At 32.6% G+C, this 115,343-nt stretch carries 114 protein-coding genes, 3 tRNA genes and 4 pseudogenes (2 of these 121 cut by a window edge); 58 read left to right on the top strand and 63 right to left on the bottom strand.

The window, feature by feature from the left end; all coding sequences use genetic code 11:
- The 4 genes from ADIWIN_RS07445 to ADIWIN_RS07430 form a co-directional block, all read left to right on the top strand.
- On the top strand, positions 1-669 hold the 3' portion of the coding sequence (locus ADIWIN_RS07445) for a Kelch repeat-containing protein (RefSeq protein WP_040756717.1). Its footprint begins 330 nt before the window's first position; 669 of the gene's 999 nt are visible here — the last part of the coding sequence; its start codon lies off the left edge, out of view; the stop codon is at positions 667-669.
- A 128-nt stretch (positions 670-797) separates the two neighbouring features.
- On the top strand, positions 798-1,148 hold the full coding sequence (locus tag ADIWIN_RS07440) for a DUF4907 domain-containing protein (RefSeq protein ID WP_020894426.1): 351 nt from the start codon (positions 798-800) through the stop codon (positions 1,146-1,148).
- 20 nt (positions 1,149-1,168) lie between these two features.
- Positions 1,169-2,221 carry a sensor histidine kinase gene (locus ADIWIN_RS07435; RefSeq protein WP_020894425.1) on the top strand — a complete coding sequence of 351 codons (1,053 nt, stop codon included), beginning with the start codon at positions 1,169-1,171 and terminating at the stop codon, positions 2,219-2,221.
- A complete protein-coding gene (locus tag ADIWIN_RS07430) occupies positions 2,202-2,930 on the top strand; it encodes a LytR/AlgR family response regulator transcription factor (protein WP_020894424.1) in 729 nt (242 codons plus the stop codon). The genes ADIWIN_RS07435 and ADIWIN_RS07430 overlap by 20 nt, the downstream gene beginning before the upstream one ends.
- Positions 2,931-2,933: 3 nt before the next feature.
- Here the strand turns inward: ADIWIN_RS07430 and ADIWIN_RS07425 are convergent.
- A pseudogene (locus tag ADIWIN_RS07425) lies at positions 2,934-4,375 on the bottom strand (SLC13 family permease).
- A 262-nt stretch (positions 4,376-4,637) separates the two neighbouring features.
- Between ADIWIN_RS07425 and ADIWIN_RS07420 the strand changes: the two are divergent.
- From ADIWIN_RS07420 to ADIWIN_RS21250, 12 genes and pseudogenes are all read left to right on the top strand, one after another.
- Positions 4,638-6,215 carry a DUF8693 domain-containing protein gene (locus tag ADIWIN_RS07420; RefSeq protein WP_020894421.1) on the top strand — a complete coding sequence of 526 codons (1,578 nt, stop codon included), beginning with the start codon at positions 4,638-4,640 and terminating at the stop codon, positions 6,213-6,215.
- A 241-nt stretch (positions 6,216-6,456) separates the two neighbouring features.
- Positions 6,457-7,917 (top strand): phage tail-like protein, encoded by a 1,461-nt coding sequence (locus ADIWIN_RS07415; RefSeq protein WP_020894420.1) that lies wholly within the window; start codon positions 6,457-6,459, stop codon positions 7,915-7,917.
- Positions 7,918-8,245: 328 nt separating this feature from the next.
- Positions 8,246-8,392: a hypothetical protein gene (locus tag ADIWIN_RS20500; RefSeq protein WP_020894418.1), complete on the top strand. Its 147-nt coding sequence runs from the start codon at positions 8,246-8,248 to the stop codon at positions 8,390-8,392.
- A gap of 407 nt (positions 8,393-8,799) precedes the next feature.
- Positions 8,800-10,455, top strand: a complete 1,656-nt coding sequence (locus ADIWIN_RS07410; protein WP_020894417.1) for an ATP-binding protein — start codon at positions 8,800-8,802, stop codon at positions 10,453-10,455.
- Positions 10,456-10,457: 2 nt separating this feature from the next.
- Positions 10,458-10,601: a hypothetical protein gene (locus ADIWIN_RS21260; protein WP_020894416.1), complete on the top strand. Its 144-nt coding sequence runs from the start codon at positions 10,458-10,460 to the stop codon at positions 10,599-10,601.
- Between the two features lie 137 nt (positions 10,602-10,738).
- Positions 10,739-11,122: a helix-turn-helix transcriptional regulator gene (locus tag ADIWIN_RS21255; RefSeq protein WP_020894415.1), complete on the top strand. Its 384-nt coding sequence runs from the start codon at positions 10,739-10,741 to the stop codon at positions 11,120-11,122.
- Between the two features lie 216 nt (positions 11,123-11,338).
- On the top strand, positions 11,339-12,067 hold the full coding sequence (locus ADIWIN_RS07400; protein WP_040756698.1) for a hypothetical protein: 729 nt from the start codon (positions 11,339-11,341) through the stop codon (positions 12,065-12,067).
- A complete protein-coding gene (locus ADIWIN_RS21805) occupies positions 12,039-12,260 on the top strand; it encodes a DUF6804 family protein (protein WP_316929640.1) in 222 nt (73 codons plus the stop codon). Before ADIWIN_RS07400 ends, ADIWIN_RS21805 begins: the two co-directional genes overlap by 29 nt.
- Complete coding sequence (locus ADIWIN_RS07390; RefSeq protein ID WP_020894413.1) at positions 12,257-12,619, top strand: hypothetical protein; 363 nt, start codon at positions 12,257-12,259, stop codon at positions 12,617-12,619. The genes ADIWIN_RS21805 and ADIWIN_RS07390 overlap by 4 nt, the downstream gene beginning before the upstream one ends.
- 358 nt (positions 12,620-12,977) lie before the next feature.
- Entirely contained in the window at positions 12,978-14,507 is a 1,530-nt protein-coding gene (locus ADIWIN_RS07380) for an alkaline phosphatase PhoX (RefSeq protein WP_020894411.1), read from the top strand.
- Positions 14,508-14,519: 12 nt separating this feature from the next.
- Complete coding sequence (locus tag ADIWIN_RS07375) at positions 14,520-16,328, top strand: cytochrome-c peroxidase (protein WP_235047051.1); 1,809 nt, start codon at positions 14,520-14,522, stop codon at positions 16,326-16,328.
- 39 nt (positions 16,329-16,367) lie between these two features.
- Positions 16,368-16,627, top strand: a pseudogene (locus ADIWIN_RS21250) (hypothetical protein); the annotation flags it as partial.
- Between the two features lie 178 nt (positions 16,628-16,805).
- On the opposite strand, the gene ADIWIN_RS20835 reads toward ADIWIN_RS21250, so the two are convergent.
- The 3 genes from ADIWIN_RS20835 to gntA form a co-directional block, all read right to left on the bottom strand.
- Positions 16,806-16,967 (bottom strand): hypothetical protein, encoded by a 162-nt coding sequence (locus ADIWIN_RS20835; protein ID WP_020894409.1) that lies wholly within the window; start codon positions 16,965-16,967, stop codon positions 16,806-16,808.
- A 65-nt stretch (positions 16,968-17,032) separates the two neighbouring features.
- Positions 17,033-17,653: a DUF1989 domain-containing protein gene (locus tag ADIWIN_RS07370; RefSeq protein ID WP_020894408.1), complete on the bottom strand. Its 621-nt coding sequence runs from the start codon at positions 17,651-17,653 to the stop codon at positions 17,033-17,035.
- Entirely contained in the window at positions 17,650-18,333 is a 684-nt protein-coding gene (gntA, locus tag ADIWIN_RS07365; RefSeq protein ID WP_020894407.1) for a guanitoxin biosynthesis heme-dependent pre-guanitoxin N-hydroxylase GntA, read from the bottom strand. The genes ADIWIN_RS07370 and gntA overlap by 4 nt, the downstream gene beginning before the upstream one ends.
- A gap of 208 nt (positions 18,334-18,541) precedes the next feature.
- Here gntA and ADIWIN_RS07360 point away from each other — a divergent pair, with 208 nt between their 5' ends.
- On the top strand, positions 18,542-19,060 hold the full coding sequence (locus ADIWIN_RS07360; RefSeq protein ID WP_020894406.1) for a DUF421 domain-containing protein: 519 nt from the start codon (positions 18,542-18,544) through the stop codon (positions 19,058-19,060).
- On the top strand, positions 19,053-19,616 hold the full coding sequence (locus tag ADIWIN_RS07355) for a hypothetical protein (RefSeq protein WP_020894405.1): 564 nt from the start codon (positions 19,053-19,055) through the stop codon (positions 19,614-19,616). The genes ADIWIN_RS07360 and ADIWIN_RS07355 overlap by 8 nt, the downstream gene beginning before the upstream one ends.
- Before the next feature lie 27 nt (positions 19,617-19,643).
- Here ADIWIN_RS07355 and ADIWIN_RS07350 read toward each other — a convergent pair whose 3' ends face one another.
- From ADIWIN_RS07350 to ADIWIN_RS07315, 8 genes and pseudogenes are all read right to left on the bottom strand, one after another.
- Entirely contained in the window at positions 19,644-19,913 is a 270-nt protein-coding gene (locus ADIWIN_RS07350) for a SemiSWEET family sugar transporter (protein ID WP_040756696.1), read from the bottom strand.
- A 164-nt stretch (positions 19,914-20,077) separates the two neighbouring features.
- Positions 20,078-21,328, bottom strand: coding sequence for a cation:proton antiporter (locus ADIWIN_RS07345; RefSeq protein ID WP_020894404.1), 1,251 nt, complete (start codon positions 21,326-21,328; stop codon positions 20,078-20,080).
- An 18-nt stretch (positions 21,329-21,346) separates the two neighbouring features.
- Positions 21,347-23,481 (bottom strand): annotated as a pseudogene (locus ADIWIN_RS07340) (catalase).
- Between the two features lie 182 nt (positions 23,482-23,663).
- Positions 23,664-25,466: an FAD/NAD(P)-binding protein gene (locus ADIWIN_RS07335; protein WP_020894402.1), complete on the bottom strand. Its 1,803-nt coding sequence runs from the start codon at positions 25,464-25,466 to the stop codon at positions 23,664-23,666.
- Between the two features lie 213 nt (positions 25,467-25,679).
- Complete coding sequence (locus ADIWIN_RS07330; RefSeq protein ID WP_040756714.1) at positions 25,680-26,528, bottom strand: SDR family oxidoreductase; 849 nt, start codon at positions 26,526-26,528, stop codon at positions 25,680-25,682.
- A gap of 124 nt (positions 26,529-26,652) precedes the next feature.
- A complete protein-coding gene (locus ADIWIN_RS07325) occupies positions 26,653-27,105 on the bottom strand; it encodes a ferritin-like domain-containing protein (RefSeq protein WP_020894400.1) in 453 nt (150 codons plus the stop codon).
- 164 nt (positions 27,106-27,269) lie between these two features.
- Positions 27,270-27,626, bottom strand: coding sequence for a hypothetical protein (locus ADIWIN_RS07320; protein ID WP_040756713.1), 357 nt, complete (start codon positions 27,624-27,626; stop codon positions 27,270-27,272).
- Positions 27,627-28,356: 730 nt separating this feature from the next.
- Positions 28,357-28,430 (bottom strand) — tRNA-Met (locus ADIWIN_RS07315).
- A 179-nt stretch (positions 28,431-28,609) separates the two neighbouring features.
- On the opposite strand from ADIWIN_RS07315, the gene ADIWIN_RS07310 reads away from it, so the two are divergent.
- Together ADIWIN_RS07310 and ADIWIN_RS07305 are read left to right on the top strand one after the other, a co-directional pair.
- Positions 28,610-29,002, top strand: a complete 393-nt coding sequence (locus tag ADIWIN_RS07310) for an START-like domain-containing protein (protein ID WP_020894398.1) — start codon at positions 28,610-28,612, stop codon at positions 29,000-29,002.
- A gap of 156 nt (positions 29,003-29,158) precedes the next feature.
- Positions 29,159-30,013, top strand: coding sequence for an aminotransferase class IV (locus ADIWIN_RS07305; protein WP_020894397.1), 855 nt, complete (start codon positions 29,159-29,161; stop codon positions 30,011-30,013).
- A 460-nt stretch (positions 30,014-30,473) separates the two neighbouring features.
- Here the strand turns inward: ADIWIN_RS07305 and ADIWIN_RS07300 are convergent, their stop codons facing one another.
- The 5 genes and pseudogenes from ADIWIN_RS07300 to ADIWIN_RS07280 all read right to left on the bottom strand — a co-directional run bounded on the left by ADIWIN_RS07300 (position 30,474) and on the right by ADIWIN_RS07280 (position 35,184).
- Positions 30,474-31,028, bottom strand: coding sequence for a YqgE/AlgH family protein (locus ADIWIN_RS07300; protein WP_020894396.1), 555 nt, complete (start codon positions 31,026-31,028; stop codon positions 30,474-30,476).
- A 292-nt stretch (positions 31,029-31,320) separates the two neighbouring features.
- Entirely contained in the window at positions 31,321-31,593 is a 273-nt protein-coding gene (locus ADIWIN_RS07295; RefSeq protein WP_020894395.1) for an HU family DNA-binding protein, read from the bottom strand.
- A gap of 196 nt (positions 31,594-31,789) precedes the next feature.
- Complete coding sequence (fmt, locus tag ADIWIN_RS07290; protein ID WP_040756695.1) at positions 31,790-32,749, bottom strand: methionyl-tRNA formyltransferase; 960 nt, start codon at positions 32,747-32,749, stop codon at positions 31,790-31,792.
- Positions 32,746-34,641: a RecQ family ATP-dependent DNA helicase gene (locus ADIWIN_RS07285; RefSeq protein ID WP_020894393.1), complete on the bottom strand. Its 1,896-nt coding sequence runs from the start codon at positions 34,639-34,641 to the stop codon at positions 32,746-32,748. Before ADIWIN_RS07285 ends, fmt begins: the two co-directional genes overlap by 4 nt.
- A pseudogene (locus ADIWIN_RS07280) lies at positions 34,641-35,184 on the bottom strand (AAA family ATPase). Before ADIWIN_RS07280 ends, ADIWIN_RS07285 begins: the two are co-directional and overlap by 1 nt.
- A gap of 78 nt (positions 35,185-35,262) precedes the next feature.
- On the opposite strand from ADIWIN_RS07280, the gene ADIWIN_RS07275 reads away from it, so the two are divergent.
- The 3 genes from ADIWIN_RS07275 to murA all read left to right on the top strand — a co-directional run bounded on the left by ADIWIN_RS07275 (position 35,263) and on the right by murA (position 37,629).
- Complete coding sequence (locus tag ADIWIN_RS07275; protein WP_020894391.1) at positions 35,263-35,556, top strand: DUF493 family protein; 294 nt, start codon at positions 35,263-35,265, stop codon at positions 35,554-35,556.
- Positions 35,557-35,646: 90 nt separating this feature from the next.
- Positions 35,647-36,306 carry a DUF4290 domain-containing protein gene (locus ADIWIN_RS07270; protein ID WP_020894390.1) on the top strand — a complete coding sequence of 220 codons (660 nt, stop codon included), beginning with the start codon at positions 35,647-35,649 and terminating at the stop codon, positions 36,304-36,306.
- 6 nt (positions 36,307-36,312) lie between these two features.
- Positions 36,313-37,629, top strand: coding sequence for a UDP-N-acetylglucosamine 1-carboxyvinyltransferase (murA, locus tag ADIWIN_RS07265; RefSeq protein ID WP_020894389.1), 1,317 nt, complete (start codon positions 36,313-36,315; stop codon positions 37,627-37,629).
- A 173-nt stretch (positions 37,630-37,802) separates the two neighbouring features.
- On the opposite strand, the gene ADIWIN_RS21800 is transcribed toward murA, so the two are convergent.
- The 19 genes from ADIWIN_RS21800 to ADIWIN_RS07175 form a co-directional block, all read right to left on the bottom strand.
- Positions 37,803-37,910 (bottom strand): SnoaL-like domain-containing protein, encoded by a 108-nt coding sequence (locus ADIWIN_RS21800; protein ID WP_316929639.1) that lies wholly within the window; start codon positions 37,908-37,910, stop codon positions 37,803-37,805.
- A gap of 1 nt (position 37,911) precedes the next feature.
- Positions 37,912-38,157 (bottom strand): SnoaL-like domain-containing protein, encoded by a 246-nt coding sequence (locus ADIWIN_RS07260; RefSeq protein ID WP_020894388.1) that lies wholly within the window; start codon positions 38,155-38,157, stop codon positions 37,912-37,914.
- A gap of 234 nt (positions 38,158-38,391) precedes the next feature.
- Positions 38,392-39,696, bottom strand: a complete 1,305-nt coding sequence (locus ADIWIN_RS07255; RefSeq protein WP_020894387.1) for a cryptochrome/photolyase family protein — start codon at positions 39,694-39,696, stop codon at positions 38,392-38,394.
- A 122-nt stretch (positions 39,697-39,818) separates the two neighbouring features.
- Positions 39,819-40,289 carry an SRPBCC family protein gene (locus tag ADIWIN_RS07250; protein WP_020894386.1) on the bottom strand — a complete coding sequence of 157 codons (471 nt, stop codon included), beginning with the start codon at positions 40,287-40,289 and terminating at the stop codon, positions 39,819-39,821.
- 98 nt (positions 40,290-40,387) lie between these two features.
- Positions 40,388-40,852 carry a TspO/MBR family protein gene (locus tag ADIWIN_RS07245; protein ID WP_040756694.1) on the bottom strand — a complete coding sequence of 155 codons (465 nt, stop codon included), beginning with the start codon at positions 40,850-40,852 and terminating at the stop codon, positions 40,388-40,390.
- A 7-nt stretch (positions 40,853-40,859) separates the two neighbouring features.
- Positions 40,860-40,961: a Lacal_2735 family protein gene (locus ADIWIN_RS21795; protein WP_316929638.1), complete on the bottom strand. Its 102-nt coding sequence runs from the start codon at positions 40,959-40,961 to the stop codon at positions 40,860-40,862.
- A 68-nt stretch (positions 40,962-41,029) separates the two neighbouring features.
- Complete coding sequence (locus ADIWIN_RS07235) at positions 41,030-41,518, bottom strand: glutathione peroxidase (RefSeq protein WP_051155429.1); 489 nt, start codon at positions 41,516-41,518, stop codon at positions 41,030-41,032.
- A 49-nt stretch (positions 41,519-41,567) separates the two neighbouring features.
- Positions 41,568-42,254, bottom strand: coding sequence for an SDR family NAD(P)-dependent oxidoreductase (locus ADIWIN_RS07230; protein ID WP_020894383.1), 687 nt, complete (start codon positions 42,252-42,254; stop codon positions 41,568-41,570).
- Between the two features lie 6 nt (positions 42,255-42,260).
- Positions 42,261-42,491 carry a hypothetical protein gene (locus tag ADIWIN_RS07225; protein ID WP_020894382.1) on the bottom strand — a complete coding sequence of 77 codons (231 nt, stop codon included), beginning with the start codon at positions 42,489-42,491 and terminating at the stop codon, positions 42,261-42,263.
- A gap of 3 nt (positions 42,492-42,494) precedes the next feature.
- Positions 42,495-43,178, bottom strand: coding sequence for a GTP cyclohydrolase I FolE (folE, locus tag ADIWIN_RS07220; RefSeq protein ID WP_020894381.1), 684 nt, complete (start codon positions 43,176-43,178; stop codon positions 42,495-42,497).
- Between the two features lie 55 nt (positions 43,179-43,233).
- The gene (locus tag ADIWIN_RS07215) at positions 43,234-43,506 is read right to left on the bottom strand and encodes a TIGR03643 family protein (protein ID WP_020894380.1); all 273 of its coding nucleotides are present in this window, start codon (positions 43,504-43,506) and stop codon (positions 43,234-43,236) included.
- A complete protein-coding gene (locus tag ADIWIN_RS07210; protein WP_020894379.1) occupies positions 43,503-43,934 on the bottom strand; it encodes a hypothetical protein in 432 nt (143 codons plus the stop codon). The genes ADIWIN_RS07215 and ADIWIN_RS07210 overlap by 4 nt, the downstream gene beginning before the upstream one ends.
- Positions 43,935-44,154: 220 nt before the next feature.
- Positions 44,155-45,597, bottom strand: a complete 1,443-nt coding sequence (locus tag ADIWIN_RS07205) for an SDR family oxidoreductase (RefSeq protein WP_020894378.1) — start codon at positions 45,595-45,597, stop codon at positions 44,155-44,157.
- A 14-nt stretch (positions 45,598-45,611) separates the two neighbouring features.
- Positions 45,612-46,922: an ABC1 kinase family protein gene (locus tag ADIWIN_RS07200; protein WP_020894377.1), complete on the bottom strand. Its 1,311-nt coding sequence runs from the start codon at positions 46,920-46,922 to the stop codon at positions 45,612-45,614.
- Between the two features lie 11 nt (positions 46,923-46,933).
- Complete coding sequence (locus ADIWIN_RS07195) at positions 46,934-47,578, bottom strand: TetR family transcriptional regulator C-terminal domain-containing protein (RefSeq protein ID WP_020894376.1); 645 nt, start codon at positions 47,576-47,578, stop codon at positions 46,934-46,936.
- 95 nt (positions 47,579-47,673) lie between these two features.
- The gene (arsB, locus tag ADIWIN_RS07190) at positions 47,674-48,726 is read right to left on the bottom strand and encodes an ACR3 family arsenite efflux transporter (protein ID WP_020894375.1); all 1,053 of its coding nucleotides are present in this window, start codon (positions 48,724-48,726) and stop codon (positions 47,674-47,676) included.
- 5 nt (positions 48,727-48,731) lie between these two features.
- Entirely contained in the window at positions 48,732-49,346 is a 615-nt protein-coding gene (locus tag ADIWIN_RS07185; protein ID WP_020894374.1) for an arsenate-mycothiol transferase ArsC, read from the bottom strand.
- A gap of 21 nt (positions 49,347-49,367) precedes the next feature.
- On the bottom strand, positions 49,368-49,838 hold the full coding sequence (locus ADIWIN_RS07180) for a DUF6428 family protein (protein WP_020894373.1): 471 nt from the start codon (positions 49,836-49,838) through the stop codon (positions 49,368-49,370).
- A gap of 21 nt (positions 49,839-49,859) precedes the next feature.
- On the bottom strand, positions 49,860-50,192 hold the full coding sequence (locus ADIWIN_RS07175) for an ArsR/SmtB family transcription factor (protein WP_020894372.1): 333 nt from the start codon (positions 50,190-50,192) through the stop codon (positions 49,860-49,862).
- 181 nt (positions 50,193-50,373) lie between these two features.
- Here ADIWIN_RS07175 and ADIWIN_RS07170 point away from each other — a divergent pair, with 181 nt between their 5' ends.
- The gene (locus ADIWIN_RS07170; RefSeq protein ID WP_020894371.1) at positions 50,374-51,219 is read left to right on the top strand and encodes a DUF2911 domain-containing protein; all 846 of its coding nucleotides are present in this window, start codon (positions 50,374-50,376) and stop codon (positions 51,217-51,219) included.
- Positions 51,220-51,336: 117 nt separating this feature from the next.
- On the opposite strand, the gene ADIWIN_RS07165 is transcribed toward ADIWIN_RS07170, so the two are convergent.
- The 11 genes from ADIWIN_RS07165 to ADIWIN_RS07115 form a co-directional block, all read right to left on the bottom strand.
- Positions 51,337-52,314 (bottom strand): Gfo/Idh/MocA family protein, encoded by a 978-nt coding sequence (locus ADIWIN_RS07165; protein ID WP_020894370.1) that lies wholly within the window; start codon positions 52,312-52,314, stop codon positions 51,337-51,339.
- Positions 52,304-54,121, bottom strand: coding sequence for a sodium:solute symporter family protein (locus ADIWIN_RS07160; protein ID WP_020894369.1), 1,818 nt, complete (start codon positions 54,119-54,121; stop codon positions 52,304-52,306). The genes ADIWIN_RS07165 and ADIWIN_RS07160 overlap by 11 nt, the downstream gene beginning before the upstream one ends.
- 163 nt (positions 54,122-54,284) lie before the next feature.
- Complete coding sequence (locus tag ADIWIN_RS07155; protein ID WP_040756693.1) at positions 54,285-56,804, bottom strand: PIG-L family deacetylase; 2,520 nt, start codon at positions 56,802-56,804, stop codon at positions 54,285-54,287.
- Positions 56,805-57,108: 304 nt separating this feature from the next.
- A complete protein-coding gene (gene corA, locus ADIWIN_RS07150) occupies positions 57,109-58,188 on the bottom strand; it encodes a magnesium/cobalt transporter CorA (RefSeq protein WP_020894367.1) in 1,080 nt (359 codons plus the stop codon).
- Positions 58,189-58,191: 3 nt separating this feature from the next.
- Positions 58,192-58,725 (bottom strand): mechanosensitive ion channel domain-containing protein, encoded by a 534-nt coding sequence (locus ADIWIN_RS07145; protein ID WP_020894366.1) that lies wholly within the window; start codon positions 58,723-58,725, stop codon positions 58,192-58,194.
- 46 nt (positions 58,726-58,771) lie between these two features.
- Positions 58,772-59,713: a hypothetical protein gene (locus tag ADIWIN_RS07140; protein WP_020894365.1), complete on the bottom strand. Its 942-nt coding sequence runs from the start codon at positions 59,711-59,713 to the stop codon at positions 58,772-58,774.
- Positions 59,714-59,786: 73 nt separating this feature from the next.
- A complete protein-coding gene (locus ADIWIN_RS07135; RefSeq protein WP_020894364.1) occupies positions 59,787-60,380 on the bottom strand; it encodes a Maf-like protein in 594 nt (197 codons plus the stop codon).
- 1 nt (position 60,381) lies between these two features.
- Entirely contained in the window at positions 60,382-61,311 is a 930-nt protein-coding gene (locus tag ADIWIN_RS07130; RefSeq protein WP_081669541.1) for a geranylgeranylglycerol-phosphate geranylgeranyltransferase, read from the bottom strand.
- A 7-nt stretch (positions 61,312-61,318) separates the two neighbouring features.
- Positions 61,319-61,630, bottom strand: coding sequence for a hypothetical protein (locus ADIWIN_RS07125; RefSeq protein ID WP_040756692.1), 312 nt, complete (start codon positions 61,628-61,630; stop codon positions 61,319-61,321).
- 50 nt (positions 61,631-61,680) lie between these two features.
- On the bottom strand, positions 61,681-62,214 hold the full coding sequence (locus tag ADIWIN_RS07120) for a KdsC family phosphatase (protein WP_020894361.1): 534 nt from the start codon (positions 62,212-62,214) through the stop codon (positions 61,681-61,683).
- 2 nt (positions 62,215-62,216) lie between these two features.
- Positions 62,217-63,011 carry a Rossmann-like and DUF2520 domain-containing protein gene (locus ADIWIN_RS07115; protein WP_020894360.1) on the bottom strand — a complete coding sequence of 265 codons (795 nt, stop codon included), beginning with the start codon at positions 63,009-63,011 and terminating at the stop codon, positions 62,217-62,219.
- A 221-nt stretch (positions 63,012-63,232) separates the two neighbouring features.
- Between ADIWIN_RS07115 and ADIWIN_RS07110 the strand changes: the two genes are divergently transcribed.
- The 5 genes from ADIWIN_RS07110 to ADIWIN_RS07090 all read left to right on the top strand — a co-directional run bounded on the left by ADIWIN_RS07110 (position 63,233) and on the right by ADIWIN_RS07090 (position 69,483).
- On the top strand, positions 63,233-63,694 hold the full coding sequence (locus ADIWIN_RS07110; RefSeq protein WP_020894359.1) for a transposase: 462 nt from the start codon (positions 63,233-63,235) through the stop codon (positions 63,692-63,694).
- 251 nt (positions 63,695-63,945) lie between these two features.
- The gene (locus tag ADIWIN_RS07105; protein ID WP_020894358.1) at positions 63,946-64,335 is read left to right on the top strand and encodes a group III truncated hemoglobin; all 390 of its coding nucleotides are present in this window, start codon (positions 63,946-63,948) and stop codon (positions 64,333-64,335) included.
- A 56-nt stretch (positions 64,336-64,391) separates the two neighbouring features.
- Positions 64,392-64,841, top strand: coding sequence for a large conductance mechanosensitive channel protein MscL (gene mscL, locus ADIWIN_RS07100; protein WP_020894357.1), 450 nt, complete (start codon positions 64,392-64,394; stop codon positions 64,839-64,841).
- A gap of 101 nt (positions 64,842-64,942) precedes the next feature.
- On the top strand, positions 64,943-68,194 hold the full coding sequence (locus ADIWIN_RS07095; RefSeq protein WP_020894356.1) for a cytochrome c biogenesis protein CcsA: 3,252 nt from the start codon (positions 64,943-64,945) through the stop codon (positions 68,192-68,194).
- A 134-nt stretch (positions 68,195-68,328) separates the two neighbouring features.
- On the top strand, positions 68,329-69,483 hold the full coding sequence (locus ADIWIN_RS07090; RefSeq protein WP_020894355.1) for a trans-sulfuration enzyme family protein: 1,155 nt from the start codon (positions 68,329-68,331) through the stop codon (positions 69,481-69,483).
- 6 nt (positions 69,484-69,489) lie between these two features.
- On the opposite strand, the gene ADIWIN_RS07085 is transcribed toward ADIWIN_RS07090, so the two are convergent.
- Genes ADIWIN_RS07085 through ADIWIN_RS07075 form a run of 3 tightly spaced genes read right to left on the bottom strand, consistent with a single transcriptional unit; the run spans position 69,490 to position 73,736 of the window.
- A complete protein-coding gene (locus ADIWIN_RS07085; RefSeq protein ID WP_020894354.1) occupies positions 69,490-70,173 on the bottom strand; it encodes a DUF2490 domain-containing protein in 684 nt (227 codons plus the stop codon).
- A 57-nt stretch (positions 70,174-70,230) separates the two neighbouring features.
- A complete protein-coding gene (gene pckA, locus ADIWIN_RS07080) occupies positions 70,231-71,841 on the bottom strand; it encodes a phosphoenolpyruvate carboxykinase (ATP) (RefSeq protein WP_235047049.1) in 1,611 nt (536 codons plus the stop codon).
- Positions 71,842-71,897: 56 nt separating this feature from the next.
- Positions 71,898-73,736, bottom strand: a complete 1,839-nt coding sequence (locus ADIWIN_RS07075) for an SLC13 family permease (protein ID WP_020894352.1) — start codon at positions 73,734-73,736, stop codon at positions 71,898-71,900.
- A 310-nt stretch (positions 73,737-74,046) separates the two neighbouring features.
- Here ADIWIN_RS07075 and bshB1 point away from each other — a divergent pair, with 310 nt between their 5' ends.
- Both bshB1 and ADIWIN_RS07065 read left to right on the top strand, forming a co-directional pair.
- Complete coding sequence (gene bshB1 / locus ADIWIN_RS07070) at positions 74,047-74,769, top strand: bacillithiol biosynthesis deacetylase BshB1 (RefSeq protein ID WP_040756712.1); 723 nt, start codon at positions 74,047-74,049, stop codon at positions 74,767-74,769.
- A 59-nt stretch (positions 74,770-74,828) separates the two neighbouring features.
- A tRNA-His gene (locus tag ADIWIN_RS07065) sits at positions 74,829-74,904 on the top strand.
- Between the two features lie 226 nt (positions 74,905-75,130).
- Here ADIWIN_RS07065 and ADIWIN_RS07060 read toward each other — a convergent pair.
- From ADIWIN_RS07060 to ADIWIN_RS07050, 3 genes are all read right to left on the bottom strand, one after another.
- Positions 75,131-76,711 carry a M28 family metallopeptidase gene (locus tag ADIWIN_RS07060; RefSeq protein ID WP_020894350.1) on the bottom strand — a complete coding sequence of 527 codons (1,581 nt, stop codon included), beginning with the start codon at positions 76,709-76,711 and terminating at the stop codon, positions 75,131-75,133.
- A gap of 135 nt (positions 76,712-76,846) precedes the next feature.
- Complete coding sequence (locus ADIWIN_RS07055) at positions 76,847-77,878, bottom strand: M28 family metallopeptidase (protein WP_020894349.1); 1,032 nt, start codon at positions 77,876-77,878, stop codon at positions 76,847-76,849.
- A 69-nt stretch (positions 77,879-77,947) separates the two neighbouring features.
- Complete coding sequence (locus tag ADIWIN_RS07050; protein ID WP_020894348.1) at positions 77,948-78,283, bottom strand: hypothetical protein; 336 nt, start codon at positions 78,281-78,283, stop codon at positions 77,948-77,950.
- Between the two features lie 225 nt (positions 78,284-78,508).
- On the opposite strand from ADIWIN_RS07050, the gene ADIWIN_RS07045 reads away from it, so the two are divergent.
- The 23 genes from ADIWIN_RS07045 (at position 78,509) to ADIWIN_RS06950 (ending at position 103,014) form a co-directional block, all read left to right on the top strand.
- Positions 78,509-78,593: transfer RNA gene (locus ADIWIN_RS07045), tRNA-Ser, on the top strand.
- A 242-nt stretch (positions 78,594-78,835) separates the two neighbouring features.
- Positions 78,836-79,636: a phage integrase SAM-like domain-containing protein gene (locus ADIWIN_RS07040; RefSeq protein ID WP_020894347.1), complete on the top strand. Its 801-nt coding sequence runs from the start codon at positions 78,836-78,838 to the stop codon at positions 79,634-79,636.
- On the top strand, positions 79,633-80,055 hold the full coding sequence (locus ADIWIN_RS21245; RefSeq protein WP_316929642.1) for a site-specific integrase: 423 nt from the start codon (positions 79,633-79,635) through the stop codon (positions 80,053-80,055). The genes ADIWIN_RS07040 and ADIWIN_RS21245 overlap by 4 nt, the downstream gene beginning before the upstream one ends.
- Positions 80,056-80,116: 61 nt before the next feature.
- Positions 80,117-81,109, top strand: a complete 993-nt coding sequence (locus ADIWIN_RS07035) for a hypothetical protein (protein WP_020894346.1) — start codon at positions 80,117-80,119, stop codon at positions 81,107-81,109.
- Positions 81,110-81,195: 86 nt separating this feature from the next.
- Positions 81,196-81,513, top strand: a complete 318-nt coding sequence (locus ADIWIN_RS07030; RefSeq protein WP_040756691.1) for a helix-turn-helix domain-containing protein — start codon at positions 81,196-81,198, stop codon at positions 81,511-81,513.
- A 140-nt stretch (positions 81,514-81,653) separates the two neighbouring features.
- On the top strand, positions 81,654-82,085 hold the full coding sequence (locus ADIWIN_RS07025) for a hypothetical protein (RefSeq protein WP_020894345.1): 432 nt from the start codon (positions 81,654-81,656) through the stop codon (positions 82,083-82,085).
- A gap of 48 nt (positions 82,086-82,133) precedes the next feature.
- Positions 82,134-82,463 (top strand): hypothetical protein, encoded by a 330-nt coding sequence (locus ADIWIN_RS07020; RefSeq protein WP_020894344.1) that lies wholly within the window; start codon positions 82,134-82,136, stop codon positions 82,461-82,463.
- A gap of 90 nt (positions 82,464-82,553) precedes the next feature.
- Positions 82,554-83,972 (top strand): hypothetical protein, encoded by a 1,419-nt coding sequence (locus ADIWIN_RS07015; RefSeq protein WP_020894343.1) that lies wholly within the window; start codon positions 82,554-82,556, stop codon positions 83,970-83,972.
- A gap of 329 nt (positions 83,973-84,301) precedes the next feature.
- Entirely contained in the window at positions 84,302-84,460 is a 159-nt protein-coding gene (locus ADIWIN_RS20495) for a hypothetical protein (protein WP_161624668.1), read from the top strand.
- Between the two features lie 88 nt (positions 84,461-84,548).
- On the top strand, positions 84,549-87,716 hold the full coding sequence (locus ADIWIN_RS07010) for a helicase-related protein (RefSeq protein WP_020894341.1): 3,168 nt from the start codon (positions 84,549-84,551) through the stop codon (positions 87,714-87,716).
- Positions 87,717-88,490, top strand: a complete 774-nt coding sequence (locus tag ADIWIN_RS07005; RefSeq protein ID WP_020894340.1) for a DUF4391 domain-containing protein — start codon at positions 87,717-87,719, stop codon at positions 88,488-88,490.
- A 26-nt stretch (positions 88,491-88,516) separates the two neighbouring features.
- The gene (locus ADIWIN_RS07000; protein WP_020894339.1) at positions 88,517-90,217 is read left to right on the top strand and encodes a DUF262 domain-containing protein; all 1,701 of its coding nucleotides are present in this window, start codon (positions 88,517-88,519) and stop codon (positions 90,215-90,217) included.
- Positions 90,218-90,220: 3 nt separating this feature from the next.
- Entirely contained in the window at positions 90,221-90,820 is a 600-nt protein-coding gene (locus tag ADIWIN_RS06995) for a DUF262 domain-containing protein (protein ID WP_020894338.1), read from the top strand.
- Positions 90,821-90,831: 11 nt separating this feature from the next.
- Positions 90,832-92,400: a hypothetical protein gene (locus ADIWIN_RS06990; protein ID WP_020894337.1), complete on the top strand. Its 1,569-nt coding sequence runs from the start codon at positions 90,832-90,834 to the stop codon at positions 92,398-92,400.
- Positions 92,401-92,425: 25 nt separating this feature from the next.
- A complete protein-coding gene (locus ADIWIN_RS06985; RefSeq protein WP_020894336.1) occupies positions 92,426-94,336 on the top strand; it encodes a site-specific DNA-methyltransferase in 1,911 nt (636 codons plus the stop codon).
- A 3-nt stretch (positions 94,337-94,339) separates the two neighbouring features.
- Positions 94,340-95,803 carry an ATP-binding protein gene (locus ADIWIN_RS06980; RefSeq protein WP_020894335.1) on the top strand — a complete coding sequence of 488 codons (1,464 nt, stop codon included), beginning with the start codon at positions 94,340-94,342 and terminating at the stop codon, positions 95,801-95,803.
- Positions 95,804-96,123: 320 nt separating this feature from the next.
- On the top strand, positions 96,124-97,635 hold the full coding sequence (locus ADIWIN_RS21240) for a DEAD/DEAH box helicase family protein (protein ID WP_020894334.1): 1,512 nt from the start codon (positions 96,124-96,126) through the stop codon (positions 97,633-97,635).
- Positions 97,636-97,664: 29 nt separating this feature from the next.
- Positions 97,665-99,146 carry a restriction endonuclease gene (locus ADIWIN_RS21235; RefSeq protein WP_020894333.1) on the top strand — a complete coding sequence of 494 codons (1,482 nt, stop codon included), beginning with the start codon at positions 97,665-97,667 and terminating at the stop codon, positions 99,144-99,146.
- 61 nt (positions 99,147-99,207) lie between these two features.
- The gene (locus tag ADIWIN_RS06970) at positions 99,208-100,290 is read left to right on the top strand and encodes a hypothetical protein (protein ID WP_020894332.1); all 1,083 of its coding nucleotides are present in this window, start codon (positions 99,208-99,210) and stop codon (positions 100,288-100,290) included.
- 2 nt (positions 100,291-100,292) lie between these two features.
- A complete protein-coding gene (locus tag ADIWIN_RS06965) occupies positions 100,293-100,985 on the top strand; it encodes a macro domain-containing protein (RefSeq protein ID WP_040756689.1) in 693 nt (230 codons plus the stop codon).
- Entirely contained in the window at positions 100,978-101,673 is a 696-nt protein-coding gene (locus tag ADIWIN_RS06960; RefSeq protein ID WP_040756687.1) for a hypothetical protein, read from the top strand. Before ADIWIN_RS06965 ends, ADIWIN_RS06960 begins: the two co-directional genes overlap by 8 nt.
- Entirely contained in the window at positions 101,666-102,784 is a 1,119-nt protein-coding gene (locus ADIWIN_RS06955; protein WP_020894329.1) for a DUF4433 domain-containing protein, read from the top strand. The genes ADIWIN_RS06960 and ADIWIN_RS06955 overlap by 8 nt, the downstream gene beginning before the upstream one ends.
- Before the next feature lie 38 nt (positions 102,785-102,822).
- Entirely contained in the window at positions 102,823-103,014 is a 192-nt protein-coding gene (locus ADIWIN_RS06950; RefSeq protein WP_040756686.1) for a hypothetical protein, read from the top strand.
- A gap of 2 nt (positions 103,015-103,016) precedes the next feature.
- Here ADIWIN_RS06950 and ADIWIN_RS06945 read toward each other — a convergent pair whose 3' ends face one another.
- Positions 103,017-103,265: a hypothetical protein gene (locus ADIWIN_RS06945; RefSeq protein ID WP_020894327.1), complete on the bottom strand. Its 249-nt coding sequence runs from the start codon at positions 103,263-103,265 to the stop codon at positions 103,017-103,019.
- Between the two features lie 107 nt (positions 103,266-103,372).
- Between ADIWIN_RS06945 and ADIWIN_RS06940 the strand changes: the two genes are divergently transcribed.
- Together ADIWIN_RS06940 and ADIWIN_RS06935 are read left to right on the top strand one after the other, a co-directional pair.
- A complete protein-coding gene (locus tag ADIWIN_RS06940) occupies positions 103,373-103,687 on the top strand; it encodes a hypothetical protein (protein WP_020894326.1) in 315 nt (104 codons plus the stop codon).
- Positions 103,687-104,406, top strand: coding sequence for a recombinase family protein (locus tag ADIWIN_RS06935; RefSeq protein WP_020894325.1), 720 nt, complete (start codon positions 103,687-103,689; stop codon positions 104,404-104,406). The genes ADIWIN_RS06940 and ADIWIN_RS06935 overlap by 1 nt, the downstream gene beginning before the upstream one ends.
- Positions 104,407-104,479: 73 nt before the next feature.
- On the opposite strand, the gene ADIWIN_RS06930 is transcribed toward ADIWIN_RS06935, so the two are convergent.
- From ADIWIN_RS06930 to ADIWIN_RS06890, 9 genes are all read right to left on the bottom strand, one after another.
- Complete coding sequence (locus tag ADIWIN_RS06930; protein WP_020894324.1) at positions 104,480-104,764, bottom strand: hypothetical protein; 285 nt, start codon at positions 104,762-104,764, stop codon at positions 104,480-104,482.
- A gap of 331 nt (positions 104,765-105,095) precedes the next feature.
- Entirely contained in the window at positions 105,096-107,177 is a 2,082-nt protein-coding gene (locus ADIWIN_RS06925; protein ID WP_020894323.1) for a hypothetical protein, read from the bottom strand.
- 395 nt (positions 107,178-107,572) lie between these two features.
- Complete coding sequence (locus ADIWIN_RS06920) at positions 107,573-108,451, bottom strand: RsiV family protein (RefSeq protein ID WP_020894322.1); 879 nt, start codon at positions 108,449-108,451, stop codon at positions 107,573-107,575.
- A gap of 74 nt (positions 108,452-108,525) precedes the next feature.
- Complete coding sequence (locus ADIWIN_RS06915; RefSeq protein ID WP_040756685.1) at positions 108,526-109,446, bottom strand: mechanosensitive ion channel family protein; 921 nt, start codon at positions 109,444-109,446, stop codon at positions 108,526-108,528.
- A gap of 133 nt (positions 109,447-109,579) precedes the next feature.
- Positions 109,580-109,792, bottom strand: coding sequence for a hypothetical protein (locus ADIWIN_RS06910; RefSeq protein ID WP_020894319.1), 213 nt, complete (start codon positions 109,790-109,792; stop codon positions 109,580-109,582).
- A 76-nt stretch (positions 109,793-109,868) separates the two neighbouring features.
- The gene (locus tag ADIWIN_RS06905; protein WP_020894318.1) at positions 109,869-110,543 is read right to left on the bottom strand and encodes an ABC transporter ATP-binding protein; all 675 of its coding nucleotides are present in this window, start codon (positions 110,541-110,543) and stop codon (positions 109,869-109,871) included.
- A gap of 1 nt (position 110,544) precedes the next feature.
- Positions 110,545-111,807 (bottom strand): ABC transporter permease, encoded by a 1,263-nt coding sequence (locus tag ADIWIN_RS06900; protein ID WP_020894317.1) that lies wholly within the window; start codon positions 111,805-111,807, stop codon positions 110,545-110,547.
- Positions 111,807-112,886, bottom strand: coding sequence for an efflux RND transporter periplasmic adaptor subunit (locus ADIWIN_RS06895; RefSeq protein ID WP_020894316.1), 1,080 nt, complete (start codon positions 112,884-112,886; stop codon positions 111,807-111,809). Before ADIWIN_RS06895 ends, ADIWIN_RS06900 begins: the two co-directional genes overlap by 1 nt.
- Positions 112,887-112,932: 46 nt before the next feature.
- The gene (locus ADIWIN_RS06890) at positions 112,933-113,310 is read right to left on the bottom strand and encodes a hypothetical protein (protein WP_020894315.1); all 378 of its coding nucleotides are present in this window, start codon (positions 113,308-113,310) and stop codon (positions 112,933-112,935) included.
- A gap of 155 nt (positions 113,311-113,465) precedes the next feature.
- Here ADIWIN_RS06890 and ADIWIN_RS06885 point away from each other — a divergent pair, with 155 nt between their 5' ends.
- Positions 113,466-114,971 carry a sensor histidine kinase gene (locus ADIWIN_RS06885; protein WP_020894314.1) on the top strand — a complete coding sequence of 502 codons (1,506 nt, stop codon included), beginning with the start codon at positions 113,466-113,468 and terminating at the stop codon, positions 114,969-114,971.
- Positions 114,968-115,343 carry the start of a response regulator gene (locus ADIWIN_RS06880; RefSeq protein WP_020894313.1) on the top strand. 677 nt of this gene lie beyond the right edge of the window, so the window shows 376 of its 1,053 coding nt (coding positions 1-376); its start codon is at positions 114,968-114,970; its stop codon lies off the right edge, out of view. The genes ADIWIN_RS06885 and ADIWIN_RS06880 overlap by 4 nt, the downstream gene beginning before the upstream one ends.

Here is a 115,343-nt window from a genome sequence, read left to right as displayed (position 1 = left end):
GGCTATAATGGAGATACTAATGATGAGTTATCTGATTTTTACAAATACAAAGTGGGTACTAATAGCTGGACAACCATTGCAGATTTTGGAGGTTCAGCAAGGTATGGAGCTGTTGGGTTTGGTTCAGATTCCTTTGGTTATGTGGGCACTGGAAATGATGGAAGTGATAAAAAAGACTTTTGGAAATACAGCCCAGTTTCAGATTCATGGGAAGAAGTGTTCGGTTTTGGTGGAGACAAAAGAAGAGATGGTGTCACTTTTACATTGGGCAACGAGGTTTATTTGGCAACAGGTGTAAGCAATGGAGTTTATGAAACCGATTTTTGGTCGTTTAACTTAGATACTGAAGTTTGGACGCAACTTACAGACGTAGACGACGATGACGATGATTATGTGTACCGATCTAATGCTGTAGCGTTTACAATGGATGGTAAAGGATATATTGCATGTGGTGAATATTCAGGGAGTTTAAGTACGGTTTATGAATATACACCTTCAACCGAAACTTGGGAAGAAAAAACACCATTTGAGTTGTATGCAAGACGAGATGCTATTGCATTCAGTGATGGTGCGCGTGCGTTTGTCGCTTTAGGTAGAAACGGAACTTTGTATTTAGATGATAATATGGAGTTTTTCCCTAATGCAGAACAAGACGACGACGATAACTAGAATATAAAGATTGATTAGATTGGTTGATGGGCTTTTACTTTAGTGATTGAGGGTAGTAGCCAACTTAGAGTCAGGATAATGTTGATATCCTTCATTAATTCTGACTCTTTTTTTAATAATAAAATGAGATGAAAAATAATTATAACAGTAAAGCTGTATTTTTAGGGATTATAATTTTATGTGTAGCGTTCTTTTATTTCCAACCCGGAGATGTTGAAAAGAATGCCGTAAATGAAACATCTTTTGCATTACAGGTAATAGAACAAGATAGCTTTTGGATCTATGAGGTGTATAATGATGATAATTTATTCATTCGTCAAGAATACATTCCTGCAGTGAAAGGACGACAAGTTTTTACTTCTAAAGCAGATGCTGAAAAAATCGGAAATCTTGTAATGCGTAAACTTATAGAAAATAAAATACCAGTAGTTAGTATTAAAGATTTAGATGCTAATGCCATACATTTTAAGAGAATATAATCGACTTTATTAAATAGTACATGCTAACTAAAAACATATCTTATAAAGAATTTATTGTACATATCCTTGTTTGGCTTTGCATTAGTATATTTCCTTTATTAACGGCTTATCTAAATTTAGGTAAAATTCCTTATGAAGTGTTTTTAAAGCAATTAATGAATCCCATCTTGTTTTATGTTAACTACTTAGTTCTCGTACCTTACATTTTACTAAAACGCCAACTATTTTTCTACATTGTAGTGTCCATTTTATTTTTGGCACTCTATAATTATGTGAGTGAAGTGTTAATTCCAAACCCAATAAGAGATGAGTTTAGAAATATGGGTATGCGTCCTAATAGACCAGGAGGACCTTTTGGTATACGACACGCCATTCCTGTTGTGTTTTCACTAACAATTTTTCTTTTAGGTGGTATTTTTAGTTTGGTGGTGGACTTTTATAAACGCGATCGGTTGTCTAAGGAATTAGAAAATGAACAAAAAGAGATTAAGTTACAGTTTTTAAGAAATCAACTAAATCCACACTTTTTATTTAATTCATTAAATAGTATTTATGCTTTAGTGAGAAGCAAATCCGATGATGCACCAGAAGCTGTTATTACGTTGTCGGAGTTAATGCGCTATATGCTTTATGAAGCAGGAAATGAGCAAGTCACATTAGAGAAGGAAATAAATTATATTAAGAATTATATTGCGTTACAGCGGTTGCGGCTTAAAAATACTGAAGCTGTTAAACTTAACATAAAAGGAGAGACAAGAAATTTAAAAATCTATTCTTTGTTATTAATTTCCTTTATCGAAAATGCTTTTAAGTACGGAACAGATTACAAAGGAAATACGCATATAGACATAAAAATAGTAGTCGACAATAATAAACTAAGCTTAAACGTAGAAAATATAATAGGCTTATATAAACGTGACGATAAAAACTCTGGAGTAGGATTAGAGAACATAAAGAATCAACTTAATTATTTGTATAAAAACAATCATGAGTTGACAATAAATGAAGATAGTTCCTATTATAGAGTGCATTTAACCTTAAATTTAACCGACAATGAAATGCATAATAATTGATGACGAACCTTTAGCAATAGGTGTCATTGAGTCTTATTGTCAGGCTCTAGGAGCAGTAGAGGTGATTAGCACGTTTACTAATGCCATTGAAGCTTTAGATTTTATAAATAACAACCGTATAGATTTGGTGTTTTCTGATATTGAAATGCCTAACATTTCGGGTATTGAACTCATACGATCCTTAGAAGGCAAAGTCCCTTACTTTATTTTTACAACTGCTTACCCAGAATATGCTTTAGAGGGTTTTGACCTTAATGCTGTGGATTACTTAATGAAACCCATTCCATTTCCACGGTTTTTAAAAGCGGTAAACCGCGTTAAAGAGATGATGAAGCTAAATGAAGTAAGCACATCTGTCCATATTTCTTCTGCAGGTGGTGAGGCGCCTACACACGAAGATGATTTCATTTTTGTAAAATCGGAGTACGAAAACTTAAAAATAGACATCAAGGAAATTAAGCATATTCAAGGTTTAAAAGATTATTTAAAAATTCATTCTGAAAACGCGAAACCCATATTAACCTTAATGAGCTTTAAGGAAATGCAATCTAAGTTACCCGAAACGATGTTTATAAGAGTGCATCGCTCGTATCTGGTTAATGTCAATAAAATCACCTCTATTCAAAAAAATAGAATTATTATTAAAGAAGAACGTATTCCAATAGGTGAAAGCTATAAATCTATGGTGTATAGTCGCTTAAATATCTAGTGTTTAATTCAAATCCCAAATTAAAGGCAACACAAAATACACAATTAACGTGATGAGTAAAATAGAAATCACATTCATCCAAATGCCTTTTTTAACCATATCTTCTATTTTTAAATAGCCTGAGCCAAAAACCACAGCATTTGGTGGTGTGGCAACAGGAAGCATAAATGCACATGAGGCCGCTAAAGTGGCACTGACCAGTAATATATAAGGATGCACATTAATAACGGCAGCCAAGGATACTAGAACGGGTAATAACATGGCTGTAGTTGCCATATTCGATGTAATTTCAGTTAAAAAGTTAACCGAGGCAATTAAGACTAGTAAGAGAATAAAAAGAGATACCCCAATCAAAGAAGTTAATTGGTTGCCGATCCAAATGGCTAAACCACTAGACTCAAAACCATTTGCTAAAGCCATACCACCACCAAAAAGTAACAAAATACCCCAAGGTAACTTTACAGCGTCTTCCCAAGAAATTAAAGCCTGGTTCCCTTTTTATTAGGAATTAAAAACAAGATAATAGAGGCCATCATTGCAATAATAGTATCGTCAATTGCGGGTAACCATTTAGTTAGTAAAAATGACCTGCTAATCCATGCTATGGCAGTAATCGTAAAGACTACGAGAATCACTTTTTCTTCGTGAGATGTTTTTCCTAAAGCATTCAGCTGATTTTCAATTTCTTTTCGACCACCAGGAAACTCTTTTTGTTCAAATTTGAAGGCAAATCGGGTTAAATAAAACCAGCAGATAATCAGTAAAATAACACTTATAGGAAAGCCAAACATAAACCATTGCGAAAATGTAATTTCGGTATTATAAGTGCTTTCAACCACGCCAGCTAATACTAAATTCGGCGGTGTACCTATTAGTGTGGCCATACCTCCTATAGACGCACTATAGGCAATAGCTAGCATTAGGGCTTTTCCAAATATTAAATTCTCATTGGAGTTAGTTTTAGGATTATCCTGTAGCTGTAAAACAATAGCAATTCCCACAGGTAAAATCATTACTGCTGTGGCGGTATTAGAAATCCACATGGATAATAAGGCAGTAGCCACCATAAATCCAAGAATGATGCGACTAACATTAGTCCCAACAATTTTAATGATGTTTAGGGCTATCCGTTTGTGTAAGTTCCATTTTTCAATGGCGATGGCGAGTATAAAGCCACCTAGAAATAAGAAAATGTATTTATGCCCATAAGCCGCTGTAGTACCGCTTAGGGCTAAGCCACCAGATAACGGAAACAGTATAATAGGCAATAAAGCGGTTACAGGTATAGAGATCGCTTCAGTAATCCACCAAACGGCGACCCAAGATGTAGAAGCTAAAATCGCATTTGCGGACTCACCTAAACCTTCAGGATGACAAAAAAGCTTAATAAGTATAAATAATAATGGGCCTAAAACGAGACCTATTTTCTGTTTTGTCGATTTCATAAGTTTTATAACGAATGGTTCATAATATTTAAGGTGCTAATTTTCCTATTTTTTATTGAATTTCTTTTGTGGTGAAATTCTAGCTGTAAGGTATTGTATTATCTCGATATTTCAATTTAGGCGGTTAAATAAAAGGTGTAATTTTTCCTACTTTTTAGAGTTAAGTAATTGAAATTCAGCTAAAAATAAATGATAACTTTTTAGCTTTAATTCGAATAATTGATGTTTATACTGTTCCTTTGTAATCCCAAATCTACTAAAAATGAAACTATTTTACCTTACAGCATTGGCTGTGGCTTTTTGTTGTACAACAAAAGCCCAAGAACTATCTACCACCATGCACATAAGTGCAGGGACAACAGTTACCGTGTCATCAGGCACTACACTTTCTGCATCAGAAGTAAACCTTAAATCCACATCAGACAGCTTTGCGTGCTTATTTCTAAACGACGATTTAGAGACATCTACAGTTGTGAATTATGACCGTTATGTTAATATTATTGGTACGTCCGGTGAAAACGGAGGTAACGATTTAGTGTCGTTACCGGTAAAGACAGTAGCAGATGCTACTTTTTCCGATTTCTTAACCTATACCGATGGTACAAACGCCAATTCAGTGATTATACCAAATGCACCATCACTGCCAACATTATTTGCTTTTGGACCTTATAACAACACTAATCAATCCTACACCAATTATAACTCAACTACAGATGGAGATGTTATACTTAAAAGAGGAGTTGGGTACAGAGCCGCTAGTTATAGCGGACAGACCGTAAGATTTACGGGTGCAGTATCTACGGTATCAGAATCTGTTGAGATATCTACAACTAATAATGCATGGAACTCCATAGGTAATCCTTACCCAACATTCATAGATTCTCAAGCTTTTCTATCTGCAAATTCTGCAGTATTAGATCCTAATGCAGTAGCAATCTATGCTTATAATAATGGTGCTGATACCGATATAGGTGCTGGAACCTTTGGAAACTTTACAATTATTAATGGATTAACCGAAACAGTTGTAAATATTGCACCAGGACAAGCATTCTTAGTTGCAAATGATCCTGCCGATCCGACGAACCTAATAAGCTTCACTACAGCTATGAGAACTTATGAGGGAACAGATGATTTTATATTAGGTAGAGATGCCAATCAAAATCAAATGTTACGCCTTCAAGTTGAAAATGGTACGGAAGATTTTGCAACAGAAATTTACTTTAATGCCAATTCAACCTTAGGTCTAGACCCTGGCTATGATGCTGCACTTTATAATGGAGTGGGTTATAGTTTGAGCTTGTATTCTCATTTGGTAGAAAACAACCTTGGCAAAAATATGGCGATTCAAAGTCTTGGACTTAACAATCAAAATGATATTAGTATTCCTCTAGGGCTAAAAGCAGCGCAGGGACAGCAGATTACATTCACTATTGAAGCATCTACTTTGCCAGATGAGGTTGAGGTCTATTTAGAAGATAGCCAAACTAATACGTTTACCTTGTTGAATACGAATAGCTATTCATTTACCCCTAATAATGCTATTTCTGGTACCGGACGGTTCTACCTTAGATTTGAAACTAGTTCATTATCAACTATAGATCTAAATAGCGAAAGCTTACAAATCTTTGCAAGCGAGCAGGCCCTTTTTATCAACGGATCACTTTTGGCCGATACAGAAGTCTCAGTTTACGATATTCAAGGCCGTTTAGTGCTTTCTTCTTTCTTAAAGGAAGCGTCAGACAGAAACACTATAGATGCGGCAAGCTTAAGCCAAGGCATCTATGTCGTTAAGTTAAATAATAAAGTACAACAGCAAACTAAGAAGGTGATTTTTAAATAAGTTTTAATTCACGGTTCTACACATTTTAGGTATAGCACTATTCACGCGATACGATTATATGTTTGTAACACGGTGGTTTAATTATTTAAATAAAAAACAACAAAGTACGTTCTTTTTAAGATCCCTTTCAATTGGTCCTACACCATTAACTAGTACACAAAATTTTAATAAAAATAGTCATCGTAAGGATGAACACTATTCATTTACCCCAAATATTCATTAACCTCACAACCCTAAATTTATGAGACATTTTAAAACATTACTTTTTAGTTTATTACTTACAGTTACCGGAATATCCACTGCACAAGTAGGAATCGGTACAGATGCTCCAGATGCTTCATCGCTATTAGATTTAAAATCAAACTCTCAAGGTTTGTTGGCCCCACGTATGACAACCTTAGAACGCGATGCTATTGCAAGTCCTGCAGAAAGTTTATTAGTTTTTGACACCGACTTAGATGCCTTTTATTATTATAATACTACAACGAGCACGTGGGTAGAATTAGCGAATAACAACGCTGTTAAAAGAAACAATTACAAACTCATAAAATCTGCTGACGATTTAGCCGCAGAATTAGTTGCAGGTGGAGGCTCTAGTTATCAACTAAAAGAAAACACCTATTATGAAATCAACGGAACGATAACATTAGCATCTCCTATTGATTTAAATAACGCCTACATTTCTGGCTTAGATGCTAATGAAGATGTGCTCTCTGCAGCAGGAGTTGTATTCAAAGGTAGTACAGGAGGAGGTGTTAGAAATGTAACGCTGAAAGGAACTAAAGCTTTTGAAATTACTGGTCCAGGAATCTCAACCACTGCAACGCTTTTAGTTCAAAATGTGGTTATTGATGGTATGACTTCAAGTGTAGGAAGTGTTTCAGGATTAGGATTATATTTTGGTAATATCAATCAATTTATAAATAATACGAATGGAATTACCTTTTCTAATATTGGTAATTTGTTACTTAATACCCAAGCATGGTTAAGTAGTAACAACGGAACTTTTGAAACTTTTACTGGTGACTTCGGCTTAATAGAAAAAGTGAGTGGTTTTAGTACCGTAGAGGGATCAGATGTGGCAATGGACGTTAGTAGTGGTAGTCTTAGCGTAGGGACTGGTATTATAGAAGGTACCGTGTTTTCTGGTACAACATTGAATCCTTCAGGCTATATTGACGGTTATACAACAGGGTCTTATGACGGTTATAATTTTAGCACCTCATGGGAGGTAGATGCGCCTGGTATACCAAGAGAGAGTGATGATTCGGTTACAGCGAATTTATATTACGATGAATTAGATACATTTGGTGCTGTTAGTGTAACAAATTCAACACCTTTTAAACTGCCAGTTAATACAAGCGCAATTAGACTGTTTAGAACAGCAGAAGGTACAGGCGGTGATAGTGAAAATCGTATCATTTATGAGGGAGAAAAAGCAAGGGCTGTCAATGTATTTGCTTCAATATCGTTTACAACAACTGATGGTACGCAATTTGCTTTTTCAATTTATAAAAACGGAGTTAAAGTGATAGGAACTGAAGCGATTGTTAATGTGTTAAATATTAATGAGAGACAATCGGTTTCTGTAATTGGTACTGTAACGGTTGAGAAAAATGATTACATTGAACTATATGTTAGAAAAACATCCGCTAGCAATGAACAGATTTTAATTTCTTCATATAACTTAATTCTGAACTAAATTCATTTCTAAACTATAATTTGAAGCCTTTGGTAATTGACACCGAAGGCTTTTTTTGTTGTTAAATTGTGCAACATAGAACCATCTTTCTTTAGTCGATTAGCACGACCTATAATTAAAGGCGATTTATTCATTATATGGTTTTTTACAGGATTGGTAAAGGTTTTATTAATGCTATACAGACATTCTTCTTGGCTGTATTTTACCTCAAGTAAAAGGCATTGTTAAATAATTGCTAAACCTTTGTTTTTAGGTGATTTATGTGGATTCTTGAGATCCGTAATTGTATTTTGATTCGTATCTTTATAAACACCAAATAACATGTGCTATGAGACTACTACAAATATTAAAAAAGCAATTCTTTCGTTCAAAGCCACAACAGGCTAATGTAAAAACATCGCTTAACGAAATTACATCTAAAACGATGATTGAAAGAACATTTACTAAGGACGACGACACGTTTATGTTTATATAAATAGCGTGTCGTTGTATTAATCATTCTTTAATTGTTCTGGGTGTTTCCGGGGTGTTTTATTTTGCTTATCATGTAGGTAATAGTGGTTTGTTATTTCAAAATAGATCCTGAGTCCTATTTCAGGTTTCTTATTTACAAATATGGGTATTATCATGTATTGCGCCATTGGCTAAAGTGTTTTTCCTGTTTCGGGATGTAAACCTAAGGTTGTAAAGTAATCTCATTCTTTCCGTAGCATATTTAATACTATCATTTTCTTCAATATAGTCCTGTTTTCATGCAATCCAAAGCCTATAGTAGACGACGTCATACCACAAGCCTGTTGCGGTGAACGACGTGACATATCACTGCTACCACCTCCATCCGAAAAAGGTGATTAAGTAATAATTTGTTATTATTTTTGAAGAATGAAACAAAACCATAGTTCATTCCTCTTTCTTTATAGTCTATTGCTAGTTGTATGTCTTCAAAATGCATTTGCACAATCCACAAAAGATAGCTTATACTATTATAGAGCCTTAGCGTTACAACCTCAAAATGCATCGGATTTATTTAAATCTCAACACTATTTTAATAATAGTTATGACAAAGCACTAAAACGAGGAGATATTGAAAGGGCGACTAATCATTTATATTATTTAGCGAGTATCGCCTATAAGGAAGGAGAGTACATTAAGAGTGAGCAAACCGCTGTAAAAGCCCTAAGTCTGTTAGATAAAATGACACGGTCCGCTTATACAGAGGCAACCAGGAAAAGTTTCTATAACCTTTTAGGGTTGATGTACTCAGAGCAAAAGAATAAACCAAAAGCCATAGAATTGTATAACAGTGCTTTTAAAATATCTAAATCGGCGGCGGATAGTGCTAAGATCTACAACAATCTATCTATTGTGTATCTTAAGTTTGATGACATTGCTAATGCAGAAAAAGAAATACTAAAAGCCTATCAATTATTACCTAGAATAGCCCATACTCTTACGCAGGCACTTGTACTAGATAATTATGGTGTTATTGCGTCTCAATTAAATAATGCGAATGGCATAACCTTAATGACGAGAGCCTTAGAGCTGAGAGCATCCCAAAAAGACAGCTCTACAATTTACACTAGTTATTCGCATTTAGCAGATTATTATTACCGTATAAATGATGATGAAGCATCTAAAGCATATGCGTTAAAGTCGCTTCAACTTGCCGAATCACTAAATTCAGCATCTTATAAAAATAGAGCCTTAGGGTTGTTAGTCAAGCTAAGTGATGATCCTATAGCTAGAGCTTATAAAAAGTTGAATGATAGTCTGTACGCGGCAGAAAAAGAGAGTTTAAACCAATATGCTTTACTTAGATATGATAATTCAGAATATAAAAGAGACGCTTTAGAAAGTCAACTCGAAAAAGAAAAGCAAGAGTTTAGAACCCTCTATGCGCTTTTAATAGCGTTATTTATTGCCTTAGCATCGGTATCCTTATATTTTATATTGAGAGCAAGACATAGAAAAGAAAAGTTGCAACAGGTGTTTCATACAGAATCGCGCATCTCAAAAGAAATTCATGATGAAATAGCAAGTGATGTCTTTCAGGTAATGACCAGACTCGAAAATAAGGAGGTAAAACATAACGTACTTAAAAATGAACTGCATAATTTATATCTCAAAACAAGAGATATCTCTAAAAAGCACAGCGTTTTAAATGCCGACTATCCGTTTATAGAGTACTTAGAAGAATTATTAGAAAGTTTTAATGATGCCCACACCAATATCATTATTAAAGGACTTTCCGAAATCACTTGGGATACCATACCGCAGTTAAAGCAGCTTACGCTATATCGCGTTTTGCAAGAGCTATTAATTAATATGAAAAAACATAGTAGCGCTTCAATAGTGGTTGTTATATTTATAAAAGAAAGCAATGGTATTCAGGTTAATTACAGTGATAATGGAGTCGGTACTATGTTAAAAAAGCGAAATGGACTCCAGAATACGGAAAACCGTATTCAATCTATTAACGGAACTATTACTTTTGTAACATATCCTAATAAAGGGTTTAAAGCCCAAATAACCATGTAGTAATGTTTAAGAACGTTTTAATTAATGAAGATCATGATGCTATTCTTGCTAATATCACTAAAATATTACGAGATTTGCATGTGGAATCGATTGAGAAATCACAATACTGTGATGAAGCGTATTTAAAAATAAAAAAGGAGTTTTAGAAGCTAATCATTTTGATTTATTAATCACAGACCTCTCCTTTAAAAAGGATCATAGAGATACAACCATAGCATCTGGCGAGACGCTTATAGAAAAGCTGCGGGAAGAATTTCCAGATTTACCAATTATAGTGTATTCTATGAAAGATCAGCTTCAAAAGATTAGAGGCTTACTCAATACCTATCATATTAATGGCTATGTTTGTAAAGATCGAAAAGGTAGTATTGAATTAACAGCGGCTATAAAAGCAGTGTACAATAATAAGATTTACGTTTCTCCACAGGTCAAAAAGGCACTGAGTCCTAAGTCGCAATTAGAGATAGACGATTACGATATCACCTTACTAAAAATGATATCTCAAGGCCAATCTCAAGACGAAATTAGTAGTAACCTTAAATTAAAAGGAATTACGCCAAATAGCTTAAGCACTATCGAAAAACGTTTAAATAAACTTCGCGAACAATTTAAAGCCAACAATGCCATACATTTGGTCGCGATTACTAAAGATTTAGGAGTGATATAATACAATGACATACACGTTACAGCCCTGCACTTATCGTAATTTAATATTTTAGGGAATACTATAATCGTAAGTGCGTGTGGTGATAAAAGGCAATTAGAAATAATTGCCTTTTTGTGTGTTTAATGGTTAGTGTTATGGTTTACCGTAAGGTCTATAGTAGTGTTTAAATTATGTTTGTTTACTAAGAACACTCATTATCATATAAATACATTTAAAATGAAAAAACCATTACTTTTTACCATCATCTGCTTCATGGTATTACCAACTAAATTAAAGGCACAAAATGATGGCGCCGTTGCAGCAGGTATTGCAGGAGGGTTGCTTGCTATTGGTGCAGGAATTGCTGCTATAAAACAAATGGAAGAACAAGCCGAGCTTAAAGCCACACAATACATTCTAGCAAATCACCCAGAGTTATCAAGTTTTTCTTTAAAAACCTTAGATTTTGATGGTAAGAAACTTAAAGATATGTCTGCCGTTTCTGTTATTTCTTATAAAATACAAGAATTTACGCCAGAGGATAAGCCTGAGTTAAATGGCAAAAAGCAAGTGTTGTTCGCTTTTACGAGTCAAGGATGGATAAATCAGAACGGTATTGATTTTGACAAAATCACGTGGTACTTAATTGATAAAGAGGAATGGATGCATATGATGGTGGCCTATGTTAAAGTATCTTCAAGCGAAAAAGACGAGTCTACTTTAGAAAGCACTTTAAAAGAAGGACGAGTAGTGAACAAAGGTGTGAAGGTTAAGAGTAAGTTAGTGATTCCATTTTTTAAATTACATGGAGACATGTATGTGGTTACGGATTATTCTGAGGATATGAAATTGGTTTATAACGAACGGTCTCTTGGTATTTTTTTAAAAGCCACCAAAGATTTAGTGCAAATGGGTCGTGGTGATTTGATAAGAATCCATGAGTTTTTGTTTGCGGATGAAGGGTGATAATAGCAGTTATAGTTTTAAGTACGTGAAAGCCGAATACTTTCGGTTGACCAAAATATTATGTAACTCATATGTTTGGAGTAATATGCCCTTTTTTAAAATCGCCTTAGGAAGAACCATATGGACTAGCGTCGATATCATAGTAAGTATTACTTTAGCGGTATCTTTAGTTGTAAAACAAAACATCAAATGACCATAAACCAACTCCCAGGAACCTACAACATTATAGGAAGCAACCAAGATGAAGATGGTATCGCTTACAAAGGCACATTAGAATTAACGCTAAATGAGCACAATAGAATAGAGGCGAAGTGGCTTATTAATACTAGTCAAGAGCAATTAGGAACTGGTTTTTTTAAAGACAACATCTTGGTCATTAATTTTAATTATAAAGGTGATGATTCTAAAGTTTATAAAGGTGTTGTGGTTTATAAATGTATTACTATGGACTTGTTAGATGGTTTTTGGTCAGAGAAGCATGGGAATCCGCTGTATCTTGGTGAGGAACGTTGTTATAGGGGAGGGGCTGAACAGCTTGAGTTGTTGAACTGAGATTGCTTCGTTTTGCGTCCTCGAAATGACGTTAAAGATGAGCCGATTGCGTTGGCTAAAGCTGAAACCAGGAACGAAGCAAAGTCAAACCCATAATAGCATAACAAACCCTAATACAAAAGCTTTAAAGGATAAATTAGAGTTTTTAGGAGAGATAAGCACACTAAAAGTTATAGCGTTTAGTCTTAATTTTAAGATAACACTAAGGTTTAAAATGGAAGGTGTTAGTAATAGTGTCGTAATACCGTTAACGCTTAGGTAGCGGTAACTTAATAAAACGGTTTTTATTAATTAACAGGGTTATAGAAGGCTAAAAGTAGCTTTGTGGACACATTATAACCACTAACAACCTTTAATTATGAACAAGATTATTAAACTATTTTTATTAGCATTTATTATTACAGCATCAGGCGCACTGGCAGTGAGTTGTGACGTTGAAGATGGAAAGGACGGCATCGATGGTGTTGACGGATCGGATGGTTCAGACGGATCAGACGGCTTAGACGGAGAAAATGGTAGCGATGCGTCTGTATATTTAACGGCCTCTAAGACGCCTACCTTATTAAAGGTTACGGATCAGTTTATAAACCTAAGAATTTCTACGCTTTTAACTTCAGAAGATATCATTCCAAATACTCCTAACTTTATTTATGGGTCTATGGCAGATGGTGCCGGATTAATTAATAATGGTGATAATACCTTTACTTTAATTAATAATATTGAAGCGGATTATTCTATCGCTAGAATTTTGTTAAACGAAAACTTAAGACCATATAATGGTGAGTATATATTAAATGCAACTGCAACGGCAGAAACAGCAATGTGTTCTGGTACTTTAGTCACGCCAGAAGAACATGGCTTTGGACCATTATACCTATCTGGAGGAGAATGGGGTGGTGCTTCAAAAGGAGTCTTTGCAGTAGATCCTACTAAAAGTGCTGAGGATGCTAGTTTAGGGGAAACTTTAGCCGCTTTAGGACAGTGGTCTACAGAAAATGCTGTGCCTATCGGAAAAGATGCATACCCAGATAAAACGGTGGTGTTTATTGGAGATGATCATGCAGATAACTCAGTGCCTTCTGGTCAATTGGGAATGTATGTTGGTAACCGTGGAGATTTATATGGTGGTCAATTATACGGATTAAAAGTGACAGCTGCAGGTGTTGATTTTGAAATGGATATGGAAGAAGGTACTCCTTACAGCGCTGAATTTGTACAATTAAATGAAACAGAAATTGATGCTCTAGATGCTGAGGCAAAAACTAAAGGGGTTATGGGATTCTCTAGATTAGAAGATATTGATTGGAGAAGAGGTTCTGCAGCGAACCAAAGAGAAATATATTTTTGTGTTACAGGGCGTATCTCTGCGAGTTTAACAGGCAAAGGATCTGCTTTAGGTCGTGTATATAAAGTCACATTAAATGAAACAGACCCAACAGGTCCTGCAACAATTATGTGTGTATTAGATGGTGATATTGTAGGTGGTGCTGCAGATGGATTCCATTCACCAGATAATATTTTAGTGACTGAAAACTATGCTTACATTCAAGAAGATCCTAACGGATACTTAGATACGTCAATCAATGGGTATGCTAAGCTTTACCAGTACAACCTAAATACAGGCGAGGTAAAAACCGTTTTAGAAGCAGACCAAGCCAGAGCTGAAAGTTTAGGGTACGGTTCAACTTCTAGTACTTGGGAAATTACAGGTATGATTGATGTTACTGATGTTGTTAATAATGGCGAAAACACATTTTTAGTGATGACACAAAATCATGGTTGGAATCCTGCTGATGGCACCTCTTTTACAGATCCATTAGCGAATCCTAACTTATCTAATGCTAAAGAAGGTTCAATGCTTTTCGTTATTAAAGGTTTAGATAGATAATAAAATAACAGCATGAATACTAGCCTATTTATGAAAGCTAAGACATATACATTTTGTATATGTCTTCTGCTTTTAATTACAGTGTCGTGTAAAAAGCAGACGGAAACGGTAAACGTTGACGCTACGGATCAGAACATAGCCTTGTTTTATAATTCAGAACTAGAGCGCTGCATCACGTTTTTAGATTCTATCGCTATGTCAAATACTACAGCGGAGCGTATTTCTTATTATAAAAAAGCACGTCAGCATTTTAAAGCCATGGAGCCTATTTTGGCCTCTATAGATAAAAACAACTATAAATCTCTAAATGCACCAAATATTCTACAAGTTCAGGAAGAGGATTTAACAGATGTGAAGATTAGAAACCCATTTGGTTTTCAGGTCATCGAAGAGTTGTTGCACGACGAAGACGAAGATGAAGCTTCCTTACGTAATGCCTTAACAATTACATCTGATCGATTGAAGTTGTTACAGCGTAATACACATATTAAATTAAAGGATTATCATCTTATTTGGTTACTTAGAGATCAGATTATGAGAACCGCAGCCACAGGTATCACAGGATTTGATTCCCCTGTTTTAGGACAAGCCTTAACCGAAAGTCAATACACCACCCAGACGCTTATAGCGTTGATAGATATTTGTAAAGACAAGTTTAGCTCTAAAGCTATTTATGAAGACTTGAGGGCGTCTTTTAAAGAAGGGATTGCTGCACTTGATTCTGATTTTGATACGTTTGACCGCTTTGGGTTTATAAAAAATTACACCGATCCGCAATTAAAATTAGTATTGAAAACTCAGGAAGACTGGAATGTTTCGTTTCCATTTGAAATGGCTATTTCTAATAATACTTCATCTTTTTTTGGTGCCAATACGGTGAATGTGCTATATTTTTCAGACTATAAAAGTGATACCCTTTACTTAAAACAAAAGGAGATCTTTGGAAAGGCCCTTTTTAATGACCAAGTACTTTCAAGAAATAACGATATGGCTTGTGCCAGTTGTCATATTAAAGATAAGGCGTTTACTGATGGTAAAAAGACATTTGATGCCCGACAAGTAAGAAATTCACCAACACTTACCTACAGTGCTTATCAACAATCGTTTTTTATGGATGGACGAGCAGGAAGTTTAGAAGGACAGGTTGTAGGTGTCGCCGAAAATCATGATGAATTTAATTTACCAATGGATTCTATAGTGCGTCGTGTATTACAAAATCCAACATACCAAGTGGCTATAGACAGTTTGTATGGTCGCAAACGTATTGATTTTAACATCAGACATGCTATTGCGAGTTACGTGCGTAGTTTAAATAGTTATGATTCTAAATTTGATAAGAATATAGAAGGCATCGAATCCTCTTTAACAGCAGAAGAAAAGCAAGGGTTTAATCTGTTTATGGGGAAGGCTGCTTGTGCCACTTGTCATTTTCCTCCATTATTTAATGGTACGGTACCACCTCATTATAATGATACTGAGGTAGAATTACTTGGAGTACCAGGAGCAAATGATACTATTAATGCTGTTATTAGTGGTGATTTAGGACGTTATAACGTGTTTGGTACCAAACAGAGGAAGCACTTTTTTAAAACACCTACGGTAAGGAATGTAAATGTAACCGGCCCTTACATGCATAATGGAGTTTACACGACTTTGGAAGACGTTGTTGATTTCTATAATCGTGGTGGTGGAAAAGGCATTGGGATCCATGAAGAATTTCAAACCTTACCTTTCGATGAATTAAACCTAACCATAGCAGAGCAAGAGAGTTTGGTGGCGTTTATGAAAACTTTAACCGATGCTGATTTTATTGAAAAATAAGTTGTAATTATTAATCTTGAATTGTAATGCGTTATCGCTTATAAAGGTATATTAGAATTAGCTTTAGATACGCACAACAGAATAGAGGCGAGGTGGCTTATTAATACTAGTCAAGAGCAATTAGGCACTGGTTTTTTTTAAGGATAATATCTTGGTCATTAATTTTAATTACAAAGGGGATGATACTAATATTTATAAAGGGGTCGCAGTCTATCAAATGCATTACAAAAGATCTGTTAGATGGTTTTTGGTCAGAGAAGCATGGTAATCCGTTGTATCTTGGTGAAAAACGTTGTTAAAGGGTGGGGGCTGAACAGCTTGAGTTGGTGAATTGATATGACTAGTTTTGTTTCATACCAGAATCTCAAATTCCGGAAAGCGTAAATTTGAAAACCTTAAGTCCTAATAAAAAGTCCAATCTCGTGAGGTTGGACTTTTTTCTGTGATTACAGTTCTTGCTATAAGAGGTTATGGTTTCTAATCCTCTTTTAATTTTTCTGCCCGTTCGCGGCGTGTTTCATTCTGCTTGCCATATTGGTTGTAGTGGTCGTCTTTTAACGGCCCTTTATCATCGGTTGCATTTTGATGTAACCTTTTTTTATGTTCTGTTTTTGGTTTGTCTTTCTTGTCATTTTTCATGATACTAGGTGTTTTAATTAGTAACTATTTTTCATTTATATATGCTGAGGAACTGTAGAGTTACACTATGATCGCTTTCGCTTTATATGCTGGGGTTCCGTTTCAATATGGTAATGAATGGGTTTAAATGTCCCCCCGTTGCTGTCTTCCGCAGAACAAGCGGTGAGCCCCACTAAAAGATCCATTTGTGCTTGTAGCCGAATATAATCTCCCGCTTTGGAAGTCGGTGGGTGCACGGATAGTTTACCGTTAAGATCAAACTGTACATTCATAAATATATTAAAGGCCGTTGGTATATCATCAACACCAATACCAAAGGGTTTTAAATGCTGCTGTAAATTGCCCAAACAACTTGGATGCTCTTCTTTGTAATTGTACATGATTTTAAAGGTTTCTGGACTGCAAGGGGCTAAGAGAAAATCGTTCCGTCCATTAGTGTCCTCTAAAATTTCTATCATTTTACGCGACCGATTAGACCATAAATAATGGCCTTTGGTCAGTAGCATACACTCTTCAAAATCTAAGGATTTACCAGAGGACAGTTTTTCTTTGTGATCTTCAGCATTAAATAAAACCATATCACTCACTTGCTCTCCCATAGGATCTATAACCGTAAGGATGTCATTTTTTTTGAGTGTAAAGGCTGCTCCAGATTGTTTCTGAATAATATTAACTAATGGTTTCATATAAAATTAGAGGTTTTATGAAAGGGACATTTCCAAGTACTGTCTACAGCTCTGCCGCTGTATTGCTTGGTTTCAGAATCTTTTCCGAAATCTTTTAGCACAGGATTAATGTGTCCTTGTAATTTTTCGTCTCGTTTTCTAATACGTTTTTTGACTTTTTTATAACTGCCCATATGTCGTAAGCGTTCAAATTGCACATGCAAATTAAATACAATAGTAGGGTAGGGACTCTGCCGTGCCATCCGAGAACTATGAGGATGAAGGCCTACAATATAAAAGGCATGTCCTTTTAAGCTAAAACTAAAATTAGGATCGTCAGGATCATCACTGACCGTAGCGTCCCAGTCGCAGTCGTCTAATTCATGTAACTGTTGGAGGCTTTGCCATAAGCTATTTTCAAAATCTAACTCAGACTCATAATGTTCAAAGGGAAAAACAGCTAAAAAGGATTCAAATACATTAGACTCAAAATCATATTGATTAATAAACGCTTCTAAGTCTTTTAATAAGGCATTTAAATCTTCTGTATGTTTTGATGATTTGTAAACATTGAGATGGTAATTGTCGGTCATAAATAAAGTTTTAGCCATAACACAAGGGTGTTTTTGCGTTAATATAAAATCTTTATAATCCTCATCAATAGTTTGATATAATGGGTGTGTTGGCGTAATTGGATTCATAATTAAGTGTTATTAATTATACGATGGTATCAAATTTAATAGGGATAAAATCAAAGGGTTTCCTCTATTAGAATTTTCCTTAGCTCAATAGATTAGCGGCTACAAGGCTTAAAAGTGAGACCATTAATTAAGTTAGCTTTTTTGGCAATTGCATTAATGTATGTTTTGAAATGCTTGTAATTTTATACTATAACTAAACTATTATATTATGACTATTGAAGATATAGTATGGCTAATTGCTTCGGTATTGGGCATATTTACTATTATTATCCTTATCACCCGAGTTTTTGGACTGCGAACCTTTGCAAAGATGTCGAGTTTTGATTTTGCATCTACTATTGCCGTCGGTTCCGTATTGGCCTCAATTATTCTTAATTCGGATTACTCACTCTTAAAAGGAGGGATTGTATTAACCGCTATTATTGGGTTTCAAACCTTGTTTTCATATGTAGTGCGTAAGAATTCCTTTTTTAAACGCTGGTTTACAAATAAGCCACAAATTATTATGTGGAATGGTAAAATTTTACACAACCGTCTTAAGGCCTGTAATGTGGGTGAGAGTGATTTAATTGCTAAACTTAGAGAAGCTAATGTGCACGATTTTAGTGAGGTAAAGGCCGTTATTTTTGAAAGTACTGGTGATGTGTCCGTTATTCATAACAGTTCTGATAAGGACGTTGCGCCAAGACTATTACAAGACGTTGATACCCAAGATTTATATGTTTGATTTTTTAGAAGAAAATAAAAATGCCATTTATGGTGGCTTAATTGCGACGCTGTTTACTGGTGTTGGTATTTTTTTATTAGGAAATGTGTCTGGGTACGAAGCTAAGCATTTACTGAAAGAATCTTTAAGCGGACTCAACATGTTATGTAACACTATTGTTTTAGCATCCGCAACCATTTTGGCTTTATTGCTTACGTTATTGAGTGTGAGCTTTGGTTCTGAGCTATCGTTAAAAGAAATTCATTACAAACAAGTGCTTAGTATTGCTAAATTTGATGTGATACTATTTATTGCGGCTCTTATTCTATTTCAGTTTTTTAATATTCCTATTGTAGAATCGGATAATGTACCCACCAATTGGTATTCCGTAATTTACTGGATCACCTTAGGATCTACTTCTGTGATCAGTGGCATGATGATTACCGTTATTCTAATGTTATACCGCGCGGTTACTAATCTTATAGCAATTATAGGGCTCGGTAGAGATCACCCGATGCTATCTAAAGAAAACGTAAGCGAAGAGATAGAGAAAGAAAAAGAGGAGACGCACTCTTAACCTTAATTTGATTTATGTTAATCTATTTTAACTCGATTTATTGTTGCCTTGAAACCATACAATTTTTAACATGATTCCATTTAAGATAAACGATATGCTATTCGTTATAATGATGGGCCAATCCATTTTTAATATGCCATAGATCGCCCATAATCCTACACCAAGACATAAGATAACGAACATAGTTGGACTGACGTCCTCTATTTTTTTTGTCTTCACAGCTTTGTGAATTTGCGGTAATACAGCAATTGTTGTAAATATCCCAGCCGAAATTCCTATTAATTCTTCCAAATTCATAACTTAATATTTAATACTATTCATCTAAAACTTTGCTCATTACATGTAGTAAGTTGGTTATAAGCAATGAGCCTCTAAGTCTTTGCCTTCATCTTTTTAGATATTAGCAATGCTATAAAAATTCATGATGGATTGCTCTGACACTATAATGTGTATGGAATGCTTCATTCTATTAATGTATTATCATCTTCTATAGCAGCCATAGAACGTTTAGCGGTTAAGCCATGCATCAGAACGGATACTAGAATGACTAATGCAACAATGGAGAATAATTGATCTGTATTGGTAAATTCTCCGTTTTTTATAGCATAGGTTAAGTAAAATACAGACCCAATGCCTTTAATCCCAAAAAAGGAAATCGCCATTTTATGTCGTTTACTCAACTTAGAACCATAAAGTGAGATATAACCCAAGACTGGCCTAATTATTAAGACTAAACAAATACTAAATACGACAATTTCAACAGTGATAAAATTCATAATTCCGGCCATTATAGAGCCACCAAAAAACAACATCCAAAACACAATAAGGAATTTTTCAATGTTTGAAATAAAGCTTAAACTTGGATGACCTGTATTATTCGTCTTATTTTTATGTTGATGGTAATGTGCAAATAAACCAGCAAAAAACACACTTAAAAAACCATAAGAATTTAAAACTTCTGCCAAACCATACGAGATAAGGGTGAGCGAAAGCGCCACGAAAGCGAGATGAATTCTATGCGTATTTCCTTCGGAAAGTCGTGTTGTAAAATAACTATAAAGGAAGCCAACCGCTATTCCGACAATAATGCCTACCACGGTTTTAAAAAGTACATAGAATGATAGCCATTCTAACCAAACATCCGAATTTAACCCATCGCTTTTAGACCATAGTATGGCCAGGTATACAAATGGAAATGCTAATCCATCATTTAAACCCGCTTCTGCAGTTAAGTTGTATTGTGCCCCTAAATTCTTGGATGATTCTGACTGTTTTTTATTCAATTGAATTTCGGAAGCTAGTGCAGGATCTGTAGGAGCAAGCACAGCAGCCAATAACAGCGCAAGTTCACCCGAAAAATTGAGAACATAATAGGCCACTATGAATACAACAGCCATAAATAGAGGCATTGTGATTCCTAACAGGCGTAGTGGATTTAGCCATTCCTTCCAAGAATAGTTCAAGCCAATTTTAAGTCCTGCGACCATCAAACTGATAATAACAACCAATTCAGAAAAGTGCAAGGTTAAATCGATATCCCATGTGGGATCTGGCCAAGGTAATGGAACGCTTAAATAATAAAACGTGCCACCCAAAATAAGTACAGGTATTGTAAAACTAATTTTAAAGCGTTTCAATACTATCGGTAGAAAACTTGCCAATAACGTCGTCACCCCAATAATTAGTAAAATAATAAAATAACCATCTATCATAGACTACTTATATTTTATTTAGGCTGGGACCAGCGCAGCTATTTCCATTCTATCCCAATTTCGATGTTTTGAAATGGCGTCAATAAACGCTTTAGGATTCTTATTTATAAACACGGCTTTATCATCTTTATAGTCTGCTACGAATGTTTTATCAATAAAATCTTCACCTTCGTTATCTACCGCAATAGCTTTACAGTGTTTAAAAAGCTTCGTTTACAAACTTCTTATATTTAGCTTCTTTTAATAATTTGTCGATAGATTTTTTTACCACCAGGAATATATACGGCATCGAATAATACACTTTCTGTAGTCATGATGGCGGCATCAACTTGGTGTTCCATATTCTCGTCACATACTACCGTTCCACCGTGAGGAGCTATTAATTTTACCATGGCGTTCTCATTTTCTAGAGCTTTCTTCATAGTCTTATAATCCTTCATTGAAAAACCATCGCTGATTAACACTGCGATTTGTCTTGTAGCAATGCTGTTAAACTTTGTGTTTGCCTGACTTAGCGCTTTATCTTTATCTAAATAGTTTTTCTTTTTTGGAGGTTGATGTTTTTTAACATCTGCATCCGCTCCAATGGCTTGATTAATAGGTTGTTCAATTTTATTAGGAATTTTAAGACCTAAACCTTCTGCTACTTTTTTGGCTAAATCCTTATCTATTTGTGCGATTAGCCACAGCATCCGTTCTTTTATATGCTTTTGATTGCATTTACCAAGCTCGAAAGTATAGGCGTCGGCAACATGTTGTTTTTCCCAGTCTGCTAAACTTCTATAGAATAGTGCGGGTTGCGAAAAATGATCGTTAAAACTCTCGCTGCGTGTTCTTATTTTATTTGCGTCAATACGTTCTTCATAGGAGGTGAATGCGCCTTCACTCATTTTAGCCAAATGAGGACAGCCACCACCTAAAGTATTGGGGAAATAAGCAGTTTGGCCTTTAGGTATATCCATTTGCATATGACCATCTCGTTGATTGTTATGAACCTCTCCAATAGGTCTATTTATTGGAATTTGGTGAAAATTGGGACCACCTAAACGTGATAGCTGCGTGTCGCGATAAGAGAATAAGCGACCTTGAAGTAACGGGTCATTTGTAAAGTCTATTCCCGGAACGATATGTCCTGGTAAAAAGGCGACTTGTTCAGTCTCGGCAAAGAAATTTTCTGGATTTCTATTTAAGGTCATTTTTCCGATAATTTCAACAGGCACCAATTCTTCTGGAATTAGCTTTGTAGGATCGAGTAGGTCAAATTCAAACTTGTGTTCATCTTCTTCGGCTACCACCTGGATGCCTAATTCCCATTCCGGATATTGTCCGGCCTCGATAGCATCCCATAAATCCCGTCTATGAAAATCGGCATCTGCGCCATTGATTTTTACAGCTTCATCCCAGGTTACAGAATGCACTCCTAATAGGGGTTTCCAATGAAATTTTACAAAGTGTGATTCTCCTTTTTTATTTATCAATCGAAACGTATGTATACCGAAGCCTTCCATCATACGTAAACTTCTAGGAATCGCTCGATCACTCATCACCCATATTTGATTGTGTAATGTTTCGGTAGAATGCGAAATAAAATCGTAAAAGGTATCGTGAGCAGACGCTGCTTGTGGAATTTCTTTGTTAGGCTCGGGTTTTACAGAATGAATTAAATCTGGAAACTTCATTGCATCTTGAATGAAAAATATGGGCATATTATTACCAACCAAATCCCATGTGCCTTCTTGGGTATAAAATTTAACGGCAAATCCTCTAACATCTCTAGCTAAGTCGGCAGAACCTTTTGAGCCCGCCACGGTAGAAAATCGTGCAAATACGGGTGTTATCCTTTCGGTATCCGTAAAAATGCCAGCTTTACTATATTTTTCGATGCTATTGTAGAGCTCAAAGTAACCATGCGCGGCACTTCCTCTTGCATGCACAATACGTTCTGGGATACGCTCATGGTCAAAATGGGTTATTTTTTCTCGCAATAGAAAATCTTCTAAAAGGGTAGAGCCGCGTTCTCCAGCTTTTAGAGAATTATTGGTGTCGTTAACCTTTAGACCTTGGTTAGTCGTCATCACCTTATTTTCAGCGCTTTTTTCAAATTGCTTTAAGTCTTTTACTTTGTCATTAGTGGAGGATTTTTGCTTTGCCATCGTATTGATTTTTAAAATTCTACAATCACTTAAAATTACGCAATCCGCTACCATTCATTAACTCATCCACAAAAATCTATAACCCTATAACATGCTGTTTTTAGTTATTTAAAACGCGTCGTAATTCAGTTTATAGCTATTGCACTGTAAAACCATAATATGGCATAATGATTTGTAATATTTTATAGCGCATTCTTCTTATCGTAAGTTTTAGTAATTGCTCGTATTTCTGTTGGCTTATCGCTATGTAATTTTGAATCTAATAATGAGTTAACCATAATTAGGCTTGTGGTGTTACAAGCTTGCAGTCCATAAGAATACGGTCTTAATCCATAAATATGATTGAATGCTAAATCGTAAATAGTTTTTGAAGGTTTGCCGTTTTTATTAATACACCGATAAACACTATCTATTGCTATGCCTCCTAATTTAAGATATAATTTTTCGTCCTTAGATAGTATAGCGTCTTCGGGAATTGAAGAGGGGGCATCTTTAATATGAGTTAGGGTTTCAAATTTAGCTTGCGCTATCGAAATTTCACCTTCTTTTCTTAGGCTTTCGAAAGGAAAGTTATCAAATTCAATGGTATCATTACCAGATGAATTTATAAAACGTTTGTAGGTGTTTGTGGTTTCGTTTCCATGGTCGTCAAAAACTTTTATTTGCGTACCATTCTCCTTTTTATCTTCAATTTCAACCTTTCCATTAACGAGTTCTATGCAATCCGCATCATAAAGCGCTAATAAAATTTCCGCCGATTGTAATGGTAGTGCAGCGATGACGTTCATTAAAAATGGCTTTATTTCATTATTGAAAAAAAGATGGTCTTCAGCTGAAAACAATTCTGTATGAAAATTTAGGCTATACATTAAGTCGTCTAGTGTTTCCATCCAATGGATTGGTTTATTCCGTTTTAACAACTTGTCTGCTAATTCTAATTCCTTACGCATACCAACAAAAGAATTTACATACTCATGCTTTTTTGCCATCGTGTCTATAAACTGTTTAAAATCGAAGCTTTTATTTTTAAGCAGATCTATAACCTCTTTTATTTGGTCTTTTTCTAATGCTTTTAGTAATGCAGGTCTACAAATCTTATCAAAATACGTTTCTATAAAAAGATTATCCTTATCATTTTTAAGTTCGAATAGAGCTTCGCGCGTTGTGTGTCTATACATTTCTCTGAAGGGCTGTTCTTGCTCATATTGTAAATGAGGTAACCATCCGTTAGCATCGTGCAATGTGATTTTAAAACCGATGGCTCTAGGGTCTAATTCAAAATGAAGTTTATTCTTCTTGCGTGAAAATTTACCATGGCGGTGCGCTAGGGACGTTACCACATCAAAGGCACTAAGTGAAGCGCCTAAAATTCCGATGTTAAAGTTATAATAGTCATTGTTATTATTGAGCAGTTTAAAAATTGGCCATGGAGAATCAAAATATCCAGCTTCTGCGTTGTTCTCTTTTTTCCAATGATGCCCTGTGGCGATGATTATTTTATTAAATTTAAAGTGTTTGGTTTCGGTTATTAATTCGGTGGTGGTGTTACTAATAGGCTTAATGTCGAGAACGTTGTGGTTGTTATATTCATTAATAGTAAAACCATTATTTCTAAGGTTTTGAACTACGATTTTTAACTGCGCTCTAAAATATTCTCCTAAAGCAATGCGACTGTATACTTCTGTATCTTTTATGGGGAACTCGATGATATTCAGTTCTTTTAAATAATCATGGTCCTGTTCTCTTAGCCAATTTGCTAATGTTTGCGGTAATTTAGGAATCTCTTCAGACGTTATATTAGAGAGGTTATATTTATCTGTAAATTCAGGATTAAAAGGCATGCCATAGCCCATTTTAGAATTTTTCTCAAAAATAGAAATCGCATTAAATTCTTTAAGTAGTACCTCGGAATTTTCGAGAATGTGCTGTAAAGCATATATGGCGGTTGGCCCCGATCCGATGATTGCTAATTTTGAAATTTTCATACTGTGAATGTCTTATGTCTAGTTAAATGCGCTATGTTGAATGTGTTACTGAGCCTTTTGAAGCTACACCAGATGATGATAGACTATTTCTAACAGGAGTATTCAAAATGAATTATTATTACTATGTATCTGGTCTAATATATTTTAGGGAGAAAGCCAAACATGATTTCTAGGTAAAAAAAGAAGCGATAGTGCCATTTTTTTTCTAATAGCTTAGCCACCTATAATTTCACCACCATTAACATGGATGAATTGTCCTGTAATATAACTTGCATCCTTAGACGCTAAAAACACATAAGCTGGCGCGACTTCGCTCGGTTGTCCGGCGCGGCCTAGCGGAGTGTCTTGACCAAAATCACTAACATCATCAAAAGTTGCAGGAATTAATGGTGTCCATATAGGACCAGGTGCCACACCATTGACTCTAATATTAGATGACGCCAATTGTTTAGATAACGATCTTGTAAAACTGACAATTGCCCCTTTAGTACTCGCATAATCTACTAAATGCTCGCTTCCTCTATAAGCTGTAACCGAACTTGTATTTATGATACAATCATGTTCTTGAAGATGTGTTAATGCCATTTTTGACAAATAAAAATAAGGGTATATGTTGGTTTTAAATGTCGTATTAAAATCATCCATTGAAATATCCTTAATAGTGTCCTTTGGAAATTGAACAGCAGCATTATTAACCAATATGTTAAGTTTACCAAATGTATGGATACACTGTTCTATGGCCTTATCACATTGATCAGTATGTTGTAAATCTGCTTTTATTAATAGGCACGATTGATTTTCTTTTTCTACCAAAGCTTTAGTTTCATTCGCATCCGCTGTCTCTGAGAGATAAACAATAGCAATATTAGCACCTTCTCGTGCAAAATGGACTGCAATACTTCTTCCAATACCGCTATCGCCACCAGTAATAAGTGCGACTTTATTTTTTAATTTATCACTTCCTTTATAATCATCTCGGATCACTTCTGGTTGAGGTTGCATTTTGCTTTCTTTTCCGGGCAATTCTTGATCTTGATTTGGGAATTTTTTTGGTTTACTCATCATAATTGAATTTATGGTATTTCATTACTAGGTTCTCAATTAATTTTTCAAAAAAAGGTTTGATGTACAGCACTTAAAAGTGTACATCAAACCTTTGACAACTAAATTAATTTCATAAAAAAAATTACTGAATACCCTCTAAATAATCAGCTTTGTTGTAGCTCGCTTGTATCTCACTTTTTTGCTTTAATAGCAAGGCTCTAACCGTAGGATTTAATTCGTAATTGTCAAGAATATCATTGTAATCTTCAATGGCTGTTTTCTCACCATTTCTAACCTCTTCTAACATAGATTCATCATTATCCATAGAAAAGAATGCTTTGGTGTCTATCCAAGCTCTATGTAACGAACCCGACCAACTTCCATCTCTTTCAGTAACTTCCATACCGCTTTTTCGAAGCGTATCGGTTAGTTCGTTTACGTAACCACTTCTCACTCTAGATTTATTAAGGAAAAATGTTTTTAATCTAGGATTGTCTACGTTTTCCGCCACCTTTTTAAACCCTTTTTCAGCATCGTAAGCTTTTTCAATTAGGTCGTTAAGTTTTTCTTCTGTTTCTTTATCAAATAGTGCCATAATTATTTCGTTTTAGTACAGTGCTAATTTATTATTCACTGTGGTTATTAATTTATAGTCTAAAATTAATTATAACGTTTTATCCCTATTAATCGAATTGCATAAGACTTTTGCTCAATTCATTCGACATGAATATATAAATGCTTTTTTCGTTATGACTAGTATCATTCTATATTTAAGATACTGTCATCATGACTTTTATTCTTTTCAGGAATGGCATTTATAAATTCGTGTATGTCTAGATCAGCTGAAGGACCATAAGCATTAAGGATTGTTCCTTTTTTATCATTTTCAGTTGTAATCACATAAAGAATAGATTGGTCTGAAGGATCGCTCATGCCCTCATAGCGATGTTCAGCAACAATGAACACTTCCTCAGGTTTATAATTTGTGTCTTCACCTGATGCTATGAGTGTATGGTCTTCCACTCTAAAATTATTGGTGTATCCCTTTTTCTGGTATTGACTTAAGAAGTCTAATTCATGCTTCGCTTTTGGATCGCTATAGTCTGGATTTTTCATAATGCTTTGGTTTTTAAATTTATACATTCGAAAATAGATCTAATTAGATAAATAGAGTTTCTCATTTGAAATAAATTCTAACGCAATAGATAATTGAATGGTAGAATATAAAGACTCTAATATTGATTTTTGTTTAAGTTCATTGTACCTATTTAGGCTTTATATATACTTAATTGGTTAACTTAATAAAAAGGATTGAAAATTTATAGAAGGAGAGGTTGTTGGTATTTAAAAATGTATTCGGTATTTCATTTAACTCATGTGTTTGATCGGTTTAGGTTTGCTGAATCTTCGCGGGTGAGTTATACAATATTAAAAGTCTGCAATGCTAGGGCATTGCTTTGGACTTTTAGGTAAGTCTTAGTTATATTATTTAGATTTATAGAATCTTCGCGGGTGAGCTACACAATAGTAAAAGTCCGCAATGCTAGGGCATTGCTTTGGACTTTTAGGTAAGTCTTAGTTGTTTTAATTAGATTTATAGAATTTTCGCGGGTGAGCTGTACAATATTAAAAGTCTGCAATGCTAGGGCGTTGCTTTGAGGTTTTAGATAAGTCTTAGTTGTTTTATTTAGATTTATAGAATCTTCGCGGGTGAGCTGTACAATATTAAAAGTCTGCAATGCTAGGGCATTGCTTTGGACTTTTTTTATGCTTTTGCGCTTTGAAGCGAGCTTCAGCGCAACGCATAAAAAAAGTCCAGCACTTCCGTGCTAGACTTTTACTGTTGTAGCGAGAACGAGATTTGAACTCGTGACCTCTGGGTTATGAATCCAACGCTCTAACCAACTGAGCTACCTCGCCATAATTTGCAATTCACATATAAAGGATCAAATAAGCAATCTGAACATGTGCGTTATTGCGGCTGCAAATATAAAAACATTTTCTACGACAGCAAACAATAAAAAGTAAAAAAATAATTTTAATTTAAAGTTTAAAACTCAAGGATAATTGTATATATTGAGCACATAATACAATGCACTATGGACGATAAAGAAAAATACGAAATGGAGTTTGTGATTCAAGCATCACCAGCCCTAATATATACCTATATATCAACACCTTCAGGCTTATCAGAATGGTTTGCCGACAACGTCAATTCCCGTGGGGAATTGTTTACTTTTATCTGGGATGGCTCAGAAGAACAGGCTAAATTGCTAAGTAAGAAAAGTGGCGAACGTATTAAGTTTCGTTGGTTAAATGACGACGAAGAGGGCGCATCTTGCTATTTTGAGATACGTATACAGGTCGATGAGATCACAAAAGATGTCTCTTTAATGGTTACAGACTTTGCTGAGGACGATGAAATTGAAGAAGGAAAAATGCTTTGGGCAAATCAAATCTCTAGCTTAAAACAAGTTTTAGGTTCGGCATAAACGCTAAGAACATAATCTATCATATCTTTGTCTCGATTTAGTTTTTAAACTAAATCGAGATTTTTTTTTCTATGCTATAGTTCCAAAGAGACTACTATAGTTATTACAATTTTATATAAGGTTATCCTCTCGAGAGGACTTTAGAGTGTTTTTTTTATGGTAAATTTTAACGGTACAATACTTTCACAATCAGATTCTAAACTCAACACTGAAAATAGAGGTTATAAATATGGTGATGCCCTTTTTGAAACCCTAAAAGTGGTTAATGGTAAAATCTTCTTTTGGGAAGATCATTATTTTAGATTGATGGCTTCTATGCGAATTCTTAGAATGGATATACCTATGAATTTTACTATGGAGTTCTTAGAGTCCGAAATTCTGAAGACCCTAGAAGCTAATGATTTATTACATGCTTCCGCACGCGTTAGGATAAATGTAGATAGAGGAGAAGGTGGTAAGTATTTACCTTCTGATTCGGCTCAGGTGCATTTTAATATCGGTGCAGAACCGCACGATAACCCGTTTTACACTATTGATGCTAAAGCCAATTGCGTCGTCGATTTATATAAAGATTACTTTGTTGCGCCTGGATTATTGTCGGGATTAAAATCTAATAATAAGGCTATTAACGTTATTGGAAGTATTTATGCTAAAGAAAATGATTTAGATAATTGTTTGATATTAAATACCGATAAAAGTGTTATTGAAGCTTTAAATGGTAATTTATTCTTGATGAAAGATGGTAAAATTAAAACACCTCCTTTAGAAGAGGGTTGTCTTAAAGGTGTTATGAGAAAGCAAATACTAGAACTATTGGCAAAAGATGTTAATGTGGTTGTAGAAGAAGCTTCTATAAGTCCGTTTGAACTTCAAAAAGCAGACGAGTTGTTTATCACTAATGTTGTTAAAGGGATTATTCCTGTTACAAACTACCGTAAAAAGGCCTATAATAGTGATTTTGCACAGAGTTTAGTGAATAAGCTTAATGCTAAGTTGCGATTGTTATCGTAGAGGTGTTTGTCAGCTATTAGAACTGTTTCTTATTTGTTCATTTTGCCTTATTGTAAAACGAACCAAAAGATCGAGACTTCCAATTATTTAGCTAAACAAATTGCTTGCTACGGCGTAAAAATGATGGGTAGTAGTTGCGTTAATATTGACGTTTCCCTAATATATAATTAGTTTCATTTATTATTAAATCTACCATTGATTTTTACTCTTTCCTTCGCTTCACTGTATGTTTTACGCTAAATAATTGAAGGTTGCGGTTTTCGACTGTGTCGAAATTGGGGTGTTGTCTATTTTTGATGTCCTTGAATTGGTATCTCAACTTTAATAATTCACGTTATCTCTGTAAATCGTTGAGTCCTGCGCTGTCGGAATATCTCATTGATGATTTGTTATCTTTGATTATTGTGTTTTGTAGCATAGTCCTACGAATGGAAAACGTTATTTGGAAGTTAGTTCAACTTCAATTGTAACTAGGATTTTCAGGTGCATTAGACCATATACTATAATCGCCACCAAGTTCTAACATTTTTTCGCGCCAAAAAGAATTACAAGACTTAGAAATGATTTCTTTATTGTAGATGTTTTCAGAAATCAACCAAGCATTAGACTCTAGTTCATTATCTAGTTGCTGTTCGTCCCAACCAGAATAGCCTAAAAAGAAACGAATATCATTACTAGAAATTTTACCTTTATTAATTAAGTTTAACACAATACTAAAATCGCCTCCCCAAAAAATACCATTAGATATCTCAATGCTATTTGGTATGAGTTCTGGTGATTTATGGATGAAATAAAGGTTGTCTTGTTCTACTGGTCCACCATTATAAACAGGGAATTCTGATTCTGTACCTTCTATAAGATCTTTGAGATTATAATTTAAAGGCTTATTTAAAATAAAACCAACTGAACCTGAGGCATTGTGATCTGCTAAAAGAATCACAGCGCGATTAAATGAAATATCACCGATAATAGATGGCTCGGCAATTAGTAAATTGCCTTTTTCGGGCTTGTTCATTTTGGTTTTTATTGTTTTAATATTACTAAATCTATGTTTTTTTGTTAAAAAAGCAACTAATACGCATAATATTATAGCATGTCTTATTTATATATGTTGACTTTATGTTCTTTTTCTAAGTTTATAATTTTATTAATTATAGCGTTATGTGAATCGAATACAGCGATATAGAAAAAAAAGTAATGATATTTTTATACCGCATTGTAGAATTTAGGTGCTATAAAATTTTTAAATTAAAGCATAAAAAAAACCTGCTCAATGAGCAGGTTATGTATGTAAAACAAAAAATGTCTTAGTTTACAGCGCTACTTAAGTCAGAACCTGCCTTAAATTTTACTACATTTTTAGCTTTGATCTTTATAGTTTTTCCTGTCTGTGGATTTCTTCCATCTCTTGCAGCTCTTTTTGAAACTGACCAAGAACCAAACCCGACTAAAGATACTCTGTTACCTTTTTGTAAAGATCCTTCGATGTCAACTAATAAAGAGTCTAATGCTTTTTTAGCAGCTGCCTTAGTAATTCCAGCATTCTCTGCCATTCCATTAATTAAATCTGTTTTGTTCATAATATTAAATTTAAATTGTTAAAATTTTGATTCTAAAATAAGAGTTCTTTAAAATCCGTACACAAAATTATTAGGAATATTAAGCTACGCAAGTAATAGCAAGGGAAATACGGCTTATTGTTAATAACTTAGGGCATTTGTTAATAAAGCCAATGTATTTCATCGGACTTTTTGTAAAACCAATGGTAATAAGGGTTTACAGCAGTTTTGCTGATTCTGAAAAATTAAACCCATTTAATAAGGATTTTATTTCCATTTTTCGCTTTCCTGGAAGCTGAATTTCTAATATTTTTATGTAACCTCCTTGGCATGCGACTTTTACTTCATCTTTAGAAGTCATTATAAATCCGTAAGCATGTTTGTGATGCGCTTCTTGTTTTTCTACACCATATAATTTTACAGATACAGGTTTGTTTTTGTCATTATCCAAATAACACCAAGCCGTCGGAAAAGGATTTAAGCCTCTAATCTTATTATATATCGTATCTATTGGTTGTGTCCAATCTATTTTACAATTGTCACGATTAAGTTTATAGGCTGTTCTTAAATCTTCGGTTTGCGGTTGAATTGTTGTAGTTACCGAATCCGTTTCAATTTGTGCTACCGTTTTAATAACCAATTCGCTTCCTATAGCCATTAATTTATCGTGTAAGTCACCAACGGTTGTGGTTGGTTGTATTTGTATGTCTACACTTTGAATGATGGCTCCTGTGTCTATTTTCTCATCTATAAAAAAGGTCGTGACTCCTGTTTTAGTTTCTCCATTAATAATTGCCCAATGAATTGGAGCTGCTCCTCTATATTGAGGAAGTAATGACGCGTGAAGGTTGAATGTTCCATATTCTGGCATTTGCCAAACTACTTTTGGTAACATTCTAAAAGCTACTATAATTTGTAGATTGGCATTTAGAGTTTTCAGTTCTTCAAGAAAGGTTTCTGATTTTAAATTAGTGGGTTGCAATATATTTAGATGATGTTCCAAAGCAAACTCTTTTACTGCAGAAGCTCTTAATTTTTGACCACGTCCTGCGGGTCTATCTGGAGCTGTAAGAACTCCAACAACCTTATAATCGTTATCAATAAGTGCTTTTAGTGTGGCAACCGCAAAATCGGGTGTGCCCATAAATACAATGCGTAAATCACGTTTATTTGTCATACAAGTGTGTAAGTATTAGCGTGTGTTAATTTTATTTTGTTGACTTCTATAAGTTCTGAAAGGCTTTTTAAAAGCACTTGTTCAGAACATTGAATATGCTGTAATAATTGGCGCGAAGATAGCGCTTCATCTTGCAATGCTTTTATAATTTGAAATGTAATAGCTTCATTGGTATTCGTAGTTAAACTTGAAGCTTTAGCTATGCATACTGAGCATATGCCACAAGTTTTATTCGTCTTTTCACCAAAATAGAGTAGGAGCTGTTGACTTCTACAAATTGAATCATTTTTAACATAGTGTAAAACAGATTCAATTTGTTGATGCTTTAGGGTGTGTTGTTGTTTAATTGTTTTTGCAATTGGGTTGATAGTAATGTCATCTTCCCGAGGTTTTAAAAAGGTGATTTCAGAATCTGTATTGGCCATTTGTAAACTAATGACTTCATCTTTTTCTAAGCGTTGCAATTGGGCAATCACTTGCTTTTCTGGAAGATTCACTTTATCAACCACCAGACTGAGATTCACTTTAGTTTCATAATCAAAAATACCACCATAAGTTCTTAATAGTACTTTGACCAAAATATTTAAATCTAAATGCGTTTCTAAGTACTGAAATAAGACCGTATTCGTTGTGATAAATTGAATTTTAGTCCTAAAATTAAAATGCTGTGTGAGTGTAATAATGGCATTGCGATCTAACAACAGTAACGCATTGTAAGTAATACTTGCGTTTAGTTTATAATGACTACAAAAGGATTTAAAATCGAATTGATGCATTGTGTTTTCGCCTTCACCATAAGAGATTTGAAAATAGTTACACAACTTATTGTAAACCGTCTTTACAAAAGCCACCGAAGGTAAGGTGCTTAAAAATTGATTACGAAGATGATCTTCATCTACATGTTGTTTTAAAATAATAGCATGTGCTAATTCTCCGTTTCTACCTGCTCTTCCTGCTTCTTGGTAATAGCTTTCTAAACTTTCTGGTAAATTAATATGAATAACGGTTTTTACGTTGGCTTTATCAATTCCCATTCCAAAAGCCGTCGTAGCGACCATAATTTCCTTCTGACCATTGGTCCATTGATATAAACGTTCTTGCTTTTCTTTATTGGTAATACCTCCATGATAAAATGTAGAGGATAGGCCTTTCGCACTAATAAAATTATGAATATCCGATGTAGCTCTGCGATTTCTTACATATATAATGGAAGAGCCAGCGTATTTTTTTAAAATATGCTCTAACTGAAATAACTTATCGTCTGTATGGATAACGTTATAGGCAATATTTGGTCTAGCAAAAGAAGCTTTGTAAATTTTGGGATTTATAAAATCGAGATTTTCAACAATATCATCAACCACATTATGTTTTGCTGTTGCTGTTAACGCAATACAATTAACATGAGGATGCATTTGTCGTAATACAGAAATGTTTTTATAAGCGGGTCTAAAATCATTTCCCCATTGACTGATACAATGCGCTTCATCGACTGCAATTAGATTTACACGCATTTGCTGAATGCGTTCTTGTACCAAAGGCTGTTGTAAACGTTCTGGTGAGAGGTATAAAAACTTATAATTACCGTAAATGCAATTATCTAATTGTGTGTCTAGATCTTTATAAGACATACCAGAAGTTAGTGCAATGGCTTTTATGCCTTTTGCTTTTAATGTATTCACTTGATCCTTCATTAAAGCAACTAAAGGAGAAATAACAATACAAATACCATCTTGTATGAGCGCCGGAATTTGAAAACAAACCGATTTACCACCGCCTGTTGGTAAAAGGGCAAAGGTATCTTCACGGTTTAAAACCGAAGTGATGATCTCTTCTTGTAACGGTCTAAAAGACGTATGATGCCAATACCGTTCTAAAACTTCTATAGGATGCATTACTGCAAATTTAAGGACTCTAGAATAAAATCAACCCTAGATTCTACACTTCCAAAAGGTACGTCAATTAAATGATATCCAAAACGCTTATAAGTATCCAATAAATGATGGTGGATTTCAATAGCTTCTTCAAAATTTTCATAACGCTCACTATCACTTGTAAAAAATCTCTTGCCAAGGAGCTAAAATGAAAATAGCATCGTAGTTATGACTTTCACAAGTTTCCACAAAATGCTTAGGATACGTATCTCCAATATAATCCATATAGGCAATAACATCTGGTAAACCTCTGTCTAAAAAAACAACGCTTTCAGATTCATTTTCGGCATCAATAAATTGTTTAGCTCTGCCTTCTAAAAGTTTTTCACTAAACAAAAGCGGCTCTGTTAAAAAGAGTTGTTCTATGCCATCTTCTCGGGCTTGTAAAGTGATTTGCCTAGAGATTTCATCGTAGCATAAAAACTCACGTTCTTTTAATTTATTGATGATTGTGGTTTTTCCAGTTCCTGGTCCACCTGCGATAACGACTTTTTTCGGATTCAAATTGGCAAAATTTTTGATGTAAAAATAACAGATAAAAATGTAAAGTTAAACGTATCTTTACAACTGAAAAATTTCATTATGGATAATTCTAAAAAAACAGACGAATTTTACGAAAAATTAAAATCACAACTTTACGATACAGCCCTTTGGCCATCGGAGTATTTATACAAATTTATTGTGCTTTCTGAAGGTTCGGGAGTGAATCATATAGAGGCGCTTTTTGATAATTTAGGAGCTGTTATTACTACTACAGAATCTAAGAACGGAAAATACACTAGTGTTTCTATTAATGTCAATATGAAAAATCCTGAAGCAGTCATTGCTAAATATAAGGATGTCGCCGAAAATGTTGAAGGTGTAATTTCCTTATAAAAATGCTTTTAAACTTCGTATTTTTTTGTACTTTGCAACAAAACCTAGAGACTTCAGGTTAAAACTATATACTACACACATTTTACAATTTTGATTGACGATTTAGAATACAACACAGAGCGCGAGCATTTAATTATACCAGAATATGGACGTCATCTACAAAAGATGATCAATTACGCTAAGACTCGCGAAACCAAAGAAGAACGTAATAAAATAGCTAAGGCGATTATTGCTGTAATGGGAAATCTACAACCACATTTAAGAGATGTGCCAGATTTTCAACACAAGCTATGGGATCAGTTATTTATAATGGCAAATTTTGAAATTGATGTTGATGCACCTTATGGTGAACCATCGCAAGAAGAAATACAAGCCAGACCAGAGCCTTTAAAATATCCTCAGAATTTCCCGAAATATCGTTTTTATGGAAATAATATAAAGACCATGATCGATGTTGCTGTAGGTTGGGATGATGGAGATTTAAAAGAAGCACTAACATACACCATTGCTAACCACATGAAAAAGTGTTTCCTTAATTGGAACAAGGACACGGTTGAAGATGATGTGATTTACAAGCATTTATTCGAGCTTTCAGATGGTAAAATTGATCTAAAGAATACTGAAGAAGATCTTAGTGATTCTACAAGTTTATTGCGTACCAAATCTAAGTATGGTAGTAAAAGCAGTACCAATAAAAAGAATATATCTTCGAATAAGAAAAAATATACTAACAACAGAAAACGTTACTAAAAACGTATGAGTACATTTAAAATTGAAGGAGGTCACCAACTAAAAGGTAAAATTCAACCTCAAGGAGCAAAAAACGAAGCTTTACAAATCTTATGTGCAGTGCTTTTAACTGCAGAAGAAATTAAGATAGATAACATTCCAGATATTATTGATGTTAATAAGCTGATTGCTTTATTAAAAAAATTGGGTGTTAAAATTAATAAGCTAGGTAAAGGGTCTTATACCTTTAAAGCAGATGACCTCAATTTAAAGTATTTAGAATCTGAAGAGTTTAAAGAAGACGGTAAAGGTCTAAGAGGTTCTATTATGATTGTAGGCCCTTTATTAGCACGTTTTGGAAAAGGGTATATTCCTAAGCCAGGTGGTGATAAAATTGGTCGTCGTCGTTTAGATACACACTTTGAAGGCTTTATTAATCTTGGAGCTAAATTCCGTTATAACAAGGAAGAGTTATTCTATGGCGTAGAAGCAAAAAAGTTAAAAGGTGCTTATATGCTTTTAGATGAAGCTTCGGTTACAGGAACAGCTAATATTGTTATGGCTGCTGTTTTAGCAGAAGGAACAACCACTATTTATAATGCCGCTTGCGAGCCGTATTTACAACAACTTTGTAAGATGTTGAATCGTATGGGAGCTAAAATATCCGGAGTTGGTTCTAATCTATTAGTTATAGAAGGAGTTGATGTTTTAGGTGGAACAGAACATAGAATGTTACCAGATATGATTGAAATTGGTAGCTGGATTGGTTTGGCTGCTATGACAAAAAGTGAATTGACTATTACGAATGTAAGTTGGGATGATTTAGGTCAAATTCCTAACGTATTTAGAAAAATAGGAATTACTGTAGAGCGTCAAGGTGATGATATCCACATACCTGCACATACTGATGGTTACGAAGTGCAAAACTTTATTGATGGTTCTATTTTAACCATTGCCGATGCACCATGGCCAGGATTTACTCCAGATTTATTGAGTATTATTTTAACGGTTTTAACCCAAGCTAGAGGAGAAGCGGTTGTGCACCAGAAAATGTTTGAAAGTCGTTTGTTTTTTGTTGATAAATTGATTGATATGGGAGCAAAGATTATTCTTTGTGATCCACATAGAGCCACTATTATTGGGCACGATTTTAAATCGACATTAAAAGCAACAACCATGACGTCTCCAGATATTAGAGCAGGTGTTTCTTTATTAATTGCTGCATTATCTGCAAAAGGAACCTCTACTATTCATAATATTGAACAAATCGATAGGGGTTACGAAAATATTGATGAACGCTTAAGAGCCATTGGTGCTAAGATTGAGCGCGTAGAAGGAAATTAATATAGATTACAGTATGAAACTCGTAGCACGAGGTGTAAAGTTTCATATAGATATTTTAAAAGCTTCAAGTTACATCTTGAAGCTTTTTTTATGCGTTACATTTTTTATTTCAGTGTTTTAGTCCGCGGACACTTATTTTTAAAAACCTATTTTAATTAGGAGAATCACTATGTCTAATAAAAATACTGCTCACTAGTTATTTTACCATCTATAACCTCATAGACGCAGATTTCTTGTATTTTTTGTCTGCCTTTATCTTTAAAAGTGCAATCGAAATCCATTTTAGCCGTAAAAAAAGTTACCAGCTACAAGAGGATTACTGATACTGCTTGCGTGAATATTTTCTACACTATCTATCCATGCTTTACTTTTGTTCCAAACATTTTGTTTGCCAGTAACAACATCTCCAGGGATTCCTGGCATTTCTTTACTAATAACGTTGTCAGCATAAAGCTCGTTAATGCATTCTAGATTTTCACCTTTCTCGCACATTTCTTTCCATTTTTTTGCAACTCCCCAAGTATTCATAATGTTTCAATTATTGATTCGTGCTTTAAAGTTAAGAAAAAGTTTGTTGTCTTTGATAAAATATGGTTTTTGCATCTTTAACCTATTAAAATAAAAAAGCTCTGAAGACTAATCAGAGCTTTTAAAATTGTTTGTTGAAATGGTTATTTTAGTTAAGACGTTAACAATCTTATATATAGCAACGCAACTTCTTTAGGTTTATTGTAATTAAACTGAATTATTTTTAAAATTAGATTAATTCAATGCTGTTTTGTAGGTTTCTAAACAGCGTTCTCTTGCCTCTTTATGATCCACCATGGGCTGTGGATAGGTGAGTTCCTGATATTCTGGAACCCATTGTTTTATGTAATCGTGATTTTTGTCAAATTTCTGAATCTGAGTGGTGGGATTAAAAATTCTAAAATATGGAGCAGCATCCACTCCGCAGCCTGCAGTCCATTGCCAGTTACCGACGTTACTTGCCATATCATAATCGTGCAATTTCTCAGCGAAGTAGGCTTCTCCCCAACGCCAATCAATTAATAAATGTTTGCATAAAAAACTACCAACAAGCATACGAACACGATTATGCATAAAACCTGTTTTATTTAGTTGCCGCATGCCTGCATCTACTAAGGGATACCCTGTTTGGCCTTCGCACCATTTTTTAAACTCATCTTCATTATTACGCCATTCAATACGGTCGTATTTAGGTTTAAAGGCCTCGTCTGTTGTATGTGGAAAATGCCAAAGGATTTGCATAAAAAATTCGCGCCAGATTAATTCTTGCCAAAAGATTTCATTTTGTTCTGCAATTGCTTTTTTTACCATTTTACGAATACTAACAGTTCCAAAACGCAGATGTGGACCTAAACGCGATGTAGAGTCTTTAGCCGGGAAGTTTCGCGTAGCTTCATAAGTCTGAATCAAAGTAGGGGTGACCTCATAATCTGTAATTTCTTGATTCGATTTTTCAAATCCAATATCTGATAAGCTAAGATTAGGTAATCTGCTGTGTGCAATTAAATTATTTAAATATGAATTGGTATAGAAAATTTCTAACTCAGTAGTCTGAAACTGTTTTTTCCAAGTTTTCATATACGGGGTGTAGACCAAATACGGATTTCCATCTTTTTTTACGACTTCATTTTTTTCGAAAATGACTTGGTCTTTAAATGTTTTGAATTCAATACTATGCTTTTCTAATAGCGTTTTAATTTGAGTATCACGTTCTGTAGCATACGGTTCGTAATCGTGATTGGTATAAACCGTTTCAATCTCATAATCTTCTATTAATTGCTTAAAAACGGCTTTAGGTTTCCCCTGAAAAAAAGCGATGCTACTGTCGTGTTCATCTTGTAATGTTTGCCTCATATTTTGAAGCGTTTGATGAATAAATGCAACGCGAGCATCGTCTTTAGGTAACCGTTCTAATATTTCAGTATCGAAAATAAAAATTGGAAGCACTTGATGTTCTCCTCTTAGAGCTTCATAAAACCCAAGATTATCATCTAACCTTAAGTCTCTTCTAAACCAAAATATATTTGTTTTTTTACTCATGTGTCTTTGGTTGTTAGTTTGTGGTTGTTTGCAATTAGTGGAAAGTAAAAAGTGTAGCTTAATATATTCTGCTTTTGGAATCTCAGTGACTCTGCAACTTTGAAACTTTCAATCTTTGCGCCTTAGCGAGACACATATTTCCCAAACAATTCCTCCAACTTAGTCGTTCTATAATTAAATATTTCTTCCAATTTTGGTTGCACTAAAAACGGATGTACGAGTTGTCCTAAAATCCCCATTGGTAACTTATAGTCAATAATATCTTCCATTTCAACACCACCTTCAATCTCTTTTATAAAATGCTTGTGATGCCAAAGTGCATAAGGTCCAAAACGTTGTTCATCTACAAAATACTCAAGATCTTTTACGTGCGTGATTTCTGTAACCCATTTGGTTTTAATGCCTAAAACTGGCGTGACAATATATTGAATGATTTGTCCCGGAAACATAGGTTTGTCTGCTCCAGAAAGGATATTAAACCCCATATAATCCGGCGTGATTACTTTTAAGTTAGCTGGACTAGATAAAAACTCCCAAGCTTGTTCAACTGAAATAGGAAGTTTTTGTTTTTTGTGTAAGGTGTATATTTTCATAACATATTATGTATTCAAAATGAATGGCGACTCAGTAGATAAAAGCATAAAAAAGAGGGTTAGCAAAGCTAAAAATTGGTAGTTGAGCGAAGTCGAAACTAATTGTTAAAAACAACATATCCATTTAAAGACGTGGCAATGCAAAGCCAAATAATATAAGGGAGCAATAGGTATTTTAATCGACTTAATCTATCGTCTCCAAACGTTATAAAAAAGTAAATAATTACCAGCGTTAATAATATGATATTGATAAAAGCTAAGTTTGGCAGTTGTTGATTGAAAAACAGATAATTCCAACTTATATTCAATACCACTGCTATAGCGTAAACACTTATTACAAATTTTGAATTTCTAATCGTGAATAAATAACTAAGGTATGCCGAAAAACAAATCATTATAAGCGTCCAAGTCGCGCCAAAAACCCAGCCTGGAGGTGTCCAAGGTGCTTTGTTTAAATTAGAATACCACGCTCCTGTAATGGCATCACCCATAAACCAACTTCCAAGCGCAAGTCCGCCAAAATTGATAATTAGAAACAGTATGAAAAGATATATTTTTTTCAACTTATGATTATTTTAATGTATCAATTTTATCAGCTATTAATTGAGCTTCAGCATATTTTTTGTCGCTTTTAGCTCTGTTACTTGTAGAAAGCTTATGATATTCTGCCATAAGTTTTTCATATTGCTTTTGAAGTTTTTGGACCTCCGATGTTTTTTAAATAATCCGAACATAACAATCTATTTTAAATATTTTAATAGTCTAGAACTCGTAGGGCTTGTAATAGAGTAGTAGTAATTTAAAAATTCACCATTTTCGTCTATTAAATATTTCTGGAAATTCCACTTCACAGTAGAGTTCTGTTTACCGTTGTTAGATTTCTGAGTCAACCAAGCATATAAAGGGTGTTGATTTTCTCCTTTAACCTCTATCTTTTCAGTAATTAAAAATGTGATACCATAATTGATTTCGCAAAACTCTTGTATTTCGCTAGCGTCTCCCGGTTCTTGTTTTCCAAACTGATTACAAGGCACACCAATAATAATTAATGTGTCTTTGTAGGTGTCTTGTAAATTTTGTAAATCTCTATATTGTGATGTAAATCCGCATTTGGAAGCGACATTTACAAATAGGATTTTTTTGCCTTGAAATTGTTGTAAATCTATTGGATTTCCTTGTAAGCTGTTAATTTTTATATCGTAAAGTGGTTGTATTGCTGTCGTCATCATTTTGTTAAGGTGTTAATGATAAATCTAGTGGCTTTAAGTAAAGCGAATTCTACAATTTGAAACTTACAATGCCACAATCCATTTCAAATATTTGACCTGATAGCGATGCTGCTTTTTCAGACAATAAAAATGCCGCCATACCTGCGACTTCTTCTGGTTGTAAATATTTCTTAAGCGGATGTCGCTCATTCATATTTTCAACCATACGTTCGTTACGTAATAATTTTGAAGCTAACTCTGTATCTGTAACTGTTGGTGCAATGGCATTAACTCTTATTAGAGGTGCTAATTCTGCGCCTAAGGATTTTGTTAAGCCTTCAACTGCAGATTTAGAAGCCGCTACACTAGCATGAAAAGGCATACCGAGTTTAGCTGCAACTGTACTAAAAAGTACAATTGAGGGGTGTGTTCCATTTTTTAAAGCTGGTATGTATTTCTGAATCGCTTTAACAGCGCCAATGACATTGATTTCAAAATCATTTTTGAAATCGTCTACAGTTAAACGATTAATTGGTTTAAGATTGATGCTTCCAGGACAATACACTAAGCCATCGGCTTTATCTATTTCTGGTAAGTCATCTGTTAGAATGTCGCAACTGTAATGTTTTAAGTTAGGATGCGATTCTTCTGGTGCTGTTCTGCTAATGTTTATAATTTCATCATAAAAAGAAAGCAAAGCTATGACAATTGCCTTGCCAATACCCTTGCTTCCTCCAATTACTATTAATCGCTTCATAAATTATTATGAGGTAGCAGTTAAAGGTCGTCCCTTTAAGCGTTTTTCAATTTTTTGCTTTATAACTGTTAGACGTTTCATTAAGTCCATTAACTTGGCATCTTTCTTTTCCTTGTATAATTCGTTGACTTCTAGAATAAGATCTTTTGCCTCTCTAGCTGCCATAATTCTGTCACTTGTAGTTTTAAATGAAAACTTTCTGTTTTCAAATTCTATAGCTTTTTCTACTGTTTCCATAGTTTAATTGTTTATATAATTTTGTAATTCTAAAATTTTTGAAGCATTATTAAATTCGCCTCCGTAATATGTTGTTACCGTTGTTGATGTGTCGTCTTGGATACCTCTAGACGATACACATAAGTGTTTTGCGTCTATAATTACAGCAACATCTTCAGTTTCTAAAACTGTTTTAAGTTCGTTTGCAATCTGGTTTGTTAAACGTTCTTGTACTTGCGGACGTTTTGCATAATATTGAACTATTCGGTTTAATTTTGAAAGTCCAATTACTTTTCCAGATGATTTGTAAGCGATATGTGCTTTTCCAATGATTGGCACAAAATGATGCTCACAATTTGAGTAGAAGGTAATATTTTTTTCTACTAACATCTGATTATATTGATATTTATTATCAAAAAGCGCGACTTTAGGCTTATTTTTAGGGTCTAAACCAGAAAATATTTCTTCAATATACATTTTTGCAACGCGATCTGGTGTGCCTTGTAACGAGTCGTCTGTTAAATCGAGACCCAAGACATCCATAATTTCTGAAAATAAAATTGAAATACGTTCTTTTTTCTCTGTATCAGACATTTCGAAAGCACTAGCTTTCATAGGTGTGTCTAAACCTGAAAATAAATGGTCGTCGCCTATCTCATCAATACTGAGTTTATGACCATTTGTTTTGGAAATTTTTTCTGTAATCATAGAATCTTTTTAATGTGCTGTCTTTAAGTACTCCAAACTTAAATCAAAGCACGTGTTAACGTTTTGAAATAGAGTTATTTGTTATTGTTCTTTGTCTAGAGCATTTAAATCTGCCTTCGTCAAACGTTCTTTTTTTACTGTGTTTAGTCGCTCTGCCTTGAACTCTTGTTCGCCACAATCTAAAGCTACTTGGTTTTAATTCTTTTCGCATTAAATTAATAACCTCTTGTTCTTTTAATTTGAATTGAAACGTAATAGCATCAAATGGTGTTCGATCTTCCCATGCCATTTCAATAATTCTGTCAATGTCATTAAGTTCTAAATTCATAGTTCTTGAGGCATTGCGTAAAGCATATCATACTTTACTTTTTCGTCTATTAACTTGTCAAAAAACGTCTTGTTTTCTTTAAAAGTTTTGTCAGCTCTAAAATGCACAAATTTTCCTTGTGCATGTATACTAGACCCATTGATTTTATATATAACGAGATGGTAATAAGGAATAACCCAAGTAAATTTTTTGAGTCTTTTATTAATTCTTATTAGAATTCCTTTAGGTCTCAACTCAATATATCCATAATTATTATCCGAAACTACATTCATTATGGATTGCAGGTTTGGACTCACTTTGTCAATAATCATTCGTTTAGAATCTACACCATTCATTGTCAACTTCTGTACCAAACTAAAAGAACTGCCAACTAAGTCTGCAATAATTTCTTTATGTTCAGTATTAGAATGTGTAGTGTTTAATATCATAGCTTCTCAAATATACAAAATGTTTAAGCATTTAATTATATTGCTAAACAAAAATTAACAGATAATTATGAGTATAAAATTCATTTTGTAAGCGTTGGGTGGCTAATCACTTTTTAGCATTCACGTTCTGTCTTGTATAGTAAGTCGTTTTAATAGTCTATAACTTTCACTTACAACTTCTGGAACCGTTTTTATGTTCGAAAGAACCTCACTAAGACGTTTAAGATTTTTCTTCTTTAGGCATTTTATTTTTTACCAAGGCGTTAATCATTCCATTAAAAACAAAGGCATGAAACGGTAATACAGAATACCAATACAATCGTCCCCAAATACCTTTAGGTCTAAATACGGCAGTTTGGTGTAATTGGCCTTTAACGATTTTAAATTCTAACCAAGCTTCACCAGGTAAGCGCATTTCTGCAAAAAGTAGAAGTCTTTTTTCTTCTTTACTCGCGTATAAAACACGCCAAAAATCTAAGGCGTCACCGGCTTCTAAATAGGTATTGCTTGTGCGCCCCCGTCTTAAACCTACACCACCAAAAAGTTTATCCATATAGCCTCTAATTTTCCAGAGGCCATTAAAGCTATACCAGCCGTTTCTACCGCCAATAGCCCATATTTTATCTAAAGTAAAATTTTCATCAATGACAGGCTTTTGCCTTTCATCTGTAAAGCACCCAAATTGCGGTAACTCTATATGTTTGGATAATTGATCTTTAAAGCGTCCACTACTTACGGCATCTTTCCAGCTGGATATCACGGCATTTTGTTCTGTTTTTTGAAACGCTAAATCCACAGCCGTTTTATAATCCATGGGTTTAATACCAATGATTTCATTAATTTTACTCGGTTTACCAATAACTTCAACCTTCATACTATCTACTAAAGCAGCTGCCAGTTGAAACGATGTAGAGGTTACAAAATATAACCAATACGATGATAGTTTTGGTGTTAATACAGGAAGTGTTACAATATATCGTTTTAATCCTCTGACTTCAGCAAATTGAAGTAGCATTTCTTTATAGGTTAATATCTCAGGACCATAAATGTCAAAAGCACCGTTGTATAATTCTTCTTTACCTAAACCACCTGCCAAAAAGTTGAGCACATCGCGTATCGCTAAAGGCTGCGTTTTTGTATTTAGCCATTTGGGTGTAATCATAAATGGTAACTTTTCTACGATGTCTCTTATAATTTCAAAAGACGCACTTCCGCTACCAACTATTATTCCGGCTCTAAACGTTGTGAGTGCATAACGCCCAGATTTTAAAGTGTTTTCTACTTGCAATCGCGATTTTAAGTGTTTAGAAAGTGAGGTGTCATTTACGATACCGCTTAAATAAATAACTTGTTTACAGTGCGTTGGTTCTACAAGATTTTTAAAGTTTTGTGCACATAGGCGTTCTAAATCTTCAAAATCTTCAGAACCTGTAGACATCGAATGAATTAAATAATAGGCTGCATCTATATCTTTTGGAATCTCAGCAGATTCTGGTTTCAGAAAATCAACTTTTATAAATGAACACAGTGGATTATCTTCAATTTCGTCAGGAATACGATTTAAATCTCGCACACAGCACACCAACTCGTGGTTGTCTTCAAGAAGTTGTAACGCTAATCGTCTCGCGATATAGCCTGTGGTGCCTGAGATGAGTATTTTCAATTATATATATTTAATTAAAGATTTTTAAAATTATTTATTTGTACGTTTTCAGCTTTAAGATCGAACATTAAATTGTACAATCCAAAGAATGTTCTATTTATATAAATAAAGTGCTTAGATCCTCTGTTGCCATTCATATTTCTAAGTTCTGTACTTTTAGAGTAACGTTGGCCCATATCTGAAATTTGATTAAAGAATTCAGGATTTGAAAAGTCGAATTCTTCAACATGAAATGGTTTTGTAAAAAGACTCAACAACTCATGAAACATCGCACTAAAGAATTTAATTTCTTCTTCAGAATCGTCTTTTCTTAAAATTTCGAGCTCATAAAGTTTCTCGGTAAACCGTTTTGGGTTTTCAATACATGCTTTGTCTGCTAATTCAAAATAAGGAACGTAAAAATCATCAGGAATCATCTTCATACAGCCAAAATCTAGTGCAATAAGATTGGCTTCTTTAGAGATTAAAAAGTTTCCTGGATGCGGATCTGCATGTACTTTTCTCAACTTATGAATTTGGTACATATAAAAATCCCATAAAGCCTGACCTAACTTATTGGATTTGTCTTGGTCTGTATTATATGCTGTAAATTCCGAAAGGTGTTCGCCTGTCATAAAATCCATAGTGATAATACGTTCAGATGAAAACTCTTCGTAGTAGTTAGGAAATTTTAAATTAGGAATGTGTTTACAAGCTTCCGCAATTTCTTTACTCTGGGCAATTTCTAAGATGTAATTGGTTTCTTCGGTAAGTTTATTTTCAACTTCTTTAAAATATTTATCGGAGTCTTTTCCTTTGATATTAAACATTTTAATAGCAATAGGTTTTACCAAAGCTAAATCTGACGCGATACTTTCTGCAACTCCAGGATATTGGATTTTCACAGCAAATTTTTTCCCATTCTTCTCTGCGATATGGACTTGTCCTATACTAGCAGCATTGACTGAAGTTGCATTGAAAGTGTCAAAGATATCTTCGGGATGTTTACCAAAGTATTTTTTAAATGTTTTTATGACTAATGGTGGAGACAATGGTGGTACGGAAAACTGGGATAATGAAAATTTCTCAACATAAGCCTGTGGCAATATGCTTTTTTCCATACTTAACATTTGTGCGACTTTAAGCGCACTACCTTTTAATGTTTTTAGACTGTCGTATATATCTTCTGCATTATTTTGATCGAGGCGTTCTTTGGCATCTTCTTTTGAGTTTACCATTTTGTCTCCGTAATATTTTAAATAATTCACACCAACTTTAGCTCCGGTTGAAACTAATTTTGAAGCTCTAGATATTTTAGTCATTGGAATACTGTCTATTGTTTTCATCTAGTTGGAGTTTATTTTTCTTTGTATAAGAATTTACCAAAGTCAATTAAACTTTTTAAAGGAGTGGTATCTATTAAATCGAAACTCGCCTGAACTGATTTTTCGATAAACACATCTGTTTTTTCAAATGAGGTAGAACTGTCGTCAAGCCAAAATTTAAGCGTGACTAATAATTGAAACCAAGCAGATTCTTTGAGGCCTCTGTTTTTTAATTTTTCAAGTTTTTCTTCCTTAAGATCAATTGTTTTTATGTCTAAGTGTTCGATGTAATTAGTAAAACTCTTCTTTAAATGAGACAATGTTTTTAAAGATTTCAATTGGTTTTTATTAGAACCTAAGGCTTGTACAACATAGCTTCTATTGGCCGTTAATATCTCAAAAAACGTGTAGTAAAAACTGAGCAGTTTATTACGTGCATCAAAAGATTGATAATCCTCGCTTTTCTCTAATATTGCAACAGTATGATCAAAAAATATTTTAAATATAGATTGTTCTAAAATTTCAAAAGAGCTAAAATATTCATAGAATTTTTGTTCTTCAAAATTATTGTCTTTCGCAAAAGCGTAGACAGAGTTTGGTTTATGGTTATGTGTCAATACATAATCCATATAGTATGAGATAAGGTCGTCTTGTGTTGTATTTTTCTTTTTTGCCATTGTAATTGATTTACAATGTAAAGATACGTTATGTTTAATTATTTTAACGTAAAGTTAAACAAACTTTAACAAGACTTCAAGAAAAAAATTATGGGTTATGCTTTTTTAGGTAAATAGTATTTTTTCCTTAGCCAAAAAGAAACCCTTACCAAAAGTATTAAAGCAGGTACTTCTACTAATGGGCCAACGACTCCTGCAAATGCTTGTCCTGAGTTTAACCCGAAGACCGCAATAGCCACTGCAATAGCTAGTTCAAAATTGTTACCAGCAGCTGTAAAAGCAATAGCTGCAGTTTTGTCGTAAGTTGTTCCCATAGCTTTACTAACAAAAAATCCAATAATAAACATCAATGCAAAATAGATTAATAACGGTACTGCAATAATTAAGACATCCATTGGTATCTCTACAATCAATTCACCTTTTAATGAAAACATAACTACGATGGTGAATAACAATGCGATTAAAGTCATTGGTGAAATGGTAGGTATAAATTTTTTGGTGTACCAATCTTCACCTTTAAGTTTTACCAAAATTAAACGCGACAGAATACCCAATAAAAATGGAATACCTAAATAGATCGCCACACTTTCTGCAATGGTTGCAATAGAAATATCTACAATAGCACCTTCGAAACCAAAATAGGGTGGAAGTACAGTAATAAATAAGTAAGCGTAGAAACTATAAGCAAAGACTTGAAAAATACTATTTAAGGCTACCAATCCTGCACCATATTCGCTACTGCCTTCTGCTAAATCATTCCAAACTAGAACCATAGCAATACAACGAGCCAAGCCAATTAATATTAAACCAACCATGTATTCAGGGTAATCTCGTAAAAATGTAATCGCTAAAACAAACATTAACACAGGACCAATAATCCAATTTAAAACCAAAGATATAGATAAGACTTTTACATCCTTAAATACTTTAGGGAGTAAGGCATAATTGACTTTGGCCAATGGAGGATACATCATTAATATGAGTCCAATTGCGATTGGAATATTAGTCGTTCCGCTACTATAAGATTCAACGAGCTCTGGAAATGATGGTACAAAAAAGCCAATACCAACGCCAATTGCCATGGCGATAAAAATCCATAACGTAAGATAGTTATCTAAAAAGCTTAATTTTTTCTTGATTGCAGACATAGTTATTATTTTGTGATGTTAGAAAACACATATTTCAATTCTGCAGCAATTTGAAGGCTACGCTCATTATACTTTTCCAATTGCTGTGGAGTGTCATCAAAGGCTTTAGGGTCGTCATAAGTAATTGGAAGGCGTTTTTCAGCACCACCAATAAAAGGACAACCTTGATCTGCACTAGAGCAGGTCATTATGGCCGCAAATTCTGAAGTCGGATTAAATTCATCATCAAACGTTTTTGAAAATCCAATAACAGGATGTGCATTTTTTGCATATTTAATACTGTAAACCGGATTGCTCCCATTAGAAAGTGTTTCGATCTGAAACCCTGTATTTTCAAGTGTTTTAGCAACAACAGGAAATAATGCTGTAGCTTCTGTCCCTCCTGAGTAACAAAACACATTTTTTATTTCAAAATAAGATGCCATGGCCTGCGCCCAGACTTGAGACAAATGGCTACGACGCGAATTATGAGTACAAATAAAATTCAAATTAACAGCTTTGTTTTCAGTAGTCTTAAGTTGAATGTACGCGATGAGTGGTTGTAAAATCGCTTTACGGTCTTCTGAAATAGCATCACTTTGTAATTGATCTATTTGGTTACTAATTGGTTGGTACAGCATGATATTTTAAAATTTTAATGTTTAGCAGCATCCAGAACCTGGAGCACAAGATGGACCTTCATTTTGTAAATCTGAAAACTTAAGTTTTGGCTTCTTTTCAGGAATACCACATTTGTCTTTAGCTAAACAATCGGTCAACTTTGAAGTCAATAAAAAATTGGTGCCGTCAAAATCTAATCCATATTTCCCTATAGTATCTCCTTGGTATTCGACTTCAATTTCTAAGTCTTCAATATGTAGCACTTTTTCAGAAAGTTCTATAATATTTAATAGTTTTTCAGGATGTAATCTGTGGTCGTAGTCGTCTGCTTCCCAAAGTTGAAAGTTCGCCACATTTTCAGTTCTTACAGTGCCACCACAATCAATAAAATTTTTCGATATTTTACCAACTTCCGTCACATGAAAGTGATTTGGTACTAAAGTGCCGTTTGGTAATTGAAACGCTATAGTGTCTAATACTTTTAATTTTGATTTAATTTCTGATAGTTTCATAAGTAAATGTTTTAATGTTATTTAACAACAGTTATTAGAGTCTTCAAGATCTTGGTCTAGAAAGGCTGTTAAGGTTGTTTTCATGGTAGTCCAATTCTCTTTATCGATACAATAGCAAATGCTAGTGCCTGTAATGTTTCCTTTTATAAGTCCTATTTTTTTTAATTCTTTTAGATGCTGAGAAATGGTAGGTTGTGCTAAACCAATTTCATCCACTAAATCTCCACAAATACAAGAATCTATTTTAAATAAATGTTGAAGAATAGCCACTCTCGCTGGATGACCAAAAACTTTTGCAATGCTAGAAATTTGGTTTTGCTCTAAAGTAAAAATCTCTGTTTTAGTTAAACCCATAATCTAAGTATATTATTATATTGCAATATTACGATTAAAGGTTTACAATTCAAATTATTTAATGAATTATTTTTTAGTGGTCATTGGTATTTAATTGATTTTAAGGATTCCTTAACATATACAACTTTTGTTAAGTCGTAATTTTACATTTAATAATTAACAACACTTAACACTATAAAAAATGAAGAAATTAGTACTTTTTACATTTGCCTTAACTTTAATGTTTTCGGTAAATGCACAAATTGAAACACCACAGCCAAGTCCTGCAGCAAAAATTGAGCAAGTTGTTGGTTTAACTGATGTTTCTATTGATTATTCTCGTCCAGCTATGCGCGGAAGAACAATTTTTGGCGAACTAGTGCCTTACGGAAAAGTATGGAGAACAGGAGCAAATGCAAGAACTAAGATTACATTTAGTAATGATGTTACTATTGGGGGTAAAGAAGTAAAAGCAGGAACTTATGCTATTTTTACAATACCACAAGCTAAAACTTGGGATGTTGTTTTTTACACAGAACATGCTGCAGGTGGTACGCCAGCCGAATTTGATGAATCTAAAGTAGCAGCTCGTGTAACGACACCAGTTTATCCTATTGAAATGGACATTCAATCGTTTACAATTTCTATTGATGATATAACTAGTAGTTCTGCAGTTATTGGTATCATGTGGGAGAAAACTTATGTTGGTGTAGAGTTTAAAGTACCGACTGATAAAGCAGTATCTGCTGCAATTGATAAAGTAATGGCAGGACCTTCTGCAAACGATTATTACGCTGCGGCAGTATATAATTTAGAAGAAGGTAAAGATATCACAAAAGCAAAAGAGTGGATTGATAAGTCTATGTCAATGACAAAACAACCAACGTTCTGGCAATTACGTAAGCAATCTTTAATCTATGCTAAGGTAGGAGATAAGAAGGAAGCTATTGCAATTGCAAAAAAATCATTAGCTGCTTCTAAAGAGGCAAAAAATGCTGACTATGTTAAAATGAATGAAGATTCTTTAAAAGAATGGGGAGCTAAGTAGTTTATAGCTGCTTGCTTTTGGCTTTTAGCCTTTAGTTCTTTATAAATTAAAAAACGCAACTTTTTTGTTACTCATAGTAAACAAAAGTGTTGCGTTTTTAGTTTTGTTAAATTGCTATTAGCTATAGTCTAAACCAATCAATGTTCTAATTTCATCTAAAGTGCTAATCAATAGCTTACTTTTTTCAAAAGTCATCAGATCACTTTCATTTTTACCATCTCTAATGAGTTGATTAAAATGCTCAATCTCATAGCTATATCCAATCGTTTTAATATCGAATTCTTTTAATTCAGAATTTCCTAAATGATCAATTAATGTTACAGAAGATGGTTCGTGAAAACGTCCATTAATTTTTATAGTTCCTTTTTCGCAATGAAAAATGGCTTCTGTATTGGTTTCTTGCAAAAGTGTACTTTTTAATACGGCTTTCGCATTTTCATAATGAAAGACAATGTTACATTCTGAGTCTGCTCCAGAATCGAAAAACTGAGCTTTCGCTTCAACCTTATTTGGTTTTGCTAATGTTGAAAGCGCAGCAAAAACGGGGTAAATTCCTATATCTAATAAACTTCCTCCTCCAACGGATTTATCAAAAACTCTTGAGGTTTCATTATAGGTTGGATGAAAACCAAAATCAGCTTCAAGCTTTGTAATAGTACCGAAGTGCTTTTTTTGAAGTAGGTCTAAAACATATTGATAATGTGGAAGAAAAATAGTCCATAGCGCTTCCATTAAAAGCGTATTTTTCTCTTTTGAAAGCTGAATCATTTCCTCAACTTCTTCCAAATTCATGGCAAACGGCTTTTCACACAACACCGCTTTATTGTGGTTGAGACATAAAATAGTATGTGCTTTATGAAAACTATGAGGTGTCGCAATGTAAATGGCATCAATATTAGAATCTAAGACCAAGTCTTCGTAGCTCCCGTAAGCTATCGTTGCTTGATATTCTTGACCGAAGAGTTTAGCTTTTTCTAAGTTTCGAGATGCAATAGCATAGAGTTTGGAATTTGAAACCGTATTTAAATCGGTAGCAAATTTAGATGCTATTTTTCCTGCTCCAATAATTCCCCAATTAATGATTTTAGATTTCAACTTGCGATTTTTTAGGCAATAGCATTTGTAAAATGTTTGCAATTGTTATTACGACGACACAACCAAATAAATTAAGCCATAAATACGGCATCCAATCAAACCACCAGCCAATGACAACAATGGCTTGTGTTAGTAAGGCGCCAATAAACACAGCGTTTCCTTTAATGTATTTAAAGAAGAAAGCGAGTAAGAATATACCAAGTACATTTCCATAAAAAATAGAACCGATAATATTTACGAGTTGAATTAAATTTTCAGCAAGATCTGCAAAACAAGCAATAATTATGGCCACAATTCCCCAACCAAACGTAAACCATTTGGTCATTTTTACCATGTGTTCTTCACCCTTATCTTCTTTTTGGTTTCTTCCATATAAATCAATAGAAGTAATCGTTGCGAGTGCATTAATTTCTGATGCTGTTGATGACATCGCTGCAGATAGAATAACAGCCAATAATAAGCCAATTAAACCTGTCGGTAGATTATTTAAAATAAACCGAATGAACATATAATCTCTGTCATTGGTTTGTGTGTCTTTAGCTGCATCTTTATAGAGTGAGGTCAGTGCTGCTGATTTTGTGAGATACGCTTCACTTTCTGGTTTAGATTTTAAGGCCTCAACTTCATTTTTAAGCGTATTATATGCCGACGTATAATCTACGTCAACAGCTTTCTTAATTAAAAATTTAGATTCAGAACGGTAGGTTTTTTCAATACTATCGAGTTGAAATAATTCTGTTTTTAAACGATCATCAGTGCTTTTAGATAGTGCTAAACTCACTTTTTGTTTTTTAGAAAATAATACCGATTGTTTATCTTGAAGCGTTCTGTATTCATCTCCATATTCCGAAGCTAAAACAGTCTGTTCGGATTTATCTATAAAATTTAAAGGTGAGGGATTAAATTGATAAAAAACAAATACCATGACACCAACAAGTAGAATGAAGAATTGCATTGGTACTTTAAGCATACCATTAAACAATAAACCCATTTGCATTTCTTTCATGGATTTACCCGAGAGATAACGTTGCACTTGGCTTTGGTCTGTACCAAAGTAGGAGAGCATTAAGAATGTTCCACCAATAAGACCTGTCCAAACCGTATATCTATTTTCTAAATCGAATGAAAAATCTAAAACTTTCATTTTACCAGTGGCGCCAGCAATATCAATGGCATCTATAAAAGAAACTTCTTCAGGAATTAAATTAATGATAATACATAATGCAGCTATCATTCCTCCAAAAATGACGAACATTTGCTGTTTTTGCGTTACCGTTACGGCTTTTGTACCACCAGAAACGGTGTAGATAATCACTAAAAGACCAATTATAATGTTGAGTGTCACAATATTCCAACCTAATACCACGGAAAGAATAATGGCTGGAGCAAAAATCGTAATTCCGGCTGCTAATCCACGTTGAATTAAAAAGAGGATGGCTGTTAAGCTTCTGGTTTTAAGGTCGAATCGATTTTCTAAAAATTCGTAGGCCGTGTAAACTTTAAGCCGATGGTAAAGCGGAATAAATACCAAACAAATAATAACCATGGCAATAGGAAGTCCGAAATAAAACTGGACAAATCCCATACCATCAGAAAATGCCTGACCTGTTGTAGAAAGGAATGTAATGGCGCTAGCTTGTGTGGCCATTACGGATAGACCAATCGTCCACCATTTAGACGTATTACCTCCTTTTATGTAATCTTGTGCGTTTTTCCGACCTCGGGTTTTCCAGGTTCCATACCCAACAATAGTAGTTAAGGTTGCTATTAAAACCGTCCAATCAATCCAATCTAAAGTTTGCTGCATTATATCTTTTTATGCGAATGAAGCTGTGATAAAGTAAAATAAGACAATATAGAGAGCATTAGCTATTAAAACAGCAGTGTACATTTTGCTCCATTTTTGTTTTGCTTCTGGTTGGTTCTTGTTGCTCATTTATGGGTTGTTAGTTAGTTAGTTATTAGGTCTTTTAGTTTTTTAGTGTATTGGATTCTTGTTTACCTGCAGATAGCAGATTTGCAAAGAGTCTGTATGCACCTGGAACTCCTGCCGGAAATTCCCTAAAGAAACTGAGACCTGTGTAAATATAGTTGCCTTTTCCATATTTTGCAACTAGCAAGGCGCCTTCTTTCGAATTTTCACCCTTGTCGTTAGACGCAAGTAATGGTGTAAATTCTGTGGACCATTTATCAGGAAAATACAAGCCGCGTTCTTGTACCCAACCTTCAAAATCTTGAATTCCAATTTTATTAGGAAAATTTAGAATCGGATGATTAGGTTCTAATATTCTTACCAAGGCATTCTCGTCTGTAACACGATCTCTAGATAATTGTAAATCGTAAGGAGCTAAATTATCAACTTTTATACCTCTACTCGTGTTGTACTGAATGATTAAATTTCCACCATCTTTTACGTAATCCAATAAAAAGCGTTGTTTAAATTGTAAATCTTCAACGATGTTATAAGCTCTAATTCCCATAACTATAGCATCAAAGTCATCAAGGTTTTCTGGGGTAATTTGTTCGGGTTTAATAATGGTGACGTCGTATCCAATTTGCCTTAAACTTTCAGGGACTACATCTCCAGCACCTTCAATATAACCAATACTATTACCTTGTATTTTAATATCTAATCGTACCACTTTGCTTTCGCTTGGCATTAAAACGGTTTGAAAAGGAATGTGCGCATAATCAATTTCAATAATCTCATCGGTGTAAAATTTACCATCAATATTAACCATTGGTGTAATTGAGCCTTCGCTTTGATTTTTTGGTGGAATAACCGTGAACATCACTTTTTGAATATCTCCTTTATTACCAATCTCAATTTTTTGTTTCTGAGGAAAGACTTGCCAACCATCGGGATAAGCCATTTGAACAAAACCGGTAATAGCATCTTTACCCGCTTTTACAGTAACTTCAATGTCTTTCTGACCATCGTTTTCGAAAATATAGACCTTATGACTTAGGCTTGCAGACACAATAGGAATGATTTCGAAAGGACGATACAATTCCCCTTTATCTGGTTTGGAATAGCGATACACTACAGGTTTGGTTATTGTAATCGGTGTGCCTTCGATCAATAAATTAAAATCAACAAAAACAGCTCTTGGAGTTTCCGGTAAGCCAATTAAGTTTTGATTTTTTACGTTATACATGCCTAATGTGCTTTTGTTATTTAACCAATAAGGCGTGGTATATTTACTTTTATTTGGAATGCTAATATGGTCTTCAAAATTTAATTTTTGATTGGAAGCTAATGGCATGTTTTTAGATATCCCAGTAGGTAATGTTGAAAGATTATAGGACGCCAAATTAATATTGGCGGTGCTTCTGTTTAAAACTTCCATGTTTAACTTCACATCAGAACTTGGCGCGGCACTTGGTGTATTTGCTGAAACTTCTAAATACAAACCAGCACAAGCTTCAATAATTGTTTTTAGTTCTTTGGTTTTAACGGTTCTCCAATGTTTATCTTTTATAGTTTGAAGCAATTTATAAGCCTCTAAAAGTTGTGGTAAATGTGCCGATGGATTTCTAAAATTGAAATTAGTTTCAACTGATTTTAGGATGTTTCCTATTGCTTTTCCACCTGAAACACGATTCCATGAGGTATCAATACCTTCGAAAATATTATCGCTATTGTTTAAGGATTCTCCTTTTAAAAATTCGATGTATTCATTTTGAGATCCACGTTCTGATAACCGACCAAAACCTTGAGACAAATGCTGACTGCTAGCTAAGGCGGCAATCTCGTTGTTAGACTTTCCTTTAGATGTATAATATTTACCAACATCGAAGGTGAGCATATTGCTCTTGTCTAATTTATCAAATTCTTTTTGACTTCCATAGCGCCACCAAGACGTGTTGTAAAATAAACGTTTTGGCTGCCATGTTTCAGTAAGTTCTAATTGAGACGAATATTTTGAAGCATCATTTACAATATCAAAAGCTTCCATACTTAACATTGCAGAAGCTGTGTGATGACCATGTGTTTCTCCAGCTCTTCTGTGGTCGAAACGGTTAATGATAACGTCTGGTTTAAATGTTCTTATTGCCCAAACGACATCTGCGAGAACGTCGTCTTTATTCCAGATTTCTAAAGTTTCGTCCGGATGTTTAGAATAACCAAAATCATTAGCTCTTGTAAAGCGTTGTTCTCCACCATCAGTACGTCTTGCGGCTAATAATTCTTGTGTTCTAATCACTCCTAAAAGTTCTCTGATTTCTGGACCAATTAGGTTTTGACCACCATCTCCACGTGTTAAGGATAAATAGGCCGTACGTGCTTTTACTTCATTAGACATATATGAAATTAAGCGTGTATTTTCATCATCTGGATGGGCTGCAATATAAAGTACAGAGCCCAAAAAATTGAGTTTTTGAACGGCTTCGTAAATTTCTGATGAAGTATGGTTTTTGGGTTGTTGTGCTTGTAATGAAACGATAGTGCTTATAAAAAGCAATAGACAGAGTCTAAGTTGGTACATGAGGTTCTTAGTTAGTTGCGTTTCAAATATAGGAAAGTTACTAGGCTATGAACTTTGTTTTAGATTTTTTTAACGTTGGTGTTTTTACTTAATGATGACTTTAATAGCTCTAATTGCTAATATAATTAAACAATAGGAATTTATTTTTAGTTCGTATAATGTTGTAATAAGTCTGTGCTAAAGTTACTTAGTAGGAAGAATTGACTTATTGGCACTTTGTGATTTTAGAGAGTGTAACTTGATGTTGTTTTAGGAGCTCTCATTTTTTTATCAATTGTTCTTGTCCTTTTTATTATTTAGATCACTACAACCACTTCTTACGTTTAAAATAAAATAGCATTAAAATAAACATCACAAACATGACACCCAAAAGAATAAAATAGCCATTATGATAGTTTAGTTCTGGTATGTATTCAAAGTTCATTCCATAGATACCAGCAAGAAAGGTTAATGGAATAAAGATAGACGACATTATAGTAAGTACCTTCATCACTTCATTCATACGGTTGCTAATGGTTGACATGTACATGTCCATTAAACTCCAAATCATTTCGCGATATATATCTATGTTTTCAGATACTTGAATTAGGTGATCATAAATATCTCGGTAATAGGTGATTGTGCGTTTGTAGATTAATGGATGTTCACCCTTTTCAATCCGATTTATGATTTCACGTAGTGGGAAAATAGCGCGGCGAACTTTTAATATTTCGCGCTTAAGTTGTTGGACTTCAATATTAATATTGTCTTTTGCATGTCCTTCAAACAAATCGTTTTCTAAATCTTCAATCTTATTACCTAGAGTTTCAATAATGCTGAAATAATGATCTACAACAGCATCAATTAAGGCGTACAATAAATAATCAGATTTTAAACCTCTAATACGTCCATTACCAAGTCGAATTCGTTCTCTAACCGTATCAAACACGTCACCTTCAGATTCCTGAAAAGACAACACGTAGTTTTTACCTAATACTAAACTCACTTGTTCTATAACGACGTTTTCATCCGTATCGTAGTATAACATTTTGAGAACGATAAACAGGTAATCATCGTATTCGTCTATTTTAGGACGTTGCGTGGTATTTACAATATCTTCTAAAACAAGTGGATGTAACTCATATTGTTTGCCTATACTTTCAATTTCACTTAGCGAATTTAGTCCATCAATATTTATCCAAGTAACGGAATCCGTTTCCTTATAAGACTTTGCATCTTCTATATTGGTTAAAACATTTTCTTTTAGCGTTTCTTTCGTGTAATCGAAAGATTCTATATGAAGTTGTTTTTCCGTTTTCTTCCCTGTATATACCAATGTACCAGGGGCTTTTCCTATGTGTTTCTTGTAATTATGTGTACGTTTTTTTACCGTTTTCTTCTTCATAGGTTATAAAATACTAGTATCGTCTAAAGCGTCCTTTTGCAATAAAGTTACTGCTTTTTGAAGAATAAGATTATTAGGGTAGGTCACTAAATTTCCATTTTCGTCTCTAAGATGAATTTGAAACGCTCTAATATCTTCGATAATACCTATTATAGAATCGTCTTTATCGTGAATTTTTATTTTATCACCGACTTTATATGGAAAGGAAAAAAACATAATAATACCAGAAGTAATATTACTTAAAATAGACCAAATTGCAAAAAGGGCAATACCTATAACTGCAAAAACAGAAGAAAAAACAAGTGTGACATCTCGTGCTTCTGCACCAAGAATAAAAGTTTCAATAAGTATAGCAATAGACACTAATAGAACTGTAACATAGCGACCTATTAATGCAGCTCTAGCTTCTGTTGTGCCACTTTTTTTACCTATTTTTTTTACCGTTAGTACAATAATCTTTCTAATTATAAATATTATAATTAATAATGCAATTGTGGAAACTATTTGGTCTTGATAGTTATAAAAGAGTGAACTCATGTAGGGCTTATTTTGCTAAACAAATATAATTCAGAATCGGTGAAGTTTATTGCAATTTTAAAGTTTCTCTAAGATTGACATCTGACTTACTTTTTTTGTTCCAATAGTCCGATTTAATGGTTTCTAATTTCGAAGCTTTTGAAGTTAAAGTCTCAGCAGAAGAACCCATACCACTTGTAATGGTTTCTTCCCAGCCTAAAATATCGAACGGAAAATTAGGATTGAAATTTATTTTTAAAGTCCGTTGTAATTCATGATAAGTTAAAGTATAACTATTGTTTTCTAAAGTGGCATTAGCTTTTTGTGCTTTTAAAGCATCGTGATTAAGCCTTGCGGATTCTAAAGAAGGAATAAGTTCTATTTCACCCACAGGAAGACTTTTAGGATCTATTCTTAATTTTGCCCATAATTCATTTTCTGTCCAAGCTTTGTCTATTTTAAAGTTTTCGTCCGCCTCACCTTGAAAATAAGAATGCGATGTTACCTCAAACACATCGCGATTATTTAACTGGGTATAAACATGTCCGCACCATTCTTGCACAGATGTCGAAATTTTTAATGCATGTTGATTGTTCGCTACAGGATAAAACGTACTCTGCATTATAGAGTACGGATAAATTCCCGTATTAAAATTCTTGGTTGCATTTAATTTTAAAACCGGAATGTTGTTTTCTCTATAACTATCTGCTTTAACTTGGGCGTCTGGTAAAAAGTCTTCGGTTACAAATACTAAAACAGCTGTGCCTTCTCTTAGTTCACCGTAACGCGCTTGTTCAAGTTTATAAGATGTGATTTCTGCTTCACCATTGTACCAATAATTTTTAAAATCATCGGACAATTTTGCTTTTGGATTTACAACTTCAGATTCAGATTCTGAAACGGTATTAATTTCTGGAGTAGTAGCAGTCGTGTTTTCTTTACAAGATGTGAAGATTGAAATTAGTCCAATTATTACAACTAGTAGCTTGGGTTTTATAATTCTTATCATAATTATTACGTGTTTTTAGATGGCATGACGTATGAAAATGCGCTGCCGAATATCCAATAATAAAGATAAGATTCTAATTATGGTCTACAATGGTATTTAACGTTTCATAAACTAAATGTGTAGGTAAGCCCACCACGTTATTATACGATCCTTCAATAGATGTAATGGCAATGGCACCAATCCATTCTTGTATGCCATAAGCACCTGCTTTATCTAACGGTTTGTAGGTATTAACGTAGTATTTAATTTCCTCGTCAGTTAAGGCTTTAAACGTTACTTTGGTAATGGTGTTAACAATACGTAGTTCCGTTTTTTGAGTGAAACAGATCGACGTAACCACTTCATGTGATGTATTGCTTAAAGATTTTATCATCTTAAATGCATCCTCTTCATCCTTTGGTTTTCCAATGGCTTTATTGTCTAACCAAACAATAGTGTCACTTGTAATTAAGATATCGTTATTTTGAAGATTATCTAAAAAAGGTTCCGCTTTCAGTTTTGCTAAAAAATCGGTGATGTCTTCACGTTTTAAATTTTGGGGATAAATCTCTTCAACTGGTTTTAACTGAATTTCGAAATCGAGATTCATTTCCTTTAAAAATGTATGACGACGAGGTGAAGCTGAAGCCAGAATAATATTGAAATCTTTAAGTTTGTCGTTTAGCATTTTAGTTTAGAATAATAAATTTATAAAGTAATAAGGACAACATTCCTGTAAGCATCACTAATTTTAAAATGAAGCTAATGTGTTTGTATTGTGCTTTGCTTTCTGCACTAAATAATTTTATGCTTACGTAAATTAATGGAGCTATAACAAAAATTAAAAAGTATCCAACAACAAGTTGCTGTTTAAATAAATAGGTAATTACATAATATACAATAGAAACGATTGGAATTAATGACAGCATAAATACTATTTTAGTACTGCGCTCTCGTCCTAAAAGAATAGGTAATGTTTGTATCCCAGCTTTATGATCTCCATCGATATCTTCAATATCTTTTACTAGTTCTCTAACAAAATTAATCATTAAAGCAAAAAAGGCATAATCTCTAATGATGTATAAAAAAGTTGTCTGAATGGCTTTATTGTTTTCCGTCATGGCCGGAATTAATTCAAAAACACCAACTAATAAAATACTCAAACAAACCATAATTGAAACCACTACATTGCCAACAATAGCAATTTGCTTTAAAAATGAAGCGTACATATAGAGTAGTGCGGAAGTGACAAAAAAGATGGCAAAAAACTCAGGTTTACCAATGCCATTAGATAAGTAAAACCCTAAACCAACTCCTATAATATTAAGTATAATAAATATTGTGGTGGCATTTTTTTCTGTGATATGTTTATTAATGATGAGTTGGTCTGGTTTATTGATTCTGTCGGTTTCAATATCATAAACGTCATTTATAACATAACCAGCCGCTGCGATACAAACGGTTGCTAAAACTAAAAGAAAAAAGTTGAAGTCGCTTAAGGTAATAAGCACACCGTGACTTTCTTGAAAAGGTAATAAAAGTGCATATTTTACTAAATATTGCATTAAAGCAATCATTAGTAAGTTTTTCCAACGGATTAAATTAAGAAAGTGAATCATTTAAAGGTTAATGAGATAATATTTTAGTAATTATATAATACATAACAGATGCAATGATAATAAAAACAACGGTACTAATAATCACTGTTTTTTTTAAAAGATTACGTTCTTGCTTTCTGATTTTGTCTTTGATTTTTTGCTTGTCTTCTTTGGTTAAATTTTTATGCAAAAAAGCCATTTTATAGTGCAAATGGGCTTCATGGTCTAATTTTTCCTTGTATTTAGAAAAAGGCTTAGATGACCTTTGGTTAAATGTTGTTTGACTATTACCAAAACCTATATATCCGAATCCTGTACTATGTCTTCTTCCGCTTGACATGTTTTTAAAAAAAAATTATAAGATTTTTATTTCCAACAACCAACAACTATCTAATCATACTTAGCATCAAAATTACCATTCCATTTGCCTTGTACTTTCAGTACTTGTTCAATCACATCTCTTACCGCTCCTTTTCCTCCATTTTTATGAGAAATGTATTTTGAAACGGCCTTAATCTCTGGTACAGCATCTTGCGGACAACATGGTAAACCCACTAATTTCATTACAGGATAATCAGGGATGTCATCTCCCATATACAACACCTGAGATTTTGAAATAGTATGCTGTTCTAGGTAACTATTGAGTTGTTCTATTTTATTGTGTGAACCTAAAAAAATGTCTTTAATACCTAATCCTGCTAATCGCTTACGAACACCTTCGTTAGAGCCACCAGAAATAATACAGAGGTTAAAACCGGCATCAATCGCTGTTTTTAACGCAAATCCGTCTTTAATATTCATAGTTCTTAGCATTTCACCATCTGTTGTCACGGTGATAGTACCATCGGTTAAAACACCATCAACATCAAAAATAAAGGTGGTTATGTTTGCTAAATACTCTTTGTAACTTTTATCGTCGCTCATAGTTAATTTTGTTTTTTCTGGCTTTTGATTCTTGTAGATCGTATACCATGCGTCTTTTTTATAGAAGTGGTAAGCATTTTGTAAATCGCTTCATGCTCTTCTTTTTCAATTAGCTTTAACTGTCTTTTTATAGTTCTTTTATCATTCCGTTTTGCGGGACCTGTTTGTGCCATAAAAGGAGACATGTGTTGAATTTTCTTTGCCGTTTCTTCAATTAAAGGATGCAATATTTCAAATTCTATATTTTTTGTTTCACAAATTTCGTGACCAATTCTATAGAGTTGATTCGTGAAATTATTAACAAAAACAGCTGCTAGATGAAGTGTTTGACGCTGCTCGGTTGTGATTTTTTGAGGTTTGCAACCTGCAGCTTTGGCTAAATCTATTAATAGTTGAAGGTTTTCTTTTTCATAAACTTCAACACAAATTGGTACTTCGCTAAAATCTATTTCTGCCTCTTTAGAAAATGTTTGCAACGGATAGAAAACCCCGATTTTGTTTTTCTTATCTATATCGTGCATGGCAACGCTTCCAGAGGTGTGCACTACAAAACGGTTTGTAAACGGTAGATCTATAGATAGTTGTTCAATACTATCATCGCTAACCGCCATAATGTAAATGTCTGCTTCTTTTAATTCATCTAACGAATCCGTTATGTCAACAATATTGGCATAAGACGAAATGGAAGCTCGCGTGCGATTGTACCATTGCGTAATAGTTATTGTTTCTGAATTTGAAAAGGCTTTATATAAGTGTGTGGCTACATTGCCAGCACCAAGTAATACTACTGATATCATGGTGTAAAAATACTAAGATTTCTTATTTTAGAATCACAAGAATGGGATTAAAAGGATAACTTTGGGTAATTCTAAAAATTGATATGTAAAAAGGAAGCTATTTTGGTTATATATTACAGACACATCAATTAAATATGTCCCGTTCGGGATAAAAGATGGGTGGATTTTAGTTTACAATAATAAACCAGTGTGCCTTTAGGTATACCATATAATTTAGAGCAATGCCAAACACGTGTACGCAAATTCATATCCAAGCCGTTTTTGCGGTTCAAAATCGGCAAAGTTTAATTAGAGATAGTTGGAAAGCCGAATTATACAAGTACATCACAGGAATATTTAAAAACAACAACCCCAAGGTTTTGCAAATTAACGGAGTGGCTGCCCATATTCATGTTTTATTTGGCATGCGACCAACACAGTCATTATCTGAATTAATGAAGCAAGTAAAACACGACTCTTCAAAATGGATAAATAATAAAAGTTTTCTTAATGGCAGATTTTCGTGGCAATCAAGATATCGTGCGTTTTCTTATTCTAAATCTGAAGGTCCAAGAATAATTAATTATATCAAAAATCAAGTAGAGCATCACAAAAAGGTTGAGTTTAAAGAAGCATATTTAATGTTGTTAAAGGATTTTGATATGGAATTTAATGAACGTTATATTTTAAAATCTGTATTGTAAAATTTTAATTTAAAAGATATTTTGTACCTAAAGGCACAATAAATTAACGGTAATTTTTTTACCAATATAATGTCCCTAAAGGGACGAAAAATGTACTATTAATTAATTGTAGAAATGGCTCTTTTGAGGACCACATTTGGCAAAAGAAGGTAAGGTAATTACCAATGTTCATATAATGGACAACATTTTAATAGCAACGAATTATCACAAACCCAAATTGTTCCAATCGAGACAGTATAATTTGTAACACGATGAATAAAACAGATATAAAAAACAGAGAAGACATATTCTTATTAGTTTCCAAATTTTACGAGAAGGTTAGAAAGGATGAAAAATTAGGCCCATTTTTCAATGAAACCATTAAAGATTGGGAGCAACATTTAGAGCATTTAACTACCTTTTGGGAATCGAGTTTATTTTTAAAAACCAAATATTACGGTAATCCATTAGAAGCACATACAAAAGTAGATGCGGCATTTAATAATAGCATCACCGAATTACATTTTGGCCTTTGGTTAAATCTTTGGTTTCAAACTATAGATGAATTATTTGAAGGAGATTATGCAGAGAATGCCAAACGTCGTGCGCGTAAAATGGGCACTTTTATGTATATGAATATTTTTGCAGCAAGAAATAGCTAATCATTTATTAGCATATTATAAATTTGTGGTTTTAAAAATCTAAAATTAAAACACACATGAAACTTCTCAAAGAATTCAAAGAATTTGCCGTCAAAGGAAACATGATGGACATGGCAATTGGTATCATAATTGGTGCATCATTTAATAAGGTTATAGATGTACTTGTAAAATTTGTATTAATGCCACCATTATCTTTGCTAACAGATGATGTAAACTTTGATAATAAAAAACTTATACTAAGAGAAGCCCTTACTGACGCTTCGGGTGCAATTATTACTAGTGAGGTCGCTATAGGTTATGGTGCGCTTATCACCGTGTTAATAGATTTTTTAGTTATAGGATTTACCGTGTTTTTAGTCGTTAAGGGCATGAATAGATTGCGAACTAGAGCACATGATTCTAAAGATAAAACGGTTACGACACCAAAAGACATTCAATTGCTTTCTGATTTAAAAGAATTGATGGAAGAACAAAACAAAATGCTTAAATCAAACCTAGAAAATTAAGCCGTTTTTGTGTGTGTAATTTTAACATGTTTTAGTACTAAATCTGAATCATCAAATAATTAAAAAGTCATATCTTTGCGCAGCCTAAAAAGCCTATAGCTATGCAAAAGAAAATCGCTAATTTCCTATTCTCTACAAAACTCACCGCTTTCTTATTTATAGCCTTTGCCGTCGCCATGGCAATTGGTACTATTTTGGACAGAAATATGGATACCTCTCCAACTCCATATACAAGAACTTTAATATATAATGCGTGGTGGTTTGAAGCGATTATGGTATTTTTTGTGATCAACTTTTTAGGTAACATTTTTAGATTCAGACTTTACAAAAAAGAGAAGTGGGCAACATTAACCTTACATTTATCTTTCATTCTTATTCTTTTCGGAGCGTTTATAACACGATATGTTGGTTTTGAAGGTATGATGCCAATACGAGAAGGAGCTACTGAAAGCGAATTTTTCTCACAGAAAACATATATCGGTGGACGAATTATTGGTAATTATAAAGTTAATGGTCAACTACAACAACGCAGAATAGAGGAAGAGGTCGATTTTTCTCCACGATTAGATAATGAATTTGAACAATCGTTTGATTATGGTGATGCTGAAGTTACCGTAAAACTTGAAGAATTTATAGAAGGTGCAGAAGAGGATATTATACCTAACGAAACTGGAAAACGCTATTTAAAAGTTGTAGAAGCGGGAGATACCGGAGCACATAACCACTTTTTAGAAGATGGAACGGTAGCTAATCTTCACAATGTTTTAGTATCCTTAAATAAGTTTCAAGAAGGTGCTATTAATATTATGGAAACAGAAAATGGGCTTTCCATTAACTCTCCTTATGAAGGGGAATACATGACTATGGCAACGCGCGCTACAGGCAAGTTAATTAAAGATAGTTTACAACCCTTAATCTTAAGGTCTAGATATATTATTGGGAACATGCAGATTGTAATGCCAAAACCTATTGTAAAAGGTGATTTTGGAGTTGTAAAAAAACCAGAGCTTTTAAAAACTGCTGCAGATCCAGATGGGCTTATCTTTAGTGTAACAGCAAATGGTGATACAAAAAAAGTAGGTATTATTGGTGGTCCAGGTAATTATACAGCCATGAAAGAATTTAAAGTTGGAGGCTTAGAAATGGCCTTACAATATGGTCCTAAAGTATTAAAATTACCTTTCGAAATTAAACTAAACGATTTTATAGCCGAAAAATACCCTGGTACAGAAAAGGCTTATTCATCTTACGAAAGTAAAATTACGGTTTTAGATAAAGAATCTGGTGATTTTGATTATCGTGTGTATATGAATCATGTTTTAGATCATAAAGGCTATCGCTTTTTTCAAGCAAGTTTTCACCCAGATGAAAAAGGAACTGTTCTTTCTGTAAATCACGATCTATGGGGAACATACATTACCTATGCAGGTTATATGTTCTTATATTTTGGTATGATGGCTATTCTATTCGCTAAAAACACGCGCTTTGATGATATTAGAAGTAAACTAGCCAAGTTGAAAACGAAGAAAGCCAAAATGATGACAATGATTTTGTTGTTATTTAGTTTTTCAGGTTTTGCACAAGTTCATACAGAAGACGATGGTCATGCGCACCAAAAGAAAACTGGAAAAGAACAAATCGATTCTATTCTAAGAGTTCATATTACTCCGAAGGAGCATGCAAAGAAATTTTCAGAAATGGTCATTCAAGATTATAGTGGTCGTATGATGCCAATGCATACGTATGCTTCTGAAATGCTTCGTAAATTAAGTAAAAGTGATGTCTATGAAGACTTTGATGCCGATCAAGTTTTTCTATCCATTCAAGAAAGTCCGATGCTTTGGTACAATGTGCCAATCATTTATTTAAAACCGAGAAAAGCAGATTCTATTAGAGGGATAATTGGCTTAGATTATTCTGAGGATTATGCTAGCTTACTCGACTTTTTTACAGAAGATGGAAGGAATAAATTAGGTCCATATATAGAAGAGTCGTTTAAGGCGCAAGTACCAAATGGATTTCAGAAAGAAATTAAAGAAACCTATGGTCGCTTAAGCCTTTTGTCTGACGCTATTGAAGGTCGTAATATTAAAATTTTTCCAATACCAGGAGATGATAATAACCGATGGATATCTTCAAAAGATTTTAGGGACGAAGGATTAAGAGATAAAATAGAAGATACGCTTTATGGTAATTTTATAAATAATGGTTTTGTTGCGTATTTGGTGACTTTAAATAATGCGAAGCAAACCGGAGATTATTCTAAAGCCGAAGAACTATTAACAGGTATCAAAAAAACACAACAGAAATTTGGTAGTGAGGTAATGCTATCTGACGATAAAATTAAGGCAGAAATCCTTTACAACGATTACGATATTTTCAAACGACTATTCAGTTGGTATATGTATGCTGGTACATTGTTGTTTGTATTAATTATTGTTCAGATTTTTAAATATAAAAACAAATGGATTCAGACGGCTATTAATGTCCTATTAGGAGTTATCGCATTGTTATTTGTGATGCATACTTTAGGCTTAATTTGGAGATGGTATTTGTCTGGGCATGCACCATGGAGTGATGCTTACGAGTCCATGATTTATGTGGCTTGGTCAACTATGCTTTTTGGTTTCATTGTTGGTGTAACTAAGAAAAAAGATAATTCAGCTAAAAAGACATCATTTTTAGGAAAAATAACGACGTCTAGTATAACAGTTGCTGCAGGTGCTTTTGTAACATCAATGATTTTAATGATTGCACATTGGAATTGGATGGATCCAGCCATTGCAAATCTTCAACCTGTATTACAAGGGTACTGGTTAATGATACACGTATCGGTAATCGTTGCGAGTTATGGACCGTTTACTTTAGGTATGATTTTGGGTGTGGTTTCATTGTTATTAATGATTTTTACCAACAAGGATAATAAAGAGCGAATGCTCATCAATATTAAAGAATTAGCCATTGTAAACGAAATGGCGTTAACGGTTGGTTTAGTGTTGTTAACAATAGGAAACTTCCTTGGTGGTATGTGGGCCAACGAAAGTTGGGGACGCTATTGGGGTTGGGATCCTAAAGAAACTTGGGCACTTATTAGTATTATGATTTATGCCTTTGTAATCCACATGAGATTAGTGCCAGGTTTGCGAGGAAAATGGATTTATAACTTAATGTCAATCATCGCTTTTGGTAGTATACTTATGACGTATTTTGGAGTGAATTTTTACTTAGCAGGATTGCATTCTTACGCAAGTGGAGATCAGATATTAAGCTTCCAGTTTATCGCTATAACTTTGGGCATCATTGCTGTATTAGGAATCGTATCTTACATACAGTATAAGAAGCATTATAAGTAATACGTATAGACTTTAGAATACTTTTTTAAAAATTGGTTGATAGATATTAATATTTGTCAACCTATTTTTTGTTTAGAGTTATCCGGTTAGTTGAATTCCTTTTTATTAAATTTACGTCTCTTATAAATAGTATTATGACTAAAAATAAATTCGGATTAAATACCATCTGCACACATACAGGTGAAGTAAAGGATGAACAATTTAAAGGAGTCGTATCTCCTATATATTTAAGCACATCCTACGAGTTTTTGGATGTTGATGTTAAACGCTATCCGCGTTATTTTAATACTCCCAATCAAGAACATTTATCCAAGAAGATTGCTGCTTTAGAACACGCGGAAGCCGCTATGATTTTTGGTTCTGGTATGGCTGCGATTAGCACCATGTTTTTAGCATTTTTAAGACAAGGTGATCATTTGGTGGTTCAGAACACATTGTATGGAGGTACATTGAATTTTATAAAAGAAGAATTTCCTAAGTATGGTATAGAGTACACGTTTACTAATGGTTATAAAGTTGAAGATTTTGAAGCGGCCATTCAACCAAATACAAAATTGATTCATATTGAAACACCTTCAAATCCTTTAATGACCATTACAGATATTAAAGCGATTGCAAAACTCGGGAAGTCTAAGGGCATTTTAACCTCTATTGATAATACTTTTGCCTCACCTGTAAATCAAAACCCTATGGACTTAGGCATTGATATGGTGATGCATTCTGCTACCAAATATTTTGGTGGACATAGTGATATTTTGGCTGGTGCTGTAGCAAGTTCTAATGAACATATGGAACGCATTTGGAACGTGGGTAAAAATCTAGGAGGAAGTCTAAGTGATATGACCGTTTGGATGCTAGAACGTAGTATGAAAACTTTAGGGTTGCGCGTAAAGGCACAAACTAAAAACGCTATGAAGTTGGCAAAATGGTTAGAAAAACATCCGAAAGTTTCTAAAGTCTATTATCCAGGTTTAAAATCGCATCCAGATTATAAATTGGCAAAATCTCAAATGAGTGGATTTGGTGCCATGCTATCTTTTGAATTAACTGAAGATTTGGATGCACTTCTTTTTCAAAAGGAATTAAAGCTCATAAAATCTTCTATGAGTTTAGCTGGAGTTGAGAGTACAATGTTATCTCCGTATCTCACGTCTCATGCGTTATTAAGTCAAGATGAACGTGATGCTATTGGTCTTAGCAATCAATTAATTCGGTTTTCTGTAGGTATAGAAGATACAAAAGATTTAAAACGCGATATAGAGCAAGCTATAAATAGCACAAAGCACTAAGTTATCTTAAGACTTTTTTTGTCTAAAATCACATTTTAAATTAAGTTGTAGCGACAGTCTGTTAAAGCTTTTAGTTTTAAACGAATGTCTTGCGTAGCCAATTTCTGTATTTATATTTTTAGTTATTAAAATACCCAGCCCCATAAAAGCTCTATTTTGTTGAAAATCAAATTTGTTTAAATTAAAATGGATTTCATCATAGGTAGAAATAAAGAGGGTATTATTTAGTGGTATTTTAGTTTTAAATCTATAGCGAATTCTATGCGTTAATTGGTTTTCTGTAGGGTATTCTAAGAAACGCTGTTCTAATCTCAGCCTCTGAGAAAAACTAATAGTGTTTAATTTATGATTAAAAATTAATTGTTCAATTATTCTATTCTCTTTAGTGTGAGGAATGTCGTTGATTTCAAATGAAGAATCTATATCACCATAAGCATAAGATAGACCTATAGATAATTTAGGGTTAAAATGATAATTCAGCCCTAGGATACCTAAACGTAAATGTCCTCTATTTGCAGGTAATTCATAGTTCCAATTGGTGAATGAGCCGCTAACACTGAATTTATCACTTATTTTGTTAGATGACGTAAGTTCATACCAAGATCCTAATTTGTTTTCGCCTGTGTTTTGCGCATACAATGGATTATGAGATAGTAAGAAAACGAATAGTAAGAGTAAAGTGTTTTTCATAATAGATTGTATAAGAAAAAAGAGCCCATTTCTGGGCTCTTTTCAGTCATGGAACTATTAAAAATGATCATTTAAGTGATGGTGTTCATCAATTAATGGACCACCTTCAATAATTTGTTGAGATGCTTCACTTGCAAATTTTTCAAAATTCAAGTGGAAAGAATGTGCGAGTTGAATGGATTTGCTGACATACTGGCCTTTATTTTCCCAAGTATTCATTGGATCTAATATATCATCAGGAACATTAGGACATGTTTTTGGCATAAATAAGCCAAATATAGGATGTTGTTCAAATTCAACATTGTCTAATTTTCCATCAAGAATAGCCGTAATCATAGCTCTGGTGTATTTCAGTTTTATACGAGATCCTACTCCGTAAGGACCTGCGCTCCAGCCTGTATTAATTAACCAAACATTGACGCCTGCATCTTGCATTTTTTTACTTAACATTTCAGCATAAACTGTTGGATGTAAAGGCATAAATGGTTCACCGAAACATGCAGAGAAAGATGGTACTGGCTCTGTAATACCAGCTTCTGTACCTGCAACTTTAGCGGTGTAACCAGAAATAAAGTGATAGGCAGCTTGTCCTGGTGTTAATTTTGAAACTGGTGGTAACACACCAAATGCATCAGCTGTTAAGAAGAAAATATTTGTTGGATTACTAGCATAAGATGGCTTTTGAATATTGTCTATATGGTAAATCGGATAACTAACACGAGTGTTTTGTGTAATCTTGCTGTCCATATAATCAACGTCTCCGTTATCTTTAAAAACGACGTTTTCAAGAATTGCACCAGGTTTAATTGCTCTAAAAATGTCAGGCTCTTTTTCTTCAGATAGATCAATAACTTTGGCGTAGCAACCACCTTCAAAATTAAAAATGTTGTTATTTGCTGTCCAGCCATGTTCATCGTCACCAATTAATTTTCGGTTAGGATCTGCAGATAAGGTTGTTTTACCAGTTCCAGATAATCCAAAGAAAATAGCAGTATCACCATCTTCGCCAACATTTGCAGAACAATGCATAGGTAAAACGTCTTTTTCAACAGGAAGAATAAAGTTTAAAGAAGAGAAAATCCCTTTTTTAATTTCACCTGTATAAGCAGAGCCACCAATTAGGGCAATTTTCTTAGAAAAATTAAGGATAGAGAAATTTCCTTGACGTAAGCCAAAAGCTTTAGGATCTAATGCTTCATAACCTGGAGCACAAAGCACCAACCATTCTTCTTTAAAATTTTCTAATTCAGATTCGTCAGATCTCAAAAACATATTATACGTAAACATGTTAGACCAAGGATATTCTGTAACAGTTCTTACATTGGTTTTGTATTCTGGATCAGCACATACATAAGCATCCCTAACATAAATTTCTTTACCACTTAAATAGTTTGTGATTTCTGCTTGTAATTTATCAAAATTGTCTGGTGAAATCGCTTTGTTGGTTTTTCCCCACCAAACTTTATTTTGGGTATAATCATCTTTTACTATAAAACGATCTTGAGGAGAACGACCTGTAAACTTGCCTGTGTTTATAGCTAAAGTTCCATTAGCGGTTTCTTTTCCCATTCCTTTTTCAATAGTAATGGCTTGTAATTTTTCTGGTGAGAGGTTCCAATGGGCATTGGTGTCTTTCAATCCGTACTTTGTAAGGTCTCTCGTTTTCATAATCGGTTGTTTTAATGTTTCCATGAGTTTATAGTTTTTCAATTCGACTTTCGATTTTAAAATGGCCATATGATTGGCACAAGTAGTAATGTTGTTATTAGGAAGAGTAGAAGCAATGGTGCACCTACTTTTAAATAATCCATAAATTTATAGCCACCTGCTGTCATTACCATCGCATTGGTTGTAGTACCTACTGGTGTTAAAAATGCGGTAGAGGCGCTAATAGCGACTACAATCATAAAGGGTGCTGCAGAAATGTTTAACGTGTTTGCAGCTATAATTACAATAGGTGCCATTAATACAGCAGTGGCTGAGTTATTAATAACTTGGCTAAAGGTTGTAGTCAATAAAAACACACCGCCCAATAAAACGACAGGATGAAAGCTTCCTAAAGAATCCACTAGGCCATTTGCAATCAATTCTGCTGTGCCTGTTTTTTGTAATGCGATTCCCATTGGTATCATGGCAGCAATCATTACAACGCTTATCCAACTGATACCTTTATAAGCTTTTACCATCGGTACGCAACCTGTAATCATTATGATACCTGCAGATAGTAGTGCCGCAACAGCGCCTGGTACAATTTTAAAAACTAACAATACAATCATTAATATGAGAGACGCTAATGCGATATAAGATTTAATAGTAAGGTTCGTCACTGTTTTGGCCATACCTTCAGGACTACCGCAGATGACTAAATGTTCATATTGATTTTTTAATTCTTCTATAGCGCTCCATTGCCCTCTAATTAAAAATGCATCTCCAGCTTTTACTATGGTTTCGCGTTCTGTTAAAGGTTTGCCGTTTCTTGAGGTAGCCATTAATTGTACATTATAACGTTCAAAAAAATGACTAGATGTTACATTTTTACCAACAAGCGCAGATTGTGGTGCTACTAAAACCTCAGTCATACCAACCTCTTGGTTAATAAGATTGTGTCTTAACTCATCTTCAATAGAATCTAGAGGTAATAAGCCTAACCGAAACTTAATCATTAAAACATTAATTGCTTCGGTATCTCCTTTAACCGTAATAATATCGTGGTATAAGAATTCCGTTTGGTCCGTTGGAAGTTCAATAAAAGGATCATTACCTTTTAAAAGACTTGGATGACGTCGCTTAATACGTAGAATGGTAACGGCATAATCTTTTTCAAAATTCCAATCTCCTAATTTTGTGTTTAATAATGGAGATACTGATCTTACTCTTAATCTGTAATAGTCTCCATCGACTTTGTAAGCTTCAATCCATTGGTGTAACGTCGTATTAATATTTACAGGTTTATTATTGGTTTTGTTACTTGGTAAAAGTCTATAGCCTATAAATTTAAAATAGAGTAGTGCTAATAATAGTAGAGGTAATCCTATAAGTCCAAATTCGAAGAAAGAAAACCCTTCAAGTCCGCTTTCTATCATTGTATTGTTTACAATGATATTTGGAGGTGTACCTGTTAAAGTTAATAAACCACCTGTATTAGAGCCAAAAGCTACTGGCATTAATAATTTAGAAGGTAATGTACCAATACTCCAAGCAGAAGCAATTGTCACAGGCATTAGCGTTGCCACAGTGCCCGTATTACTAACCACGCCAGAAAGTAATCCAGAGCCTAATGTCGTTATTAATAAAAGCTTCATTTTGCTTTTACCAGCCATTTTTATAAACTTTTCACCAGCTAAGGCAGTCCAACCTGTTTGAGATAAACCTTCTCCTATTATAAATAAGGCAGCAATCATAATTACCGTTGGGTTGCTAAAACCGCTTAATGTTTCTGTTAAGTCTAATATCCCAAAGACAAATAAGCTCAACATTGATATAAGTGCGATAATATCTGGGGTGAATTTCCCCCAAATAAATAAGGAAATGGTAATAATTAAAATAGCTAACATTAAGGTCATAAGGACGTTGTCTTTTAGTAATAGTGTAAAGATAGAGTCAATGAAAAGCAATATTTATGACGAAAGTCATACTTTAGAAGTATTGCGAATTTTTCAATTTTGATCACTGAAATTTGAGATAATTAAGGATTTATCTAATCGAAACCGTTTGCGGATTAAAAAGAAAGCGATTATCTACCTTCTTTTTAATATTTTTGACATTCAAGAGAAGAGACGTAAGAGATGAAACATCTATTATGAAATTTTAATTTGATTAAAAAAGGGGATTAGATATTCTATCTAACCATAAGAAAACAATAAACATATGCAGATAAAACTAGATATATTGGCAATTGGAGCGCATCCGGATGATGTAGAATTAAGTTGTGGCGCAACCTTAGCAAAAGAAGTTTCTAAGGGCAAAAAAGTCGGGATTATAGATTTAACCAGAGGAGAGCTAGGTACAAGAGGTACTGCAGAAACTAGAGATGATGAAGCTTTTAATGCTGCTAAAATTCTAGGTGTACACTCTAGAGTTAATATGCGATTTGCAGATGGCTTCTTCGCTAACGATAAAGCACATCAATTAGAGCTTATAAAAATGATTCGTTATTTCAAACCAGAGATTGTTATTTGTAATGCCATTGATGATAGACATATTGATCACCCAAAAGGAAGTCAATTGGTGAGTGATGCTTGTTTTTTAAGTGGATTGAAAAAGATTGAGACTATTCATAAAGATGAAAATCAACCGCAAGACCCTTGGAGACCAAAAGCGGTATATCATTATATACAGTGGAAAGATATAGAACCAGATGTTGTTGTTGATGTCTCTGGTTTTATAGAAAAAAAGGTCGATTCTGTTTTAGCTTATAAAACACAATTCTTTGATCCCAATAGTAAAGAGCCTGAAACTCCGATATCTAGTGAGAACTTTACAGATAGCGTAGAATATAGAGCAAGAAATTTAGGACGTTTAATTGGTGTAGAACATGCTGAGGGTTATACAGTTGAGCGTTATGTAGGAGTAGAATCGTTATTTGATTTAAAATAAACTCAAAAACTATTTGCAAGAGATAACAATTAAATTATCTTTGCAATCCAATTTAAAATGGTGGTTGTAGCTCAGCTGGTTAGAGCGTCGGTTTGTGGTACCGAAAGTCGCCGGTTCGAACCCGGTCTTCCACCCAGAATACAAAGCTTCTCTGAAAAGAGGAGCTTTTTTTGTACATACTATTCTGTGTTAAAGGATAGGAATCGGGTTTTATAATGATCACAGTCGAGATAAATTAAGTATTCGATCTAAAAGTAATTAGCCTTTTAATAATGAAAAGCTGTTTTTTGATTTAAATAAAAGAAAAAAGATCTCTCAAATTAATGAAAGACCTTTTTGTATACTTTATATAATGCTCTATTTATTCAGTAGCTTTATCAACAATAATGCGTTCGTCTCTATTAGCAACTTCCCAAGCTGTATAGAAAACCAAACGGGTTCTGGTTTCTAATAGATCGTATTCTATTTTATCTGGAGTATCTGATGGTCTATGGTAATCATCATGTGTGCCATTAAAGTAAAATATGACAGGAACATTATTCTTTGCAAAATTGTAGTGATCAGATCTATAATAATAACGGTTTGGATCGTTTTCATCATTAAAGGTATAATCCAATTCCATATTTACATATTTTGCGTTTGCTTCTTCTGAAATATTATGTAATTCAGTACTCAATTTATCACTACCAATTAAGTAAACATAATTTCTTGTACCTGTATCACGTTTAGGATCAACTCTACCAATCATATCAATATTTAAGTCGGCAACGGTATTTTCTAGAGGAAATATAGGATCATTATCCGTATAATGTTTCGATCCTAATAGCCCTTTTTCTTCAGCTGTAACATGTAAAAATAATATAGAACGCTTTGGACCATGACCTGCTTTTTCGGCCATTTTAAACGCCTGTGCAATTTCTAAAATAGCTACAGTACCAGAACCATCGTCGTCTGCACCATTGTAAATTTCACCATTTTTCACACCTTCGTGGTCTAAATGCGCTGATATAACTAGAATTTCATCAGGCTTTTCAGAACCTTTTATATAGGCTACAACATTTTCAGAAGTGATAGACTCCGACTTATTTTCAATTTCTAAATTAATAGTAGCTTCAATTTCTTTAGCTGTAGAGTCTTTAGAAATAGAAGCATATAGAGCTTTTCCTAAATTGTCATTTATCATCAGCATTACAATTCCGGTATCATTACTCTTTAAAGATAAGCGACCTGCGGTTCCAGATTCTGATTGACGTTTGTAGAAGCTCGAATATCTAGAAAACAAATCATTATCCATAAATAAGATTCCTTTAGCTCCATTTTCTATAGCAGCTTCTCTTTTACTTGATATGGATTGACGTCCATTAGTCCATTTTGTACCGTCTGTAGTACCAGAAATAATAAAATTACCTTCAGCGTCTTTAGGCTCCCCTGATTTTGCTAAAACAAATTTTCCTTTAACATCTATATTTTTATAATCTGAATATTTTTCATCATCAATACCATAACCAACATAAACGATATTGTCCATAGACATGTTTACATCATTTGAAACCGTTAAAACAATTTGATCTTCAAAACTTTTAAATGTTTTTCCGTTAACTGTTAATTTAGCTTCAGCAACTTGCTGTTTTTCTAATGGGACTTCTTGAAAATAGTCATCACCACCTAATGGAGTAGGGATGCCCATAGAGATATACTTTTGTTTTAAGTATTCTACAGCCATTTTCTGACCTTTTTCACCTGTATCTCTTCCTTCAAATTCATCAGAAGCATACTTATATAACATTGTTTTTAGTTCATCAGAAGTAATCGAAGAAGCATATTCTGTTGGATCAATTTTTTTAGATTGATTAGATTGTGTTGTGTTTGCACTACTTTTAGAAGATGTGCCACAACTAGATAGTACTGCAAAAGCAACACCTAAGAGTAGAGTTTTTTTCATTTAAAGAAAGTAATTAGGTAGTTAGTTATAAATTAAAGATGGTATTAAGCTCACCTTTACATAAAATTAGCTTTAAAATTACGAAAATTGGATAGGCTTTGTATTTGGTCTAGTTTCTTTTAACAAACTTTAACATCAGATAATTTCTTTCTTAAGTCGTGTTTTAGAGTTGGCCAAATACCATGCTGTAGCAAATATTAATTTTGTGCGTTTTTCCAACAAGGGATAGTTGATTTTATCTTCGGTATCTGTTGGTTTAGTGTAATCTTCGTGCTCACCATTAAAAAAGAAAATAACAGGCACCCCTTTTAAGGCAAAGTTATAATGGTCCGAGCGATAGTAATAATGATTAGATTCATTCTCACCATTATATTTATAATCGAGATTAAGGTTGATAAATGTAGAATTGGCTTCCTCCGTAATATAATGGAGTTCACTACTCATTCTGTTTGAGCCAATGACATAAATATAGTTTTCATCGTCTTTATGTCTGTCATCAACACGACCAATCATATCCATATTTAAGGTAGCAACTGCGTTTTCGAGAGGGAATATTGGGTTTTCTGAATAGAATTTAGAGCCATACAAGCCCACTTCTTCAGCTGTCACATGTAGAAAAACAATACTTCTTTTAGGTCGGTATCCATCTTTAGTAGCTTGGCTAAAGGCTTCTGCAATTTCTAAAACAGCAGAAGTACCAGATCCATTATCGTCTGCACCATTATAAATTTCACCATTAATAATACCTTCGTGGTCTGAATGTGCAGTAATATATACATATTCTTCAGGAAATTCAGAACCTTCAATATATGCTATAACATTTTGCGATGCGTTGAGGTTTTTTGGCAAGGCATTTTTAGGTACTTTTTGAAAATAGTCTGGATACGATTCTGGCGCACTAATATCTCTGTCTTTATATTGGTCTCTAATATAGTCACAAACTAAATTGTGCCCTTCTTCACCAGTCATTCTACCATTATACTTATCTGAAGCCACTTCTACTAAATGTTCTTTTAATTCTTTAGATGTAATGGTGTTCAAGTACTTTTTAACAACATCTTCATCACTATATGAGATGCTATTTTTTAAGTTGCTAATTTTCTCACTATGTCTAATTGTGGCACAAGAACCAACAAAAAGGAGTACAGAAGCAATAAAGACTTTCATGTAACTATTTGATTTACGCAAAAATAAGATAAATAGATTTAAACTTTTCTTACAATTAGTGAGAAATTTTTAAAATTTGCTCTCTATTTGTCTGTTTTCTAGAAGTTCCTTAGATTTATCAGTATCTCTTTCACCTTGTTGGTCTAACTGTTCTGTACTCTCTACTTCGATTGTTTTATAAACGCCTTTGTATATGGTGAGTCCTAATGACATAATGACTAATAAAAATATATATTGAATAGGTTTTGTTTTGGACTGGTCTTTTTTTGAAAGAAACACTAAAGCCAAGCCACTAATAAAGGCAATAACTATTGGGATTATTGCAAAATTTGAATTACGAGATGCTGATAATGTAATGGCAATTATAGCTGCGATAAGTCCAAGTATTATAACTGTTTTTTTCATTTCTCTTAAATTTTTGATTTTTTAAAATTAGATTTTTTTAGTGAAAAAGCAATTGAGTTCGTTTTAAAAAGTAATTAATTAACATTTATTGTGCCGAAAACAGATGGCTTTCTAAAAACAGAAGGAAATTATAGTTTGTAAATCAATGGATTAAAAAAATTTTAAAAATCTACACGAAAATCTTTGCCTAGAACAAAAAAGCATTTTATATTTGCATCCGCTAACGGAGAGCTGGCAGAGTGGTCGAATGCGGCAGTCTTGAAAACTGTTGAGGGTCACACCTCCAGGGGTTCGAATCCCTTGCTCTCCGCTGATAAAGTTGTCAAATGACACTTTAAAAGTCAAAACCCTATAAACATTACGTTTATAGGGTTTTTTGTTTTTTGGTATATACTCAAAATACACATTATATATCAAAGTTATGTTACCTTATGGGTTACCCTTGAAATTCTAAAGAACTAGGGTAACTATATGTTGAGGGAATCCTTGGGAATCCCTAGCTATACCTCTGTTTTACTGATAATTTTGTCTAACATTTAAATTAGTAAAACTATGATTAAAACATTTTTCTATCTAAAAACGGATAAGCAAAACAACAAAGGAGAGTCTCCAATTTATGCCAAAATTCAATTGCAAGGCAAAACAACTACTTTAAGTACAGGTAAGTTTATTAAAAAAGAACGCTGGGATTTTACCAATAAGCTAAGGAATAAGCTACGGTTGAATTCTGAAAAGAATTGCAAACTAGCTATCGATTTAGTAGAGCAAAAAATTGAAGATGCTTATTTTGTGTTATCACGCAATAGTAAGGATGTTACTTTATGTGAAGTTAAAAATAAACTCAATGGTAAGACTGCGAAATTAGGTGACTTAGATGTTATAAAACTATTTGAAAAGCATAATGACTATTTCAAAAAGAAGTTTGAAACTGGGGAACGCTCTAAAGCTTCACTTCAAAAATATAATAGAGCTAAAGATTTGTTAGCTAATTATATTAGAACGAAACATGGTAAAACATCCTTTAGTATAAATAATATTGATAACCAGTTTATCTATAATCTTGAATCTTACCTCAAATATGAATCCTCTTTTAATTATAAAGTTGGTATCAGCCATAATTCGGTAGTTAAGTATTTTCAATGTTTTAAAACAGTTTGTTTTTATGGAATTAAACGCAACTTAATTACTACCAATCCATTTTTAACTTATGATGAGAAATTAGTAAAGAAAGAAGCTGTTTTTCTTACTAAAGCTGAATTAGAGCGAATTGAAGCAAAAGAATTTAGTACAGATAGATTAAATAGAGTAAAAGATATTTTTCTTTTTCTTGTTATACTAGTTATGCACCTATAGATGTTCAAAATTTAACAAAAGACCATTTAATAAAGGATAGTGAGGATTCTTTTTGGATAAAAACCAACAGAGCTAAAACCAATATTAAATCAAATGTTCCAGTTTTACCATCCGTAAAAAGAATCATAGATAAATATTCTCATTTAGATGAAAATAGGTTACTTCCAAAAATTAGTAATCAAAAGGTTAATGAGTATTTGAAAGAGATAGCTGATTTATGTCAAATAAACAAAAAGTTAACACATTATGTTGCTCGTCATACATTTGCTACTACGGTGACCCTTGGAAATGGTGTTGCGATAGAAAATGTTAGTAGTATGATGGGGCATACAACAATCTCAATGACTCAACATTACGCTAAAGTTATGGATAGTAATGTAAAGAATGATATGGACAAATTGAGAAAGAAATTCATATAGTCCAATATTTTTTTATTTTAGAAGCCCTCAACGATGAGGGCTTTTTTTTTTAATAAAATTTATGCTAAAATTACTCAAGCTCAATTCGGAAATAGAAAAAGTACTCGAATTTCAAATAGAAATAAATCATACCATAAATAATTGTTTATATAATGGTATATGGGTTACTCAAATTCCAGAAAAATATTTTGATAATCAAGTGGAAAAAATTATTAAATTAATTGACGAAAGCATTGATTATAATGATGACAAAAATATTTTTTTTATTAATAGTCTTTTGGATGATATTGAAGAATTTATTAATAACTTGAATGATATTTTAGATAATTATCTTAAAAACAAATTTGATAGAGAGCTTGTCTCACATACTTTGGTTTATCCTAATAATCCTCCCACAATATCACCAATGGACTTAGAATTCCCTTCCCCTACAAATAATAATGATGATAAAGCTTTATATATAATTGATATAATAAGTGGTTTTTACGGTAAAGAATCAGGTGGGAATTACGGCAACATTGAATCAGTATTAGAAGAAGAATTTAATTTGAATGAAAATGAAATTGAGATTATATATTTGAGAGCACATATTACTTACACTCTAATGTTACATAATAAAATGGTTATCAGTGTTGGGAAGTTCTTACAAGATATTGTTAAAGTTTATAATCGTAGAAAGTCTAATATTGAAGAGAATTTACTTTCTATTAACCCTGAAAATCTTAAATTAGAATTTAATCTTTCCAAAACCAATCTTGGACATCTATTTTATAATCTTTATGAAGTTGGAATAATTGCTAAAGATAAGTCAGATACTAAAGATGAAAGAACAAGTCTTAAAAACTATATTAATCATGCTAATATTTTCTATTTAGATAAATCTACTTTCGCTAAGGCTCAGAAAATGACAAGAGCAATGCCTGTGGCAAGAGACACAGATTCTAAAGAGGTGACAAAAGAAATAATATTTCTAAATGACGTAGTTGATAGATTAAATACTAGAATTGACTCATTAACAAATATCAATGATAATTTAAAAAAGAGGAATCACTAATTAGATTGTTGGGAATCCTTGGGAATCCCTCGCTATACTTGGATAAAACCCTGAAATTTGTAGTATAATAATTTAAAAATTATATTATGAAAAACAGTGAATCACAGTTAGTTTTAGTATCAATAGACAAACTTCAAAGTCTATTAAATCCAGTTATTAATAGACTGGTTGTTATTGAGGAAAATCTCAAGAAAAAGTCAATAACACAAAAATCAGATTATTACAGAAATAAAGACCTTAAGTCAAGGTTTGGACTATCGGCAAATACTATTATAAAGTATCGAGAGACTGGTGTAATTCCATATACCATAATAGGAGAAGTTTATCTCTATCCTATTAGTCAACTTGAAGAAATTCTTAAGGAGAACTCGAATCTAGACTTATTCTTCAAAAAAGCCTCTTAAATAAATTCCTCTAAGGAATTTAAGTCAAATTCATTTCATCATTGAAATGACATTGAAAAAAATACAATCAACATATAATAATAAAGTAGCATAGATATAAACAAGAGCGAAAATCAAAGTAGCTCACAACACAATTAATTATGATAAAGTATATAGTACAAGTAAACACAACGAAAGTTAATGCAAAAGGGAAAAGAGATTCAAAGATTTTTGATTTTACTTTTCAAGAAGAATCGCCTATCGATTCTAGAAAAAAAGCCATTGCAAAAGTTTTAGAATTAGAAGATGAATTCCTTTACGGAGAAGTAAAATACGAATCGTTTTTTGAAGCGAACATGAAAGATTTTAAAAACTTTAATGCGTATTCCATCAATATATTCTTTGTAAACAGTGATGGTTGTGAATACTGTTTATACGGTGAAGATGAAGAGCAAACAATTGAGGCATTACAAGCTGAGGTTTATCATTTTGCTGAAGAAGATAATATTGTCTTAACTGATATAGAATATGCAGATGGAGAATGGGATTTTGTCAATGTAATTGAGATGAATCTCGATTTTCTTATAAACTAAATTAATTAATAGAGCGAAAAATAAGGTCGCTCATAAAAACTAAAAATAATGGAAAAATATATTATAAAACTAAACGTGTTTACATGTAATAATAAAGGAATCAGAGTTTCTGATTATTATGAAAAGGAATATAATGAAGTGACACCTTTTAAATCCCGACTTGAGGCTGTTAAAGAAATTAAAAGAATAACATCTATAATGATAGGCGAATCTTTAGGATTTGGAAAAGTGGATGATGTACTTAAATTCTTTATGATTGACCTAGTATTCTCACCTAAAAAAGGTATAGAGTACAAAATCTTTGGTGATAAGGAATTAATGGTATCATCTCTTGTTAAAGAAGCTAATTATTATCGAAAAAAAAGAAAGGCAAATTGATTAAAGCATTTGGAACTGATGGTAAACAATTTGAAGTACTTGAATCAGACTTTGATTTCTTCATACTTTAATAATTAAAACTAATTTTATATGAGAACATATATAAACAAAAAGAGAATCGGAGTTTGGTTGCCAAATAAGTTATTCCAAGCTCTTAAAACAGAAATTAACGTTTATAACCAATCAGCCAATGGTGTAAAGCTAAACTTAACGAAAGCGTCATATATAATGAACCTATTATATTATATTCCATTGAGTTCAGATGAAAAATATGAAGATGGTTGGATTCCAATATGTAGTCAAGCTTTAGTAAGGATAAAAGGGTATAAAAGATATATCAATTTCCTTCAAGATAAAGATTTCTTAAATAAGAAATGTATTGAATATAGTACTTCATCCAATACATGTAAAAAATACAAAATAGGTGATGCCTATAGAAAGCATTTGATTGATTTTCATTGGCTAGAAGATAATTCACGTTTTATCAAGAAATCGAATGAGATTAAAATTAGTAGAATGAGCGTTGCAGATGATAAGTGTCCACATTTAACAAAGTGGTTTAATCCAGAACTCTTATCAATAGATTCCTTATCAGCATTGAAATATATAAGAGATACTTATATAAAGGATTCACAGATAAAGAAGAAAAATAAACGAATATTTATTGTTAAGTCTATTCAGAATAAGTGTTGGTCATATAGTAGAGAAGGACTAGATAATAGGTTACATTCAATATTCACTGCAATACCTAAGGATTTAAGAAAATATGTTAAATATAATAATGAACAATTAATATCATTAGATATTAAGAATAGTCAGCCTTTTATTTATGCTTCAATTTTAAATCAAATAATAAATCCAAGTATTAATTTATTAAATAATTATTTATCTAATGAATACAATACACTACATGTCTCTATTATGTCAGACCTTTTAAATAGTGACCAATATAATGAGATTCAAATCTTTATAAATAAAGTATTAGATGGAACGTTTTATGAGCATTTTGGTGATATACTTTATAAAGAAGGATTGATATCTAAGGATATAAATGAGGAATGTTATATAGGAATGCCAAAGAGGATACGAGGAGTTTGGGTAAGAAAACATACCAATTACGATAACTTAAGAAAAGTTAGTAAAGATGTGGTTATGCAAATTCTGTTTTCATCAGAAAAACATAGTTCAGAATTTATAACAGTATTCAAAAGGCATTATCCTGAATTGTATAGAGTGATTCAATTTATTAAAAAAGAGAATGAGAAGAATTTCTTTCCTGTTTTATTACAGAACATAGAAGCGGATTGCATTTTAGACCATTGTACGAGGTTAATATCATCGAAACACCCAATGATGCCATTATTTACAATTCATGACTCTATAGTAACCACAGAGTCTTATGAGACTATTTTAAAAGAAGAGTTCAATAGACTTCTTAGTATTTATTTTGGACTAAAACCAAGATTGGAAAGTGAGGTTTGGACTCAGCAGTTTGATGAGGCTGGTTAAGATACTTTTTTGGTTGTAAATACGATATGGATATTTCTATTAACTAAAATTTTTTTGAAAAATTTTCTTCATATCCGACCTTTGTATATACAAGATTTTTATAATACCTACTATAAGGGAGGATACGGTAAACGTTTTTAATTTTTTTATTAAAATTTCATTGACACGTCCCTTTGTTTCGATTAAAAACACTGTAATAACGACACTTTAACCAATGTAATTACATCAGTTAACGTGGCGTATAGGTGTATTTTTAAAAGGTTAAATAGCTATTTATTTTATTCTTTTACCTTTTAGCAACTATTTATAATGTATAAACAATTATGAATATGAAACTACCTAAACCAGAAAAGGACGAAACTTTTATTATGAGGCTATCTAAAAAACAGAAGGAAAAATTATTAGAGTTAGCTAAAAAGGGTAAATACGGAAATAATGCAAGTGAGGTGTTAAGAAATTTATTAGAATCAGCTTATCGCAAAAGTTGAGGATTTCCGTAATTGATTTTTTAATATTTATTCTATCTTTAAATTTTTGCTATAAAGCACGAATATTTCAACAAAATAAACCTTGTAGATGAAAATAATAAATAATCAAGATACACTATTAATTGATGAGTTTAAGCAGCTTATAAACACCAAAACCAAAGTATATTTAAGTTGTAACTATTTTACATCATTCGCTCTTTTTGAACTTATTGATGACTTAAAAAAATCTAACAAAGTTGAGGTATTACTAGATTTTCAAACTCTAGATGAAGACGATTTTAAGTTTATTCAAAATGATAATGAAAAGCAGCTCAATTTAAAACTAGATAGAAAATATAGAATAAATCAGGTCATTGGTTTAATTAATGATAAAATAAAATTTCGCAAAGGTGGTATAGGGAATCAAAATATATTAATCGTTGAAAATGAAGGTAAATCTACCTGTTTCATTTTAACACCAATGAATTTAGATTCAGTAAGTTTAGGTGTTATTCCGTCAGACATTCCAATCTTTATTAACTCGTTTGAAGATACTAATAATCAATATGGTAACTTGTTTCAAAACTCATGGAGCAATAGTTCGCAATCTCTAAACGATTTGGTGGTTCAAAAATTAGAAAAAGGAGTCAGAGATTATTCAGGTGAAGAAATTTACAAATATTGTATTCGTGAGATTTTCCATTATTCAACCATAAATGAAAGAGCTGATGAAAAGCTCGAAAAAGTTGGCTTTAAAAATTCTAAAATATGGAAATTACTATACAATTTCCAAAAGGATGCAGTTATTGGAGCTATAGAAAAGATTGAAACTTATGGTGGTTGTATTATAGCCGATTCAGTAGGGTTAGGTAAAACGTTTGAAGGTTTAGCTGTAATGAAATATTATCAATTACGTAATGATAGGATTTTAGTCTTAGCACCCAAGAAACTGCGTGAAAACTGGACGGTTTATCAATTGAACGATAAAAGAAATATACTTGCTGAAGATAGACTAAGTTACGATGTGTTGAATCATACAGACCTTTCTAGAACCAAAGGTAAATCTGGAGACATTGACCTCGAAATGATTAATTGGGGCAATTATGATTTGGTGGTTATTGACGAGTCTCATAATTTTCGTAACAATCCTACTAGACGTGGAATGACACGTTACAGACGTTTAATGAACGATGTTATCAAATCTAACATACGCACCAAAGTTTTAATGTTATCTGCCACACCTGTTAACAATAAAATGAATGATTTGAAGAACCAGATATCCTTTATAACGGAAGGTGATGACCAAGCATTCAGCTCTTATGGAATAGATAGTATAACCCAAGTAATGCGAGATTCTCAACGCAGATTTACGCAATGGTATCGTGATGGTGACCCAGATGACCTTGATGTAAGCGAATTAATGGAAAGTTTAGATGGTGCATACTTCAGAATTCTAGATATGTTAACCATCGCAAGGTCAAGAAAGCATATTGAGAAATATTACGACACGTCTAATATTGGTAAATTTCCAACACGTTTAAAACCAGAAACAGTATATCCAGAAATTGATACCAAGAATAAATTCAGAGATATTGGTCAGGTATATGATGAGATAAGTACACTAACATTAGCTTCATATACACCTTTAGGATATGTGCGTTCTGAAAAGCGCGAATATTACGAGGAAAAATACGATATGGAAACGCATACAGGTAGTGTATTTAGACAAGTTGACCGTGAGCAAAGTTTAATCTATTTAATGCGTGTAAACCTCTTAAAACGCCTTGAGAGTTCTATTCATTCCTTTAAGTTAACGACCATTAAGTTAATTGATTTAGTAGAATCAAATCTCAAGCAACTTAAAGACCATCAAAATGGTGAAACAGATTACAACCTCAACATTACAGATGTAGATATCGATGATACGGAATTAGAAGATTTATTAATTGGTGGTAAAACAAAAGTATTAATTCAAGATATTGATACCATTCGCTGGAAACAAGATTTAGAACATGATAAACGTATTCTTACCGCATTATTAAGTAGTATTAAATTAATTGATGTTGAGCGTGATGCTAAACTTAAGGAATTAAAAGACCGTATTTCTCAAAAAGTAGATAATCAACCGTATAACAAAGGAAATAAAAAAGTAATTATTTTTACAGCGTTCTCAGATACTGCAAACTATTTGTATAAAGAATTAAGTGATTGGTTAAAAGAAGAAAAAGGAGTTAACAGTGCTTTGGTTACAGGTTCTGGTAACAACAAAACCAACATGAAAGATTGTCGTACAGACTTAAGCTCAATCCTTACAAATTTCTCGCCACGTTCTAAAAACCGAAAAGACATTTTTCCAGATGCTAAAAGTGAAATAGATATTCTATTCTGTACCGATTGTATTTCAGAAGGTCAGAACCTTCAGGATTGTGATTATTTGGTGAATTATGATATTCACTGGAATCCTGTACGTATCATTCAGCGTTTTGGGCGAATAGACCGTATTGGTTCTATTAATGAGCAAATTCAATTGGTAAACTTTTTTCCTTCTATGGAATTAGACCAGTTTATAGATTTAGTAGCTCGTGTACAAGGCAAAATGGTGATGCTAGATGTATCTGCGACTGGAGAAGACAATGTAATAAGTAAATCTAATCGAGAAATGCAAGACCTCGATTATAGAAAGAGACAATTAAAGCAATTACAGAATCAGGTATTAGATTTAGAAGATATTGATGGTAATATTTCTATTACAGATATGACTTTCAATGACTTTAAGATTGACTTAGAAAAAAGCTCAGACGAACAAATAGAAGATTTAAATGATATTCCACCAGCATCATACGCAGTGGTAAAATCTAATTTAGATGAAGTTAAAGAAGGTGTTATCTATTGTTTAAAAGATACAAGTGCAGAATTTAAGGACAAGCTTAAAAACAACATACTTTATCCATTCTTTTTAGTTTATATCAGTATTGATGGCACTCATATGGTGAAACCATCACAATCTAAAAAAGCCTTAGATTATTTCCGTAAGTTATGTATGGGTAAAGATGGTGTATTGGCAGATTTGGTGGCTCAATTTGAAAAGGAAACTAAAGGCAGTAAAAAGATGGCTGCATATACAAAAGCTTTGCAAAATGCAATTGAGGAAGTTGTTGGTGTGCAAGAAGAAATAGGCTTAGATTCGCTAGCGAGTCAAGGTGGCACCACATTGTTGAACAGAACGCTTAGTAATGAAGACGATTTAGAACTCGTTGGCTATTTAGTTATTAAATAAATGGGATTTAAGTATAACAACATATTAAATATTCCAGAGCGAAATATTTTAGATAAAAAGCTAACTAAAGCCTTTTTTCTAAAAAACTTTATACTTTCCGCTGCGGAAAAAAATGTGCTCAATAATAGTATTCAACAAATGAATTGGTTAGCAAGTATTAAACCAATTACAGCTAATATACTAGCAGTTAATAATGACGATTATAAATACGAAGAAATTCAGATTATGGTCTGTACTATTGCGGATAATACTTTAGATGTATTTGCAGAAAAATGTATGCAGTTATTTCAAAAGTACATTCCATATCAAATGCTGGTTATTATAGAAGATGTCAATGGTTTTAAGATAAGTGCTTGCGATAAACGTATCAATAAAGTAGAGCCTAGTAAGCGAACCATAGAACGTTATTTTGTTACTGATACACTTTCTAAACTTTATAAAAATGACCTGAGCGATGCCTTTTATAAAGCTTTAGATTTTGGAAATTTAGATAAAACCAATTTAGAATTACTGTACAAAAGTTATATACAAGCTGTAGTGCAGTTTCAAGCAGCTAGTATAACTGGTAGCTTCCAAAAAAGAACTAATGCACGTAATCAAGAAGATATGAAGCATTTGGAAGCAATAGAACAATTGGAGCGAGACATCATATCCTTGACTAGCCAAATCAAAAAAGAAACCCAACTAAACAAAAAAGTACATTTGAATATCTTAATTAAAAAGAATAGAGACAGGATAGACGAATTGAAGCAAATGTTGACAGCTAAAAGTTAATAGCTAGAATTAAATTTTAAACGTGAATGATTGAACAAGCAGTATTAGAACCAAAACTTGTAAATAAAATTAAAGGAAAATTTTATATACCAGCTTATCAACGAGGTTACAGATGGGAGAAGGAACATGTACAAATGTTACTAAATGATATTTGGGAGAATAAAGACCAGAATTACAGTTTACAACCAGTAGTAGTTAAAAAAATCGATGATGATACTTATGAATTAATTGATGGTCAACAACGCACCACGACCTTGTATCTCATCCTTAAATATATGAAGCAAGTGTTGCCTTTTATTGAACTAAATTTTTCGTTGACCTATGAAACAAGAAAGAAAAGTGAAACATTTTTAGAAACATTAGATGAAAGCCTTAAGGATGACAATATAGATTTTCACCACATTTATAATGCTTACTTAGCTATAGAAGAATGGTTTAATGATGAGCGAGAGGACAAAAATCTAAGAGTAATTAATCTTTACAAGTATTTTGGAGAACGAGTTAAAGTGATATGGTATGAGGTAGACAATAAAGCAGATTCAACAAATCTATTTACTCGACTTAACATTGGTAAAATACCGTTAACTAATGCAGAACTAGTAAAGGCACTATTTCTATCAAAGGATAATGGTATAACGTATGAAAAGCAATTAGAAATATCAACAACTTGGGATAGTATTGAAAAAGACTTACAGGACAATAAACTTTGGTACTTTCTTACTAATCAATCGCCAAAAAAGTTTGCAACTAGAATAGAACTCATATTCAATCTTATGGCAAAAAAGAAGATTGAAGAAAAAGAAACCTTTTTCACATTCTACTATTTCATTAAACAAATTAAAAGTGAAGGTTCTAGTCTTAATGTATGGGAAAATATTCAATCCTACTTCTTAATACTAAAAGAATGGTTTGAAAAAAGAACTATCTATCATAAAGTTGGTTATCTAGTAGCTATTGGCAAGTCGTTAGAAGAAATAATAACGGAGTCACAAGGAAAAACAAAACGACAATTTGAAAATGGCTTAGACCAAGCTATTAAAGATAAACTTAGTCTTACACGTTCAGACGTGCTTGAGTTGTCCTATGAGAATAGTAAAGATAAATCCAAAATAGAACGTTTGCTGTTATTGCATAACGTTGAAACAATTAGGTCTTTAAGAGATACTTCACAATTCTACTCTTTTAATAATCACAAGCGTAATAAATGGAGTCTTGAACATATCCACGCTCAGCAATCTGTAGGATTAAACAAAAAAGAAGACCAACAAGAATGGTTGCGATTACATAGATTATCGTTAGAAAATCTTGCTTCAAAAAGTAATCAGTCTAAAATAATAAATGCTCTTATAAGTGAGATAGATGCTAATCTGGAAAATATCACAAAAGTTGTTTTTGATGATATCTTCCATCGAGTTTTTGACTTGCTTTCTGAAAATGAAGACAGAAGTTACATTGATGCTATAAGTAATATGGCACTGTTAAGTACTGCTAATAATGCAGCATTAAATAATGCCACTTTTGATGTTAAGCGCAATAAGGTTATTGAGATGGATAAAAAAGGAGCTTATATTCCAATTTGTACAAAACGAGTATTTTTTAAGTACTATACGGATTCTAAAGACCATCAGTTACAATTTTGGGGAGCTAAAGACAGAGAGGCTTATTTAGATTCTATGATAGGAGAAAATGGAAATTTGTTAAACTACTTAAAAGCCGAAGAAGCCTAAGTCATGAATTCAATCCCAACTACATTTCAACAAATATTCGGTCAAGAGTTAGAAAATGGAGCTACAATTAGTGCTATTGAAATTCCTATAATCCAGAGAGATTATGCACAAGGAAGAAAAACGATTGAAGTTACCAGAATAAGAAATCGCTTTATAGATGTATTACATAAAGCCTTAACAGGAGCAGAAGAAGATGCTGTTAAATTAGATTTTATCTACGGACAAGTAGAGGATGGAAATTTAATACCGCTAGACGGTCAGCAACGATTAACTACACTCTTTTTACTGCACTGGTATATAGCCAAACACGAAAATGTAAATGCAGAAGAGTATAACTTTCTGCAAGAGTTTAGTTATAAAACTCGATTTAGCTCACAGCATTTTTGCGATAAACTAGTGCTGTGCTCACCAGATTTTATAGAAGAAAAATTATCCATTTGGATAAAAGACCAAAATTGGTTTATGTATTCTTGGGAAAATGACCCGACTGTAAAAGCGATGCTGGTCGTAATAGATGATTTGCATCAAACTTTTAAAACGAAATCAATCTTTGGTCAAAACTTACAGATTCAGATAATCATCCGATTAGCTTCTATTTTTTAGCACTTGAGGAAATGGGAGTCACAGATAGTCTGTATATAAAGATGAACTCTAGAGGCAAGCCATTAACGCCTTTTGAGCATTTTAAAGCAGACTTTGAGAAAACTATAAAGGATGTATCACAAGAGCTGTATAAAGAGTTTATCAAAAAGGTAGATATCGACTGGGTAGATATGTTCTGGAAGTATCGCAGTGAAGACAATGAAATTGACGATGAGTTTATGCGCTTATATCGATTTGTTACTGAAATGATATGCTATGACCAAAGCATAAATATTATCAATAATGACTTCGATTTAGCTACAGAAGTTTATGGCAAAGACAATCCTAATGCTGAAGAAAACTTACAATTCCTTTTTAATGCTTTAGATAGCTGGAAAGACATAGAAAATATAGGTGGATTTTTTAAAAACACATTTTCAGAAAGTCAATCTAAAATCAATAAGGTTGTACTTTATACAGGAGCTATTAATCTTTTTTCTATGTGTTGTCATAATTACGGCAAAACATCTGGAAAACGAAGACTATTCTCTTTTGTAAATACCTTCTTGTTATATGCTATTCAGCTCTACTTGATTCATAAGGATGAGATAAGTGCTGATGCTTTTGTCAAACGTTTAAGGATAGTTAGAAATCTAGCATTCAACTCGCAAGATGAAACTCGTGAAACAAAATTAGCTGGCTTATTACAAGATGTTAAGAATATCATTCTTGAAGAAAAAATAGAATTAAATTCATTAGGATTTAGCGAGTTGCAAAAGCAGCAAGAATTAGATAAAATCCAATGGCGTAATGATAATACTGAATTAGACCATATTTTAAACCAATTAGAAGACCATAAATTACTGCAAGGTAATATTGCTATTATTGGATTAGATAAACCAGAAATCTTTGAAAAGCAAGCAGCCAACTTCATCAATCTTTTTAATGGAGAAATTCATTATAAAGGCATAAGCAAAGCATTACTAACCATTGGAGATTATTCTCAATTAGTGTCGTGGCGTTTTTTGTTTGGTAATACTAATGATTCTACATGGAGAGAATTATTTACACCATCAAAAAAGAGAAAACGTTTTAATGAGACTAAAAGAATACTCTCAATTTTATTAGCCCCTGATACAACAGATTTTCAGGCTTATATTTCAAACCTCATCAACGCATATCGTGTTAGTGAAAATACAGTTAAGAATTGGAGGTATTACTTCATTAAGTATCCTAATATGCGAAAAGGAAAAAGTGGTGTATACAATTGGTACAATGACCCAGAACGCATAAAGGCAAACCAGTATGAAGTGTATATGATGAATACACCTCAAGCCTTAAGCGGAAGACACTGGAATCCTTTTTTATATGAAATAGCCCAAAATGACAGCTTTAAATCTAAAGTAACTTTAGAAGAATATGGTGCAAAGTTGGTTTTAAACAAAAAAAATGAAAAGTTAGAATGCAAAAATGATGGATGGTATCTTTACGATTCTGAGGATAATGTCACTCAAAAACTAGAAATAGACCAGACTGATGGAAACGATATTGAAGATAGAATCGAAATCATAACCGATTTTTTAAATAATTATTTAGATTAGTAAACGAAAGCACAGCATACCAGATATGAGCATAGAACAAATAAACAAAGGCGACAACCTCAGCCAAAGCGAAAACATAGTAGAAACCAATATTGATAAACTTAAAGCCTTATTTCCTGAGATTGTAACCGAAGGTAAAATAGATTTTAAGGTGTTACAAGAAGTGTTGGGTAATGAGTTAGAAGAAGGTGAAGAATATTACCGTTTTACTTGGGCTGGAAAAGCTAATGCAAGACGTGAGGCACAAAAACCAAGTACAGGAACGCTTCGACCAGCACCTGAAGAAAGTGTAGATTGGGACACCACCCAAAATTTATACATAGAAGGTGACAACCTTGAAGTTCTTAAGCTCTTGCAAAAAAGTTATGCTGGTAAAGTAAAAATGATTTACATAGACCCACCATATAACACTGGTAAAGATATATTATACAAAAATGATTTTTCTGATAGTTTAAAATCATATCTGGATTATACAAATCAGACAAAAAATGACCAATTACTTTCTACGAATCCTGACACTCAAGGGAGATATCACAGTGACTGGTTAACTCTCATGTATTCGAGAATAAGATTATCTAGAAACCTATTAACAGATAATGGTTTTATTGTATTAACGATTGACCATTTTGAATTACATAATTTAATTAAAATATGTGATGAAATTTTTGGTGAAGATAACAGAATAGTTAACGTTACAATTCAACATAATCCAAAAGGTAGAAATCAAGCTGAATTTTTTTCTGAAAACATTGAATACATGTTGATTTATTCAAAAAACAAATCAAATGCTGCTTTCAATAAAGTAGCAATATCCGAAGATGTGTTATCAACATTTAGCGAAAGAGATAATTTGGGTAAATATAGGTGGGAGAGTTATATAAGAGCTAGAACATCATGGTCAAGAAAGAATAGACCAAACAATTGGTATCCCATATATGTTAGTGAAAATGGTGAACACATTTCTTCAAGCTCATTTCCAAATGCTATAAAGACTTTACCAGAAAATAGAAATGGAGAATTTTCGTGGAAGAATATCAAAGATACATTCGAAGAGTTGAATTCAAAAAAAATGATTAGAGTTCAAACTAAGGATGGTGAAATCACTATTCAACACAAGTATTATGAGCAAGAAGTCTTAAAGAACTTATGGATTGAAAAAAAATATCAATCAGAATTTTATGGTACCAATATCATAAAGGAACTTTTTGGTTCAAATGTTTTTTCTTATCCAAAATCTATTCACGCTGTTAAAGACATATTGAAAATTATATCATCAAAAGATGATTTAATTTTAGATTTCTTTTCAGGGTCTGCTACAACTGCCCATGCGACGATACAATTAAATCTTGAAGATAGTGGTAATCGTAAATATGTAATGGTTCAACTACCTGAATATACTGATGAAAAATCTGAGGCTTTCAAATCTGGTTTTAAAACTATTGATGAAATAGGGAAAGAACGAATCCGAAGAGCAGCAAAAAAAATAGTAGAAGAAAACCCTGAAAAAGCAAAAAATCTAGATTTGGGCTTCAAAGTATTTAAACTAGATACTAGTAATATAAAAGGTTGGGATGGAAATCCAGACACTTTAGATGAAAGCCTTTTTGATGCACAAGACAACATTAAAACAGACCGTACAGAGCACGATGTATTATACGAGATATTATTGAAGTATGGCTTAGACCTTACCTTACCTATTGAAGAAAAGAATATTGAAGGTAAAACTGTTTTTAGTGTAGGTTTTGGAGCTTTATTTATTTGTTTAGCAGATAACATTACAAACAAAGTTGCAGAAGGTATCGGCAAATGGAAAGAAGAGTTACAACCAGAAATTTGTAGAGTGGTTTTTAAAGATTCTGGTTTTACAGATGTTGAGAAAACCAATAGTGTACAAACATTAAAACGTTTTGGTATTACAGAAATAAAAAGTATATAAGCTATGAGTACATTATTTATATCTACCACAAATACTAAAATCACTGAGGTGTATTTACGTACGCAACGTGAAAACCAATATTTTGAGCGTAAAGGACTAGGAGAAAAGGATACTAAACCTACTAAAATTGCTGAAGAACTTATTGGAATGCTTAATGCAGATGGTGGTGTATTAGTTTTTGGAGTCACTGATGCTGGAGATATACAAGATTTAGCAACGCTTACAGAAGACGAGTTAAATAAATACCGTTCATTATGTTTTGATTTTATTCATCCAGCATGTAATATAGAATTAGAAGAAGTATATGTAAATGGTAAACTTATTTTTCTCTATCATGTAGAATCAGATTTTGAACGTCTCTTTGCAAGAAAAGATAATGAACAGGTCTACTTAAGAATGCAAGACACCAATCGTAAACTAGACAGAGACGGTGTTAAAAAGCTAGAATATGATAAGGCAATTCGTAAGTTCGAAGAAGAACTTGTTGGAGATTTTGAATTAGAAGATATAGACCTCAGCTTATTAGAGGAATACAAAGAAAAACTTAACTATAAAGGAAATGCTTTAGACTTACTATGTAAACGCTATTTAGCTAAAAAGAAAGAAGAAGCATTTTCACTAAAACATTCTGCTGTTTTATTGTTTTCTAAAGACCCAGAAAAATATATTCCATCTGCTTCTGTACGCTACATTCGATATGATGGTAAAGAAGCATTGTCTGGTACAGAACATAATGTAATAAAAGATGAGCGTTTTGAAAATAACATACCTAAACTTATAGATGAACTAAAAACATTCTTAAAAGCGTCTTTTAGAGATTACCATTTTTTAGATTTAGAAGAAGGTAAATTCAAAAAAGTCCCTGAGTATCCTGAAGAAGCTTGGTTAGAAGGTGTTGTAAATGCGCTTTGTCATCGGTCTTATAATTTACAGGGCAGCTCTATTTACATTAAGCATTTTGATGATAGACTTGAAATTTCGAATAGTGGGCCTCTACCAGCACAAGTTACGATTAAGAATATAAAAACAGAACGTTATGCTAGAAACCCTAGAGTAGCAAGAGTATTAGAGGATATGGGCTATGTACGTCAATTAAATGAAGGTGTTTCTCGTATTTATGAATCTATGGAAAAATCAATGCTATCTGTTCCTGAATATAGAGAGGCTAATAGAAATGTGTATCTAACACTTAGAAATAAGATTAGTGAACATTCTAAAACTATTGATGATGCTGTAATGGAAAAGATGGGAACTAATTGGAAGACTTATAATGATACTCAAATTAAAATTTTTAATTATTTATTTCTAAATCAAAAAGGAACTGTAGCAGATTTATCTACTTATACAGGAATTAATGAAAATACAATTCGAGGATATTTAAATGGATTTATAGAAGATAGTATTCTAATAAGGAATAGTAATAAACAACGTGATAAGAATGCTTTGTATTGTTTTAAGAAAGGTTAAGCGATAATAAGCAAGGTTAAATATAAAGATAACATTACTTGTTTTATAAGGGTTTTGAGACATTAAGCAAGAAACCCACTTGAATAAGCAAGGTTAAAAGTTCTGCTATAAGAAGTTCTTAAACTGAATTAGAAAGTAATAAAGTTAAAAGTAATAAAGAACATAAGAAATATTTAGATGGACTTAAGCAAGGTTGTAAAGTAACTTATAATAGCAATATATACAGTGTGTTATAAACCTTAAGCAAGAAAAGAACTTAAATAAGCAATATTGAAAGTTACTATAAAACAACTTATAGAGTTGTAAGGATAATAAGAAAGATGAAAATACAATTTGACAGTAGTTTAGAATATCAAGGAGATGCTATAAAAGCGATTACAAACATATTTCAAGGTCAAGAGATATGTGAGGCTAACTTTACTGTATACTCACCAGAATTCTTAGTTAAACAACAAAATATAGCCTTTAATGAAATTGGTTATGGTAACCGTTTAACATTAACAGAAGGGAATATTATTGAGAATGTTCAAAATCTTCAATTAGCCAATGGTTTAAAACCAAGTAACCGAAGTGACGTAGATAGAAATCATTTAGATTTTACTATAGAAATGGAGACAGGTACTGGTAAGACCTATGTGTATTTACGTTCTATTATGGAGATGTATAGACAATATGGTTTTTCAAAACATATCATCGTAGTTCCTTCTATACCAATTAAAGAAGGTGTTTACAAATCACTTCAAATAACAGAAGACCACTTTAAGGAGTTATATGATAATATTAATTATAATTATTTTATTTATGATAGTAGTAAGCTAAACGAGGTTAGAGATTTTTCTACCAATGATGGTTTATCTATTATGGTAATTAATATCGATGCATTTCGTAAAAGTTTTGAGAATCCAGATGATGCTAAAAAGAAAGCGAATATTATACATCGTTACAACGATAAATTAGGATACAAACCATTAGACCTCATCAAAAACACTAATCCAATTGTTTTTATTGATGAGCCTCAAAGTACTATGAGTACACCGCTTGCTAAGAAAGCAGTTCAAGGATTAAATCCATTAGCAATACTTCGTTATTCAGCAACTCATAAAAAGGATGAGAAAATAAATATGATGTATAAGCTGGATGCCGTAGATGCCTATGAAAAGAAGTTGGTGAAGCAAATAGAAATTGGTTCAATCCAGACAGAAGGAATGAACAATCAAGCTTATATAAGCTTATTAGATGTACGTTCTAAAGGTGGCAATATTGATGCACGTGTTGAGGTTGATGTTTTACAAAATGGTAAGATTAAGCGTGTTAAAAAATGGGTAAAACAAAACCAAGATTTAGAAGAGCTTACAGGACGTATTGAGTATGAAGGTTATATTATTAAAGATATTTATGTTCAAAATGAGTATATAGATTTTACAAGTCGAAATGAAGAACTCAAAGTAGGTGAAGTAATTGGAAGTGTCGATGATAAGCAAATTAAAACAGCCCTTATTAATAAAACCATTGAAGCACATCTAGACAAAGAATTGGTTTTAAATCCGCAAGGAATCAAAGTTCTAAGTTTATTTTTTATAGACTCAGTTGGTAAATACAGAGTTTATGATGAAGATGGAAATCCATCTTTAGGGGATTACGCTAAAATCTTTGAAAAGGAATACAAAAAACTAATCAAGAAAACCAAATACGCTAGCCTATTTGGTGAAATGAAGGATGTTGAGGTCAACGCTTCAGAAGTACATAATGGTTATTTTTCTATTGATAAAAAGAGTAAAGCCAGTAATAAAAAGAAAAATATGAATACTATAAAGATACTTCAGGTTCTGTAAATGCAGATGAAGACACGTATAACCTCATCATGCGTGATAAAGAGAAACTATTAAGTTTCGACTCTAAATTACGTTTTATCTTCTCACATTCTGCATTAAAAGAAGGTTGGGATAATCCAAATGTCTTTCAGATTTGTGCACTTAAAGAGGCTGGTAATTCAGAAAACAAAAGAAGACAAGAAATTGGTCGTGGTTTACGTTTGTGCGTAAATCAAGAAGGAGAAAGAATTTATGGCTTTGAAACCAACACACTTACAGTGATGGCAACTGAATCTTATGCAACTTATGTAGATAATCTTCAGAAAGAGATAGAAAGTGATACAGGTATTAAATTCGGTATTTTAGAGTCTCATAGTTTCAATAATGTAGTTATGAGCATTGATAGTGATGAGGTTAATTATTTAGGACAAGAAAAATCTGAGCAGCTATATGATTACCTCATCTTAAAAGGTTACATAGATACTAGAGGAAAAGTACAAGATTTTTTACGCATTGCTATAAAGGAAAACAATGTAGAATTACCTGAAGAATTTACAGAAAGTGAACATGTAGAAAAGCAGATTCTAAATCACTTAAAAGATGCAGCTGGAAAACTTCAGATTAAGAACCAAGACGATAGAGAAAGAGTAAAAGTAAATAAGCGCATACTTCATAGTCCTGAATTTAAAGAATTATGGGAGCGTGTAAAATACAAGACCACTTTTGCAGTAGATTTTGATTCAGACAGTCTTGTTAAAGAGTGTATAAGAGCGTTAGATGATAGATTGAAGATTACTAGAGGAAAACTTCATTACACAAGAGTTAAGGTAGCTATGAATATTGGTGGACTTCAAGTAAGTGAAGACCCAACAACTTACTCGGAAAACGTTAATGATGAAGTTGAAGTATTGCCAGACATTGTGAGTTATCTTCAAAATGAAACGCAGTTAACACGTAAGTCAATAGTAAAGATTCTTACAGGAACTAACAAATTGCCTTACTTCAAAATCAATCCTCAAAAATTTATTGAAGGCTGTATTGAAATCATTAACGAGCAAATGCGTTTACATATCATAGATGGAATTCAATACAAGAAAATAGGTGATACAGAGTATTATAATCAAGAGCTTTTTGAGAATGAAGAGTTGTTTGGTTACCTGAAAAGTAACTTAAAGGAGTCAAAAAAATCACCATATGATTATGTGATTTATGATTCTAATGTAGAATCTAAACTAGCTACCGACTTTGAGAATAGCGATAATATTTCGGTATATGCAAAACTTCCAAATTGGTTTAAAATAGATACACCATTAGGAACATATAACCCTGATTGGGCTATACTTTGGACAGATGGTGATGATGAAAAATTATACTTTGTAGTAGAATCTAAAGGAACAACGTTGTTTGGCGATTTAAGACCAAAAGAACAAGCCAAAATAAAATGTGGAATTAAGCACTTCAAAGAAATTGGTAGTGAAATGATTGTAGCAGAAAGTATGGAGGATGTGACTAATCATGCTTTGATGAGGTAATTAAATAACATATGAGATTTGATAATTAACACTTTTATAAAAACAAATATTAATAATTATTATGGATGAAAATTTTGACCAATTCCCAGTTAATTTTGGAGAGACATCTGGACGAATAGAACGTAATTCATTTCAATTCAATTATAAAAGATTTGAAGTTTGGCAAGGTGGAAAATGTATTCATTCTGGTGAATCAAAATCTGAAATAAATGCTAAAATAGTTGAAGGAAATCTTGTGGTTTACATAAATGATGAAAAGATAAACCATCACATTATTAAAAGATTTTCATTTGGTCAAATTTCAACAAGTGGAAATAGAATAATGTGGAGTAATGATATATTCAACACATCAGGTTTAGCTGAATATAATAAACCAGATGTATCTTCATTATTCTATAAGAATGGTAAATTAGTTAAAGTAACTTATACTATTCACAATCCTAATACTTTGGTTGAATTCTATGTTGATGAAAATGCATCTATCTCAAAAGTAGATAATTCAAACATTAGTAAATTAGATGTTTTATCAAAAAAGATTGTTGACTTATATGACCAACAAATGTTTAGTGAGTCTAGGGAATATTTAGTGCAATTATTTTTAAATGTAAAACGTTCACCAGAAAGTTTAAAGGAGGTTAATGATTTTGAATCTTTAGGGAGAGCATATTTATTTATGCTTGACCAAAAAATAACTGACGATATTGATAACTTACAAATGATATCTAGTTTAGGATATTTGTTTCTTTCAAAAGCTCACAGTATCAGCCCTACCAATGCAAACTTAATTATGTTTAGATTAATGGTGCTTCAAATGGGATTAGATGCATTGAAATACACGGTGATGTCAATTTTAGAAGGAAATGGTTCTAGTATGCTTTCGATGTTTTCTGGAATGCAAGATATAAAGGCTAGAGATGCAATTTATAAGATGGAAATATCTGATATTGACGATAATCCTATTATTTATATGAGAGTTGATTATTTTAATGAAAGAAAAGTTCAATTGGACGAAATGGTTAATGATGATTTCTTCTTACCATTAAAAACAAAACAAGAAATTAAGGAATCTGGAATTAAATATCACAAGAAACTATATGAATATCTTGTGAATAAAGTTTTAATGGAATTTGATATTGATTTTTAATTATGAAAATAATAAAAGGAAATATTTTTAATTCTAATTGTCAGACTATAGTTAACACGGTTAATTGTTATGGTGTAATGGGTGCTGGGTTAGCATTAGAGTGTAAATATCGATTTCCAAAAATGAATGAAAAATACATTTCAATCTGTCACCAGAATAAATTAAGTATAGGTCAACTCTATCTTTATAAATCATCTAATAGATGGGTATTAAATTTTCCTACTAAAAACCATTGGAAGTTTCCTTCTAAACTAGAATATTTAGAAAAAGGATTGGAAAAGTTCTTAGACACTTATGAAGAAAAGGGTATAAAATCAATAGCCTTTCCTATGCTTGGAGCTCAAAATGGCGGTTTATCAGAAGAAGATTCACTAAACGTTATGAAAAAATATTTATCACAAGCTGAAATTCCAGTAGAGATTTATTCTTACGTACCTAATTTACCAGATGATATTTTTCCTAATCTAAAATTAGCTTTTTTAAATCAAGATATCAGTGAATTGAAGAAAATAATAGGTATTCCAACCAAACAAATAGAGACAATCATGTCTGCAATTAAATCAGATAAAATCAATAATATGGTTGGTTTGCATCAACTTCGAGGAATAGGTGAAAAAGGAATACAAAAATGTTATAGTTATGCGTCTAATGAAAATGTAAATAAAATTCAGATTACCCTTTTTAAAAATGAATAAATCAGAAGCAAAAAATATATTAACAGATTCCATTTCAAATCTCCATTCCTATAGAGGTAATCTTACGAATGAAGACATTGATGCAGAAGTAATAAATAATGTATGCTTAATAGTATTAAAGAATAGAAGAAAAAAACCTAATCCAGAAGCTAACTTAGATGATTTGTTAAAAGAATTGGTTAATAATGAAATGAATCTTCCTGATTTAATAAGAGCATTTACAGAAGCTGCTATGGAGTTATTCCCAGACTATTATGGTATAAAAAATGCTACGGCTGCTCTAATTGGAATTCCTAATAATCTAGATTGGGATGGAATGTGGGATTTCTTAGCAGATTATTTCAGGTCTAATCATGGAAAAGAAATAAATGAATACTCCGCTAAAAGTATTAAGGTATTTTCATCTATTAGGCATGAAAGGTTTGAGGATGGGGTTCTAACTTCAGAAAGTGAAGTTGATAGAGTAATAAACATAACCTTTGATAATGAAAATAATATATTAGTTAGTATAGCTCCATCTTTGTCTCCTAAAAAAGCAGCTTTTAAATCGGGTTCTGAATATAAAAAATCTTATGTTGGCTTTGACCCAGATTACTTGTTTACTGTAAGTTTTGATGATTTTAATGAGATAGATTCATTTATGTTAGAAATGCCAAATCGTAAATTGAAAATAGTTTACTATGATTAAAACTCAATTAGATTCTTTTAATAAGAATACATATGTGCATTGTTTAAATGAAGTTTTTGATGGACTAAATTTAGTTGATGGATTTTTATTGGAAATTGAAAAAAATCGTAATTACCGTAATATAGAAAGTATAATTTCTGTTTATGATAAGTTATTTGGTAATGGTGAGATTTCCAATCACATTGATTATAAAATAGGGAAAGTTTACAAGCCACTTTATGTTACAAATCCTGGTGAATTTTCTAAATCAAATTCATATTGGCATATAAGACTTAAATTAAATTCAACGGATTTTATTTTGTTAGATGAGCTTTATGAAAAAAAGTTATCTAATCTTTTAAGATTTCTTAAGCATTTATTTTCAAAAATTGATAATTTTTTCGCATCATCAAAAATTACTCAATTGAATAGTTTTAAAAAGTTATTAGAGAATATTAAATGTGATATCGAAAAATTCCTTTTATTTATTGAACATCGAAGTATTATAAATAAAAAAGAGAAGCTAGATGAAGCAAAAATTAAACAAATACCTTTTGGAGGTCTATACTATACGGCTCACATAGAAAATATCAATAGTATTTTAGAGAAAGGTATATTGTCACATAACCTAGCACATTCTAAAGGACTATTGACCGTTGATATTTCAAACAAGCAAGTGAATGAACGTAGAAATAGGGTTGTAGTTGGACTTAATGGGAATTTACATGATTATGCTCCACTATATTTCAATCCTAGAAATCCAATGTTGTATTATTTGTGTAAAAACAGACCTAAAGAAAACCTTGTTTTAATGAGGATAAACCCTCATATTTTAATGGAAGATGACGTTAGTTTTTCTGATGGAAATGCAGCATCTAGAACAACGAAATTCTATAATAATCTAGACGATTTTAATAATCTAAATTGGACTACAATTCAAAATGAATATTGGACAAACTATCCTGATGGGAAAAGAATAAAATGTTCAGAGGTTTTAGTAAAAAAAATGATTCCAATGTATTACGTTACGGATTTATTTGTGTATAATCAAAATGCTTTAAAAAAAGTAATTAGTTTCTTTCCAAATCACTTGGGTATTAAGACAGAAATTAAAAATAATCTTTATTACTAGATTTATATAAATTCAATAACAACAAAAATTTAAGTAGAATGACTACTGATACAGTGTTAAAAGTAGCTATGGTATTAAGTGAAGAAGAACAATATTCACTTTATAAAATGTTACAAGAACATATAAGAAAAGCAAAAAGGAAATCTAAAAGTAAAACACCATTAATGACAAATGATGAAGTTGATAGATGTTTATTAAAAACTGTGTTTAATGTAAGTTTTGACGAATAAAACTATTTTCTCAAAAATCTTATTAATTGTGTTAATGATAATATAATAAGAAGAATTAAATTAAGAATTAGTTCGAATACTAATGCTATAGTTCCAAAAGTTTCACTAATTGGAGCAGAAGTATGTTTTCTTTCTGCACTTTTAAAAGCACGAATCCAATGAGAAGCTTCTAAATCATATTTAAGCAAGGTTGATGAAGACTCGTCATTTTCTCGCCAGATAAATTTTTCATTTCCGTTTTTATTTTCCATGATAATTAGAGTTATAAATTAATTTATTACAAATATAACAAATTGCAAACTAATGTTTGCAATTTGTTATAAAAAGTTTTATATTTGTTTAACTTAAAATCTTAGTCATGAAAAATACGTCTGAACAAATCGCAAGAACAATTTTAAACCAAATTAAATATTTTGATAAATCTGCTTTAATGGCATGGGGAGCAAAATCATTTTGTGCTTTATCTGAAAATAAAACTAGAGTAGGTGGTCTTAGTTTTCAAGTAAATGGTTTAACTCATAAAGGTTGGGTAACTATTGAATTAGACTGGTTAGATACTTACACTGTTATTTTTACTAATAAAAAACGTGAGGTAATTAAAACTTTTGAAGGTGTATATTGTGATATGCTTATAGATGTAATTGATTATATCGAAGGAAAACACGCAGCATAATGAAAAAGTACGTAGCATATTACAGAGTATCGACTCAAAAACAAGGTAGTTCTGGGCTTGGTTTACAGGCTCAGAAAAATGCTGTAGCAAATCATATAAGCGACAAAGGTAATCTTGTTGGTGAATTTACAGAAGTTGAAACAGGAACACGAAAAAAGAAGCGTGTTCAAATATATAAAGCTATAGAGTTAGCGGAAGCTAACAAGGCAATCCTAATCGTTGCCAAATTAGATAGATTAGCGAGGGATGTTGAATTCACCTCAGCTCTATACAATGCCAACGTTGAATTCATTTGTTGCGATAACCCTAACGCAAATAAACTCACCATCCAATTGTTATCTGTAATAGCAGAGCATGAAGCTGAGGTTATTTCTAAACGTATTAAGGATGCACTTGCAGTAAAAAAAGATAAAATTGAAAAAGGTATCTATATTAATAAAGATGGCTCAACAATGAATCCAGTTGATGGTGAGGTTCGTTTAGGGAATCCTAATGGTTTTGGTGAGTATCAAAAATTAGGAGTTAAAAAGATAAAAGAAAACGCACGTAACAACAAAAACAACATTCAAGCCATGGATGTAATTTGTTCAGCACGTAAAGAAGGAATGACCTATCAAGCTATAGCAGATAAATTAAATAAGCTTCAATATACAACAAGACGAGGAAAGCAATTTAATCCAATCCAAGTTCAGCGTCTCTTTAAGAAGTGTGAAGATTAGTCGTAAATACTAGCTTCAAATAACAAACCCTTTAGACACTTACTAAAGGGTTTATTGCTTCATACCTTATCGACTAATTATTCAATGAAATATACTTTTCATAATGAGCATTAAGTATATTATTGTTTTCGGTAACGCTATAGTCTGCAAACCCATAGAACCTATCTGTATTATCATACACTGATAATAGTACGTCTGATTTTGGGTATTTATTAACTTCACCATTTTTAAAGGCAACCGATAACGATAAATCTTCTTTATCAAACATTGCAAATGCAACTGGTTTAGAACCTTGAAAAATGATACCGTAGTTACCTTTTTCTTCTGTTAACTTAAAATTTAATGTCTCTTTTTTCATAATGTAATAATTTAAAATATTTGTGTTAATTCATTTAACTATGATGCAAAGAAATAACAATAGCTCAAGTATAGCGAGGGATTCCCAAGGATTCCCTTAAGAAAAGAAAACTATGTAACGATAAAAATAATATTCAAGCCATGTATGTTATTTGTTCAGCTCGTAAAGAAGGAATGACCTTCCAAGCTATATCAGATAAACTAAACAAACTTCAATACACTACTAGACGAGGTAAGAAATTTAATCCAATCCAAGTTCAGAGATTATTTAACAAGTGTGATGAATAACAGGTGGAAATTTATGTATTAGATTTTTTCTTTTATAAAGTCAACTACTTTATAAATATATCATTAATAGCTTGGCTTCTTTCTTCTGTAAGCCCATATTCATTTGCATATCTCGAAAGTATTAACTTTTCATCTTCTTCAATACTACCATCAATTAGTATATCTTGAAGTTGTTCTATGTATTCTAATTCATTATCGGTATAAATTGATTTAAAAACATTTCTTTCAATTTCGTTAGCATCATTTTTAGATATATTATATTTAATTGCTTTTCTGTCTAGTATTTTTCGTTCTATCTCATCAATGATATTATCATTTTTTAGCATAAATAAAATATCTTTTTTATACTTATCAACTAGTGGATTATTAATTGAATTCTTTTGGTCAATAGTAATATTTTGTTCTGAAATTTTCGGAATATGTTGTTCAGATAAATTTCTGACATCTTCAAATTTTACTGTTACAGTCCAAGTATGTTTTTTATTAGATTTAGAATCTGCTTTAATATCTTTTGAGTAATTCACTCCAACTTTTACAAAAAATGCCTTTATATCTAAATTAATATTTTTTAATTCTTCTGAAGAGAAGTTCTCAATTTGAGAAACAGACACTATTTCAGTATGTTCGAGTAAATTACCTTCTAATCTTTGTTTAGCTAATTTTTGCCAATTTATATCTGAGTGATACCAAACTAATTCATCTGGTATATAAGGTTTTTTGAAAGGTTGATATTTTTGCGATTGACTAATTTTAGAATCAAAATCAGAAAAACTATCATTGCTTTTTTGATTTTGAGAATTAACCTCTCCTCCATGGATTTTTACATCAACTTTAACATTTGTATTTGTGTTTGTATTTGATTGTTCTTGCTTTACTTTAGATTTATTACTCGAAACCTCAAAAGAGGTTGCGCCTAAACATTGTAATAAAGTTGCATATTCCGACATTCTGTCTAAAGTTAGTTGCTCTTCAGTGTTATGGAGTGGTAAATAATAGTCATCTCTACGTGGATGCACAACATAAACCTCATTTAATTTAGGATGACCAATTGGGAAATTTAAACTACTAACAGTATTTGTATTAAGAGCAATAAAACTTTTATTAGCACTTCTAAAAATATCATTACTTATTAAAATAGTTTTTCTTTCTTGTCTTGGGATTTGAATGAAACCATTTTCTATTTTTCCAGTAACTTCATTTTTTAATGATTTTAAGTCTAGAATCAAAGAAGCATCCTTAGTTAATTTTTCACTTTGTTCTAATAATTGTAAAGCATGGAAATATTCCCCTCTGTTTTTTAAAATTTCAGCTTTTGAAAGAAGAAAAAGCGGCTTAAAATAATCATCATCTTCGAAATTTAAATCAAAATTATCGATAAGAATTACGCATTCATCAAATCTCTTTAATTCATATAGGCAGATATGCATTTGTAATTGGAAAGAAGGATATTGTTCTAATTTATAGCCTAGTTCATTTTCTTCTAGATTGAGTTTTTCAAGTAAATCTAATGCTGTTGTATAATCTTTTTCGTCATCTATTAATTTATTAACACTTTCAATTTTTTTTCTTAAGTCATTTTCTACTCTTATATCAACTGATTGTACAGATTTAATGATTGTCGTAAATAAATTTATTAAAAAATTCTCGTTGGAAGGAATGAATGTATTTATTGGAACATCTATATGATTTGTACTATTTATAATATAAAACCTAAGATTCAATTCACCTTCTAATATAATCTTTTCGATTTGGTCTACCTCTTTCCAAGGAATATAATAGAATTCATGGTCAAATGGATTAGATTTATTTAAGTTCTCCACCTCAAAAAATACGTTAAGTCCAAATTCATCAATGGTCATTACATTAAAAAAAGTACAATCATCATCTTTATCGTCTAATATACTTAATAGCAAAAAGTTATCTTCAATTGAATAAGCATCCCACTTCTCATGATATACAGCCCAATATTCATTCAGTCTATCAATTATTTTATTTAACTGATGTTTTGGAGCATTTATTTTATTTTTGGCTTCTTGAAGATATATATTGGCATTAGAATTGTTAGAATTATATTCTATAATTTTTGCTCCGAATTCTTTACTTATTATAGTTGATAATTGTTTCATGGAATTTATTATTGGACTAGACCTCACATTAATTTGTGCAGTACGAAAATTAGTAAAAAAAAATATTAAAAAGTGTAGTTTGAAAGAATATTCATTAGTATGTTAAATCAGATAAATTGTTAAATGATTTTAAGGGCTACATATTTATGTGAGTATTTATTAATAGAAAGAATAATTTCTATATTTGTACTTCTAATATCAATTGAAATAAATTAAAGTAAAACAACGAGTGTTACCCTATTAGTTACCCTAAAAAGTTAACCTCTTGAAAGTATAATAAACACTAACGTTTAAAGATAGGTGTCGGAGCCTTGCTCTCCGCAGAGAGAAACCCATAACGAAAGTTATGGGTTTTTTGTTTTTAATAAAGTCAAGGTTTCTATTTAATAATAGGATTAAAAGATTAATGGATTCGTATCGTATTTTTTTAAAACAGATAGTAAATCGACTAGCGGAAGTTTGATGGAATATGTGCCTGTATAAGAAGGGCAGATCATACAATCGTCAAAATAGAATTCGATATAAGTATCATTAAGCACAAAGTTGTTTTTGCTTGTAACGAAATCCTCTATAGATATTTCCCAACAGTCATAATAAAGTTCTCCTTTATCTATTTGTTTATTTATATGTTGATTAAGGATGTTTACTAATTCCTCTTCAGAGTCTTGAGTAAAAAAATCTTCATACGTCATAAATACGCCTCTGTTTAAATCAAAATTAAACCCATTAAAAGAATAACTAGGATGCATTGCGCCCGAATAAAAATTTTCTTTGTAAAACAACACGCTTATAAGTTGGTCATTAACGTTATAAATTTTGTAGTCAATAAATCGTTCTTCTCTAAATGTTTTGGCTTCAATGCTATCGCACAACAACTTGCTTTCTAATATGTCTTGCTCAGTTTTTGTAATGTTTATATAATAGTCGTTAATAAAATCGTTGAAATTTTTATGGGTTGGTTTAAAAGATTCATTAAGTAAAGGGTACTTAAAGTTTATGGTATAATCGGTCTTTTCTAGACGGTAGTTTTCAGCGATAATCAATTTTTGAAGTTCTTCACTTTCGTCTTGTTTATCAATTAACTGTTTTTGTTTTATTTCAATTGTTATGGACTTATCTAAGGCTTTAATATCGGCATCTTCAAATCCTACGGTGTCCACAGTAGCTGGATTTATATCTTCAATAATTTCACTATTGATGCTATTTTCTTGATGTTTATCATTTTTGCAATTTGAAAATAATAGGACAAGGATTAGTATGTATATCGACTTCATGTTGTTTTGTTTTTTAAAATTAACTGTATCTGATTCTATGGGGTATTCCTTCAACTTTAATTAGGAAATGGCTTTTATGATTTTACAGCGTCATCTCGTGTTATTTTTAAATCAGGAATTTTTATTAATTCTATAGTGGTGGATGCTAAAACAATTTTACCATTGGTTTTTTCTATTTCTAATCGGATTTTATCGTTTAGGATATGTTTTGTATAGCGTCGCTTTTTAAAGTCTACGATGTATCTTAAATTGAACTGTATCCAATTATCAGTTAATGAAATCGCTAATGTCGGGTCTACTTCTGCGTCTTCAATATAGAATTTGTTAACCACTTCGTTCCATTGTGCCTTTGAGTTCGCTGTATAGTCAGAAAGGGTTTCCGAAGCTATTTTAATGATAATTGATTTTGCTAAATCAATATCGGAACCATAACGAATTGGTAAATTAAATTCATCCCAAATAAATGGGAAATCTTGAGAGTAATTATAAATAGGGCCTTTAAAGACAAAGGCGTTACTCAGTTTTACAATGCGTCCGCTATAATTATCGCTACTTACCCACTGACCAATTTCCATCATTGTGGTGTAAATACTATCGACATCAATCACATCTCCTTTAATGCCGTTAATCTCTATGCGATCGCCAGGTTTATATACTTTGACTAAAAATATATAAATAGAACCTGCAATACTAAGAATCAATTCTTGTAGCGTAAAGGCTAATCCTGCGGTAAATAAACCAATAACAATGGTGAAATCTTTAATAGAACCCGAGAAATAGACGATGGCCAAAAAAATTAAGAGCGCGTAGCCTACAAGCTCTATACCCTTCTGAGCTTTATAGCGTATGACAGTATTAGATATTTTGTTTTTTAAATACCGTCTTATCAATTGAATAGCAATTAAAATAAACGCTAGTATGACCATAAATTTAATAATACTAACGAATAAGGGATTCGTGTTAATCCACTCATTTAATGCTTCCATGTTTATCATTAAAAATCGGTTTATAAATTCTAGAAAGAATCCAATTAAGACTATCGGTTTTGTTGCTAATAGTACCTATTTATTAATCCGCAAAGTTTCTAAATCATCTCAATTATGATACAATAATCTATGCCTATCATCACTATTGTTTATTATGAGTTTTGGTATATTGCTTTAACATTTGCTTTAGTGTTTCAAGATAATCTTCCATAATACTAATTGTCATATCTGGATGTGCTGAAGAAGGAATAGTAATAGGGCTCTCATCTAAAGTTTTGTACAATTCCGGATAATTGACTTCAATACTCGTGGTAAGTCTTATAATTTGATTTTCTATGTTTTGTAATGTATCCATGGCTTTATATTTAAGAATTAAAATTAATCAAAACAGAAATGATTTAAAATGATATATATCAGTGTTTAAAGCCGTTTTATAGTAGTATTTTGCCATCTTCCATTTGAATAATTCGATCCGTTTTATTCGCAAAATCTTCGTCGTGTGTAACGATAAGTAATGATAAATCTTCTTCTTCACTTAAGCGTTTAAAAATATTAAATACATTTTCTGCATTATGACTGTCAAGATTTCCCGTAGGCTCGTCTCCCATAATAATAGACGGATTATTAATTAAGGCACGCGCTATGGCAACACGTTGTTTTTCACCACCAGAAACACGAGAAGCTTGTTTTTTGGCTAAATGTTCAATATTCAACATTTTTAGTTTATCCATAGCATCATGCTCAATCTCTTGATACGATTTCTCTCCTAATTTTTTAGCAGGAAGCATTACGTTTTCTAAAATGGTAAATTCGGAAAGCAAATAATGAAACTGAAACACAAAACCAATATGTTTATTTCGCATATAGGATAAATGTTCACTATCGCTACCAGATATAAGTTTGTTGTCTAAATACAACTCACCTTCATAATCGGTATCCATAGTAGAGAGAATATAAAGTAATGTAGATTTACCACAACCCGATTTTCCCATTATGGATGCAAATTCTCCTTTTTTTACCTGGAAGTTAATGTCTTTTAAAACATGAAACATTACGGGTTTCTTAAAGTATTTATTGATATGTTTTGCTTCTAGTACAGTAGTCATGTTATAGGCCTCTTATAATTTTTACAGGATCAATTTTTTTAGCTTTTTTGGAAGGCAAATACCCAGCAAGAAAGGTTGAAAGCATAGCGAATGAAAAACCGATTATAAAGAATGATGGTTGAATGTTAATGGGATAGGTTTTTACAGTTGGTATCGCTTCTGTTTCAAAAGGAACGGTTGCTATTAAGCTAGATAAACCATAACCAATGAGCAAGCCCAAAACACCTCCGACAAAACCTATAATCATAGCTTGACTCATAAATATGAGTTGCACATCTTTACCCGAAAATCCAATAGCTTTTAATATGGCGATATCATTCATTTTTTCATAAATAAGCATGTTTAAAATGTTGTAAATACCAAAGCCAGCAACAATAAGTAATGTTATAGATACGGCATAAGTAATAAGGTTTCTAATGTCAGTACCTGTTTCAAATTGTGCGTTAGCGGTTTTAATATCTATCGCTTTTAAATCGAATTGTTGTTCAATCTTTTGCGCGAGCGGTAAGGCGTTTTCAATATCGTAAAGCTTCACATTAATATCTGTGATATAATTATTGGCTTCACCTAAGATCCGTTGTACTGTTTTTATATTGCTAAAACTTTGTACAGCATCTAAATCAGCAATACCACTCTGATAAAAACCGACAATTTTTAGAGGAAAAATGCCTCCCTTAATCGGACTGACTTGTACACGGTCTCCCACTTTTAAAGCCATTTTTTTTGCAATACCAATACCTAATAAAATACTATTATCGGTGTTATGTAAGGCTTCAGCTGAGCCTTCAACAATATAATCGCCCAAATTAAAGAGTTCAACTTCGCTCAAAGGATTTATTCCTGTTAAATTTCCGGCGAGTTCAATAGAACCAGCCATATAAAAAATTTGAGTTTTAACCTGTGGAAGAGCGCCTCTAACCGCATCATCTTTTTCTAAAAACTTAATAATAGGTAAACCATTATGGATTTTTTTCTGACTCAATTTTGGTTTAATAGAATGCACGACGTTAAAACTTTCCTTTAAATTATCATATAAAGAAATGGGCTGCTTTTCTGAGGGTTCTATTTCGTTGTAAATATGAATGTGAGGTGTTTGGTTTAAGACTAGATTATCTAACATGGTATTTAAACCGGTCATAAAACACACCAAAGTAATATATGAGCCTATACCAAATGTAACTCCAAGTGCAGCAATAGCTGTTTGCTTAATTTTAGTGAGCAAATGGGTTTTTGCGATACTTAAAATGATGTTCCAATTAACCATTAGTTTTGTTTATAAACATAAGTGTCTTTGCTGATTCCTGACACTATTTCGATGTAATCCATATTCTCTAAACCTGTTTTTATGGTTACAATACCTTCATCTGTTTTAACTTTATTCCCATCAATGAGATATGATTTGGGTAGGGTTAAGACCTTTTCTTTTTTAGCAATAATGATATTAGCTTCACCAGAAAGTCCAGGATATAACACTTTTGGTTGTTCTACAAAAATAGCTTCGACTTTAAAGGTTTGGTTTCGTTCATCTTTTTTAGGATATATTTTTGATATTTTTCCTTTAAATAAAACAGCGGCATAAGCATCTAAACTTATTACCACTTCTTGGTTTAATGCGATACGCACAATATCAACTTCATCTACCAAGAGCTCTATGATAAACCGATTAGCACTACCAATGCTCGCAATAGGTTCCATGGTGGTTACAATTTCACCAGGTTCTTTGTATAAAGCGTAAATTTTGCCATTAATTTTACTCTCTACGGTAAAATCTTGGTTCAGAATAGAAGACGATTGGTAATTGTTTTGAGCTTGTTTTACAGCTGTATTTAGTTCGTTTTTTGTTCTATTGTATTTATTGCGCAAGAGCTTTAATTGCGTTGAAGCCAGCTCATAATTAAGTTTTTTTGTATCGTATTGTACTTTAGACCCAATATGTTGATCCCATAGATTTTTTTGTCTGTGGTAATTGATAGAGTCATTTTTATAAGTCAGTGTGGCTGCGGTTATTTCATCTTCAATACTGCTTAGAATAGCAGCACTACCTGTATAATTTTGTTGAGCTAGATGTAATGCTAGTTTAGCATTCTGACTATTTATTTCTGGTGTACTATTAATGATTTGCATTAGCGGTTTACCTTTAGAAACCAAATCGCCTTCTTCAACTAAATTAGCGTCTAATATGCCAGAGACAATAGCATAAACTTGATATAAGCTATCGGGTTGTATAATAGCAGAAGAATATACGGCTTCGGTTAAGGCACGCTCCTCAGGTAAAATTTTTTCTTGCTTAGTTCCGCAAGAGAGCAAGATTAAAAAAATGAATAGAACGCTATAGAATTTCATTACAAGTTATTTTAGCTTTATTAAAGACTATTTATTTAGCCGTTGTTTATTTCTTTAATTCTATATCGAGTTTAGCGAGTAATATTAATTCCGACTTATTTTGCCCAGAAAAACTTGTAGTAATAGCAGTTGCCGTGTTTAAAATTTTAGAATTAATAGTTTTATTGAACAACGCATAATGCGCACGTTTAAAATCAACAAAATGTTGAAAATAGGTATTAGAATCTTCTGCTTCATTAGCTTGTAGATGTTTAAAGGTTTCTAAAATGGACTTTGCGTCTTCATTTTCTGATAACCAATCTTTATAAACAAGAGTTTCCAAGATCTTAAATTCTTCATCTTTTATGCCATTATCTGTTGCTGCAATTGCATAAAAGAGATGACCAAGTCTTCTATAAAATTCTAAATGAGTGTCTGAGTTCAAAATTCTATGTTTTAAACACTAAAAATAAACAGTTTCATTCTCTATTTATATGATATAAATCAGTTCGGAAGGTTCTGTGATAACTTAGCAATTCAAAATATTAATAATTAATTAGGAATAATTACCTTAGTCGCTTTCAATAAAAAGCAATCACTATGTTTGAGCAAGACCAAGATATTTTTAATATTCTTTTAGATTCTATTTCTGAAGGGGTTGTTGTGGTTGATGAACATCAAAACATTGTTGAGGTTAATAAAGCTGGTGAAATTATGTTTGGCTATGATGAGGATGAGCTTTCTAATCAATCCTTAAATGTTTTAATTCCAGAGAATTATCATGCAAACCATGGTGCGCATTTTAAAGGTTTTGTTAGAGAGCATAAACAGCGTAGCATGGGACATGGCCGTGACATCTATGGCGCAAAAAAGGATGGGAGTATTTTCCCTATTGAAGCGAGTTTAAATCCGTTTACCTTTAATGGACGTAATTTTATTATGACATTGGTCATTGATATTACAGAACGAAAAAAATTAGAACAAGAAAAAAATCATTTAGCTAAAATATTTCTCGAATCTCTAAATGAGATTTATGTTTTTGATGCCAAAACCTTAAATTTTATTAATGTTAATCAAGGTGCTGAAAAAAACATAGGTTATAGTGTAGAAGAGCTTAAGTCTATGACGCCTTTGGATATTAAACCCAATTATACGGAAACTAGGTTTAGGAAGGAAATAGAAACGCTTAACAATGGTAGTGTTGAAAAAATAGAGTTTGAAGCCATACATCAACGGAAGTGCGGCAGTACTTATCCTGTTAGCATTCATTTACAACGTTCTAAATTAGGTAATAGAGATGTATATGTAGCTATTATCTTGGATATTACAGAACAAAAAAGTTATACGGAACGCTTAGAAAAAACAGTTGCTTTAAGAACGGATGAATTAAAAACCGCTTTAGCCGCTGAAAAAGAACTTAACGATTTAAAAACGAAATTTCTATCCATGGTGTCTCACGAGTTTAAAACACCATTAAGCGGAATTTTAACATCAACAATGTTGTTGGGTAAATATAAGCTGACGGAGCAACAAGATAAGCGCGAAAAACACATCATGACTATTACGGATAAAGTCCAATATCTTAATGTTATTTTAAATGATTTTCTTTCTGTAGAAAAACTCGAAAAAGGAAAAATTAATTATAAGTTTTCAAACTTTAAAATAAGTAAGGTTTTAAATGAAGTTATTTATAATGCCAATATGATTTTAAAAGATGGGCAACACATTAACTATCCAGAAAAGATTGATGATTTGTCCCTATTTCAAGATGAAAAAATAGTAGAATTAGCCTTATCTAATTTAATATATAACGCTATCAAATATTCATCTGAAAACACTATTATAGATATTGAAATTTCTCAGAATAAGGATACAACCATTTTTAAAATAAAGGATAATGGTATTGGTATTCCTAAGAAAGATCAGAAAAACATATTCGATCGTTATTTTAGAGCGGAAAACGCTCTTCTGATGCAAGGTACAGGTATTGGATTAAATATCGTTAAAGACCATTTAGAGAATTTAAAAGGTAATATTACATTTACAAGCATTGAGCATAAAGGCTCAACGTTTACTATTGAACTTCCAAACAAAGCACAACCATGAAAAAAGTATTATTAATAGAGGACGATACCGTATTAAGAGAAAATACAGCCGAATTATTAGAACTTTCAAATTATGAAGTTCTTACAGCTGTCAACGGAAAAGTTGGTCTCGAAATGGCAAAAAATAATAAGCCAGATATCATTGTTTGCGATATTATGATGCCTATTCTCGATGGTTATGGTGTTTTAGAAGGATTGTCTAAAGACAGTGAGACTAAGTTTATTCCTTTTATTTTTTTATCTGCCAAGACAGAACGACACGATGTGAGAAGAGGTATGGATTTAGGTGCGGATGACTATATTACCAAACCCTTTTCAGAAGACGAAATTATAAATGCCATTGAAAGTAGAATGGCAAAAGTGGCACTTTTGA

The organism is Winogradskyella psychrotolerans RS-3 (genome assembly GCF_000427335.1).
Taxonomy (GTDB): domain Bacteria; phylum Bacteroidota; class Bacteroidia; order Flavobacteriales; family Flavobacteriaceae; genus Winogradskyella; species Winogradskyella psychrotolerans.
This window is presented reverse-complemented; position numbering and strand designations above follow the sequence as displayed.

Bases quoted from the DNA above. Each gene is read 5' to 3' on its own strand.
- ADIWIN_RS07440 (WP_020894426.1), top strand. From the start codon at position 798: ATGAAAAATAATTATAACAGTAAAGCTGTATTTTTAGGGATTATAATT.
- ADIWIN_RS07435 (WP_020894425.1), top strand. From the start codon at position 1,169: ATGCTAACTAAAAACATATCTTATAAAGAATTTATTGTACATATCCTT.
- ADIWIN_RS07430 (WP_020894424.1), top strand. From the start codon at position 2,202: ATGAAATGCATAATAATTGATGACGAACCTTTAGCAATAGGTGTCATT.
- ADIWIN_RS07420 (WP_020894421.1), top strand. From the start codon at position 4,638: ATGAAACTATTTTACCTTACAGCATTGGCTGTGGCTTTTTGTTGTACA.
- ADIWIN_RS07415 (WP_020894420.1), top strand. From the start codon at position 6,457: ATGAGACATTTTAAAACATTACTTTTTAGTTTATTACTTACAGTTACC.
- ADIWIN_RS20500 (WP_020894418.1), top strand. From the start codon at position 8,246: ATGAGACTACTACAAATATTAAAAAAGCAATTCTTTCGTTCAAAGCCA.
- ADIWIN_RS07410 (WP_020894417.1), top strand. From the start codon at position 8,800: ATGAAACAAAACCATAGTTCATTCCTCTTTCTTTATAGTCTATTGCTA.
- ADIWIN_RS21260 (WP_020894416.1), top strand. From the start codon at position 10,458: ATGTTTAAGAACGTTTTAATTAATGAAGATCATGATGCTATTCTTGCT.
- ADIWIN_RS21255 (WP_020894415.1), top strand. From the start codon at position 10,739: ATGAAAGATCAGCTTCAAAAGATTAGAGGCTTACTCAATACCTATCAT.
- ADIWIN_RS07400 (WP_040756698.1), top strand. From the start codon at position 11,339: ATGAAAAAACCATTACTTTTTACCATCATCTGCTTCATGGTATTACCA.
- ADIWIN_RS21805 (WP_316929640.1), top strand. From the start codon at position 12,039: ATGAGTTTTTGTTTGCGGATGAAGGGTGATAATAGCAGTTATAGTTTT.
- ADIWIN_RS07390 (WP_020894413.1), top strand. From the start codon at position 12,257: ATGACCATAAACCAACTCCCAGGAACCTACAACATTATAGGAAGCAAC.
- ADIWIN_RS07380 (WP_020894411.1), top strand. From the start codon at position 12,978: ATGAACAAGATTATTAAACTATTTTTATTAGCATTTATTATTACAGCA.
- ADIWIN_RS07375 (WP_235047051.1), top strand. From the start codon at position 14,520: ATGAATACTAGCCTATTTATGAAAGCTAAGACATATACATTTTGTATA.
- ADIWIN_RS20835 (WP_020894409.1), bottom strand. From the start codon at position 16,967: ATGAAAAATGACAAGAAAGACAAACCAAAAACAGAACATAAAAAAAGG.
- ADIWIN_RS07370 (WP_020894408.1), bottom strand. From the start codon at position 17,653: ATGAAACCATTAGTTAATATTATTCAGAAACAATCTGGAGCAGCCTTT.
- gntA (WP_020894407.1), bottom strand. From the start codon at position 18,333: ATGAATCCAATTACGCCAACACACCCATTATATCAAACTATTGATGAG.
- ADIWIN_RS07360 (WP_020894406.1), top strand. From the start codon at position 18,542: ATGACTATTGAAGATATAGTATGGCTAATTGCTTCGGTATTGGGCATA.
- ADIWIN_RS07355 (WP_020894405.1), top strand. From the start codon at position 19,053: ATGTTTGATTTTTTAGAAGAAAATAAAAATGCCATTTATGGTGGCTTA.
- ADIWIN_RS07350 (WP_040756696.1), bottom strand. From the start codon at position 19,913: ATGAATTTGGAAGAATTAATAGGAATTTCGGCTGGGATATTTACAACA.
- ADIWIN_RS07345 (WP_020894404.1), bottom strand. From the start codon at position 21,328: ATGATAGATGGTTATTTTATTATTTTACTAATTATTGGGGTGACGACG.
- ADIWIN_RS07335 (WP_020894402.1), bottom strand. From the start codon at position 25,466: ATGAAAATTTCAAAATTAGCAATCATCGGATCGGGGCCAACCGCCATA.
- ADIWIN_RS07330 (WP_040756714.1), bottom strand. From the start codon at position 26,528: ATGAGTAAACCAAAAAAATTCCCAAATCAAGATCAAGAATTGCCCGGA.
- ADIWIN_RS07325 (WP_020894400.1), bottom strand. From the start codon at position 27,105: ATGGCACTATTTGATAAAGAAACAGAAGAAAAACTTAACGACCTAATT.
- ADIWIN_RS07320 (WP_040756713.1), bottom strand. From the start codon at position 27,626: ATGAAAAATCCAGACTATAGCGATCCAAAAGCGAAGCATGAATTAGAC.
- ADIWIN_RS07310 (WP_020894398.1), top strand. From the start codon at position 28,610: ATGGACGATAAAGAAAAATACGAAATGGAGTTTGTGATTCAAGCATCA.
- ADIWIN_RS07305 (WP_020894397.1), top strand. From the start codon at position 29,159: ATGGTAAATTTTAACGGTACAATACTTTCACAATCAGATTCTAAACTC.
- ADIWIN_RS07300 (WP_020894396.1), bottom strand. From the start codon at position 31,028: ATGAACAAGCCCGAAAAAGGCAATTTACTAATTGCCGAGCCATCTATT.
- ADIWIN_RS07295 (WP_020894395.1), bottom strand. From the start codon at position 31,593: ATGAACAAAACAGATTTAATTAATGGAATGGCAGAGAATGCTGGAATT.
- fmt (WP_040756695.1), bottom strand. From the start codon at position 32,749: ATGACAAATAAACGTGATTTACGCATTGTATTTATGGGCACACCCGAT.
- ADIWIN_RS07285 (WP_020894393.1), bottom strand. From the start codon at position 34,641: ATGCATCCTATAGAAGTTTTAGAACGGTATTGGCATCATACGTCTTTT.
- ADIWIN_RS07275 (WP_020894391.1), top strand. From the start codon at position 35,263: ATGGATAATTCTAAAAAAACAGACGAATTTTACGAAAAATTAAAATCA.
- murA (WP_020894389.1), top strand. From the start codon at position 36,313: ATGAGTACATTTAAAATTGAAGGAGGTCACCAACTAAAAGGTAAAATT.
- ADIWIN_RS21800 (WP_316929639.1), bottom strand. From the start codon at position 37,910: ATGGATTTCGATTGCACTTTTAAAGATAAAGGCAGACAAAAAATACAA.
- ADIWIN_RS07260 (WP_020894388.1), bottom strand. From the start codon at position 38,157: ATGAATACTTGGGGAGTTGCAAAAAAATGGAAAGAAATGTGCGAGAAA.
- ADIWIN_RS07255 (WP_020894387.1), bottom strand. From the start codon at position 39,696: ATGAGTAAAAAAACAAATATATTTTGGTTTAGAAGAGACTTAAGGTTA.
- ADIWIN_RS07250 (WP_020894386.1), bottom strand. From the start codon at position 40,289: ATGAAAATATACACCTTACACAAAAAACAAAAACTTCCTATTTCAGTT.
- ADIWIN_RS21795 (WP_316929638.1), bottom strand. From the start codon at position 40,961: ATGGCAGAATATCATAAGCTTTCTACAAGTAACAGAGCTAAAAGCGAC.
- ADIWIN_RS07235 (WP_051155429.1), bottom strand. From the start codon at position 41,518: ATGATGACGACAGCAATACAACCACTTTACGATATAAAAATTAACAGC.
- ADIWIN_RS07230 (WP_020894383.1), bottom strand. From the start codon at position 42,254: ATGAAGCGATTAATAGTAATTGGAGGAAGCAAGGGTATTGGCAAGGCA.
- ADIWIN_RS07225 (WP_020894382.1), bottom strand. From the start codon at position 42,491: ATGGAAACAGTAGAAAAAGCTATAGAATTTGAAAACAGAAAGTTTTCA.
- folE (WP_020894381.1), bottom strand. From the start codon at position 43,178: ATGATTACAGAAAAAATTTCCAAAACAAATGGTCATAAACTCAGTATT.
- ADIWIN_RS07215 (WP_020894380.1), bottom strand. From the start codon at position 43,506: ATGAATTTAGAACTTAATGACATTGACAGAATTATTGAAATGGCATGG.
- ADIWIN_RS07210 (WP_020894379.1), bottom strand. From the start codon at position 43,934: ATGATATTAAACACTACACATTCTAATACTGAACATAAAGAAATTATT.
- ADIWIN_RS07200 (WP_020894377.1), bottom strand. From the start codon at position 46,922: ATGAAAACAATAGACAGTATTCCAATGACTAAAATATCTAGAGCTTCA.
- ADIWIN_RS07195 (WP_020894376.1), bottom strand. From the start codon at position 47,578: ATGGCAAAAAAGAAAAATACAACACAAGACGACCTTATCTCATACTAT.
- arsB (WP_020894375.1), bottom strand. From the start codon at position 48,726: ATGTCTGCAATCAAGAAAAAATTAAGCTTTTTAGATAACTATCTTACG.
- ADIWIN_RS07185 (WP_020894374.1), bottom strand. From the start codon at position 49,346: ATGCTGTACCAACCAATTAGTAACCAAATAGATCAATTACAAAGTGAT.
- ADIWIN_RS07180 (WP_020894373.1), bottom strand. From the start codon at position 49,838: ATGAAACTATCAGAAATTAAATCAAAATTAAAAGTATTAGACACTATA.
- ADIWIN_RS07175 (WP_020894372.1), bottom strand. From the start codon at position 50,192: ATGGGTTTAACTAAAACAGAGATTTTTACTTTAGAGCAAAACCAAATT.
- ADIWIN_RS07170 (WP_020894371.1), top strand. From the start codon at position 50,374: ATGAAGAAATTAGTACTTTTTACATTTGCCTTAACTTTAATGTTTTCG.
- ADIWIN_RS07160 (WP_020894369.1), bottom strand. From the start codon at position 54,121: ATGCAGCAAACTTTAGATTGGATTGATTGGACGGTTTTAATAGCAACC.
- ADIWIN_RS07155 (WP_040756693.1), bottom strand. From the start codon at position 56,804: ATGTACCAACTTAGACTCTGTCTATTGCTTTTTATAAGCACTATCGTT.
- corA (WP_020894367.1), bottom strand. From the start codon at position 58,188: ATGAAGAAGAAAACGGTAAAAAAACGTACACATAATTACAAGAAACAC.
- ADIWIN_RS07145 (WP_020894366.1), bottom strand. From the start codon at position 58,725: ATGAGTTCACTCTTTTATAACTATCAAGACCAAATAGTTTCCACAATT.
- ADIWIN_RS07140 (WP_020894365.1), bottom strand. From the start codon at position 59,713: ATGATAAGAATTATAAAACCCAAGCTACTAGTTGTAATAATTGGACTA.
- ADIWIN_RS07135 (WP_020894364.1), bottom strand. From the start codon at position 60,380: ATGCTAAACGACAAACTTAAAGATTTCAATATTATTCTGGCTTCAGCT.
- ADIWIN_RS07130 (WP_081669541.1), bottom strand. From the start codon at position 61,311: ATGATTCACTTTCTTAATTTAATCCGTTGGAAAAACTTACTAATGATT.
- ADIWIN_RS07125 (WP_040756692.1), bottom strand. From the start codon at position 61,630: ATGTCAAGCGGAAGAAGACATAGTACAGGATTCGGATATATAGGTTTT.
- ADIWIN_RS07120 (WP_020894361.1), bottom strand. From the start codon at position 62,214: ATGAGCGACGATAAAAGTTACAAAGAGTATTTAGCAAACATAACCACC.
- ADIWIN_RS07115 (WP_020894360.1), bottom strand. From the start codon at position 63,011: ATGATATCAGTAGTATTACTTGGTGCTGGCAATGTAGCCACACACTTA.
- ADIWIN_RS07110 (WP_020894359.1), top strand. From the start codon at position 63,233: ATGCCAAACACGTGTACGCAAATTCATATCCAAGCCGTTTTTGCGGTT.
- ADIWIN_RS07105 (WP_020894358.1), top strand. From the start codon at position 63,946: ATGAATAAAACAGATATAAAAAACAGAGAAGACATATTCTTATTAGTT.
- mscL (WP_020894357.1), top strand. From the start codon at position 64,392: ATGAAACTTCTCAAAGAATTCAAAGAATTTGCCGTCAAAGGAAACATG.
- ADIWIN_RS07095 (WP_020894356.1), top strand. From the start codon at position 64,943: ATGCAAAAGAAAATCGCTAATTTCCTATTCTCTACAAAACTCACCGCT.
- ADIWIN_RS07090 (WP_020894355.1), top strand. From the start codon at position 68,329: ATGACTAAAAATAAATTCGGATTAAATACCATCTGCACACATACAGGT.
- ADIWIN_RS07085 (WP_020894354.1), bottom strand. From the start codon at position 70,173: ATGAAAAACACTTTACTCTTACTATTCGTTTTCTTACTATCTCATAAT.
- pckA (WP_235047049.1), bottom strand. From the start codon at position 71,841: ATGAAAACGAGAGACCTTACAAAGTACGGATTGAAAGACACCAATGCC.
- ADIWIN_RS07075 (WP_020894352.1), bottom strand. From the start codon at position 73,736: ATGACCTTAATGTTAGCTATTTTAATTATTACCATTTCCTTATTTATT.
- ADIWIN_RS07060 (WP_020894350.1), bottom strand. From the start codon at position 76,711: ATGAAAAAAACTCTACTCTTAGGTGTTGCTTTTGCAGTACTATCTAGT.
- ADIWIN_RS07055 (WP_020894349.1), bottom strand. From the start codon at position 77,878: ATGAAAGTCTTTATTGCTTCTGTACTCCTTTTTGTTGGTTCTTGTGCC.
- ADIWIN_RS07050 (WP_020894348.1), bottom strand. From the start codon at position 78,283: ATGAAAAAAACAGTTATAATACTTGGACTTATCGCAGCTATAATTGCC.
- ADIWIN_RS07040 (WP_020894347.1), top strand. From the start codon at position 78,836: ATGATTAAAACATTTTTCTATCTAAAAACGGATAAGCAAAACAACAAA.
- ADIWIN_RS07035 (WP_020894346.1), top strand. From the start codon at position 80,117: ATGCTAAAATTACTCAAGCTCAATTCGGAAATAGAAAAAGTACTCGAA.
- ADIWIN_RS07030 (WP_040756691.1), top strand. From the start codon at position 81,196: ATGAAAAACAGTGAATCACAGTTAGTTTTAGTATCAATAGACAAACTT.
- ADIWIN_RS07025 (WP_020894345.1), top strand. From the start codon at position 81,654: ATGATAAAGTATATAGTACAAGTAAACACAACGAAAGTTAATGCAAAA.
- ADIWIN_RS07020 (WP_020894344.1), top strand. From the start codon at position 82,134: ATGGAAAAATATATTATAAAACTAAACGTGTTTACATGTAATAATAAA.
- ADIWIN_RS07015 (WP_020894343.1), top strand. From the start codon at position 82,554: ATGAGAACATATATAAACAAAAAGAGAATCGGAGTTTGGTTGCCAAAT.
- ADIWIN_RS20495 (WP_161624668.1), top strand. From the start codon at position 84,302: ATGAAACTACCTAAACCAGAAAAGGACGAAACTTTTATTATGAGGCTA.
- ADIWIN_RS07010 (WP_020894341.1), top strand. From the start codon at position 84,549: ATGAAAATAATAAATAATCAAGATACACTATTAATTGATGAGTTTAAG.
- ADIWIN_RS07005 (WP_020894340.1), top strand. From the start codon at position 87,717: ATGGGATTTAAGTATAACAACATATTAAATATTCCAGAGCGAAATATT.
- ADIWIN_RS07000 (WP_020894339.1), top strand. From the start codon at position 88,517: ATGATTGAACAAGCAGTATTAGAACCAAAACTTGTAAATAAAATTAAA.
- ADIWIN_RS06995 (WP_020894338.1), top strand. From the start codon at position 90,221: ATGAATTCAATCCCAACTACATTTCAACAAATATTCGGTCAAGAGTTA.
- ADIWIN_RS06990 (WP_020894337.1), top strand. From the start codon at position 90,832: ATGGGAGTCACAGATAGTCTGTATATAAAGATGAACTCTAGAGGCAAG.
- ADIWIN_RS06985 (WP_020894336.1), top strand. From the start codon at position 92,426: ATGAGCATAGAACAAATAAACAAAGGCGACAACCTCAGCCAAAGCGAA.
- ADIWIN_RS06980 (WP_020894335.1), top strand. From the start codon at position 94,340: ATGAGTACATTATTTATATCTACCACAAATACTAAAATCACTGAGGTG.
- ADIWIN_RS21240 (WP_020894334.1), top strand. From the start codon at position 96,124: ATGAAAATACAATTTGACAGTAGTTTAGAATATCAAGGAGATGCTATA.
- ADIWIN_RS21235 (WP_020894333.1), top strand. From the start codon at position 97,665: ATGCGTGATAAAGAGAAACTATTAAGTTTCGACTCTAAATTACGTTTT.
- ADIWIN_RS06970 (WP_020894332.1), top strand. From the start codon at position 99,208: ATGGATGAAAATTTTGACCAATTCCCAGTTAATTTTGGAGAGACATCT.
- ADIWIN_RS06965 (WP_040756689.1), top strand. From the start codon at position 100,293: ATGAAAATAATAAAAGGAAATATTTTTAATTCTAATTGTCAGACTATA.
- ADIWIN_RS06960 (WP_040756687.1), top strand. From the start codon at position 100,978: ATGAATAAATCAGAAGCAAAAAATATATTAACAGATTCCATTTCAAAT.
- ADIWIN_RS06955 (WP_020894329.1), top strand. From the start codon at position 101,666: ATGATTAAAACTCAATTAGATTCTTTTAATAAGAATACATATGTGCAT.
- ADIWIN_RS06950 (WP_040756686.1), top strand. From the start codon at position 102,823: ATGACTACTGATACAGTGTTAAAAGTAGCTATGGTATTAAGTGAAGAA.
- ADIWIN_RS06945 (WP_020894327.1), bottom strand. From the start codon at position 103,265: ATGGAAAATAAAAACGGAAATGAAAAATTTATCTGGCGAGAAAATGAC.
- ADIWIN_RS06940 (WP_020894326.1), top strand. From the start codon at position 103,373: ATGAAAAATACGTCTGAACAAATCGCAAGAACAATTTTAAACCAAATT.
- ADIWIN_RS06935 (WP_020894325.1), top strand. From the start codon at position 103,687: ATGAAAAAGTACGTAGCATATTACAGAGTATCGACTCAAAAACAAGGT.
- ADIWIN_RS06930 (WP_020894324.1), bottom strand. From the start codon at position 104,764: ATGAAAAAAGAGACATTAAATTTTAAGTTAACAGAAGAAAAAGGTAAC.
- ADIWIN_RS06925 (WP_020894323.1), bottom strand. From the start codon at position 107,177: ATGAAACAATTATCAACTATAATAAGTAAAGAATTCGGAGCAAAAATT.
- ADIWIN_RS06920 (WP_020894322.1), bottom strand. From the start codon at position 108,451: ATGAAGTCGATATACATACTAATCCTTGTCCTATTATTTTCAAATTGC.
- ADIWIN_RS06915 (WP_040756685.1), bottom strand. From the start codon at position 109,446: ATGATAAACATGGAAGCATTAAATGAGTGGATTAACACGAATCCCTTA.
- ADIWIN_RS06910 (WP_020894319.1), bottom strand. From the start codon at position 109,792: ATGGATACATTACAAAACATAGAAAATCAAATTATAAGACTTACCACG.
- ADIWIN_RS06905 (WP_020894318.1), bottom strand. From the start codon at position 110,543: ATGACTACTGTACTAGAAGCAAAACATATCAATAAATACTTTAAGAAA.
- ADIWIN_RS06900 (WP_020894317.1), bottom strand. From the start codon at position 111,807: ATGGTTAATTGGAACATCATTTTAAGTATCGCAAAAACCCATTTGCTC.
- ADIWIN_RS06895 (WP_020894316.1), bottom strand. From the start codon at position 112,886: ATGAAATTCTATAGCGTTCTATTCATTTTTTTAATCTTGCTCTCTTGC.
- ADIWIN_RS06885 (WP_020894314.1), top strand. From the start codon at position 113,466: ATGTTTGAGCAAGACCAAGATATTTTTAATATTCTTTTAGATTCTATT.